The organism is Moritella dasanensis ArB 0140 (genome assembly GCF_000276805.1).
Lineage (GTDB): Bacteria > Pseudomonadota > Gammaproteobacteria > Enterobacterales > Moritellaceae > Moritella > Moritella dasanensis.
Genome location: NZ_AKXQ01000017.1, coordinates 1 through 94,592, shown reverse-complemented (window position 1 = coordinate 94,592; position 94,592 = coordinate 1). Strand labels below are relative to the sequence as shown.

Annotated in this window: 94 protein-coding genes; 48 read left to right on the top strand and 46 right to left on the bottom strand. The window is 41.3% G+C overall.

Going from position 1 to position 94,592, the window contains the following annotated elements; translation table 11 throughout:
- Nucleotides 1-432: 432 nt before the first annotated feature.
- Nucleotides 433-1,548: a glycosyltransferase gene (locus tag A923_RS0114805; protein ID WP_017222463.1), complete on the bottom strand. Its 1,116-nt coding sequence runs from the start codon at nt 1,546-1,548 to the stop codon at nt 433-435.
- Between the two features lie 19 nt (nt 1,549-1,567).
- A complete protein-coding gene (locus A923_RS0114800) occupies nt 1,568-2,431 on the bottom strand; it encodes a polysaccharide deacetylase family protein (protein ID WP_017222462.1) in 864 nt (287 codons plus the stop codon).
- 209 nt (nt 2,432-2,640) lie between these two features.
- Between A923_RS0114800 and rraA the strand changes: the two genes are divergently transcribed.
- Complete coding sequence (gene rraA / locus A923_RS0114795) at nt 2,641-3,126, top strand: ribonuclease E activity regulator RraA (protein ID WP_017222461.1); 486 nt, start codon at nt 2,641-2,643, stop codon at nt 3,124-3,126.
- A gap of 49 nt (nt 3,127-3,175) precedes the next feature.
- On the opposite strand, the gene zapB is transcribed toward rraA, so the two are convergent.
- The 3 genes from zapB to A923_RS0114780 all read right to left on the bottom strand — a co-directional run bounded on the left by zapB (nt 3,176) and on the right by A923_RS0114780 (nt 5,271).
- Nucleotides 3,176-3,403, bottom strand: coding sequence for a cell division protein ZapB (gene zapB, locus A923_RS0114790; protein WP_026006261.1), 228 nt, complete (start codon nt 3,401-3,403; stop codon nt 3,176-3,178).
- 160 nt (nt 3,404-3,563) lie between these two features.
- Nucleotides 3,564-4,343, bottom strand: a complete 780-nt coding sequence (cysE, locus tag A923_RS22295) for a serine O-acetyltransferase (protein ID WP_017222459.1) — start codon at nt 4,341-4,343, stop codon at nt 3,564-3,566.
- Between the two features lie 37 nt (nt 4,344-4,380).
- A complete protein-coding gene (locus tag A923_RS0114780; protein ID WP_017222458.1) occupies nt 4,381-5,271 on the bottom strand; it encodes a cation diffusion facilitator family transporter in 891 nt (296 codons plus the stop codon).
- A 434-nt stretch (nt 5,272-5,705) separates the two neighbouring features.
- On the opposite strand from A923_RS0114780, the gene A923_RS0114775 reads away from it, so the two are divergent.
- Nucleotides 5,706-6,392, top strand: coding sequence for a response regulator (locus A923_RS0114775; RefSeq protein WP_017222457.1), 687 nt, complete (start codon nt 5,706-5,708; stop codon nt 6,390-6,392).
- A gap of 106 nt (nt 6,393-6,498) precedes the next feature.
- The gene (locus A923_RS0114770; RefSeq protein WP_237716225.1) at nt 6,499-7,791 is read left to right on the top strand and encodes an ATP-binding protein; all 1,293 of its coding nucleotides are present in this window, start codon (nt 6,499-6,501) and stop codon (nt 7,789-7,791) included.
- Nucleotides 7,792-7,829: 38 nt separating this feature from the next.
- On the opposite strand, the gene A923_RS0114765 is transcribed toward A923_RS0114770, so the two are convergent.
- On the bottom strand, nt 7,830-8,078 hold the full coding sequence (locus A923_RS0114765) for a hypothetical protein (protein WP_017222455.1): 249 nt from the start codon (nt 8,076-8,078) through the stop codon (nt 7,830-7,832).
- 79 nt (nt 8,079-8,157) lie between these two features.
- On the opposite strand from A923_RS0114765, the gene trmL reads away from it, so the two are divergent.
- The gene (gene trmL / locus A923_RS0114760; RefSeq protein ID WP_017222454.1) at nt 8,158-8,622 is read left to right on the top strand and encodes a tRNA (uridine(34)/cytosine(34)/5-carboxymethylaminomethyluridine(34)-2'-O)-methyltransferase TrmL; all 465 of its coding nucleotides are present in this window, start codon (nt 8,158-8,160) and stop codon (nt 8,620-8,622) included.
- Between the two features lie 84 nt (nt 8,623-8,706).
- Here trmL and fghA read toward each other — a convergent pair whose 3' ends face one another.
- From fghA to lexA, 11 genes are all read right to left on the bottom strand, one after another.
- Nucleotides 8,707-9,552, bottom strand: coding sequence for an S-formylglutathione hydrolase (fghA, locus tag A923_RS0114755; protein ID WP_017222453.1), 846 nt, complete (start codon nt 9,550-9,552; stop codon nt 8,707-8,709).
- A gap of 67 nt (nt 9,553-9,619) precedes the next feature.
- On the bottom strand, nt 9,620-10,750 hold the full coding sequence (locus A923_RS0114750) for an S-(hydroxymethyl)glutathione dehydrogenase/class III alcohol dehydrogenase (protein WP_017222452.1): 1,131 nt from the start codon (nt 10,748-10,750) through the stop codon (nt 9,620-9,622).
- Nucleotides 10,751-10,961: 211 nt separating this feature from the next.
- Nucleotides 10,962-12,293, bottom strand: a complete 1,332-nt coding sequence (dinF, locus tag A923_RS0114745; protein ID WP_026006260.1) for an MATE family efflux transporter DinF — start codon at nt 12,291-12,293, stop codon at nt 10,962-10,964.
- Nucleotides 12,294-12,380: 87 nt separating this feature from the next.
- A complete protein-coding gene (locus A923_RS0114740) occupies nt 12,381-13,580 on the bottom strand; it encodes a methyl-accepting chemotaxis protein (protein WP_017222450.1) in 1,200 nt (399 codons plus the stop codon).
- Nucleotides 13,567-14,631, bottom strand: coding sequence for a protein-glutamate methylesterase/protein-glutamine glutaminase (locus A923_RS0114735; RefSeq protein WP_017222449.1), 1,065 nt, complete (start codon nt 14,629-14,631; stop codon nt 13,567-13,569). Before A923_RS0114735 ends, A923_RS0114740 begins: the two co-directional genes overlap by 14 nt.
- Nucleotides 14,632-14,669: 38 nt before the next feature.
- Entirely contained in the window at nt 14,670-15,551 is an 882-nt protein-coding gene (locus A923_RS0114730) for a CheR family methyltransferase (RefSeq protein WP_237716224.1), read from the bottom strand.
- Entirely contained in the window at nt 15,511-16,041 is a 531-nt protein-coding gene (locus A923_RS0114725; RefSeq protein WP_017222447.1) for a chemotaxis protein CheW, read from the bottom strand. Before A923_RS0114725 ends, A923_RS0114730 begins: the two co-directional genes overlap by 41 nt.
- Before the next feature lie 17 nt (nt 16,042-16,058).
- On the bottom strand, nt 16,059-18,110 hold the full coding sequence (locus tag A923_RS0114720; protein WP_017222446.1) for a chemotaxis protein CheA: 2,052 nt from the start codon (nt 18,108-18,110) through the stop codon (nt 16,059-16,061).
- A gap of 2 nt (nt 18,111-18,112) precedes the next feature.
- Complete coding sequence (locus A923_RS0114715) at nt 18,113-18,475, bottom strand: response regulator (RefSeq protein WP_017222445.1); 363 nt, start codon at nt 18,473-18,475, stop codon at nt 18,113-18,115.
- A 9-nt stretch (nt 18,476-18,484) separates the two neighbouring features.
- Nucleotides 18,485-18,772 (bottom strand): STAS domain-containing protein, encoded by a 288-nt coding sequence (locus A923_RS0114710; RefSeq protein WP_017222444.1) that lies wholly within the window; start codon nt 18,770-18,772, stop codon nt 18,485-18,487.
- 253 nt (nt 18,773-19,025) lie between these two features.
- Nucleotides 19,026-19,649 carry a transcriptional repressor LexA gene (lexA, locus tag A923_RS0114705; RefSeq protein ID WP_026006259.1) on the bottom strand — a complete coding sequence of 208 codons (624 nt, stop codon included), beginning with the start codon at nt 19,647-19,649 and terminating at the stop codon, nt 19,026-19,028.
- A 197-nt stretch (nt 19,650-19,846) separates the two neighbouring features.
- On the opposite strand from lexA, the gene plsB reads away from it, so the two are divergent.
- Nucleotides 19,847-22,282, top strand: a complete 2,436-nt coding sequence (gene plsB / locus A923_RS0114700; protein WP_051039753.1) for a glycerol-3-phosphate 1-O-acyltransferase PlsB — start codon at nt 19,847-19,849, stop codon at nt 22,280-22,282.
- A 143-nt stretch (nt 22,283-22,425) separates the two neighbouring features.
- On the opposite strand, the gene ubiA is transcribed toward plsB, so the two are convergent.
- Nucleotides 22,426-23,286 (bottom strand): 4-hydroxybenzoate octaprenyltransferase, encoded by an 861-nt coding sequence (gene ubiA / locus A923_RS0114695; RefSeq protein WP_017222442.1) that lies wholly within the window; start codon nt 23,284-23,286, stop codon nt 22,426-22,428.
- Nucleotides 23,287-23,301: 15 nt separating this feature from the next.
- Nucleotides 23,302-23,901 (bottom strand): chorismate--pyruvate lyase family protein, encoded by a 600-nt coding sequence (locus tag A923_RS0114690; protein ID WP_017222441.1) that lies wholly within the window; start codon nt 23,899-23,901, stop codon nt 23,302-23,304.
- A 172-nt stretch (nt 23,902-24,073) separates the two neighbouring features.
- Here A923_RS0114690 and A923_RS0114685 point away from each other — a divergent pair, with 172 nt between their 5' ends.
- Complete coding sequence (locus A923_RS0114685; protein ID WP_017222440.1) at nt 24,074-24,478, top strand: flagellar basal body-associated FliL family protein; 405 nt, start codon at nt 24,074-24,076, stop codon at nt 24,476-24,478.
- 85 nt (nt 24,479-24,563) lie between these two features.
- Here A923_RS0114685 and hldE read toward each other — a convergent pair whose 3' ends face one another.
- From hldE to glpE, 3 genes are read right to left on the bottom strand one after another with little or no spacing between them, the layout of a single operon-like run.
- Nucleotides 24,564-25,985 carry a bifunctional D-glycero-beta-D-manno-heptose-7-phosphate kinase/D-glycero-beta-D-manno-heptose 1-phosphate adenylyltransferase HldE gene (hldE, locus tag A923_RS0114680; RefSeq protein WP_017222439.1) on the bottom strand — a complete coding sequence of 474 codons (1,422 nt, stop codon included), beginning with the start codon at nt 25,983-25,985 and terminating at the stop codon, nt 24,564-24,566.
- Nucleotides 25,986-26,002: 17 nt separating this feature from the next.
- Entirely contained in the window at nt 26,003-26,851 is an 849-nt protein-coding gene (gene glpG / locus A923_RS0114675; RefSeq protein WP_017222438.1) for a rhomboid family intramembrane serine protease GlpG, read from the bottom strand.
- A 9-nt stretch (nt 26,852-26,860) separates the two neighbouring features.
- Complete coding sequence (glpE, locus tag A923_RS0114670) at nt 26,861-27,181, bottom strand: thiosulfate sulfurtransferase GlpE (RefSeq protein WP_017222437.1); 321 nt, start codon at nt 27,179-27,181, stop codon at nt 26,861-26,863.
- 302 nt (nt 27,182-27,483) lie between these two features.
- Between glpE and A923_RS22290 the strand changes: the two genes are divergently transcribed.
- The gene (locus A923_RS22290) at nt 27,484-28,251 is read left to right on the top strand and encodes a glycosyltransferase family 25 protein (protein WP_017222436.1); all 768 of its coding nucleotides are present in this window, start codon (nt 27,484-27,486) and stop codon (nt 28,249-28,251) included.
- A 58-nt stretch (nt 28,252-28,309) separates the two neighbouring features.
- Here A923_RS22290 and A923_RS0114660 read toward each other — a convergent pair whose 3' ends face one another.
- Nucleotides 28,310-29,398: a glycosyltransferase family 4 protein gene (locus A923_RS0114660; protein WP_017222435.1), complete on the bottom strand. Its 1,089-nt coding sequence runs from the start codon at nt 29,396-29,398 to the stop codon at nt 28,310-28,312.
- Nucleotides 29,399-29,486: 88 nt separating this feature from the next.
- Here A923_RS0114660 and waaA point away from each other — a divergent pair, with 88 nt between their 5' ends.
- The gene (gene waaA / locus A923_RS0114655; protein ID WP_017222434.1) at nt 29,487-30,794 is read left to right on the top strand and encodes a lipid IV(A) 3-deoxy-D-manno-octulosonic acid transferase; all 1,308 of its coding nucleotides are present in this window, start codon (nt 29,487-29,489) and stop codon (nt 30,792-30,794) included.
- 92 nt (nt 30,795-30,886) lie between these two features.
- On the opposite strand, the gene A923_RS0114650 is transcribed toward waaA, so the two are convergent.
- Both A923_RS0114650 and A923_RS0114645 read right to left on the bottom strand, forming a co-directional pair.
- On the bottom strand, nt 30,887-31,552 hold the full coding sequence (locus tag A923_RS0114650) for a TetR/AcrR family transcriptional regulator (protein ID WP_017222433.1): 666 nt from the start codon (nt 31,550-31,552) through the stop codon (nt 30,887-30,889).
- Nucleotides 31,553-31,646: 94 nt separating this feature from the next.
- The gene (locus tag A923_RS0114645) at nt 31,647-32,354 is read right to left on the bottom strand and encodes a 3-deoxy-D-manno-octulosonic acid kinase (protein WP_017222432.1); all 708 of its coding nucleotides are present in this window, start codon (nt 32,352-32,354) and stop codon (nt 31,647-31,649) included.
- A 93-nt stretch (nt 32,355-32,447) separates the two neighbouring features.
- Between A923_RS0114645 and A923_RS0114640 the strand changes: the two genes are divergently transcribed.
- Both A923_RS0114640 and coaD read left to right on the top strand, forming a co-directional pair.
- Nucleotides 32,448-33,455: a glycosyltransferase family 9 protein gene (locus A923_RS0114640; RefSeq protein ID WP_033197633.1), complete on the top strand. Its 1,008-nt coding sequence runs from the start codon at nt 32,448-32,450 to the stop codon at nt 33,453-33,455.
- Nucleotides 33,456-33,521: 66 nt separating this feature from the next.
- Nucleotides 33,522-34,007 (top strand): pantetheine-phosphate adenylyltransferase, encoded by a 486-nt coding sequence (gene coaD / locus A923_RS0114635; RefSeq protein ID WP_017222430.1) that lies wholly within the window; start codon nt 33,522-33,524, stop codon nt 34,005-34,007.
- A 23-nt stretch (nt 34,008-34,030) separates the two neighbouring features.
- On the opposite strand, the gene mutM is transcribed toward coaD, so the two are convergent.
- The 5 genes from mutM to radC form a co-directional block, all read right to left on the bottom strand.
- A complete protein-coding gene (gene mutM / locus A923_RS0114630; RefSeq protein WP_017222429.1) occupies nt 34,031-34,843 on the bottom strand; it encodes a bifunctional DNA-formamidopyrimidine glycosylase/DNA-(apurinic or apyrimidinic site) lyase in 813 nt (270 codons plus the stop codon).
- Between the two features lie 95 nt (nt 34,844-34,938).
- The gene (locus tag A923_RS0114625; RefSeq protein ID WP_017222428.1) at nt 34,939-35,403 is read right to left on the bottom strand and encodes a hypothetical protein; all 465 of its coding nucleotides are present in this window, start codon (nt 35,401-35,403) and stop codon (nt 34,939-34,941) included.
- Nucleotides 35,404-35,555: 152 nt separating this feature from the next.
- Entirely contained in the window at nt 35,556-35,711 is a 156-nt protein-coding gene (gene rpmG, locus A923_RS0114620; RefSeq protein ID WP_017222427.1) for a 50S ribosomal protein L33, read from the bottom strand.
- Nucleotides 35,712-35,722: 11 nt separating this feature from the next.
- Nucleotides 35,723-35,959: a 50S ribosomal protein L28 gene (gene rpmB, locus A923_RS0114615; protein ID WP_017222426.1), complete on the bottom strand. Its 237-nt coding sequence runs from the start codon at nt 35,957-35,959 to the stop codon at nt 35,723-35,725.
- A 151-nt stretch (nt 35,960-36,110) separates the two neighbouring features.
- Nucleotides 36,111-36,785 carry a RadC family protein gene (gene radC / locus A923_RS0114610; RefSeq protein WP_017222425.1) on the bottom strand — a complete coding sequence of 225 codons (675 nt, stop codon included), beginning with the start codon at nt 36,783-36,785 and terminating at the stop codon, nt 36,111-36,113.
- Nucleotides 36,786-36,997: 212 nt separating this feature from the next.
- Between radC and coaBC the strand changes: the two genes are divergently transcribed.
- From coaBC to A923_RS22885, 5 genes are all read left to right on the top strand, one after another.
- Nucleotides 36,998-38,218: a bifunctional phosphopantothenoylcysteine decarboxylase/phosphopantothenate--cysteine ligase CoaBC gene (gene coaBC, locus A923_RS0114605; protein WP_017222424.1), complete on the top strand. Its 1,221-nt coding sequence runs from the start codon at nt 36,998-37,000 to the stop codon at nt 38,216-38,218.
- Nucleotides 38,219-38,327: 109 nt separating this feature from the next.
- Nucleotides 38,328-38,783: a dUTP diphosphatase gene (gene dut, locus A923_RS0114600; protein ID WP_017222423.1), complete on the top strand. Its 456-nt coding sequence runs from the start codon at nt 38,328-38,330 to the stop codon at nt 38,781-38,783.
- Nucleotides 38,784-38,811: 28 nt separating this feature from the next.
- Nucleotides 38,812-39,405, top strand: a complete 594-nt coding sequence (slmA, locus tag A923_RS0114595; RefSeq protein ID WP_017222422.1) for a nucleoid occlusion factor SlmA — start codon at nt 38,812-38,814, stop codon at nt 39,403-39,405.
- 404 nt (nt 39,406-39,809) lie between these two features.
- Nucleotides 39,810-41,276 (top strand): sodium-dependent transporter, encoded by a 1,467-nt coding sequence (locus A923_RS0114590; protein WP_017222421.1) that lies wholly within the window; start codon nt 39,810-39,812, stop codon nt 41,274-41,276.
- 1 nt (nt 41,277) lies between these two features.
- Entirely contained in the window at nt 41,278-41,370 is a 93-nt protein-coding gene (locus tag A923_RS22885) for a MetS family NSS transporter small subunit (protein ID WP_017222420.1), read from the top strand.
- 80 nt (nt 41,371-41,450) lie between these two features.
- Here A923_RS22885 and pyrE read toward each other — a convergent pair whose 3' ends face one another.
- Together pyrE and rph are read right to left on the bottom strand one after the other, a co-directional pair.
- The gene (pyrE, locus tag A923_RS0114580; protein WP_017222419.1) at nt 41,451-42,092 is read right to left on the bottom strand and encodes an orotate phosphoribosyltransferase; all 642 of its coding nucleotides are present in this window, start codon (nt 42,090-42,092) and stop codon (nt 41,451-41,453) included.
- 143 nt (nt 42,093-42,235) lie between these two features.
- Nucleotides 42,236-42,967, bottom strand: coding sequence for a ribonuclease PH (gene rph / locus A923_RS0114575; protein ID WP_017222418.1), 732 nt, complete (start codon nt 42,965-42,967; stop codon nt 42,236-42,238).
- Nucleotides 42,968-43,089: 122 nt separating this feature from the next.
- Here rph and A923_RS0114570 point away from each other — a divergent pair, with 122 nt between their 5' ends.
- The 7 genes from A923_RS0114570 to A923_RS0114540 all read left to right on the top strand — a co-directional run bounded on the left by A923_RS0114570 (nt 43,090) and on the right by A923_RS0114540 (nt 50,081).
- Nucleotides 43,090-43,953 (top strand): YicC/YloC family endoribonuclease, encoded by an 864-nt coding sequence (locus A923_RS0114570; RefSeq protein WP_017222417.1) that lies wholly within the window; start codon nt 43,090-43,092, stop codon nt 43,951-43,953.
- Nucleotides 43,954-44,268: 315 nt separating this feature from the next.
- On the top strand, nt 44,269-45,570 hold the full coding sequence (locus tag A923_RS0114565; RefSeq protein WP_237716223.1) for a GGDEF domain-containing protein: 1,302 nt from the start codon (nt 44,269-44,271) through the stop codon (nt 45,568-45,570).
- Between the two features lie 148 nt (nt 45,571-45,718).
- The gene (gene hppD / locus A923_RS0114560; protein WP_017222415.1) at nt 45,719-46,807 is read left to right on the top strand and encodes a 4-hydroxyphenylpyruvate dioxygenase; all 1,089 of its coding nucleotides are present in this window, start codon (nt 45,719-45,721) and stop codon (nt 46,805-46,807) included.
- 11 nt (nt 46,808-46,818) lie between these two features.
- Entirely contained in the window at nt 46,819-47,943 is a 1,125-nt protein-coding gene (locus tag A923_RS0114555; protein ID WP_017222414.1) for a homogentisate 1,2-dioxygenase, read from the top strand.
- A gap of 24 nt (nt 47,944-47,967) precedes the next feature.
- A complete protein-coding gene (locus tag A923_RS0114550) occupies nt 47,968-48,954 on the top strand; it encodes a fumarylacetoacetate hydrolase family protein (RefSeq protein ID WP_017222413.1) in 987 nt (328 codons plus the stop codon).
- Nucleotides 48,955-48,971: 17 nt separating this feature from the next.
- A complete protein-coding gene (gene maiA, locus A923_RS0114545) occupies nt 48,972-49,646 on the top strand; it encodes a maleylacetoacetate isomerase (RefSeq protein ID WP_017222412.1) in 675 nt (224 codons plus the stop codon).
- 252 nt (nt 49,647-49,898) lie between these two features.
- Nucleotides 49,899-50,081, top strand: a complete 183-nt coding sequence (locus tag A923_RS0114540) for a hypothetical protein (RefSeq protein WP_017222411.1) — start codon at nt 49,899-49,901, stop codon at nt 50,079-50,081.
- Between the two features lie 63 nt (nt 50,082-50,144).
- Here the strand turns inward: A923_RS0114540 and A923_RS0114535 are convergent, their stop codons facing one another.
- The 3 genes from A923_RS0114535 to A923_RS0114525 all read right to left on the bottom strand — a co-directional run bounded on the left by A923_RS0114535 (nt 50,145) and on the right by A923_RS0114525 (nt 53,346).
- Nucleotides 50,145-50,396 carry a hypothetical protein gene (locus tag A923_RS0114535; protein WP_017222410.1) on the bottom strand — a complete coding sequence of 84 codons (252 nt, stop codon included), beginning with the start codon at nt 50,394-50,396 and terminating at the stop codon, nt 50,145-50,147.
- Nucleotides 50,397-50,829: 433 nt separating this feature from the next.
- Entirely contained in the window at nt 50,830-51,450 is a 621-nt protein-coding gene (locus A923_RS0114530) for a response regulator transcription factor (RefSeq protein WP_017222409.1), read from the bottom strand.
- A gap of 36 nt (nt 51,451-51,486) precedes the next feature.
- On the bottom strand, nt 51,487-53,346 hold the full coding sequence (locus A923_RS0114525) for a sensor histidine kinase (RefSeq protein ID WP_017222408.1): 1,860 nt from the start codon (nt 53,344-53,346) through the stop codon (nt 51,487-51,489).
- A 198-nt stretch (nt 53,347-53,544) separates the two neighbouring features.
- Here A923_RS0114525 and dsrO point away from each other — a divergent pair, with 198 nt between their 5' ends.
- From dsrO to A923_RS0114495, 6 genes are all read left to right on the top strand, one after another.
- Nucleotides 53,545-54,318, top strand: coding sequence for a sulfate reduction electron transfer complex DsrMKJOP subunit DsrO (gene dsrO, locus A923_RS0114520; RefSeq protein ID WP_017222407.1), 774 nt, complete (start codon nt 53,545-53,547; stop codon nt 54,316-54,318).
- Nucleotides 54,315-55,469 carry an NrfD/PsrC family molybdoenzyme membrane anchor subunit gene (gene nrfD, locus A923_RS0114515; protein ID WP_017222406.1) on the top strand — a complete coding sequence of 385 codons (1,155 nt, stop codon included), beginning with the start codon at nt 54,315-54,317 and terminating at the stop codon, nt 55,467-55,469. Before dsrO ends, nrfD begins: the two co-directional genes overlap by 4 nt.
- A 10-nt stretch (nt 55,470-55,479) precedes the next feature.
- Nucleotides 55,480-58,569, top strand: a complete 3,090-nt coding sequence (locus A923_RS0114510) for a tetrathionate reductase subunit A (RefSeq protein WP_017222405.1) — start codon at nt 55,480-55,482, stop codon at nt 58,567-58,569.
- A gap of 297 nt (nt 58,570-58,866) precedes the next feature.
- Nucleotides 58,867-59,484: a c-type cytochrome gene (locus tag A923_RS0114505; RefSeq protein WP_017222404.1), complete on the top strand. Its 618-nt coding sequence runs from the start codon at nt 58,867-58,869 to the stop codon at nt 59,482-59,484.
- Nucleotides 59,485-59,493: 9 nt separating this feature from the next.
- Entirely contained in the window at nt 59,494-60,546 is a 1,053-nt protein-coding gene (locus A923_RS0114500; RefSeq protein ID WP_017222403.1) for a c-type cytochrome, read from the top strand.
- Between the two features lie 236 nt (nt 60,547-60,782).
- Complete coding sequence (locus A923_RS0114495; protein ID WP_026006256.1) at nt 60,783-62,702, top strand: acyltransferase family protein; 1,920 nt, start codon at nt 60,783-60,785, stop codon at nt 62,700-62,702.
- Nucleotides 62,703-62,750: 48 nt separating this feature from the next.
- Here A923_RS0114495 and A923_RS0114490 read toward each other — a convergent pair whose 3' ends face one another.
- On the bottom strand, nt 62,751-63,707 hold the full coding sequence (locus tag A923_RS0114490; RefSeq protein ID WP_017222401.1) for a LysR substrate-binding domain-containing protein: 957 nt from the start codon (nt 63,705-63,707) through the stop codon (nt 62,751-62,753).
- A 110-nt stretch (nt 63,708-63,817) separates the two neighbouring features.
- Between A923_RS0114490 and A923_RS0114485 the strand changes: the two genes are divergently transcribed.
- From A923_RS0114485 to A923_RS0114470, 4 genes are all read left to right on the top strand, one after another.
- Nucleotides 63,818-65,020 carry a multidrug effflux MFS transporter gene (locus A923_RS0114485; RefSeq protein ID WP_017222400.1) on the top strand — a complete coding sequence of 401 codons (1,203 nt, stop codon included), beginning with the start codon at nt 63,818-63,820 and terminating at the stop codon, nt 65,018-65,020.
- An 86-nt stretch (nt 65,021-65,106) separates the two neighbouring features.
- On the top strand, nt 65,107-65,352 hold the full coding sequence (locus A923_RS0114480) for an HP1242/YdcH family protein (protein WP_017222399.1): 246 nt from the start codon (nt 65,107-65,109) through the stop codon (nt 65,350-65,352).
- 72 nt (nt 65,353-65,424) lie between these two features.
- Complete coding sequence (gene cobO, locus A923_RS0114475; protein ID WP_017222398.1) at nt 65,425-66,033, top strand: cob(I)yrinic acid a,c-diamide adenosyltransferase; 609 nt, start codon at nt 65,425-65,427, stop codon at nt 66,031-66,033.
- Nucleotides 66,033-66,704 (top strand): YceH family protein, encoded by a 672-nt coding sequence (locus A923_RS0114470; RefSeq protein ID WP_017222397.1) that lies wholly within the window; start codon nt 66,033-66,035, stop codon nt 66,702-66,704. Before cobO ends, A923_RS0114470 begins: the two co-directional genes overlap by 1 nt.
- 196 nt (nt 66,705-66,900) lie before the next feature.
- Here the strand turns inward: A923_RS0114470 and A923_RS0114465 are convergent, their stop codons facing one another.
- Nucleotides 66,901-67,776 (bottom strand): LysR family transcriptional regulator, encoded by an 876-nt coding sequence (locus tag A923_RS0114465; protein ID WP_017222396.1) that lies wholly within the window; start codon nt 67,774-67,776, stop codon nt 66,901-66,903.
- A 177-nt stretch (nt 67,777-67,953) separates the two neighbouring features.
- On the opposite strand from A923_RS0114465, the gene A923_RS0114460 reads away from it, so the two are divergent.
- From A923_RS0114460 to A923_RS0114445, 4 genes are all read left to right on the top strand, one after another.
- Complete coding sequence (locus tag A923_RS0114460; protein WP_017222395.1) at nt 67,954-69,222, top strand: dicarboxylate/amino acid:cation symporter; 1,269 nt, start codon at nt 67,954-67,956, stop codon at nt 69,220-69,222.
- 89 nt (nt 69,223-69,311) lie between these two features.
- Nucleotides 69,312-69,911 (top strand): TetR/AcrR family transcriptional regulator, encoded by a 600-nt coding sequence (locus tag A923_RS0114455; RefSeq protein WP_017222394.1) that lies wholly within the window; start codon nt 69,312-69,314, stop codon nt 69,909-69,911.
- A 117-nt stretch (nt 69,912-70,028) separates the two neighbouring features.
- Nucleotides 70,029-71,261, top strand: a complete 1,233-nt coding sequence (locus tag A923_RS0114450) for an NADH:flavin oxidoreductase/NADH oxidase family protein (RefSeq protein ID WP_017222393.1) — start codon at nt 70,029-70,031, stop codon at nt 71,259-71,261.
- A 148-nt stretch (nt 71,262-71,409) separates the two neighbouring features.
- Nucleotides 71,410-71,769, top strand: a complete 360-nt coding sequence (locus tag A923_RS0114445) for a glutaredoxin family protein (protein WP_017222392.1) — start codon at nt 71,410-71,412, stop codon at nt 71,767-71,769.
- Nucleotides 71,770-71,849: 80 nt separating this feature from the next.
- On the opposite strand, the gene A923_RS0114440 is transcribed toward A923_RS0114445, so the two are convergent.
- Both A923_RS0114440 and A923_RS23275 read right to left on the bottom strand, forming a co-directional pair.
- Entirely contained in the window at nt 71,850-72,524 is a 675-nt protein-coding gene (locus tag A923_RS0114440) for a hypothetical protein (RefSeq protein WP_017222391.1), read from the bottom strand.
- Nucleotides 72,525-72,584: 60 nt separating this feature from the next.
- Nucleotides 72,585-73,151: a hypothetical protein gene (locus A923_RS23275; RefSeq protein ID WP_017222390.1), complete on the bottom strand. Its 567-nt coding sequence runs from the start codon at nt 73,149-73,151 to the stop codon at nt 72,585-72,587.
- A gap of 416 nt (nt 73,152-73,567) precedes the next feature.
- Here A923_RS23275 and A923_RS0114430 point away from each other — a divergent pair, with 416 nt between their 5' ends.
- The 7 genes from A923_RS0114430 to recG all read left to right on the top strand — a co-directional run bounded on the left by A923_RS0114430 (nt 73,568) and on the right by recG (nt 81,744).
- Nucleotides 73,568-74,698, top strand: a complete 1,131-nt coding sequence (locus tag A923_RS0114430; protein WP_017222389.1) for an S-(hydroxymethyl)glutathione dehydrogenase/class III alcohol dehydrogenase — start codon at nt 73,568-73,570, stop codon at nt 74,696-74,698.
- Between the two features lie 153 nt (nt 74,699-74,851).
- The gene (locus A923_RS0114425; RefSeq protein WP_017222388.1) at nt 74,852-75,181 is read left to right on the top strand and encodes a DMT family transporter; all 330 of its coding nucleotides are present in this window, start codon (nt 74,852-74,854) and stop codon (nt 75,179-75,181) included.
- Nucleotides 75,182-75,345: 164 nt separating this feature from the next.
- Nucleotides 75,346-75,972, top strand: a complete 627-nt coding sequence (gene gmk / locus A923_RS0114420) for a guanylate kinase (protein ID WP_017222387.1) — start codon at nt 75,346-75,348, stop codon at nt 75,970-75,972.
- A 59-nt stretch (nt 75,973-76,031) separates the two neighbouring features.
- Entirely contained in the window at nt 76,032-76,307 is a 276-nt protein-coding gene (gene rpoZ, locus A923_RS0114415; RefSeq protein ID WP_017222386.1) for a DNA-directed RNA polymerase subunit omega, read from the top strand.
- Nucleotides 76,308-76,563: 256 nt separating this feature from the next.
- A complete protein-coding gene (gene spoT / locus A923_RS0114410; RefSeq protein ID WP_017222385.1) occupies nt 76,564-78,687 on the top strand; it encodes a bifunctional GTP diphosphokinase/guanosine-3',5'-bis pyrophosphate 3'-pyrophosphohydrolase in 2,124 nt (707 codons plus the stop codon).
- 184 nt (nt 78,688-78,871) lie between these two features.
- Nucleotides 78,872-79,558 (top strand): tRNA (guanosine(18)-2'-O)-methyltransferase TrmH, encoded by a 687-nt coding sequence (trmH, locus tag A923_RS0114405; RefSeq protein ID WP_017222384.1) that lies wholly within the window; start codon nt 78,872-78,874, stop codon nt 79,556-79,558.
- 113 nt (nt 79,559-79,671) lie between these two features.
- Nucleotides 79,672-81,744, top strand: a complete 2,073-nt coding sequence (recG, locus tag A923_RS0114400; protein ID WP_017222383.1) for an ATP-dependent DNA helicase RecG — start codon at nt 79,672-79,674, stop codon at nt 81,742-81,744.
- Nucleotides 81,745-81,794: 50 nt separating this feature from the next.
- On the opposite strand, the gene A923_RS0114395 is transcribed toward recG, so the two are convergent.
- The 5 genes from A923_RS0114395 to typA all read right to left on the bottom strand — a co-directional run bounded on the left by A923_RS0114395 (nt 81,795) and on the right by typA (nt 87,198).
- Nucleotides 81,795-82,694: a bifunctional GNAT family N-acetyltransferase/hotdog fold thioesterase gene (locus A923_RS0114395; RefSeq protein WP_017222382.1), complete on the bottom strand. Its 900-nt coding sequence runs from the start codon at nt 82,692-82,694 to the stop codon at nt 81,795-81,797.
- Nucleotides 82,695-82,731: 37 nt separating this feature from the next.
- Nucleotides 82,732-83,169 carry a D-aminoacyl-tRNA deacylase gene (dtd, locus tag A923_RS0114390; RefSeq protein WP_017222381.1) on the bottom strand — a complete coding sequence of 146 codons (438 nt, stop codon included), beginning with the start codon at nt 83,167-83,169 and terminating at the stop codon, nt 82,732-82,734.
- Nucleotides 83,170-83,230: 61 nt separating this feature from the next.
- Nucleotides 83,231-84,205, bottom strand: a complete 975-nt coding sequence (pip, locus tag A923_RS0114385; RefSeq protein ID WP_017222380.1) for a prolyl aminopeptidase — start codon at nt 84,203-84,205, stop codon at nt 83,231-83,233.
- A 166-nt stretch (nt 84,206-84,371) separates the two neighbouring features.
- Entirely contained in the window at nt 84,372-85,274 is a 903-nt protein-coding gene (locus tag A923_RS0114380) for a virulence factor BrkB family protein (RefSeq protein WP_017222379.1), read from the bottom strand.
- 106 nt (nt 85,275-85,380) lie between these two features.
- Nucleotides 85,381-87,198, bottom strand: a complete 1,818-nt coding sequence (gene typA / locus A923_RS0114375; RefSeq protein ID WP_017222378.1) for a translational GTPase TypA — start codon at nt 87,196-87,198, stop codon at nt 85,381-85,383.
- A gap of 518 nt (nt 87,199-87,716) precedes the next feature.
- Here typA and glnA point away from each other — a divergent pair.
- From glnA to glnG, 4 genes are all read left to right on the top strand, one after another.
- On the top strand, nt 87,717-89,126 hold the full coding sequence (gene glnA / locus A923_RS0114370; protein WP_017222377.1) for a glutamate--ammonia ligase: 1,410 nt from the start codon (nt 87,717-87,719) through the stop codon (nt 89,124-89,126).
- A 132-nt stretch (nt 89,127-89,258) separates the two neighbouring features.
- Nucleotides 89,259-89,771: a DUF4124 domain-containing protein gene (locus A923_RS0114365; protein ID WP_237716222.1), complete on the top strand. Its 513-nt coding sequence runs from the start codon at nt 89,259-89,261 to the stop codon at nt 89,769-89,771.
- Between the two features lie 104 nt (nt 89,772-89,875).
- Nucleotides 89,876-90,928: a nitrogen regulation protein NR(II) gene (gene glnL, locus A923_RS0114360; RefSeq protein ID WP_017222374.1), complete on the top strand. Its 1,053-nt coding sequence runs from the start codon at nt 89,876-89,878 to the stop codon at nt 90,926-90,928.
- An 11-nt stretch (nt 90,929-90,939) separates the two neighbouring features.
- Nucleotides 90,940-92,358, top strand: a complete 1,419-nt coding sequence (gene glnG, locus A923_RS0114355) for a nitrogen regulation protein NR(I) (protein ID WP_017222373.1) — start codon at nt 90,940-90,942, stop codon at nt 92,356-92,358.
- 63 nt (nt 92,359-92,421) lie between these two features.
- Here the strand turns inward: glnG and A923_RS0114350 are convergent, their stop codons facing one another.
- A complete protein-coding gene (locus tag A923_RS0114350) occupies nt 92,422-93,036 on the bottom strand; it encodes a PilZ domain-containing protein (RefSeq protein ID WP_017222372.1) in 615 nt (204 codons plus the stop codon).
- 213 nt (nt 93,037-93,249) lie between these two features.
- Here A923_RS0114350 and A923_RS0114345 point away from each other — a divergent pair, with 213 nt between their 5' ends.
- A complete protein-coding gene (locus A923_RS0114345; protein WP_017222371.1) occupies nt 93,250-93,444 on the top strand; it encodes a hypothetical protein in 195 nt (64 codons plus the stop codon).
- Here the strand turns inward: A923_RS0114345 and A923_RS0114340 are convergent.
- On the bottom strand, nt 93,441-94,592 hold a 1,152-nt coding region (locus A923_RS0114340), incomplete at its 5' end, for a permease (RefSeq protein WP_017222370.1). The two genes, A923_RS0114345 and A923_RS0114340, sit on opposite strands and share 4 nt — an antisense overlap.

Sequence of the window (94,592 nt, the reverse complement as noted above, 5' to 3'; positions counted from 1 at the left end):
TTGACCTTGACGTCTTTCGTCGTAGTCAGGCTGCGTATTCTACGCAAACCTACTTTGAAGTCAAGTACATATTTGCACTTAATTTCAAGAGGTTTAAAAAGTAACTTTCGATACTGATAAACACCTTTACTTAGCGGCTGTTGCCGTGTCAGTGAGGTCGGATTATAGAGATCTACTGCGACCAAGCAAGTACTTTCTGGCATTGATGACGAAAAGGTAAAAAACAATAGGAGTGTGTTTCAAAATCCATCTCGATGTACATAAATCAATCTACTTGGCGTTATTTTCATTATATAGCTACTGTATCCCAGCTTTATTGAAATTGAACCCACAACTGAATCGGCACCATTAACGCCATACTCATTAATCATCACAGTTCACTGATATAAGGACTATGGTAAATGTATATATTCCAGTATAAGGTCGGCCTAATTATGTGGAGAGAGAAGTAATCACATTTTTGTACTCATTTAAATACTGCTGGCTCATGTGAAGATAATGAAATTCATGCATAACGCGATCATAAGAAAATTTAATTTGGCTATAACTCTGAATAAGACTTTCTGAAATGGCGACTTGTAATGCGAATGGATCTTTTGGAGGCACAATCCAACCGCCTTTACCCTGTGCGAGCATATGTGGCATCCCCCCAACATTAGTAACAACGCAAGGAACTCTAGCCAACATAGCTTCGAGTAAAGCGATAGGTGTACCTTCTGTAAGAGAAGGCATTACAAAAACATCAAAATAGTTAAAATAACTCGATAGTGATTCAACAAAACCAAATAATAGAACATGCTCATCTAAGTTTAATCGTTTAATTGTTTCTCGCAATCGATGCTCTTCACTGCCAGAGCCAAATATAACAAGTACAGTATTCGGGTCATTCTCGATTAACTTAGGTAATGCACAGATAAGCGTATCAAAGCTTTTTTCAACCGCAAGACGTCCAACGGCCATTAGTCGTGTTGTTTTATTATGAAGAAAAGTTTCTAAACGTTCTTCAATCGCACAAGTCGGCATGTAACCACCGATACCATTTTCGATAACGCTATAGTGGCTCAGTTTTAACGCTTTAATACATGGTAGGTGAGTCATCTGTTGACTAACAAGGAAAATTTTATTTAATCGTTTTAATGAGTGTTTATCCAGATATTGATACAGCGCCATTTTACTAAATTTAGGCGCAGAGACATAACCGTGTACAGTCGAACAAACACATTTAAAACGATTTCGTTTCAACATTAAGCCAAACAGTATATTAAATTTATAACCGTGCGAATGAACGACATCAAAATCATTCTCATCTGCAATTTCTTTTACAAAACGACTTATACAAAAAGATTGGAGCTTTGTTATCCGAATAGACTTTACCTCGATTCCAAATTGACGACAAATAACTTCAAATTCTTTTTCTTCCTGCCCTTTATAGCCGAAGCTAAGCAGTGATACTTCGTGGCCGAGCGCCTTTGAGCCTATCATCAATTCAATTAAAACTCTTTCAGCACCATAAAAACCACCACTTTCTATCACGTGTAAAATTTTCATTACCATAATATCCTTATCATTAACTTACACAGCGCCCTTTCCTTTTTTTAATACTGTTCAACGGCAATACTTTACGCAGGTATATATCACTAACCGTTTGCCAGCCATATTCAGAAAATAATTGATGTAGAATGAGCGGACTCTCACGAATGTGATACCCGTGTAGCCACTTTTTGAATACGCTATCTGCTCGAATATTAGGTTGCAGGTTATCCATAACCCAAGTGGATATACAACCGAGTACTGGTGTTTTAGTTTCCTCTATAAAACGGGTAACGAGTTTACGACTCGATTCATACTTTCTGAGGCGGATGTTATTAGTATTAATAATTTCATACTGCTTCGTTAACACTTTATGGGTTGATACATTAAAATGCTGAAAATTATCTATAACAACATTATTGATACTCTCCGATTCATTGACCTGACTTAAACCATTAGCACTACTATATTCGTATCCAGCCAGCACTAATTCGTCTTCTAACCACGGTAACGTTGCACTCCGTAATTTGATATCACTCCGGTAACCAACAACACATCGACTTGTTATTTGTGATAACTGATCTTTGTAGCGGTTTAAATCTTCAATAATTTTACGCTGATTAAAATGCTTTGTATCAGGTGGACAATAATGTCGATATGCAAGTTCATGTCCCTGTTCCGCGATTCTCTTTAACATCAACGGGAAATGATTAATCGTCCAGCCATAAACAAAAAATGTAGCTGTCACATGGTGATCACTTAATAGCAGTAGCACTTTATCGACTGCATATTCAATACGGGGTGAAAGTAATCCCCAATCACTTTCTTTGATACTGTATTGAAAAGCGGGGGCTTGAAAGTAATCTTCCACATTAATAGTTAGTGCATTAATAATTGTCATAACGACCCACTCATCGATGGTCTATTCTATTATCATAAAGAATAGACCATCACATCCTGCTATCAGGGATTAACGTTATATTTACTAAACATCGGCGTACATTTTCCAAATATTGATTTATCTAATGATAATAAAGGCTTAATTTATATGCCAACGGTGCTATTATTTATTGCTAATGACCTAACTTTCTTTATTAAAAGGTGCTGCTCATGGAATACAATACTTCTGAACTATGCGACATTTACGCTGATATGATTGATGTTGTTGAACCTATGTTTATGAATTTCGGTGGTAAGTCATCATTCGGTGGTAAAATCACCACAATAAAATGTTTTGAAAGCTTAGGACTTATCGCAGAGACAGTTCAAAAACCTGGTTTAGGTAAGGTATTACTTATTGACGGCGGTGGTTCACTAAGAAGAGCATTGATTGATTCTGATATCGCACAGATGGCATTTGAGAATGAATGGGAAGGCATTATTGTTTACGGTAGTATTCGAGAGGTAGATCAATTAGACGACATTAATATCGGTATTCAAAGTCTTGCTTCGATTCCAGTGGGGGCAGACGATAATCGTGCTGGTGAACTCGATGTGGCGGTCAACTTTGGTGGCGTAACATTCTTACCTGAAGATCATGTTTATGCTGATAGCACAGGTATTATATTATCCGCTGATGCGCTTGATATTGAGTAAAGCATAGAAACAGAGGTATAGGTTTTCTCAACCATACCTCTGAATCGAATTATGCTTCTTCTTCTAATTCTTCTAGCTCTTGCACTTCATCCATTCTGCCTAGCAAAGAACGTAAACGATCTTGCCACACATCTTGTTGACCTTTAAGTTCAGAATTGTTTGCTAATAGTTGGTTATTTTCTTCTTTTAGCTCTTCTAATTCCATTTGTAAAAGGGAAATGGTATCAACTGCTGTCTGGACTTTACTTTCTAATTTATCTAATACGTCAAAATTCATTTTGTCACCCATAATTTAAGAATTCAATATTGTGCTGAGAGGGCCTATCCCTTAGCTAGAAGAATACAACGCTAGTCAACCGACAACAAGTCTTATTAGTGAATTTATGATGCGCTCAAGCAGAATTTAGTGTTTGTTTGTGAGCACTGACATTTATACATCAAATTGTTTGATTCATCGCTAATGAAGGCATCTCTGAATCAGGTCTACCAACAACTTTAGCTGGTACTCCCGCCACAGTAGTATGCTCAGGGACGGGATCAAGAACCACACTACCGGCACCTACTTTTGCCCCACGGCCGACTTCAATATTGCCAAGCACTTTAGCACCAGCGCCGATCATCACGCCAGCTCTAATTTTGGGATGACGATCACCGCCTTCTTTACCAGTACCACCGAGTGTTACACTTTGTAAAATAGACACATCGTCTTCGACAACGGCTGTCTCACCAATAACAATACCTGTCGCGTGATCAAGCATGATACCTCGCCCAATTCTCGCCGCAGGATGAATATCGACTGCAAATACCACTGAGATTTGGTTTTGCAAAAAAATAGCTAACGCTTGACGTTTTTGATTCCACAACCAATGCGCAATACGATAAGACTGTAATGCAAGGAAACCTTTCAAATATAAAAGAGGCGTCGAAAAATACTCTACAGCAGGATCTCGTTCTTGTACTGCGCATAAATCGGCAGCAACCGCATGTAAGATATCGGGTTCTGATTTTAATGCTTCTTCAATCACTTCACGTAATAAAATAGCAGGCATTGTCGCACTACCGAGTTTATTTGCTAATTGAAAACTTAATGAGCATTTTAAACTATCGTGATTAAGTATTGTTGAATGGAAGAAGCTAGCGAGCATCGGTTCCTGTTCAACCAACAATTTAGCTTCTTCTTTAATTTTAAGCCAAGACATTGAAAGTTTATCTTCCATGTTCATTCCTTTACAACATTTAGAGTTCACATTTGTATTAATCATTTTTCGTCTTTACAATTGAGATTGGATCTTGATGAATAAGCACTTCCGTATTCGCAAATTCACGGAGTAAATTAGTTTCTACACTATCAGCAATAGCATGAGATTGGAACAATGTCAGGTGGTCATCAAGTTCAATATGCAATTGAATAAAACGCATATAGCCTGATTGTCGAGTTCGTAACTCATGTAACCCGAGTACATTTTCCGTATTTGCCACAATAGTCGTTATTTTAGCAATATCTTCAGCGGGTAATTCATGGTCCAGCAACATCTGAATTGACTCCATACCAATCTCATAAGCACTGTATAAGATGTAGCAGGATATCAAAATTGTCGCCAATCCATCCACCCAATAAAAGCCATACGCAGATAAACTAAGTGCAATAAGCACTGCAGCATTAAGCCACAAATCTGATTTGTAATGGAGTGAATCTGCTTTAATCGCCACACTGCTTGTTTGTGCTACTACATATGTTTGATAACGAATCAGCACAAACGTCAGCAGCAATGCAAAAATAGAGACCGCTATACCTAACTCTGAACGTACAATAGGCTGCGGATCTAATAGCGCGCTTGCACCATGTAACATCAATAGAATCGATGAGCCGACGATTAATGCAGATTGTACTAATCCGGCTAAAGATTCCGCTTTACCGTGTCCAAAGCGATGAGCTTCATCTGCGGGTTCTAATGCATATTTAATGGCGAATAAGTTAATCACAGATGCACCGATATCCAAAAAAGAATCTGTCAGAGATGCTAATATCGATGATGAACCAGTGGCAAACCACACAAATAATTTACTACATAATAAGATCGCCGCAGTTGCGACCGACGCATAACTCGCGCGTTTGACTAATTTTTCATGTTCAGAAGTTATCACAAGCTTACCTTTTACGTTATCTTGCGTTTATTATAAACGGGGGCAATAGAAAAACAACGAGAAGTTATTTATCTTAAATCCGCTATAAATCAAACAACACAGACTAAATGAAATATTCTGTGGTTATTTTAGGATAGTTAGGACGTAACGCTATAAATAAGTCATTTTTACTAGCTCGTTAATCTAAAATAATAATAATAAATACACTGTAATTAATCCAACTATCACAAATAAAGCAATCACGTAGCGCTTCATCAGTTGTTAATATTTAATTGTAGATAGCATTGTTTATTACGCTGCTTTGGTTAAACTGACTACATACCATTAATTTGTTATTGTACCGAAATAAAATGTAAAACAAGGTAAATCTTCGAATTATTTACTGCATAAACCAGTATCCTAATACCATAAAAATAATTAACAGAGTACCTAATATGACTAAATTATTATTAATTGATGACGATAAAGAACTGGCTGAATTACTCGCTGAATTTTTGAGTCTCGAAGATTTCGACGTCGACATGGTGCACGATGGTGAAGCAGGCTTAGCCGCAATCAGAAGTAATCAATATGATATGGTACTTTTAGATGTAATGATGCCAAAGCTAAACGGCTTTGAAGTATTAAAAAAACTCCGTGTTGATAACAGCACGCCGGTGTTAATGTTAACTGCGAAAGGCGATGAGTTCGATCGCGTACTGGGCTTAGAAATGGGTGCCGATGATTATTTACCAAAACCATTTAGTGAACGTGAATTATTAGCACGCATTAAAGCGGTACTACGTCGAATCGAACCTGTAACGACGGCAAAGAAAACAGAATTATTAACGCATTTAGATATTGTCATAAATAGTCGTACGCAAGAGGCATGGTGTCAGAGTATCTTACTTGATTTAACCAGCACCGAGTTGATGTTATTAGAAGCACTTATCTCTTCGCCAGGCATTATTTTAACGAAAGCTGATTTAAGTGAACAAGTACTCGGTAAAAAACTAACGCCATTCGATCGCAGTATTGATATGCATTTAAGTAACTTACGTAAAAAATTACCAGAAAGAACAGATGAAAAGATGCGTATTCGCACATTACGTGGTCGTGGTTATATGTGGTTAGATACCTAATCGGCTCCTCGCCGCTTTTTTATTACTCTTGAAATAAGGTTATTCACACGTGCTTAGTAGCAAATTAAATCATTTATTCGTTAAAATTTTTGTCTGGTTTTGGTGCATGCTACTACTCGTGGTTGCGGTAGTCATTGCGCTACCGACGCTCGATAGCCGAGTGATGAGACAACTCGATCCCCGCTCAGTCAGCATCTTAAACAGCATTGCTCATAATATCGCGACATCTGCAGAACGCTACCCCAGTGTCCCTCTACAGGTGTTAATCACACCTAAAGAAGCACAAACTAAACACTTTTATTTGGTTGCGGCTAATGGCGATATCGTCTCGAGTACAAAAGCATCTAAAGCAATACGTCGTTTTATTTTGCAAAGTGAAGAATCGTTATCTCCAAAGGTAAAACAATACAAAAGCTGGTTAATGACAGGCCCCATTTCGGTGACCTTACGCGACGAGCAATTCCAATTATATGCAGCGCAGCAATTACCTGCCGAGCATAACCTTTGGTTAATAAACGTATTAGACAGACCTTTTTTATTACTCTTTATTACCATGTTGGTCAGTATGCCATTATGTGCAACACTCGCGTGGCATATTTCTAATCCATTGCAGAAACTGAAAAAAACTGCATCGGATATCACTGATGGTAATTTAGATGCTGTCGTACCAGCCACACAAAGACAAGATGAGATCGGTGAATTAGCGCGAAGTTTACGTACCATGATGTTCTCAATTCGGGAACATATCTCACTCCAACATCGCCTGTTGAGTGATATATCCCATGAGCTAAGATCCCCTTTAACACGCTTAAAGATGTCAGTCGCATTATCCAAACGTCGTTATGGCGAGACCAAAGAAATTGTCCGTATTGATAATGAGTCAGAACGCTTAGAAGAGATGATTGCGGCGTTATTAAATTTATCCAAGATGCAATTAAACGCCACTACCAAAGAATCCTTTAATCTTGATTCCTTGTTACAGTCTATTTGTGATGATGCTATTTTTGAAGCTGAACAACTACAAAAAACATTTAGTCACCAAGTCATTCCTGATGTCGATATTAAAGGCTTCCCCGCACTTCTTGGCAGTGCGATCGAAAATGTCATTCGTAACGCACTGCGTTATGCTTCAAAACAGGTTAACTTAACGATTATAAGTGACGCAGGTAAAATAACCTTTGTGATCACGGATGATGGACCAGGTGTTCCAGATGACGAAATTGAACAAATATTCAAGCCTTTCTATCGTGTATCACAAGCGCGCGACCGTGAATCTGGAGGGGCAGGATTGGGGTTAGCGATTACCGAAAATGCCATTAGGCAGCATCACGGTGAAATAGTGGCAAGTAATAGAGAAACGCACGGTTTACAAGTATCTATTACTATACCAATCAGTTAACCGCTTTATTCATAACGGAATAAAAACAGAAGGGAAGCTTATTGCTTCTCTTCTGCTATTTCTTTTGTTACCTCTACAACCTTAACCTGTGGACGCAATGGATCTTTGGTGTCTAGCTCTGGGAACATCTTCTCTATTTGGCGACGTTGCTCTACGCGCGCTTTTTTCTGTTCATACATTTCAGTATCGAGATCTTCAAAAAACATATTAATCAAAATATTTAAGCTAAACGGTAGCGCACTTAATATAATTAAAGCTGCTACGATCAAAGTACTACGCTTTTTCATCACTTTTACCATTAGGTTGTTAATTTTGCTATTCTACCCAAAGAAGCAATGTTATATAACCCTGAACTGAGACTTAATTATGTTACAAGTAGCACTATTTGAACCTGAGATCCCACCAAATACAGGTAATATTATTCGCCTTTGTGCCAACTCTGGTTTCAAATTACATTTAATCGAACCGCTTGGTTTTGAGTGGGATGATAAAAGGGTAAAACGTGCGGGACTAGATTATCATGAATTTGCCGATGTTAAGCGTCATGCTAATTACCAAGCCTTTTTAGACTGTGTTGGCGATGCGCGCATTTTTGCTTGTACAACTAAAGGCACTAAATACCATCATCAAGCTGAATATCAAGCCGGTGATGTATTATTATTTGGCCCTGAAACACGTGGCCTACCGCCAGAAGTATTAGATACATTACCACAAGATCAAAAACTCAGAATTCCGATGCTACCAGAAAGTCGTAGCATGAACCTATCAAATGCCGTATCAGTATTTATTTATGAAAGCTGGCGTCAATTGGACTTTTCTGGTTCAAAATAAGCTAATTAAAGTAAGATTTAAGCACAAAAAAAGGGTGATAGAACATAGTTCTATCACCCTTTTTATTTGTATTACTTACACTAATTATTTAGCTAAATTAGCCGCATGAAAACGCATATGTTTTTCAATGAATGTGGCAATAAAGAAATAACTGTGATCATAACCATCATGCATTTCGAGCGTGAGAGGATAACCTTTCTTAGCTGCTGCAGCAGTTAACATATTAGGCTTAAGCTGCTCATCCAAGAATGAGTCATCTTTACCTTGTTCTACCATTGCTGGTACGAATGCTTCTGCTTTAGCCATTAACAGGCTCGCATCGTATTGTTGCCACGTTGCTTTATCTTTACCTAAGTAATTCTGCAGCGCTTTCTGTCCCCAAGGACAGTTAATAGGATTACTAATCGGGCTAAATGCCGTTACTGAACGGTAACGTTCAGGATTACGTAATGCCATCACTAATGCACCATGACCACCCATAGAGTGACCACTAATAACACGCTCTTGCGTAACAGGAAAGTTAGCTTCAATTAATGCCGGTAATTCATTCACTACATAGTCATACATTTGATAATGTGTGTTCCATGGCGCTTGCGTTGCATTCACATAGAATCCAGCACCTAGACCGAAGTCATACGCTTGGTTAGCATCATCAGGTACACCTTCGCCACGCGGACTAGTATCGGGTGCCACGATAGCAATACCCAGTTCAGCAGCAATACGCTGAGCACCGGCTTTTTGCATAAAGTTCTCATCAGTACATGTCAGGCCAGACAACCAATACATCACCGGTACTTTACGCATATTCGATGCTTGCGGAGGTAAATACACAGCAAAACGCATCTGACAGTTTAGTACACTCGACGCATGATTATATTGATGCTGCCAACCGCCAAACATTTTATTACTACTAACAACTTCTATAGACATGACAAACCTTTACTAGTCATTCCGTTACTTTAATTTATTAAAGCTAAAGTAACGGAATATATTTTAATTACTTATCGAAATGGATAACAGTACGGATACTTTCACCACGGTGCATCAGATCAAATGCTTCATTAATATCTTCAAGGCCCATCGTGTGAGTAATGAAATCACTTAATGCGAATTCACCTTTTAAGTAACGCTCAACGTAATCAGGTAACTCTGTACGGCCTTTAACACCACCGAATGCACTGCCACGCCATACGCGCCCAGTTACAAGTTGGAAAGGACGCGTAGAGATCTCTTGACCTGCACCGGCAACACCAATTACAACTGATTCACCCCAACCTTTATGGCAACATTCTAAAGCAGAACGCATTAAGTTAACGTTACCAATACATTCGAATGAGTAATCTACACCACCGTCAGTTAGTTCAACGATAACGTCTTGAATTGGTCGGTCATAATCTTTTGGATTGATGAAATCTGTAGCGCCAAGTTTTTTCGCTAGTTCGAATTTGCTTTCGTTAATGTCGATTGCAATGATACGGCTTGCTTTAGCCATCGTCGCACCGATTACAGCAGAAAGACCAATACCACCTAAACCGAAGATAGCAACAGTAGCGCCTTCTTCAACTTTAGCTGTATTCATTACAGCGCCCATACCCGTTGTAACACCACAACCTAATAGACAAACTTCTTCAAGCGGCGCTTCTTTATTTACTTTAGCTAACGAGATTTCTGGTAATACCGTGTATTCAGAGAACGTTGAGCAACCCATGTAATGGAAGATTGGCTGACCGTCTTTATAGAAACGTGTAGTGCCGTCTGGCATTAGGCCTTGGCCTTGAGTTTCACGGATCTGTTGGCAAAGGTTTGTTTTGCCAGACTTACAGAATTTACACTCACCACATTCTGGTGTGTATAAAGGAATAACATGGTCGCCTACTTGAACACTGGTAACGCCTTCGCCGATTTGCTCAACGATACCGCCACCTTCGTGACCAAGAATAACAGGGAAGATACCTTCTGGATCATCACCCGATAATGTGAATGCATCGGTATGACATACACCAGAAGCGATAACCTTAACCAACACTTCACCTTTTCTTGGTAACATTACATCCACTTCTTCGATTGATAGTGGTTGATTTGGTCCCCAAGCAATAGCTGCTTTAGATTTAATAAATTTGTCAGTCATGTTCATCTCCATTGGGATAAAATTAATATCATCGGTAATGCTAATCTCTGCATTCCGACTAGTCATACTGTATGGCGCTTATTATATTCAATTACACTACAATGATAATACCCTTAAAATACAAATTACTTTTACTCAGGTGTAATAATAAGATAAAAAAGAAGAGATTATCAGTAATCGTCAAATCTCTGAGTATAGTTGATGGCTGTTATTACGTGGCTTCATCCTTTAGAGAAGGATATAACAACCAAGCAAGGGATAAACCACGGGCTAGCATGAAAGTATTCATCGCTAGCCATAGTGCATGATTACCGAGTCCACTGCTTATGACATAGGTGGGTACAAATATACAAATGACACAAAACAACATACTGTTACGCATGTCTTTTGCTCTCGTTGCACCAATAAATACCCCATCGAATACAAAACACCACACAGCTGTAAAAGGTAATAACACTAACCAAGGTAAATATTCAACGGCAATGGTGTTCACAGCTTCAATATCCGTGATCACACTCACCATTCCTTCGCCGAACATAAAAAACACAGCTGAAAACATTAGAGAAAATACGCTAGCCCAGATCAGGGATGCGAAAACAGATTGACGATAAGCAATTGTATTTTTAGCTCCTATCGCTTTACCAACCATGGCCTCGACGGCATAAGCAACACCATCAAGCGCAAAAGAAATAAACATCAAGAAATTGAGCAGCACCGCATTCGCGGCAATATACTCATCTCCTAAGCTCGCGCCTTTAAAGGTCATAAATGCAAATGTAAGCTGTAAGCACAGTGAACGAATAAATATATCGCGGTTTAATGATAATAAACCCAGTAACTTACTGCTCTCAAATAGGCGTTGAATAATCTCGGTTCTGCTCGGCAATGAGAATTTATTCAATTGCTTTAATACTAACAATAAGCCAAATAGCAACGCCGCATACTCGGCAATAACAGAAGCGGCAGCTGCGCCCTCAACACCCCATTCGAAATACACAACGAACAGAATATCCAAGACAATATTAAACACATTAGCGATAATCAGTAATAGCATCGGTGCTTTCATATTTTGCAGGCCAATCAACCAACCTAATATGGCAAAATTAAATAACGCTGCAGGAATTCCCCACATGCGTATAGATAGGTAGGCTTGTGCATTTTGCTGCACATTGTCACTCGCTTCCGTCAGCATGAACGCTAACTCAACAATATAATTTTTACCCAGCAATAATAAGACTGATAAGACTAAAGCGATCAAAAAAGCGTGAGCAAGCGTCATTAATATCACGGTATTATCTTGCTTACCAAATGCCTGGGCAGTTAACCCTGTGGTCGACATGCGTAAGAAATTACACATAGACACAATGAACATCATCACCGTTGAACCAAGCGCAACACCACCGAGGTACCAAGCTTCTTCAAGATGGCCAATGACTATACTATCCACCAAGCCTAATAATGGGATACTGATATTTGATAAGATCATTGGCAACGCCAACGCGAGGATATTCCGATGTACCGAGGTGGGAATAGATAACCACATAGACAAGTTCAACTTTGTAGAGGAAAGCAAAAGATGCACGAGTCTATCTAAGTTCAATAATGAAAAAAAGTAATTCCGCTTAAAGCATTAAAACAATTCGATTTCACCTTCATCCATCGAACCGGTACTAATTGTTTTGTTTTGCGCCTGTAACGATTGCTGCTTTAATTGTTCCGCAGCGGCTTTAAGCTTATTAATAAAGGTATCTTGTTCAACATGCTCCTCTGCAGATAACAACTCACTACACGCGAGTAATACTTGTTTTACATTCTCCGCTTGCAGCACGTTATGCTCCGACAATTGGCTAATGATATCTTCAACCTGCAGACTTCTAACGGAATCATTTACACATGCTTTGGTATCTACAGATAAGCTCATGAGGTTATCTAAGTTCACTTCTAAGTTTTGCTCTAATTGTGCAAATTTAACTAATTCTTGATGTAACCGCGCTTGTGTCTGCGTGGACTTTTCAGCATTATCTTTCGCTAATGATTCAACCATACTTTTGGCTTCCTCAAACGTGGCCATCGCAGCTGTCACTTGGCCTCTTATTTCATCATTAAATTTATTTGAGGTATCTGATAATAATCGTACCTCTTGTGCTACCACAGCAAAACCACGTCCCATGTCTCCAGCTCGCGCCGCTTCAATAGCAGCATTCAATGACAGTAGGTTAGTCTGACTGGCTATTTTTTTGGCATTATCAACCAGCTCATTAATATTAAGCATCTGATTTTCCATTACCGCGATCTTATTCACCGCATCATTACTTTGCGTGGTAATTTCCATCATAAGATCAGAGCAGTTATTTAAAAATTGATGTGTTGATGCAATAAATATTTTTAAATCGATAGCATCTGGATCGCCACATTCCACACCAGTCAAAGCAAATGCTTTATCTTTGGAAATACTGAGTAGTACTTTATGTAACGATGCTGACTGCTCTGCAGACATGCGTAACAACTGATAAAAAGCACTATTTAATGTGGTAAATGACTCGCTATTAATATGCTGGGTTTTATTTAAATCATTCTTTAATTCATCAATATGTGGCGGGATCTCTTGCTGCAGCATATCGACCAACATTGCTTTAGCCTCCATCGACGCTCTATTTTCAGGTATGTCTACAACTTGCTGCTCTAACGGTTTTTTAGCTGAAGTGAATACCGCAATCAACACCAATATTAATGTCACAACAAGCGCACCAGCTGCAAGCCATTCTTGCAGCACCAACATAAGCAATAGTGGAAATAGTGCAGCGCTTTGGTATAAATTAAATCGTGTCATAAGCAGTCCTTTTTACTTTATCTATTTTCTTCTGCACTAATGTAGCTAACTTAGGCGCAATGAGTGGCAAGCTTAATATATCCATAGCCGCCCCCAGTCTAACGGCTGCACCTGGCATACCCCAGACCACGGATGAAGCCTCATCTTGCGCTATCGTTAAGGCACCAGCTTGACGCATCGCCAATAACCCTTCGGCACCATCTCTCCCCATTCCTGTCAGCATTACACCAATGGCTTTATCGCCATAGATCTTAGCGACAGATCCAAGTAACACATCCACAGACGGTTTGTGTCTATTTACAGCGGGACCATCAAATAATTGGCAAGTATAACGTCGTCCTGAGCGCTGTACTCTTAAATGGCAATCGCCAGGTGCAATGTACACATGATTCTGCTTAATGACTTCTTCACTCGTGACTTCAATCACCGTTAAGCGGCAATTATCATTGAGGCGGTTTGCGAATGCGCCGCTAAAATGTTTGGGGATATGCTGAGCAATAACAATAGGTGGGAAAGGCGGTACTAAGGGAGTTAATAACTCTCTTAATGCTTCGGTTCCGCCCGTTGATGCACCAATAGCAATTAACCTGTCTTCTTGTACTGCTTGACTAGTAAGCAACGTTGTCACCGGTGCGCGCATAACACGTAAATTAGCACTACAAGCTAGTTTAACTTTAGTACAGAGTTCATCACCAAAATGTCCCAATAATTGCCTGCTGTTATCAGTGGGTTTGGCGATAAAATCAAATGCGCCTAACTCCAGCGCTTTCAATGTCACAGGTGCACCTTGAGACGTCAGCGTTGATACCATGACGACGGGCATAGGACGTAGTCGCATTAAATTATCTAAAAAAGACAAACCATTCATACCCGGCATTTCAACATCAAGCGTTAAAACATCAGGATGTAAATTTTTTATTTTGTCACGCGCATCAAAAGGGTCTATTGCGCTACCAACGACATCAATACCCGAGTCTAAGCTGAGTAATGTGGTTAATATTTTGCGCATTAGTGCAGAGTCGTCGACAACAAGCACTTTTATTTTCTGCATAAAATGATCCCTATAGCGCCATCGACATAATGGCAAATTTAGCGTTGATAAATGGTCTGACCGACCAGCTTAAACTTAGTGTTAAAACTTTGTAGACTTTCAGAGTGGCCAATAAAAAGATAGCCACCCGGTTTTAGTTGCGAGTAAAATCGTTGCACCAACTTTCGCTTTGTTTCATCATCAAAATAAATTAAAACATTACGGCAGAAAATCGCATCAAACTGTCCTTTCATCGGCCATCGAGACAATAAATTCAACTGCTTAAATGCAATAAGCTGCTTAATTTTATCATCCATACTATAGCGATGCTGAAGATTCATATCAGAGCAATATTGCGTGCGATAATGCATTGGAATACCCATCAGTTCATCATAAGTCCCCTGATGAGCACGCCATAACACCTCACTATCTAAATCAGTAGCCAGTATTTTAGAGTCCCAATCAGGAAGTTGCCCCTGGACACTCATTGCGATTGAATAAGGTTCTTGACCAGTGGAGCACCCCGCTGACCATATCCGTAATTTTTTATCTTGGTTGTGATGTTTAAAATCAGCTAATGCCACGTTGTGTAAAAAATCAAAATGATATTCTTCACGAAAAAATGCCGTTAGATTGGTCGTTATTGCATTAATGAACGCGCTCAACTCACCGGAGTAGCTATCTTGTAATAACTGGCAATAAGCAGTAAATCCAGTTAATTTAAGATAACGGATCCTTTTCATCACTCGGCCATAAAGCATATCGCGCTTGGACTCATTGATGACAATACCGGATTCTCGAAAAGCCAGTTGCGATAAATATTGAAATTCAGCATCCTGCATAATCAGGTTAGTTGATGGATATTCGTTAATATGGCCACCTAATAGTGGTGTTGCTAGGCTAACCATTGGCAACCATTGCTGGCGGTGTATTATGCACATTCAGGTTTTCAATATTTTGAAATTGCTCTAAATCTAACAATAAACTTGAGCTTAATAACACCACCATCTTATCTTTGATTGATACCAGTCCGCGGATGACACTAGGACCATTATCAGGGCCTAATTGTGGCGGTAAATTAATATCACTGTGGGCAATTGTGTGCACATCTGAAACCGCATCAACAACTAACCCCATCACTTTTGATTTATCTTCGACTAAAACTTTGACGACAATCACAACCGTGATCGCACTGTATTCAATGTTTTCTAAACCAAACTTCTGCCTTAAATCGACTATCGGCACTATGGTTCCGCGTAAATTAATCACGCCTTTCACATATGCAGGCATATTGGGGATCTCGGTACAACTTTCCCAACCACGGATCTCTTGTACATCTAATATTTCCACACCATATTCTTCTTCTGCCATTATAAATGTCAAAAACTGGGTGGATTGTTCATCTATTTCGGTCAGCGTATTATTATCCATATATATTCCTTCCTATGTTAAGCAGCAACATGTCCGCGCTGACCTTGATGTTGAGATTGATAGCGTTCAGCTGTCACACGCTTGACAATATCAGCAATATCTAAAATTAACGCCACCGTGCCGTTACCCAAAATAGTAGCGCCGGAAACACAACTTACCTTCATAAAATTTTCTTCGAGATTTTTTATCACCACCTGCTGCTGCGCCGCTAAATCATCCACTAATAAGCCATATTTATTATTGCCACTTTCAACAACCACTAATAATCCATCGGTAATACGCTTGAGGCTTGTTTCATGATTAAGTACTTGGTAAAGGCGTATGATCGGAATGAATTCATCACGCAGTTTAAAGACCTCCGTATCATCGGCCAACTTGGTGACCATGCCGTCTTTTAGCTGCAAGGATTCAATAATTGACATAATCGGTAAGATATACGTTTTACTGCCAATTTTTACTAACTGGCCATCCATAATAGACAGAGTCAAAGGTAAACGGATCGAGAAACAACTGCCTGCGCCCGTCGTCGACTCAATCTTAATACCACCGCCAAGCGATTCAATATTGCGCTTGACGACGTCCATACCCACACCACGGCCAGAGATATCACTCACCGTTTCGACAGTTGAAAAACCAGGCGCGAAAATGAGTTCATCGATCTGATTATCACTGTAATGTAAGTCTTTATTTACAATACCTTTTTCAATCGCTTTCGCATGTATTTTGGCTCTGTTTAAGCCGCGACCATCATCGCGGATCTCAACAATAATCTCCCCACCTTGATGAAATGCGTTAATATCAAGGTAAGCAACATCACTTTTCCCCGCGAGCTTTCGTTCTTCAATAGTTTCAATACCATGATCTAAAGCGTTACGGACAAGATGCACAATCGGATCCGAGAGCTTTTCGAGCATAATTTTATCCAGTTCAGTTTCTTCTCCGTGCATCCTCAGTAATACATTTTTACCTAACTGTTCACTTAAATCCCTGACCATTCTTGGAATACGATTAAAGGCGAATTGAATCGGTAACATTCTAATTTTCATGACACTGTCTTGCATTTCTCGGGTATGTTGAGATAGCTGAGTAAGGCCTTTTTTTAATGCCGGTAATTTATCTGCAGAAAAATTTTGCCCGAGTTCACCTAGCATCGCTTGCGTGATCACCAGTTCGCCAACCATATTGATTAACGCATCAACTTTATCGATTGATACCCGAATTGAATTTGTTTCTGCCGATTTAGTACTGGCTATTTTTTTCGTTACCACTGGAGAGACGATCGATTCAGACAAGGTTTCATCAGCGGCCTCACTTTCTGCTGATTGAGGTAGCGTACTAGGGTGAGTGATGATAATTGTTGAATCATCTTCCACCCACTCAAATGCTTCTTTGATTTGCGCGTCACTCACCGAGCTGATTAATTCAAGATCCCAGCTCACATAGATATCTTCAGGTAATAAATCTTTCCATACAGGCAGATTTTCAAGTTTAGGCGTCACCTTAAGCTCACCCATCTCGGCCAATTCAGCAAAGATTAACCGCGGCTCGTTACCTTGTTTTAAAATATCTTGACCAGGTACAAAGCTAATCAACCAATCACTATCGTCGTGTTCCTTCATCGCTGACGGATTAGGCTTGCCGAGCGAGTCATCCTCCATCGCTAACTTATCCTGATTGCCATCAGGCAGTAAATACTGGTTATATTGTTGTTTGAGGCTTTCCGCCGCGTCAGGGATTGATTCTGAATCGTCCGCTAGTAATTGGATCCACGCACTTAAACAATCCACGGTTTGCAAAAAAAGATTAATATGGCCATCAATAAGCGGTATTTTTTCTGCACGTAAGTCATCAAGTAAGGTTTCAGCAACGTGAGTAAACTCGGTTAATTGATTAAACCCGAATGTACCAGCACCGCCCTTAATTGAATGTGCAACGCGAAAAATAGTATTAATGACTTCGCTATCTACCGAGCCAGAATTTAACTTTAGTAACTCTGATTCCATCACCTCCAAGCCTTCGAGACACTCTTCAATAAACACTTGTTGGAATTGTTTAAGATCTATATCCATGTTTACCTCAATACTTTTTGCACGGTAGCAATGAGTTTTTCTGGATTAAAAGGTTTTACTATCCAGCCTGTGGCGCCAGCAGATTTACCAGCCATTTTTTTATCCGCACCGGATTCCGTGGTTAACATTAAAATGGGCGTAAATTTATAAGCACTTTCATTACGTAACTGACTAATTAAGCTGATGCCATCCATACGCGGCATATTAATATCTGAAATAATAAGATCAAAATTACCACTTTTGGCTTTTGCTAAGCCATCAACCCCATCAACAGCAGAATCGACCTCGTAACCCGCCTGTTTTAAAGTGAACAATACCATTTCACGAATGGATACCGAATCATCTACAGCTAATATTCGTTTCATTAGAGCGCCTCACATTGATGCGTAATTAAAGTCCGTTTCAAACCCTAACGCTTTCACCACGGCCATAAATTTATCTGACGGAGATAGAAACACCAGTGTTGTATTATGTATCGTTAGATGCTGAGCATAAGCATAAAAAAGTTGGCAAGAAGCACTGTCCATATGAGTCACATGACGAGCATCGAAACGTTGAATTTCTACATTGATAGGTAGTTTATCAAGAGTATCTTTGAGTATAGTGATCGCGGAGATATCTATCTTTTCACCTAATTCTATGGTGATAGGGCTTTTTTCCATAAAATAATCCTGTATTTACGCAAACGTATCAGAAAATAAATTAATTAATTATTTTTATAACTCGTGTTGAGTATAGGAAAAGATTTTATAAATAAGCAGGCGATAGGGATAACTGTGATCTGAGAGCTGGATTTGAAATGCTTTCCGATAAGTGACAGCACAATAGTCAGGAGATAAAAATAAAAAGATAGATAGTCAATAATGGGATCATTAACTATCTACCCTCGAAGATAATGGGGTGAATTGAGGGTGATTACATCCAATCAGTATTACGAATAATACCCACAGCCACACCTTCAATATCAAAGCTTTGAAAATTTAAATCAACACGTATTGTGCTCATTTCATCATTTTCTGGGTGCAGTAAAATTTCATTGCCTTGCTGCTCGAAACGTTTAACGGTGACTTCATCGTCAACTCGTGCAACAACAACTTGGCCTTTACTGATATTTTTAGTTTTATGTACCGCTAATAAATCGCCATCCATAATACCAATATTACGCATGCTCTCACCACGCACACGCAATAAAAAATCTGCGTTAGGCGTGAACATCGATGGGTCAACATTATAATGCGCTTCAATATGTTCCTGCGCTAAAATTGGCTCACCGGCAGCAACTTGGCCGATTAACGGTAAACCACTATCGTTACTCGCTTCGTCAGCATCAACCAACAAGCGAATACCGCGAGAGGTGCCAGCTAGAATTTCGATATGGCCTTTTCGTGCTAATGCTTTTAAATGCTCTTCAGCCGCATTAGGTGAACGAAAGCCAAGTTGCTTCGCAATTTCAGCTCGCGTCGGTGGCATACCGGTATTTTTAATATGTTGTTTAACTAATTCAAATACTTCTGCTTGTCTTTGTGTCAATGCTTTCATCATGAACCTTAACTGGTTTTATATACAGTTTCTTGTAATTATATACAGTAATATCAAGTTTGCAATATAAGCAGTGGGGATATGTGGATAATAATGAATTAATCGATTACAGGCCCTTAAACACAGATTTATGATGACGCATCTGATATTATTGGAGTAAGCACTCTCGCACTTTAAACAACAGAATGACAACAATTATGCAACAGACACCATCCATGTTAAGTCGAAGTTTCGTTAATGGCTTAGTTAAATCTCAATACGTACCAGATAACCCAGTTGATGCGCTAAAGTTAGATTTAACGCGTCCTATTGTTTACGCTTTAAAAACTAAATCAATGACGGATCTCGTCGCATTACAACGCGCCTGTAAAGAACTAGGCTTACCCGACCCGCTCACGCCAATCAAAGTTAACGGGGTGATCATCCCCAGCTATGTTTGCTTAGACAATCCTGCGCCACTCTTTGGCAAGACCAAAAATACCGACGCATTTTTTGATGAATTCCAGCAACTATTACGCTTACATAAAGATGATAAAGTCCTCGATATCCAATTAATGCCAGTCGCATTATTTTGGGGACGCGCTCCCGGTAAAGAAGGCCAAGTGCCATTACTATCATTAGCCAACAGTATTTCGCCAAGCCACTTACGTAAGACATTGATTGTTGGTCTTAATCGTAAAGACAACTTAGTGCGTTTTAATAAGCCAGTATCACTGCGCTTTATGGCCGACCAACATGGTAGCGATGAGAAACTTGCGCAAAAATTGATTCGGGTTGCCAAAATCCATTTTAGTCGACAAAAACTAGCCGCATCAGGGCCTAAATTACCGAACCGCTATCAATTATTTGAACAGCTACTACGTAATCCTGAAGTTAAAAAAGCTATCCAAATTGAAATGTCAGAAGAGAATATTTCAGCGCAAAAAGCGGAAAAGCGCGCCAACGCTTACATCGATGAGATCGTCAGTGATTTCTCGTACAAGTTAGTCAAAAATACCAGTAATTTTTTGGGTTGGTTATGGAATAAGATCTACAGTGGTATCAAGGTTAACAATGCTGAACAAGTGCGTAAACTTGCTGCCGATGGCCATGAAATAGTCTTTATGCCTTGTCATCGTAGTCACATGGATTACTTACTTATTTCGTATGTTATTTACAATGAAGGTTTGATCCCACCACACATTGCAGCCGGTATTAATCTTAATTTCTTCCCTGCAGGACCTATGTTCCGTCGCGGTGGTGCATTCTTCTTGCGCCGTACATTTAAAGGTAACAAACTTTACGCGACCATTTTTAGAGAGTATTTAAGTTTATTATTCTCGAAAGGTTATTCGGTTGAATTCTTTACCGAAGGTGGCCGTAGCCGTACAGGACGTTTATTACCACCAAAAACCGGTATGCTTAACATGACATTACAAGCAATGTTAAGAGAACAAAGCCGACCTATCACACTCGTTCCTGTGTACCTAGGTTATGATCACGTAATGGAAGTAAGCACCTATGTAAAAGAATTGTCGGGTGCTAATAAGAAAAAAGAAAGTGTATTCCAAATATTGGGCATCGCTAAGAAACTCAAAAATTACGGCCAAGCATTCGTTAACTTTGGTGAGCCGATCAATCTTAACCAATATTTAAATAAACACGTGGAAAACTGGCGTGATGACATGAATATGCCGGTAGAAGACCAACCGGAATGGTTAAACCAAACGACGCGTGACCTTGCCAATCAAGTCATGGTTAATATCAATAGTGCAGCAGCGGTAAACGCATTAACGATTTGTGCATTGATTTTACACGCAGCCCCACATAAAGCGTTAAGCCGAGAAATCTTAGTCCAACAAATTGATAGTTACTTAAAACTACTGCGTAATAACCCGTACAGTAAATTCAGTACCTTGCCTGAAAACAGTGCCGAAGACATTCTCGACCAAGCTATCTCACTGAAAAAATTCACCGTACGTGAAGATAGCTTAGGGCAAATGCTATCGATGTCATACGAACAAGCAGTGTTATTAACGTTCTACCGTAATAATATTTTACACCTGTTTGCGCTACCGTCTTTAATTGCCGCCATCGTGACAGAAAATCCAACAACAAGTATCGAAGATATTAACGCTAAAGTTAGCCAACTTTATCCGTTAATTCAAGCTGAACTATTCTTGAAATACGCTGAAGATGAATTAAGTGATTGTATTGCCGACACGTTAACTGAGATGCAAGCGCAAGGTCTAATTAGCAATGACAATGATGTAATAGCACCAGTGAATGAACGCCTCATGTCATTGAAATTACTTGCTGCAAGCATTCAAGAAACATTACAACGTTACGCGATTGTACTGACCGTATTAGAACATGACCAAGTAATTGAAAGAGCTGACCTTGAAGATCGTAGTCAGCTAATTGCGGAACGCCTATCTTCATTAAACGGGGTGAGTGCGCCAGAGTTCTTTGATAAGAAAGTGCTCGCTATCTTTATTGATAAACTGCAAGCGTTACGCTATTTATCCGATGTTGGTACCGCCAAAGCAGACAAGATTGGTCTGTTAGCGAATACCGTCAGAAGCTTAACCACACTAGAAGTAAAACAAACGATATCGGATGTGATGCTGAGTCAGCAATCTAGCGACGACTAGTATTATCGTACCAACGATCTGTTGATTAATATCATCAGATGACTTATCGGTAAGCGATATTAAAGATAATAAAAAAGGAGCCTCGGCTCCTTTTTTATTATTCGATACAGTTAAAACCTGTCATTTAAGTACTTAAGAACAACTTACAAGTAACTTAATACAAGACTGACAAACAGAACCATACCAACATAATTATTATGTAAAAAGGCCTTAAAACAAGATTCTCTATCACGATTAACAATCAATTTTTGCTGATAAACAAACAAGCCCGCTACTATCGTTAATCCGATAAAATACACGGTAGGTAATACTAATAACCAACCCAGTATACCAAGACATAATAACGAAGATAGCTGTAACAAACCGACAATCAACTTATCTTTCTCGGCAAATAAAATCGCCGTAGACTTAATACCAATTTTTAAGTCGTCATCGCGATCAACCATGGCATATAACGTATCATAAGCCACAGTCCATAAAATATTCGCCACGAACAATAACCAGGCATAACTCGGTACTGTATCTAATTGCGCCGCAAAACCCATTGGAATCGCCCAACCAAACGCCATGCCTAATACGATCTGAGGAAAGTGGGTATAACGCTTCATAAACGGATAACACGCCGCCAGACCGACAGCCACAAACGATAACATGATCGTCAATGTATTCATGGTGAGTACGAGTAAAAAGGCTAACAAGGTCAAAGCAAAGAAAAATAGCAACGCAGCGCGACTGGATATACGCCCTGCGGCAAGCGGTCTATTCTCAGTACGCTTAACATGACCATCAACATGTCGGTCAGCAAAATCATTAATCACACAACCTGCCGCGCGCATTAAGATCACACCGAGTGCAAATACCAACAACACATCTAATTTTGGCAATCCTTCCGCCGCAATCCACAATGCCCAAAGCGTCGGCCACAATAACAACAAGGTGCCAATAGGCTTATCCATACGGGTAAGCTGTATGTAATCTTTCATTTTTGATGTCATGATAGACATATATTCAACATCCTTTTATTCTTTATATGCCGATGCAGCAGGTAAAAACACTTCCGATACCAGTAACGATTTCCCACTCAAAAGAAAACATGAGCGACGCCCAAATAGTGATTTTTTCGGTAGGGTATTAAATAACGAAGATAAACTATAAACGTTACTTTTCTCATCAAACTCAGCAATTTCAATTTCACTACGCTGCATATCCTTAGCGCTAAATAACACACTGCCGAGCGAACGATTACCTAATTTGTCTAGTTCACCACCCGGAGCTGTTAACGTATTAATAGGCATCACACTACGCGCAAATACCCAAGGAGTACCGTCGACTTTCAACAGCACTTCACGCACGAAACCAATATTTCCGGTTAGATTTAATTTTGTTTTTTCATCATCAGATAATGGATAATTGCCTTCACTTAATATTTCGACGGTAAATTTCTGACCATATTGCTTCAGCCTTGCGGTTAAAGAACCCGTATCAACTAACCAATCATAAAGATTCGCAGATAAACTATCTTCTAATATGGTTGGCCACAGCCACTTAGCGTCACAGCCAATCGGATAGTTCGGAAATGTCAGTTCACGCACACGCGTATTATTTATATTATCGGGCATATTACAAATTACTTTTTAACAACGAAATCAGACATAATTATCTGCTATTCAGACTAAGATTGTAAGTCGGGACACAAGTTGTTCGCGGATTTATTTAATTAATCATTTGAAAGTGAGTATACTGGCCTACAATATTATTTTTTCTCATCTCATTTAACTAAGGATACGGTAAATGAAACAATTCTTCTGGCTATTATGCATGCTCACAGCCTCACTCTCATCGACTGCCGTATCAGCAAACGATAGCAATAAGCCTGTGTATATTTATTTCGGTTTAGAACCAGATATTATTACTAACTATACGAGTGAAACTAACAAAATTGGTTTTATCAGTGTCTCGGTCGAGTTTATGCTAGCGGACAATGATGGCCTGGATATTATAGAGAAGCATGAGCCCTTGATTAGAGATAAAATAATCTCATTATTAGGTCAGCAATCACCACAACATTTACGTTCGCTGACTGGTCGCGAAGAGATTAGAAAAGTGATCCAAAATGAAGTAAACAGCTTACTGCAACAAGAGACTGGCAAAGGCGTTATTGAAAACCTATTGTTTACCAAATATTTATTAATGTAATAAAAAAGGAGTAAGCCGCTTAGCTTACTCCTTATCAATTTAATTATTCAGATTAATAACCAACCGCTTATTGTCTATAATGGTATTAACTTTTTATAGCGTTAATAATGGCCGTCGTAGAACAACCATCTTCAAATTGTAAAATATTAACTTTCCCACCATTCGCCAGTACTTGTTTATGCCCTGCGATCTCTTCAACTTTGTAATCACCACCTTTGACTAATACATCTGGTAGTAATTTAGCGATTAAACGTTCAGGTGTTTCTTCAGTAAACTCAACAACCCAATCAACCGCGCCTAAAGCCGCGAGTACAGTCATACGACGATCACAAGTATTAATTGGACGGCTAGACCCTTTCAGAGCTCGTACAGAGGCATCAGAATTAACCGCAACAATTAAGCGTTGACCCAATTTACGCGCAGAGTTTAGATAAGACACATGACCAGCATGCAGAATATCAAAACAACCATTAGTCATGACAATATCTTCGCCACGTAATTGTGCAGATTTAACTGCGATGCTCAACTGCTCTTCAGATAATACCCCAAAGCCACTTTCGTGTGAGCCATAAACTGAATTTGCTAACTCAACCGGACTCACCGTAGAAGTACCTATTTTAGCCACCACCACACTCGCACCGGCATTGGCCAACGCGCAAGCTTGCTCTAGTGATGAACCCGCAGATACCGCAGCCGCTAATACCGAAATAACCGTATCACCGGCACCAGTCACGTCATATACTTCTTGAGCTAATGCTGGCAGATGAAACTCATCTTCTCCAGCACGAATTAAGGTCATGCCTTTTTCACTACGCGTAACCAATAAGGCTTCAAAATCATGTTCAGCAATGAGCTTACGGCCTTTTTCAACCAGATCTTGTTCACTTTTACAATGGCCAACAACCGCTTCAAATTCAGATAGATTAGGCGTTAATAACGTCGCACCACGGTATTTTTCAAAGTCACAGCCTTTGGGATCAACAAATATTTTTACGCCTTGCTGCTTCGCAGCTTGGATCATTTGGCGTACTTCAACCAATGCCCCCTTATTATAATCGGAAACAATCATCACCGAATAATCGGCTAAGTTAGCAATGGTTTTAGCAACAAGCGGTTGCGTATCGACTGCTGCTGTAGACTCTTCAAAATCTAAGCGAATAACTTGCTGGCCACGACTTAATACGCGTAATTTCGTAATCGTAGGGTAATCATCTAACTGCAGAAAATCACAGATAACATCAACCGCACTCATTTTACCGCATAACGCTTGCGCTGCTTCATCATTGCCAGTTAGACCGAGCAATTTAGCGCTAGCACCTAAAGCAGCAAGATTAAGTGCAACGTTAGCAGCGCCACCCGGACGGTCTTCAACATTACCGACTTTAACGATAGGTACAGGCGCTTCAGGAGAAATACGGCTCGAATCGCCAGTCCAATAACGATCTAGCATGACATCGCCAACGACTAATATTTTTGCTGTATTAAAGTCAGGTAAAATGATTTCCATTATTTTCTCGATAATATCTAGTTAAAAGATTTAAATTTATGATCTATAAACGCTTGGCCACAACCGACAACTAAGCCAAGTACGTGTGCAGCATTGGCAACATTAAGGCCGAATACAGGGAAAAAGCCTAACACCAACCAAACTAACAGAAAGCCAATATAAGGCTTAGGTAAACTAATACCTTGTGCTGGTGCTAACCAACCAGTCCACCAAATATAACCGACCAGCGCATAAACTACACCAGATAACCCACCAAAATTAGGCCCTGATAATAAAAACTGACCGATATTGGGTATTAACGCGGCAACTAAAAACAGCAGCAATAATTTTTTACTACCCAGCTTACTTTCAATTTGGCCACCAAGATACCACCACCATAATAAATTAAATACCAAGTGTAAAACTGAAAAATGAATGATCGCAGGGGTAAATAATCGCCAAACTTCACTCAGTGAAGCAAAACTTAAGTCATACGGAAAATGCAGTGCAGCAAAGATAAATTCATTTTGCGTCAACATGCTAAAGTACATAGCCACAAAGATAATCACACTTAACGCAAAAATAGTCAGCGTCACTTTACCCGCGTGCATCAAAAAGTTACTCAGCATATTACCGGAACCATAGCTGAAACTCGCCGTTCTCGTATCTGCTACATCCCACGATGCCGCTTGGTATTTTTCTTGATAAGGGTCAGCCAAAAACAAATCAAGTTCTGCTGATGCCGCTTCAACATGGGTCATTGCCGGTAAACAAATGGCAAAACCGTCATCTGTTTGTGCCACTTTCGCATCAATCTTTTGTACTGCTAAATAATCCACAAAGGCCTGCGCCATACGCGGATTATTAATTACACCTATCTCAATCATTGCTATTACCTATTTTGTCACAAACGCACATTCTCGACGCCAAGCTTCAAAGCCACCGTCCATGCTATAAACGTCTTCAAAGCCTTGTTCCACTAAATATTGAGCGGCACCTTGGCTACTACGACCGTGATAACAAACCACAACAACAGGTGTATCAAAGTCAGTTTGTTGCATAAAATTGCCTAGCACTGAGTCCGTTAAGTGCAATGAATCTTCGATATGCGCATCGGTAAATGATTGCGGATCGCGAATATCGACAATTTTAACGAGTTTCTGTGTATTCAATTTACTCAGCACTTCAGCTACCGATATATGTTGAAATGTGTCCATTATTGTTACCCTAAATGATGTTTATATGATTATCTCGTATCAAGATATAAAAATACTAAAGTGACTACAATGATTATTGTTCGACTGCTTCTATTTCATATTAATTTTAATACTGCAACCGTAGTATTATGACCCTTAATAACTCACAATTTAAATCCGTCCTTGATTGCGCTATACTCACCTCAGCGGTTTAATTAGCCTTTGATACATATTAAGAATGTTACATTGGAACCATGCTTTTTAAGCATCTAGTTTCATCTTAACTAATAATATTAAAACAGTCGAAATGATGAGTAATTAAAATGAATAGTGATATTTTTATTATTAATTTAGATAAATCTACGGAGAGACTAGCTACTTCAACTAAACGTTTAGAAGAAGCTGGGGTTTCTTTTTCTAGAATTAAAGCTGTATTTGGTGCAGACCTATCAGAAGCCGAAAAAACACAACACTATGATGCGAAACTAAACAGAGAATTATTTTATCGTGAATTGAATGACGGTGAAATAGGTGCTTATTTAAGCCATAGAAAAGCATGGCAAACGATTGTAGATAGACAGCTAGATTACGCTATAATTTTCGAAGATGACTTCATTTTACAAGAAGATATTAAGAGAGCGAAACAGAATTTAGACGCTATTTCATTTGATTGGGATTATATTAAACTTGCCGGTTATTACAGCAGAAAAAGAAAACAGACTGTTATTTTCAAACAAAAAATAATTGATATGGATCTTATTGCCCATTCTAAAGTCATAACGGGAGCATCGGCAACAGCAGTAAGCTATAATGCCGCGATAAAATTACTCGCCAGCACAGATAAGTTTGGAAGACCTCTAGATACAGATTTACAACATTGGTGGGAAAAAGGGATTCATATTTTTTGTCTACTCCCTTATATATCAGCCCCTGACGAAGAGATATTAAGCGAAATAGATAACACAGGTAAAACAAGTCGCAAAAAAAATAATCGTGTTTTAAAACGACAATATATACAGATTAAAAAATTCTTTTTAAATCGACATCATAATGCCGCATTTCTAGCTAAATATAATAATACAGATTCATAAAATACTAACGTTAAGAAACAGCTAAATAAGTAGCGGTTTCTTAACGTACTACGTCATATTATTCAGCTAATAGCGACTCAAAATATTCAATATGCTCTAACACTGTGCGTTCAGCTGTAAGCTCATGCTCAATTTTACGCTTACATTCTTTAGACATTGATTCAACTAACCCCCTGTTGTTATAAAGGTACTCAATCTTATCAGCTATTGCTTGAGCATCTTTAACAGGTACAACACAACCATTGACACCTTCAATAACTACTTCTTTACTACCGCCTGTTTCAGTTACAATTGACGGAGTACCATATCCCATCGCTTCCATCACCGCACGCGGTAACCCTTCACCGCTAATTGATGCTTGGATTAATATATCACTTGCTGCACTTAACTCTGGCGCATCATTTCTATATCCAGCTAAATGAATTCGCTCACCTAAAGGTGAATTTTTAATTGCAGTTAAATACGGTTCTTTATCCATACCTGTGCCAACAAGTAGTAAATGGAAATTATCTAAATGAGCAACTTTACCAACAGCATCAATAAGTACAGATAGTCCTTTACTCGGTCTTATTGTTGCAACGGCGATTGCAACAAAGGCATCTTTAGGTATATTAAACTCTGATAAATCGCCCGGTTCAGATTGGTACCAATCTAAATCGTGCCCCTTATAAATAGTGACAACTTTATCTTTATTTTTCCACACCTTAGATTGAATATCTTCGGTGACAGCATCAGACACACAAATAACACCGCTAACTCTTGGATGTAAATGCGTTAAATAAGCACTCGGATCATGTCGGTATAAACCACCGGTAGTCCCGCGATAATTGACCATTTTTGCAGGAAAGCCAATACAAGCAAAAGCCGCATTTGGTATTGTTCTAGAATTGAATGCATAAACGATATCATAATGTGCGCTGCTTAATTCTGCACGGATAGCTTTTATGGTTTTTAAACACACTTTTTTAATCGGGTATTGCTCAATAACTTTAATACCGAGCTCTTCGAAAATAGGGGTATATTCAGAATTAGGTCGCGTAAATACAGTAATGTCATGACCCTTTTTTGCAAGACCGATCGTAATCATAACTTCAGGTCTAATTGAGTTTATGATTTCTACGTAATCACCTACAACCAAAATTTTCATATAACGCCTTTTCTTCTTAATGCAATAATTAATAGTTATGCTTATGATACTATCACATTGTTGATATCGATAGAGAAGGTAATACTAAATGCTCAGCAAAACACTCTACACCACGTTACTTTATGCAACTTCACCGTTGATATTCTCTTTGTTATTAAAAACCAAGAAAGGTAAACCCCCCGTTGGTGACCGTTGGAAAGAGTTTGTAGGCATCACCCCAGAACTAGCGCAAGCACAGCAACCAATCTGGATCCATGCCGTATCCGTGGGCGAAGTAATTGCAGCGACCCCTATTATCAACGCCTTACAACAACAGTATCCAACACTCCCCTTACTAATCACAACGACGACAAGTACGGGCGCAGAGCGTGTTGCAGCCTTAACAGGTAATATTGAGCACAGATATTTCCCAGCTGACTACCCGTGTGCAGTGAAGCAATTTATTAGTCGTATGAAACCATCGCTTTGTTTAATTATGGAAACTGAACTTTGGCCTAACATGCTGACTATTTGTAAAGACCAAGCTATCCCGACAATTGTCGTTAATGCGCGTTTGTCAGAAAAATCACAACAAAAATACCAACGTTTTCAGTCTCTGTTCTCGGCACCATTACAAACCTTAACGCATATTTTATGTCAGGACGAAAATGATCAGCGCCGCTTTAAATCCTTAGGTTTAAACCAAGCGCAACTCTCTGTCACCGGTACAGTGAAATTTGATATTCAATTCTCAGAAAAAATCATCAATAGCGGTTTAGCACTGCGCCAGCAATTAGGTGTACAACGCCCTGTTGTTATCGCGTCAAGCACACATAAAGGTGAAGATGAGATCGTGCTTGCTGCTTTTGAGAACGTAAAACAGCAACATCCTGATGCCGTATTAATATTGGTGCCTCGCCACCCAGAACGCTTTGATGATGTTGCCAATCTTTGCTTAAACAAGTTCCCTCAAACACAACGACGCAGTCAAGCTGAAGCAACAGATGACCTAAGTAACGTCGATGTTTATTTAGGCGATAGCATGGGCGAAATGCCAATTCTACTTGCAGCAAGTGATATCTGTTTTATGGGCGGCAGTTTAATTGGTGATAAAGTCGGTGGGCATAATTTATTAGAACCTGCAGCACTATCAAAAGCGTGTATTACCGGTCCAAGTTATTTTAACTTTGCTGATGTAACGACGCAATTACTCGCGTGTGACGGGGTTGCGATCGTCAATGATGAACTAGAATTAGCCCGCAAAATAACGGTATTAATGTCGCAACCTGAAATTGCAGTAACTATGGGGCAACAAGCAAAGGGTGTAGTAGAGAAGAATAAAGGGGCGTTAGGCAAGATCATGCAAACCTTAACCTATTACATTGACCAAACGATTAAACAAACTAATACAAAATAGTGGCTAACATCAATATGGTGCATCTTAATCAACGACATCATCAGCGATAAAGATAAACCATATTGTACATCACACGACCCATGTTAAAACAGTTAGCCATTAACCTCAGGCGCAACCGTTTCAGCTGTTGCTAAACGTAAATAGTATTCACGCATATGCTGATAATCAACCAATGCTTTTTCGGTAAAATAAGGCTTCATCATAAATATTGATTTTAAAATTCCACGATAAATATCCGTCTTATATACCTTCGTATCTTTACTAATGGTGGAGCGATAACTTACCCAACAAACCAATACAACCTTAATCGAATTAGCCAATTCGTCCAGATCTTCGATTGGCACATTCACCACATTATTTTTCTGCAAAGAGAATAATATATCAACTTCACGCTGTGCTGATACTTCTTGGAACTTTAAATATTTTTTATGTAAGTTCGGATCGCGAGATAACAAAATCGGTAAACTTCGATAAAAAAATCGAAAGCGCCACATCGTTTCAAACATAGAATCTAAATAACGCATCATCACTTCCAATGTTACCCCGCCTTCTTGGTGAGGTTGGAAGTGTTCCTCTAAATAATTCACATATTGATCGAAAATAGAGTCAATAATGTCTTCTTTATTACGGAAATGATAATAAAGATTGCCAGGACTAATACCTAAATGAGCGGCAATATGATTAGTCGTGACATTACGCTCACCACATTCATTAAACAACTCAAGTGCCGTATGAATGATCTTATCTCTGGTTTTCATGGAAATGACCGCTTTGATTTATAATAGATTTGTTAATACTCGCACATTTAGTGCGAAATGACACAGTGTAATATCTCATTGTTAGAACATTCGCTCAATTCTGATAACCGACGAGTAACAACTCCCAATCCGACAACTGCCATTTGAACGCTGTATCTTTTGCCAGCTCTTTCACAAAAGATCGTTTTAAACGGGCTAGGTTTGCTTGTTTCCATGAATCTGCTGCTGGTTTAAATTTACAACGGTCAAAGTCAATCAACCACCACTTACCATCACCGTCTAAGATAATATTATGGGTATTTAAATCGGCATGCCATAAATTCACATCATGAAAACGCCTTATCATCTCGCCAATTTGTTGGTAATCATCTTGATTCAACGCACGATCTTTTAATACAGCCACCAAATCGTTAGCACCCGCAATTTTTTGAGTAATTAAATCTGCACGATAAAATAACCCGTGTTTAATTACCTGACCCGCTATGGGTTGTGGTGCCGGCAAACCTTTTTCAACCAATTGCAGTGTCACCATAAATTCTTGGTAAGCACGGGTATTTTCAAGCCCTGTATAGCAATATCCATCCTTGATAAGCTTACCTATCAGCCCACCGCGGTGATAATGCCGTAATACAAACTCATCATTATTTATTTTGAAAAACCAGGTAATACCACGACCAAATGCCGATCCAATAATGGCATTATTCCGTTGCCAATACGCCCCATCAAAATATTCTGGGGTGATTTCGCCTTTTAATTCGTCCTGAAAAAATAAGACTCGAGCGCCTTGAGTGTCTATTAACATGTGATCTCCAAAAAAACTTTACCGATAAATTTTACATTACCTCAAACGATTTGCATAATAGCCTTTTACATTCAACAACTAGAAATAATGAATATGACCCCTCCACAGAGTATCTGCATTTTACGTTTTTCCGCAATTGGTGATGTTTGCCATGCTGTTTCTGTTGTACAAGCGATTCAGCGCCAATACCCTAATACCAAGATCACTTGGGTGATAGGAAAAATAGAAGCCATGTTAGTTGGGGACATCGACAATGTCGAATTCATTATTTTTGACAAAAAAACTGGACTGAAAGGCTATTCAGATCTGCGTAAAACATTAAATAATCGCCAGTTTGATGTCTTACTGCATATGCAGGTTGCACTCCGAGCTAGTATCGCCAGTTTATGTATCAAAGCCAAACAGCGCTGGGGTTTTGATAAAGCCAGAGCCAAAGAAGGCCAATGGTTATTTACTAATCATAAAATCAAGCCGCAATCGCAACCACATGTGCTCGATGGGTTTATGGCGTTTGCCGAAGCTATCGGCGTGCCAGTCGCGCCACCGCAATGGGATATTCCACTTTCCACTCAAGATAATTTGTGGGCGCATTCGCAACTGAGCCACGAAAAGAAAAATTTTATTATTTGTCCATCAGCGAGTAAATCCGAACGCAACTGGTCAACTACAGGTTATGTCGAAATCGCTAACTATATGCATGATCAGCACTATCAAGTATCAATATGCGGCGGTCCAACTGACAGCGAAAAACAACTCGCCAACGATATAATTCAACTTACGACAGCACCTATCAATAATCTGGTTGGTGCAACATCGTTAAAGCAACTGCTCGCTATTTTGAAACATGCCGATCTGGTATTAGCACCTGACACCGGCCCTGCACACATGAGCACTACCGTTGGCACGCCTGTTGTTGGTTTGTATGCACACAGTAATCCGGGGCGTACTGGCCCCTACAATAATCTAACCGATGTTGCAGAAGTCTATCATCAACATTTACCGAGTAGTGAATGGGGTGTAAGGGCTAAAGGTCCTGATTTAATGGACAGCATCAGTATTGATGCGGTTAAAAATAAATTAGCACGCTTTATACAAGCATAATACCGCGATATGTCATCACTGATGGTATATCCCCTGAACGAACACTGAGTAGAGCAAGAAACTATCATGACAGTAAAAGTAATTTACCCAGGTACATTTGATCCAATCACCAATGGCCATGCAGATTTAATCGAACGCGCAGCAAAACTTTTTGATCACGTGATTGTTGGTGTGGCGTTTAACTCAACCAAAAAACCTTTTTTCGATCTTGAAGAACGCGTCCAATTAGCAAAAGACGTCACTGCACATTTAGACAATGTGGAAGTGGTTGGGTTTAGTGGCTTGTTAGTTGATTTTGCTAAAGAATATAATGCATCAGTGTTAATTCGTGGATTACGTGCGGTATCTGACTTTGAGTACGAGTTCCAACTTGCAAACATGAATCGTCGCTTAAGCCCGGATTTAGAAAGCGTCTTCCTCACGCCCTCTGAAGAGAACTCATTTATCTCTTCAACACTGGTGAAAGAAGTCGCTATTCACAACGGCGATGTCGCTCAGTTTGTCCATCCCGTCGTGTGCCAGGCTATTTTAGCTAAGATAGCAACCAGATAAGTCTTTGCCACATAAAGATAACGTTAGCGTTGACACTGATTACAATAAAACGTGTTGCGCTGACCGATTTTAACTGCTTTTATTTCCTCAGCGCATTTAGGGCACGGTTTACCTGCTTTGCCGTATACCTGTAATTCCTGAACGAAATAACCGGGCTTACCATCGGTCTGCGTAAAATCTTTGAGTGTCGTGCCGCCTTGCGCAATCGCTTTGGCTAATACACTTTTCACTTCATCGACCAAGACTTTATAACGCTGCAAAGACACATTGCCTGCTGCACGTTTTGGACTAATTCCCGCGGCAAATAAAGCTTCATTGGCATAAATATTACCAACACCGACCACGTTATGGTTATCCATCAAAAATGACTTCACTGGCATCTTGCGTGAACGAGAACGCTCAAACAAACGTTGCGCGGTAAAATCATCCGTTAGCGGCTCCGGTCCTAAACTGGCTAATAACTTGTGTTCAAGTACTTCTCCGACTTGCCATAGTACCGAACCAAAGCGCCTGGGATCGTTCAGACGCAGACATTTACCCGAATCCATAACTATGTCTACATGATCATGCTTTTCGACTGCTACGTTTGAATCAAGCACTCTTAGACTACCAGACATCCCCAAGTGAATGATGATCGTGCCCTTGTCAGTCTCCAACAGTAAATATTTAGCGCGGCGACGCACGCTTATCACCGTACAACCCACCGCGTCTTGTATTTCGATAGGGACAGGCCAACGTAATTGGGCATTACGCACCACGACCTTGGCGATTTGGGCATTTTCAAGATACGGCGCAATGCCTTGGCGGCTTACTTCAACTTCCGGTAGTTCAGGCATGGTGACATCCAATAGATAAAATCTAAATCAGCTAATTAAGAACAATTAAAAAATGCGAACAACGCAATACAATTGACGAGGAATGAGACGTAAGACTAACGTGGTAATAAAACCTGTAATTCGGCTTCATCGATTTGTAATAACTGGCTTTGCCAATTTTGTAGCAGATAACCGCCATCAATTTGATATAAGATCAAGGTAACTGGCGTGGCTAAATTAGCGAGTTCGAAAGAAATATTAATACCGTAAGCAAGATTAGCAATCACCACATCCTCAGCCACAGGTTTAAATGTCGCGCTTTCCCATGCTTTAATGATTTGTTGTAATTGCGGTTGTGATAAGCCCATTTCTGGTTTTGTCGCCAACTGACTGCCAACACGTTGAATTTGAATATTATCGAACTGCATCGACAATACCACGGCACTGGCCGGTAGCGCAGATTGATATTGATTCGCGGAATCATCACCATTTATTTTCTTGCCTGAATATTGAAATATCAACATCATCGCCAACACCGCAAATATTAATACGTTATTCCAACCTCGTCGTGATATCTGCACGCACTAATCCTTTCAACTTTTCGTTAATCTACTAGTAAGTATACGCAAATTACGTGAAAACGCCGACCGAGGCAAGTTTAACAGAGCTGAATTTCAGGCGAAAAAAAACCCAGCAAAAGCTGGGTTTTAAATATCGAACATAAAATCAAGGATTACTTGATTTTACCTTCTTTGTAGATAACGTGCTTACGAACAACTGGATCAAATTTCTTGATTTCCATTTTTTCAGGCATGTTTTTCTTATTTTTATCAGTGGTATAGAAGTGACCTGTACCAGCAGATGAATTCAAACGAATTTTATCGCGCATAATATAGTTCCTTAAACCTTCTCACCACGGGCACGCATTTCAGCAAGAACTGAATCGATACCCTTTTTATCAATAATACGCATACCTTTTGCAGTAAGGCGTAATTTTACAAAGCGGTTTTCGCTCTCAACCCAGAATCTGTGCGAATGCAGGTTTGGCAAAAAACGGCGACGTGTGCGGTTTTTTGCGTGAGAAACGTTATTACCAACAGCTGGTTTTTTACCAGTGACTTGGCATACTTTAGACATGTCGTCTTCTCCAAATATTTTCTTGCTCGAGCAAATATACAGCGTCTTGTTGGCCGTCGCCCAAGACGCGTGCTAAAGGCCGCATTTTATACAGTAAATTAAAACATAGAGCAAGCTTTTTATATTTCAAAAATGAATGAAAATCGTAATTTCACACCCACCCTCGCTCTGCAAAGCTCGCTATGTCACTGTCACCTATAACAAAATGATCGAGGACTTTAACATCAATTAATTGTAAGGCTGAGATAAGTTTATCTGTGATCATACGATCAGCACGGCTGGGTTCAGCAATGCCAGAGGGATGGTTGTGCGCAAAAATCACTGCCGCAGCATTTCTTTCTAACGCTTTTTTAACCACCACTCGCGGATAAACACTAGCACTGTCTATTGTGCCATAAAACAACTCCTCAAAGCGAATAACTCGGTGTTTATTGTCTAAAAATAATACCGCGAAGACTTCATGAGGCTGATCGCGCAGTTTTGCACGAATGTAATCTCGACTTTCTTGCGGGTTGCTTAAGGCACTACTGCGTTCTAGTTTCTCGGCTAAAAAGCGTCGAGACATCTCCACCGTGGCTTGCAATTGCACATATTTAGCCACCCCGAGTCCTTTGGTTTGACAGAACTCATGCTCACTGGCCGCAAATAACGCCCGCAAGGTGCCAAACTCCGCCAATATATTACTCGCCAGCGCCACAACATTAGTCCCCTTGATGCCCGTGCGTAAAAATATCGCCAGCAGTTCAGCATCAGATAATGAGTTAGCGCCTAATTTAACCAATTTCTCGCGGGGCATTTCACTGCTCGGCAATGATTTCAATTTCATCTATTTTCACCATTTAACATAACGTCCTGTTAGCTTAGCTATTCGGTGAATAAACGAACTCAATAATGATAAAACAGTGAAATAGTTCAAATTTATAGATTTGATAATGACGCATATAAAATTAATCACAAACCTTAGCCTCTGCGAATTTAATTATGGTATTGTTATTACGTTATTAGAATATCCTTTCAGATTTTAACGTGGAATACACAATGACTGCTATTGCCAATAAACGCATTTTGCTCGGTATTACCGGCGGCATCGCCGCTTATAAATGCGCAGAGTTAACCCGTCGATTAACGGAACAAGGCGCTGAAGTTCGCGTCGTCATGACCCAATCGGCACAAGAGTTTATCACCCCGCTCACCATGCAAGCAGTCTCTGGAAACCCCGTTGCACACAGTTTACTCGACCCTGCTGCCGAAGCTGGTATGGGTCATATCGAATTCGCCAAGTGGGCAGATTTAGTCTTAATTGCCCCCGCTACCGCTAACTTCATTGCCAAATTCACAGCCGGTATTGCTGATGATTTACTCTCGACATTATGTCTCGCAACGCCAGCACCGATTGCCATCGCGCCAGCGATGAATCAAGTGATGTACCAAGCGCAAGCAACACAAGCTAATTTAGCCACACTTAAACAACGTAACATCACGCTATGGGGCCCAGCAGCAGGCGCACAGGCGTGTGGTGATGTAGGCCCAGGTAGAATGGTGAACCCTGACGAGTTAGTGACAGCTGTTGTTAACTACTTTAGCGAACAAGAAAAGCCGCAACTATTAGCCGGTAAGAATATCATGATCACCGCAGGACCAACGCGCGAGGCGATTGACCCGGTGCGCTATATCAGTAATCACAGCTCAGGTAAAATGGGTTATGCACTCGCCCAAGCTGCACGTTCATTAGGTGCGAATGTCACCGTAGTAAGTGGTCCCGTTGCATTAGCCCCAGTAGAATGCAAACTAGTCAACGTGATAAGTGCGCTTGATATGCACGCTGCCGTGATGGCAGATATTCACCAGCAAGACATTTTCATTGCTTGTGCAGCCGTCGCAGATTACCGCCCAGAAACCATTGCCGAACAAAAAATCAAAAAGACCAACAGTGATGAAATGGTCGTGCGCATGATCAAAAACCCCGATATTGTCGCCAGTGTCGCAGCGCTCGAAAAACCGCCTTTTACTGTCGGATTTGCTGCAGAAACCCAAGATGTTGAACATTATGCACGCGACAAAATGCAACGCAAAAATCTTGCTATGATCGCCGCAAATGACGTGGCACAATCAGGCCAAGGTTTTAATGCTGACGACAACGCATTAACGGTATTTTGGCCACAAGGCACAGCGCAAATAGCGTTAGCCAACAAACAAGTAGTGGCAGTACAATTACTACAATTAATTGCCACTCAGTTCAACGCCAATACCAGCTCATAAAAAATAATAAAAATAATAATAAAAATAAAAATACTCGGCATCTAATCTTGTATTGCGCTAACGCAATGCACGGTTGAGCCATTAATTGATATATTTAGTGAAACAAACAATGAAGCAAATAGAAGTTAAAATTTTAAATCCACGTGTGGGTACTGAATTTCCATTACCAAGCTATGCAACACCGGGTTCGGCGGGTTTAGACCTGCGCGCTTGCCTTGCAGAGCCATTAACAGTTAACCCAGGTGAAACACACTTGATCCCAACAGGGATTGCGATTCACATTGCCGACCCGACTATGGCAGCAACTATTTTACCGCGTTCAGGTCTAGGCCATAAACACGGTATTGTGTTGGGTAACTTAGTGGGTTTAATTGATTCTGATTACCAAGGTGAGTTAATGATCTCATGTTGGAATCGCGGTCAAGACAGCTTTAGTATTCAACCGGGCGATCGCATTGCTCAGATGATGATAGTGCCAGTGATCCAAGCACAACTCACCATCGTTGAAGAATTTGATAGTAGTGAACGTGGCGAAGGTGGCTTTGGCCATTCGGGTAAGCAATAACAGTTAACACCATTCTAGGATGAAAAAGATGTCAACAAGCACTAAAAAGAATCGTCGTGAACAGATTTTACAAGCGTTAGCACACATGCTGGAAACGAACGCTGGCCAACGTATAACGACGGCTAAGCTAGCTAAAGAAGTGGGTGTATCAGAAGCTGCCCTCTATCGTCACTTCCCCAGTAAAGCACGTATGTTTGAAGGGTTAATTACCTTTATCGAAGATTCGATCTTAGCCGGTATTAATCAAATCTTAAATGAAGAGAAAGATACCATTACCCGTTGTCATCACATCCTGCATTTGTTGCTGGTATTTACCGAACGTAATCCAGGTATCACCCGTATTATGACTGGTGATGCCCTGCAAGGTGAACATGAGCGCCTTGGTGAACAAATCAGCGCGCTATACGCAAAAATTGAAACACATTTAAAGCAGTTACTTCGTGAGAAAAAAATGCGTGACGGCGCCGGTTTTAGCTTAGATGAAGGTATGTTAGCGAACTTATTGCTAGCGTATGCAGAAGGCCGTATGAACCAATATGTACGTACCCGTTTTGCCTTAAAACCCACGACCGACTTTGATCAACAGTGGGAATTCTTACGCAAACAGCTACTGCAGAGCTAATAGTAATAAGTTGATAGCGTAAAGTTAATTTGGCATAACTGTAAAGTATAATAAAGGCTGCTTAGGCAGCCTTTATTATACCAAATCCTCGATTATTTTCTATTTATCACATCTTTATAAAATATATAATACATTCATTTTAAACAGCTTTATGGTTTTTAAGTGATTTGAAAACTAAAACCATCAATCATCCGCACTACCAATACGTAAATATCCAGCATAATCATCTAATCCAACAAGCTCTGGTGTTATTTTCTAGCATTGCCTAACTAATCTTTAATAGGTAATCTCACTGAAATGCTTAACGAAAATGACTCGTTTAAGCACATGGATTTAACATCTAGTGGATTATAATACTAAATATAATCCACTTATCAGGGTTTAGCTTTTCAAAGGAGTGGTTTATGAAGCGTGAACAATGGGGATCTCGTAGCGGCTTTATTCTTGCCGCAGTAGGTTCTGCTATCGGATTAGGAAATATTTGGCGTTTTCCATACATGGCGTATGAAAATGGTGGAGGGGCATTTTTCATTCCTTATTTATTCGCGATGTTAACCGCAGGTATTCCATTTATGATTATGGAATTCGGCATGGGCCATAAATACCGAGGTTCAGCGCCACGCACATTCGCAAAAATAAATAAAAAGTACGAATGGTTGGGGTGGTTTCAGGTTCTGATCGCTGCCGTTATTGCGGTGTATTACGTCGCAGTCATAGGCTGGGCCATATCTTACTTTAGTATGTCATTCTCACAATCTTGGGGACAGGATACCAATGCCTATTTCTTTAAAGAGTATTTACAGCTAGGTGATAATTCACCGAGTAAATTAGGCAGTATCCAGTGGCACATTGCAATTCCAATGATCATTGCTTGGGGTATTACTTTTGTGGCCATTTTTGGTGGTGTAAAAAGTGGTATTGAGCGCGCAAGTAAGATCATGATGCCGTTATTATTTATCATGGTTGTTGGGTTAATTTGTCGCATGGTCTTTTTACCGGGTGCGTTGGATGGTCTTAACTATTTATTCCAACCTGACTTTAGTAAAATAACAGATCCTAAAGTATGGTCCGCTGCATATGGTCAGATCTTCTTCACCTTGAGCGTGGGCTTTGCCATTATGTTGGCCTATTCCAGTTATTTACCTGAAAAATCAGATGTGAATAATAATGCCGTCATGACAGTATTAATTAACTGTGGTTTCTCAATCGTTGCCGGTATCCTTATTTTCTCTATTTTAGGTAATATGGCACAAGAGCAAGGTAAGCCACTTACTGAAGTTGTCACCGCAGGTGTTGGTTTAGCCTTTGTGACAATTCCTGCTGCTATCAACTTATTACCAGCACCGTATATTCTCGGCCCACTATTTTTCTTGGCACTTGTTGTTGCGGGTTTAAGTTCACACATTTCAATTATTGAAGCAGTTACATCTGCATTTATTGACAAACTTAATTGGTCACGTAAAAAAGCTGCTTCAGTGGTTTGTGGTGTAGGGCTTGCCGTATCAATGGCTTTTGCTACCAATGGTGGTTTGCTATTACTCGACCTCGTTGATTACTTCATTAATAATATCGCTTTATTAAGTAGCTGCTTGGCTGAATTAATCATTATGGCCTGGTTAGTTAAACTTGCTGATATTCGTAAACATGTGAATGAAATATCTGAGTTTACCATCGGTAAATGGTTTGAAATTTGTTTGCGCTTTATCAGCCCAATATTCTTAGTGTTGATCTTAGGCACGAACATTGTTAATACGATTAAAGACGGTTACGGCGGTTATGCGCAATCAGATTTATTGTTATTAGGTTGGGGACTGCTGGCGGCGATGTTAGTCGTGAGTATCCTTATCAATCGATCAAATAAAGAGGTGTAGTATGACATTAGGTGCAATTATCATGATGGTGCTTGGTTTAGGTATTACTTGGGGTGGTGCAGCATTGTGTATCCGCAAAGCAATGAATAGCTAAGTGTATAATAGTATTAATATTGTTAAAAGCAGACCGGTTCGGTCTGCTTTTTTATTGCGTGCTCATTAAGTTAAACTTAATTAGATGCCGTAGTTTTCACGGTATGTTTTTACAGTCTCAAGGTGCTGTTGCATCTCTGGCTTATCCGCTAAGAAACTAACAAGATCAGCTAACGTCACGATTGATAATACTTTAGAGCCATAATCACGTTCGATTTCTTGAATTGCAGATAATTCGCCTTTGCCTTTTTCTTGGCGGTCTAGCGCGATTAATACACCAGATAGTTCAGCGTTATGTGCTTGGATGATATCCATCGATTCACGGATTGCAGTACCGGCAGTGATCACGTCATCAACTAATACAATACGACCTTCCAATGCAGAACCCACTAATGAACCACCTTCGCCGTGGTCTTTTTTCTCTTTGCGGTTAAAGCAGTAAGGCGCATCAATGTCGTGATGATCGTTCAGCGCTACAACAGTCGTCGTCGCGATTGGGATACCTTTGTACGCAGGACCAAATACCACATCGTATTCGATACCAGAATCAACTAAAGCGGCTGCATAGAAACGACCAAGACGTGATAAATCACGGCCCGTGTTGAACAAACCGGCGTTGAAGAAATAAGGGCTAGTACGACCAGACTTTAGTGTGAATTCACCAAATTTAAGCACTTCTTTTTCTAAAGCAAACTCAATAAACTCGCGTTGGTAATCTTTCATCGTTTTCCCCTATTATGAATAATTAGATATTATGGCTAAAAGCCACTTCACCTAAAAAGCCTAATAATATGGGGAATATTATTAGGCAATTAACCTTGTTAGCGCACAGCGACTAACGATAAGCGCCGCTATTCTAACAAGCTTTACACTTTAATCAAGCTATCACCGAGTGCTTTCTTTTGCTCTATAATGATCTGCTCGATGCCGTCTTTCGCTAACGCCAACATGTCTAGCATTTCTTCGTGGCTAAACGGTTCACCTTCTGCAGTACCTTGGATCTCGATAAATTTACCGGTATCCGTCATCACCACATTCATGTCTGTTTCAGCATCAGAATCTTCAGGGTAATCTAAATCGCAAACCGCTTCGCCTTTATAGATACCAACAGACACAGCTGCGATCATAAATTTGATTGGGCTAATTTTTAATTTACCTTTGCGGATCAAAAATTCAATCGCATCAGCCAAGGCCACACAAGCGCCAGTAATAGCGGCAGTACGTGTGCCACCGTCAGCTTGGATGACATCACAATCGATTACAATCGTGTGTTCACCTAATGAACCTAGGTCGATACAAGCACGTAATGAACGTGCGATCAGACGTTGAATTTCCATAGTGCGTCCAGTTTGTCCACCTCGTGCTGCTTCACGATTCATACGTTTGTGCGTCGAGCGCGGTAGCATGCCGTATTCAGCCGTAACCCAACCTTGGCCTTTACCCTTCAAGAAACGTGGCACATTGTTTTCAACAGTCGCAGTACACAATACCTTAGTACCGCCAAATTCAACCAATACAGAACCTTCTGCATGAGCGGTAAAGTTACGGGTAATTGTTACAGGTCGAATTTGACCTAATGTTCTTTGACTTGGGCGCATTATTTTAACTCTTCATTGATGATTGCCCAATATTATATGAGCTAAGCTAAACTATCGCTATAGCAAGTTGTAATAACCTGCAGGTATAATTGGCTTAACTTACTTTAATTAACGGATTCAACATGATTCATAGTATGACGGCATATGCCCGTAAAGAGTTTAAAGGCGATTGGGGTACAGCAGTATGGGAGATCCGTTCGGTTAACCAACGTTACCTCGAAACGTACATCCGACTACCTGAGCAATTCCGTGGTTTAGAAGCTGTACTACGTGAACGTTTCCGTAAACAATTACAACGCGGTAAAGTAGAATGTAACCTGCGTTTTGAAGCAAATGCTGCTAACAGCGGTGAATTACAATTAAACGAAGCGCTAGCAGAAAAATTAATTGAAAGTGCAAACTGGATATCTAAAAAAGCCGGTAAAGCAAAATTAAACCCTGTTGATATTCTCCGCTGGCCTGGCGTAATGGAAGCTGCAGAAAAAGACATGGGCGAGTTATCAACGGACCTACTAAGCTTTTTCGACGAAACGCTGATTGAGTTTTTAGAATCGCGAGCCTCTGAAGGTGAGAAACTGCAAGTAATGTTAGAGCAACGCCTAACAGGTATTTCCGAGCAAGCTGATTTCGTTGAAGGCAAAATGCCTGAGATCATCGAATGGCAACGTGCACGTATTCAAAAGAAATTCAACGATGCAAAAATCGAACTTGATGAAACACGCGTAGAACAAGAACTTATCTTAATGGCGCAGAAATTAGATGTAGCAGAAGAGATTGACCGTTTAAATGCCCACGTGACTGAAACGCGTAGCATCTTAACTAAAGGTGGCGCTTGCGGCCGTCGTTTAGATTTCATGATGCAAGAATTCAATCGTGAATCAAATACCCTAGGTTCAAAATCGATTAGCACAGATATTACGAAGTCTGCGGTAGAGCTTAAAGTGTTGATTGAGCAGATGAGAGAGCAGTTACAAAACATTGAGTAACACCCACTAAACATTAGCTTAATTACAGGCGATAACTTATGTTATCGCCTACTTTCCAATACTTTAACGCTAACTGAGCCTTTAAACCTCTCGATAAACTCAATTTCCTTTCTTCTGCAAAAATTTTCAATATCATCATCACGTTATAATAAATCCTCTAAACTGACTCAGTATCAAACGCTGAATATATAATCATACATAAAGATATGTAAGCATATACATTTAAAATTTCGATGAAATGCCATACCATGCCCAACTATTTTTTAAGAAGTAAGGGTAGCAACCTTGTTACATAGTATCTATTTTGCAGTGAAAATGTTCATTGTATCTTTTGTGGTGTTAACCGGTATTTTTCATTATGTTTTTTCTGCAAGTACGCTTGAAGATGAACAATCAGCAATACATCAAACCATGAATGAACTATCTGATGCCCTACTAGAACTCTCTAACATCATTGTTATATCAACGAATGAAAAGCTCGCATCGTCAACACCATTGAATCGAAGGTCTTATATTTATATTAGCCAGGCAGAAACAGAGACTGCAGCTAACGCTGAAAAGACAGAACATCTATCCCAATATAAAAATGCCCTCGACAGTTTAGGCTTCATTACAACATCGTCTATTTCTGGCAACTTCATGATTAAAGACTGGCAAACTCACAGCGTGTTATATCGACGGAAATTAGCACCTGATATGGTAAGCACTATTTTTGATCCCGTTCGTTGCCGTGCACTGAATATTTGCAAAACCAAAGTGAACAGATATCGCGTGAGTTATATGCATGAAGATGCGCTATCTGGTAATCGATTATTTACTATATTTAAAGGCGTGAATAATCATATTGATATCGGCTTTAATGTGCATTTGAATAATAATTCTTATTTTAATGATAAAAACATATCAATCCTGCTGCCTAACACCAAAATAAATCAAAAAAATTATGTTATCTCGGTTAAATATGCAGATTATCCCGATTCTTTATTATTTTATAGAAGTGAATATGCTGATATTGCTGATGGAATAATAGTGATAGTACAAATACCATTTTTATATGTACTTGATATACCGCTGAAATTTTCATTTATATTATCTTTTTTCATCGCAATGGCCATTTTTTACTTTCATTTTATTCGACGTATTACCAGTGAATCAGAACTGCATAAAGAAAAATCCATGATAGATACGCTCACAAAAGCCTATAACCGACGTTATTTTGATTTCTACAGCGAAGCAACTTCGTCTGGGGTATTAGCTGTTATCGATGGTAATAAAATAAAAGAAATTAATGACACCTTAGGTCACTCGGCAGGAGATAGTGCCATCAAATTACTGGCTTCATCGGCTCAAGAAGCAATAAGAGACGAAGACTACTTAATCAGAAGCGGTGGCGATGAATTTATTATTTTATTAAATGATTGCCCGACAATCGAAATTGCTACCGAGATCATCGAAAAAATACAAAATAAAATAATTCAAAAGTCTAAATACAAAAAAGAATTTAGAGAACATAAAATTTCTTTTGCATATGGTTTAACCTCGTATTCTGAAGGTGACCAATATGACGAAATTATTGAGATGGCTGATTTTCATATGTATGAGCACAAGAACAAATAAACGGGCTGATTCGACTCACTCAAGTTATGCTCGGCACTATTTTGAAACCCCAAGTAAGCAAAACCAGCATAAATCGTCCATACTAGCTCTACATTCCTGTTAAATTTGTAGGCTGCTCTGTACTTCCAAAGTCTGCAAAGGAGGTATTATGGGTCATGCGTATGATTATACTAAACAAGAGTTTAGCAATCCTGCTGGCACTGAAGGCTTCGAGTTTGTCGAGTTCACGTCTCCCGATCCAACACAGCTAGCCACGCTATTCAAAACATTGGGCTTCCACGCTTTTGCCCAACATCAAACCCGGCCGTTAACTTGGTTTAAACAAGGTGACATTCATTTTTTGGTCAGTACCGAAGGGCGTGGTTTCGCCTCTGAATTCTCCCAGCAGCACGGCCCTTCCGCTTGTGCTATGGGCTTTAAAGTCAGCGATGCACACAAAGCCTATCAACATGCCATTAGCCGAGAAGCCCTGCCTTGTAAGCGTAAAATCCTCGAGTTCGGCGTGCCAGCTATTTATGGCATTGGCGAGAGCCTGCTGTATTTAGTCGATGACGATGTCAGAAAACGCCTCTATCAGGAACACTTTAAATTAACTGGCGAGAGTGAGCAGCCAGCAACCTCCGCCGGACTGACTTACATCGACCACCTAACCCACAATGTGCATAGTGGCCACATGGATACTTGGTCTGAGTTTTATGAACGGGTATTTAATTTTCGTGAAATTCGTTATTTCGATATCCAAGGCAAGATGACCGGATTACGTAGCCGCGCCATGACCAGCCCTTGCGGTAATCTACGAATTCCGATTAATGAAAGCAGTGATGATAAATCCCAAATTGCAGAGTTCTTGCAGGAATATCACGGCGAAGGCATTCAACACATCGCCTTAGGTACTGACGATATTTATCAAACCGTTGCCACCTTAAAAGCCAACGGCATTAAATTCATGGATGTCCCCGATACCTATTACGACATGATTGCAGAACGCTTGCCTGAACATCACGAGGCGATTGATCAACTGAGAAAACACCGTATTTTGATTGATGGTCACATGGACGACGGTAAATTAGTCCTGCTATTACAAACATTCACCAAGACCTTAATCGGGCCTATTTTCTTTGAAATAATCCAACGTAAAGGTGACGAAGGTTTTGGCGAAGGTAATTTCCAAGCCTTGTTCGAATCCATTGAACGCGACCAAGTTGCGCGTGGCGTGATCATTGATAAAGATAACTAAAGGAACGAGATATGATCCGTAGAATTACGTTTCCATTACGAAAAGGTACTTATTCTCGGCAAGCGCACGCGGATCTACCCGAACAAGGTGTTTTTGAGCGTGAAGTCAGTCGAGAAGGTTTCTATGGGCCTGCCACACATCTGCATCATAAGCATCCACCAACAGGATGGTGTGCGTGGTCGGGCGAGCACAGACCACGCGCCTATAATTTATTAAAACTGCCCTACGCTCAGACTTCGCCTTGGGATGCGCCCCTGTTATTTCACAATGCGCATTGCCAGATCCGATTCTGGCAGTGTCACGAAAACATGCAAACCTTGGTCAGAAATGCCGATGGCGATGACTTGCTATTTATTCATCAAGGCCACGGCGAATTATTTTGCGACTACGGTCATTTGAGTGTTGTTCAAGGAGATTACGTATTAATGCCACGTTCTTGCTTGTGGCGTTTAGAACCTGCCGAGCCAATCAGCTTACTGATGATCGAAGCAACCAATGATTATTATGGTTTACCCGATAAAACCATCGTCGGCCAGCATGCGATATTTGACCAAGCGGTATTGGATACTCCCGAAATTGACGCCGCTTATTTGCAGCAACAAGACGAAGAACCCTGGCAAGTCGTGCTCAAACGCTTTAATAAACTATCGGTCATCGACTATCCTTTCAACCCGCTTGATGTAGTGGGCTGGCATGGCGATGTTTCCGTGGTCAGGCTTAACTGGCAAGATATTCGCCCGTTAATGAGTCACCGTTTTCATCTGCCGCCCTCTGCGCATTCTACTTTTGTCACCAGTCGCTTTGTGGTGTGTACTTTTGTGCCTCGACCGATGGAAAGCGACCCCGGCGCATTGAAAGTGCCTTTTTATCACAGCAACGATGATTTTGATGAAGTGATTTTTTATCACCAAGGCGAATTCTTTAGTCGCGATAATATTGAACCGGGTATGTTGACCTTTCACCCTTGTGGTTTTACCCATGGGCCGCACCCCAAAGCCTACCGCGCAGGGTGTCAGTCACAACGTATAGAAACCGATGAAGTGGCGGTGATGATAGATACCCGCGATGGTTTAGCCATAGGTTCAGGCATGGCGGATGTAGAATGGTCAGGTTATGTCGATAGCTGGAAAGAATAGTAAAAAGCAGGAGGAGAAAATACGATGAAATTAGCCACATTACGAGACGGTTCTAGAGATGGCAGCTTATATCTGGTTAGCAAAGACTTACAAACTGCATTGTGTGTATCTTCGATAGCAGCCAATTTACAATGGGCGCTAGAGCATTGGTCTCTCGTCGAACCGCTGTTACAAAGCCATTACGTACAATTAAATAACGGTGAGTCGACAGGTGCGATTGAATTTAAAAACTGCTCACTAGAATCACCTTTACCCAGAGCATATCAATGGGCTGACGGCAGTGCTTACGTTAATCATGTTGAGCTAGTTCGCAAAGCCAGAGGCGCAGAAATACCCGAGTCATTCTGGACAGAACCGTTAATGTACCAAGGTGGCAGTGACAGTTTTATCGGACCTAAAGATGATATTCCATTACAAAACTCTGATTGGGGATTGGACTTTGAAGCCGAGGTAGCGGTGATCACCAGTGATGTGCCGATGGGATTAACCGCGGCTGCAGCTAGCGAGTACATTTTATTAATCACCTTGGTCAATGATGTATCCCTGCGTAATTTAATTCCCAGTGAATTAGCTAAAGGTTTTGGCTTTTTTCACAGTAAACCATCGACCGCATTCTCTCCTGTTGCCGTGACTCCAGATGAACTGGGCGAGGCTTGGGATGGAGCTAAATTACATTTACCGTTATCAACTTATCTCAATGAGACTTTATTTGGCTGCCCTAATGCCGGTACCGACATGACATTTAATTTCCCGCAGTTGATTGCCCACGCCGCAAAAACACGCACCTTAACCGCAGGTACGATTATTGGTTCAGGTACTGTGTCGAATTGTGATCGCACTGTGGGATCATCCTGCCTAGCAGAACAAAGAATGTTGGAAAAAATTGCCACTGGGGAGATCACGACAGCTTTTTTACAAGCTGGCGATAAAGTCAAAATTGAAATGCGGGATAAGGCTGGAGCCTCTATTTTTGGCGCTATTGAACAGCGTGTAACGTCCATAAAGCCATAGACAGCAGGGAATACAATATGAAACTGTATAGCTATTTCCGCTCATCTGCTGCTTATCGGGTGCGGATAGTATTAAACTTAAAGCATATAAACTACGACATAGTGCCTGTGCACTTAGTGCGTAATGGCGGTGAACAAAACTCTGCAGAATATCTGGATGTTAACCCACAAGGCTTAGTGCCAAGCCTTGATATCACAGCGCCAAATATTAATGGTCTAGAACCAAAACCACAAATAATAACCCAATCAGCGGCTATCATAGAATACTTAGAAGAGGCTTTCCCCCAACCCCCCCTATTACCAATTAATCTCATTGAACGCGCTTATATCCGCACATTAACGCAAATCATTGCCTGCGACATGCATCCCGTCAATAACTTACGGGTATTACATTATCTCGAGGAGCGTTTCGACTGTAATGAGGCAGAAAAAATAACCTGGTATCACCATTGGTTAGCAAAAGGTTTTGCAGCATTTGAAATGTTATTACTAAAAAATGAGAGTACTCACTACTGCTGTAATGGCCAAGTTACAATGGCAGATGTTTATTTGATACCGCAAGTTTATAACGCCCTGCGATTTAACTTAGATATGACTCCCTATCCCATCACCAACCGTATTTATCAGCACTGCATTCAACAATCCGCCTTTGTCGAAGCTGCCCCAGAACAGCAACCTGATATAGGCCTATAAATAGGTCTATAAATAGGTCTATAAATAAATAGGTCATATTCTCGCTTAAATACAGTAAATCACTCGGTTTTTATATCTATAAAAGAATAAGAAAAATACCCTTAGTTTCATTTGAAATAAGCCCATTTATATTTGAACCAATTGAACTAAAATTACCTCTAACCTTTGAGTGACCATTACGCAAGACCACATTATCTCAAAATATGTCGTCGTAATAGGCCAGTAATTAGACCAACAATGTAGAGGTTATTCATGAAAGTAGTTGTGGAATTTATAGAAGCAGGTCGATACAAAGATAGAGCTTGGGAACCTTCATTCCAGAGTGGAAAAGGTAGTTTACGCTCGGTCTCACCATCTTGTGCAGCGCAATTAATCAACCAAGCAAAAGCCAAACTTCACATCAATGAAGATGGTTCAGCGGCGTTTGAACATTAAATAAAATTCTACCGCTAAAAATATATCAGGGGCTAAGCTGCACAAACAGCCTAGCCCTTTTTGTTACGTTGCTATTTTCACACGGCAAGCGCGACGTAGATGACGCACTCGACGTTTCGCAGCTATATCACGTGGCAGCGCACTGCAAAGTGGACGACCATCGGCATTAAGACCAATATCTTTTAACAGATACGCATTGCCCAATGGGATCTCACTGCTGGTACGACGGCTTTTTGCTAACCATACTCGCTCTTCACGGCGGATATCAGCACGAACAAAAAATACAGCCAGGTTTAAATAAAGTGAATGACGCATAAGAATTCTCCAGTATATAAGTTTTAAACTTAAAAATTTAACTGGGAAAAATGGCGTGCAGTATTTCGACTATCTAGGGATATAAATGAGGATTACCCTATCAGCTGCCATTTTTCGCAGCCGTTAAGGTTACGAATTAATTAGTAAATGTGGTGCCTGGTTTACGATCGGAACAGGCTATGAGGGCGTGATGAACGGCCATCATGGAGCTGGTATGATCGAGTGATACACAAACGAATTGAACAAGATTTAAATTTTTCATGTGTACCTCCAGTTAACTAATTAATCCAAAATAAATGTGAACATAATGTTAATTCACAATAAGGAGTTTATGCGATATTGAACTTTTCTCAACCATAAATTACTCCTTAAGAGTAAAACAAAGCATTATGCTAACAATCCATTTCAGCAAGCCGTGTAGCCCTATTTCCAGCTAATTAATAGCCAAACCATATTGTAAAACCAACTCAGCAATAGTCTTAGCCTGAAACTTTTTCATTAAACTCGACCTATGTACTTCAACAGTCCGAACTGCAATACATAATGTCTCGGCAATCTGTTGATTACGCTTACCTTGTACCAACAATAATAATATTTCTTGTTCACGCTCAGTCAGTGATTGATAAGATAATAGCGCACTAAGTTGTTGGCTACGCGCAACTGATTTATCCGCCGCAAGCATAATCGCCTGCACTAATTTTTCACCATCGACCGGCTTTTGAAAGAAATCCACCGCGCCCGATTTAAACGCATCGACAGCCATAGATACATCACCATGGCCAGTAAGAAAAATTATCGACAGTGGGCTATTACATTGAGTCAGAATAGCTTGTACATCCTGGCCACGTAGTTCCGGCATCCGACTATCTAAAATCACACAGCCCGGCAGCATGATTTCGGCGTTATCTAAAAATGACGGGCCACCAGCATAAGTTGTGGCATTGATATCATAACCATCAAGCATAAATGCCAACGAATCACGCACTGATTCATCATCATCAACAACATAGACAGGCACTGATATTTCATGCCCTGTTACTGGCTTTTGACTCATATTAATCATCCTCAATTATAACAACTATGGTAATGCTTATGGCAACGGTAATTGTATGCTGACGCGACAACCAATGGGAGCAGCAGCCACCAGCGAAAATTGACCATGATGGGCTTCAATCACATCACGGCAAATGGCTAACCCCAGTCCTAATCCGTCTTTTTTAGTGGTGAAAAAGGCATTCTGTAATTCTGTACTGGTCGCCGTTAAGCCGATACCATTATCGGTCACCGTTAATATTAATCGGTCATCACTATAGTGACTCTCTATACTAATTTTATTATTTATCGGCACAGCCGGATCCCGCATCAAGCAGGCATCTGCCGCATTATTTAATACATTTAATAATACCTGCTGTAAGCCAACAATATCAGCCTCTAGCTCCACGGCATTACCGACACAGGATTGGCTTACGGTAATATTCTTTTGCTGGAAATCATACTCTAGTAACTCTAACGTATCAGTGAGTAATGCTTGTACATCACAGGGCGACTTCGCCACAGCACGTTTATTAATAAGCGCACGTAATCGCTGCACAATACCATCTGCTCGCTTCACTTGCTGTTGTATTTTTTCTAATGCTGGTGTTATTGCACTGGCATCCGCGCCTTTGTTTATCCGTAATAACCCGCCTTGGCTGTAATTTAAAATAGCAGCCAGTGGTTGATTAATTTCATGCGCGAGACTACTACCCAACTCACCCACAATCGCCACTCGCTGAGCATGTTCTAACATGGCATTTTTTTCTTTTAAACGGTTTAAGGTGGCTTTTAATTTACGTTCACTGCGACTAAAGCGGTATTCCAAAATTAAATGATAAACACTTAATAACAACACGAATAAAAATACTACCCAAGCCCATTGTTGATTCTTCTTGATCCAGACTGCCGCTTCCTGCCACCAAGGTCGTTGCAAAGGGTGTATATCTAAATCACGATATAACTGATCAACAGATAATTGGCTAATGGGTGGTGTCCAACCTGTAGAATAAGCGGCAATACTAGCAGCATGATCACTGGGCAAGGCCAATAGCGCGCGGGTTATTTTTTTAGCTAACGTAGCTGAAATAGCACTGGTTTTAGCAATAGACCAGTTCGGATATAACTGCGTAGACAGCGCACAAGCAAAATTATCCGGGCTGATATCATCTAACACCCGGAATACCCCCTGTTGAATCAAGCCTTCTTCTAACATGCTTTCGAGTTGGCACACCGGCACGACTGCGGCATCAAAATAGCCATCTCGCAACTGGTAAATAATGGCATCAACAGGAAAACCTAAAAACGATACGTCAGAGAAAAAAGCCGTTGGGTTAATACCTAGATTTTGCACCGTCAGTTGCATCGTTAGATAACCACCAAAGGCATTACTGGCAACAGCAGCTATCTTGTCACCACTGACCTCGACTAAGTGCTGGTAGTGCGAATCGGCGCGCACTACCAAAGCCGAGCCAATGACATGAGTACCGTCACCCAGTTTACTGTTTAACGTCGCTAACCAAGACAGTGGATATTGCCGACCTAAACGTACCGCTTGCCCAGGGTTAGTCACCACCACATCGACACTTTGTTGCTCTACTGCCGTTTCCATTTCAGCTAAAGTGAAAGGGTGCAGTCTAAATTCGCTATTAGGGATCTGACTTTGTAACCATAATAGTGTGGGCTGCCAGCGCTGCTTGGCTTCAAAGACACCACGCGTTGCTAATACACCCACATCAACGATGGTCATGGTTTGTTTGTTATCAGCAATACGCTCAATAATTCGAGTATCAATAAAAGGGGCAGCATTACTATCACTGGGAATACTACTCGTCATATCCGTTTCGTTACTGGCATGCACTTGCGCCATCACCAGCAACAAGGTAGCAATCACTGCTTTTATTAATACGTTAGCCATGTCAATTCCCTACTAATACCCTGCTCATACCGTTCATTACAAATAAGATAACCACCTCAGCATACCAAAATAGCGATAAAGCCAAAATATTTATTGTTTTAGATCAAGCCGCCCCTGTGTATGTGGAAAACCACAATACCCACTACCTCTTTATTTCCAGACAATAGCCTTAATCACTATTAACCACAAGGCGTTCTCATGGACTCAACTAAACGCAGCTTAATGACCCGTCTCGGTGCATTGACCGTCGGCGCGGCTATCATACCAGTTTCAGGGGCAAATCCGCTCACCACGACCATTATCCGTAATAGCGAAGCCCCCGACCGTAAAGGCCAGAGCGGTAAACGTTATGCCATGGTGGTTGATTTACGTAAATGCGTCGGTTGCCAAGCGTGTACAGTTGGTTGCAGCATTGAGAACCAAGCACCTATTGGCCAATTCCGTACCACAGTAAAACAATACGAAGTCACTTTAGATGACGGCAGCAGTGAATTACAAAATGTTAAATCATTTACCCTACCACGCTTATGCAATCACTGTGAAAACCCACCTTGTGTGAAGGTATGCCCAGTGCAAGCAACCTTCCAACGTGACGACGGTATTGTCATGGTCGATAACGAGCGCTGCGTGGCTTGTGCTTATTGCGTACAAGCTTGTCCTTACGATGCCCGTTTTATTAACGAAGAAACCCTCACTGCCGACAAATGTACCTTCTGTGCTCATCGCTTAGAAGAAGGCTTATTACCTGCCTGTGTAGAAACCTGTGTGGGTGGCGCGCGTATTATTGGTGATATTAAAGATCCTAACAGCCACATTAGCCATTTAATGCGCGAACACCAAGATGACATCAAGGTATTAAAACCAGAAGAAAACACCCAGCCGCATGTGTTCTACATCGGCATGGATGACGCGTTAACCAGTAAAATTGACGGTAAAGTTGCCATCTATGATCCTGCAGGAGAAAACGCATGAACATCACCGAAATTTTAGTCCAACCACAAGCTATTGCTTGGCTCCCGTGGGCAGTACAATACTTTTTCTATATTGGCTCTGCGTATGCGGCAGCAATATTGTTTTTATTAAGCTATATATTCCGTGCACATACCAGCCATTACTTACGCTCGGCATTAGTATTGACCATGTCGATTGGCGCCGTTGTTGGCCCACTGGCATTAACCGGTGACTTACACCAACCGGGTCGAGCATTGCACTTTTATAGCAACATGACACCTTGGTCATGGATGTCATTAGGCTCACTATTTTTACCGCTATTTTCAGCATTAGCGATATTAACGGCTTGGTTATATTTACGTGATGATATAGCCAAACTCAAACACAGTGACAATGCTATCGCGAAAAAAATATCCCTATTTAGCCTAGGTGATTGGCAGACCACTAGCACCCAAATGATCACAGTCACGGTATTAACCTGTTTATCCGGTTTAACTATCGCACTGTACACAGGTGCGGAAATCTACGTAGTACAAAGCCGCCCGTTATGGCATCAACCTGCAGCACCATTACTGTGGTTTGTGACTGCCTTTATCGGGGCCATCGGTTTTGCGTTATTACTGTTAGCGCTATTCCCTATTCCTGCAAAAGCGAATGCCTTTACCCAAAGTGATCAAGGATTAATAAAACGAGCACTGTTAGTCAGTGCCATCTTAGCCGCTGTTTTATTGCCAATCTGGGCATCCAATAATGCTTCATTTTCGTTATATGAAAGCGATGCATGGTTAGTACGTTTGGGTAGCTTGGCGGTCAGTTTCTTGGCCTGTATGGGCATTGCATTGCTAGCCTCTAAAATAGCGCTGTATAACCGTCCGCAATTATTAATCATGAGTGCGATCAGCTTGATTTGTTGTTGGTATCTACGTTGGGTCACCATCATGGATGTACAAACCATCGCTAAATTTGACCAAGGACCGTATCCGTATGAATTGCCGATGGGCTCTGCAGGGCTACTCGGTATTCTTGGTATGGCTGGTTTGTGGTTAGCCTTAGCATTAGCGGCTTCAGAGATCGTCGCGATACAAGAAAAATCAGTAAAGTCAGTTAAACGAGTAAAGTCAGTAAAAAACAGCACCGTCTCACAACCTCTCAAAACACAACACACACAGTAAGGACTTCATTATGGATAACAAACGTCGTCAATTTCTTAAATCAGGTCTTGCTGTAGGTGGTGTTGGCGCTTTTGCAGCAGGTTATGCAACCACCACATCGCATGCGGTACATGGCATTATCGATGGTACTGCCGGTAAAAAAACCAAACACCCGCATCACGGTAATTCATTAACACCAGAATATAAGGTGACTGAAAACGGTAAGCTGATCAATAACCCAGCGCAGCGTGTGGCACCGTCAATGTGTTTCGGTTGCTGGACGCTGTGTGGTTTACGTGTACGTGTAGATAACGCCAGTGACGAGATATTACGTATTTCTGGTAACCCGTATCATCCATTATCAAATGAACACCAGATCCCTTTTAATACCCCAGTCAAAGATGCCTATATTGCCATGGCTGGTGAAGCTGGATTAGCAGGTCGTTCAACGGCCTGTGCCCGTGGTAACGGTATGATGGAAATCCGTAAAAGTCCGTATCGGATCACCCAACCACTAAAACGTGTTGGTAATCGTGGTGAAGGTAAGTGGATCCCGATCAGCTACGAACAACTGTTAGAAGAAGTGGTTGAAGGTGGCGATCTATTTGGTGAAGGTCATGTTGACGGCTTACGTGTGATCCGCGATGTGAAAACCCCACTCGATCCGCTAAATCCAGAATATGGCCCGAAAGCCAACCAATTATTAATGACCAATGCCGGTAATGAAGGCCGTGACGATCTGTTTAAACGTTTCGCTTTTAACAGTTATGGCACGCGTAACTTTGGCCATCATGGTTCGTACTGTGGTTATAGTTTCCGTGCAGGCTCTGGCGCATTAATGAATGATCTAAATAAATTCGCCCACGTTAAGCCAGACCTAGAAAACTGTGAATTTGCGTTATACATAGGTATGTCGCCAGCTCAAGCGGGTAATCCATTTAAACGCCAAGCACGTCAATTAGCCACAGCCCGTACCAAAGGCAACTTTAGCTATACCGTCGTTTCTCCAGCGCTACCAGCATCATCGAGCTTAGCTGCAGGTGACAATAACAACTGGCTACCGATCAAACCTGGCAGTGATTCAGCATTAGTGCTCGGCATGATCCAGTGGATATTAGCCAATGATAAGTTTAATACAGCTTTCTTAACACAACCAGGTCCCAATGCGATGAAAACCGCGGGTACTGCCCATTGGTGTAACGCCACGCATTTGGTAATAAGTGATAAGGATCATCCGCGCTACGGTTATTTCCTTCGCGCTTCAGAAGTAGATCTTGGGTTTACTGGCACGGCATTATCAGAATCCGATCCGTATGTGATCGTCGATGCACAAAGTGGTGATCTTTCTGTGCACACACAAGATCAACCCGCGCGATTATTCATTGATCAAGTCGTCACGACCAAGCAAGGTGATGTACAAGTTAAATCATCACTACAGCATTTAAAAGAATCGGCATTTGCCCACGATCTTGAGTTCTACAGTGCGCAATGTGACATTCCAGTAGCGACGATCACCGCGCTAGCGAAACGCTTTACCAGTCATGGTACTAAAGCCGTCGTCGATAGCCATGGCGGCAACATGCACAGTAACGGTTTCTACAATGCCTATACAATCCTAATGCTCAACGCGCTAATTGGTAACATCAACTTGAAAGGCGGTGTCATGGCTAAGTCTGGTGGTTATCCAACATCAGGTAACGGACCACGTTACGATTTCACCAAGTTTAAAAATAAAGTAAAACCAAAAGGGATCTTTTTATCTCGCAGTAAATTCCCGTACCAAAAAACCAGCGAATATAAACGTCGTATCGCCGCAGGTGAATCGCCATATCCAACACGATCACCTTGGTATCCGATTTCTGCGCCGTTATTAACAGAACATCTCTCGGCTGCAGTAGATGGTTATCCGTATCGTGCCAAAGCCTGGATCAACCACATGGCGAACCCTATGTATGGCGTACCTGGGTTAGCTAACTTATTGGGTGATAAATTAAAAGATCCAAAACAGCTACCACTGATCGTGTCTGTTGATGCTTTCATTAATGAAACAACGGCATTATCCGACTACATAGTCCCTGACACAGTGACTTATGAAAGTTGGGGCATGGTGACTCCTTGGCATGGCGTACCGACTAAAACAGTCACAGCACGCTGGCCGATTGTGAATGCATTAACAGAAAAAACGGCTGACGGTCGTAGTATCAATTTAGAAAACTTCTTAATTGATATCGCCAAGAAAATGCAGTTAGGCGGTTTTGGTGATAATGCGATTAGTGATAGCCAAGGTAACTGGCACGGCATTCACAATGCGGAAGATTTTTACTTACGCGCTGCAGCCAATTTAGCCTATGTTGCCAATGGCGTTCCGGCAGCAAGCAGCGAAGATATGGTATTGTCGGGGCTCGAACGTCTATTGCCAGCGATGCAACGAGTGTTAACACCGGAAGAACTCGGTAAGGTCGCGTTTATTTTTGCCCGTGGCGGTCGCTTTGAAAATGCGACAGAAGCCTATAAAGGCGAAGAAATGAAATACAAATGGCAGAAACCATTAGCGATCTGGAATGAAAAACTCGGTACATCGCGTAATACCATGACGGGTGAATATTATTCTGGTTGTCCTACTTGGCATCCACAAAAATTAGCAGATGGCACACCATTAGCAGAAAAGTATCCAACGACGGAATGGCCATTTACCTTAACCAACTTTAAATCGAATATTCACAGTGCAGTATCAAACCTGTCACCACGGTTAAATTCCATTAAAGGTGTTAACCCAGTTTATATCCATCCGACTGACGCGGCTAAAATTGGCTTAACAACTGGCGCTATGTTTACAATCACCACACCAACCAGTGCCACTAAAGCGATGGCGTTAATTGTTGATGGTGTTAAACAAGGCACACTTGGGTTTGAACATGGCTTTGGTCATAAAGAACTCGGTGAACGTGCCCATTGGATTGGCGATACACAACAGCCAGTTAAAATGAAATCCAATGATGGGGTGAATATTAACGATATCGGTTTAATCGACCCTACCCGAGAAGGTAAAGGGGTACTGTTAGATTGGGTGGTTGGCGCTGCAGCAAGACAAGCACTGCCCGCTAAAATTAGTTTAGGCTAGTTAACTCATTAATTAAGTCAGAGCCCAGTCATTAATTAACAAGCCCGCATGTACAACAGTACCTGTGGGCTTTTTTAATCACAACGCTGATCCACATCGAAAGCCGAACCTATATACCCCTTAATTTATGTGGATAACCACAATATCTTTCTCTTTCACAAACCGCCAGACTATGCCCGTCATTATGCTAGTAACTATGCTCGTAATATGACCTTGCCTATAAGGACCCTACTTACAGCGAGAGAATTACTATAATTAGACCGACCCTACAATTACCGACTAACCTGGAGACATACCATGCCCATGAAGAATATATTCCGCAGCATCATTGGACTGAGCGCTTTGCTGTTAGTGCAAGCGCCCGCATTTTCCGCCACACCACCTGCGGCGATGGTATGTGAAAGTTGTCATGGCACGGCAGGTTTAGGTACGCCAAATCTAGCGCCGATGTTAGCTGGTATGGATAAAGATTATTTAGTCGAACAAATTAATCACTTCAAAAATGGTAATCGTAAAAATCCATCGATGACGTCGATGGTCATGACCTTAGCAACACCAGAGTCTGTACAGCAAGTGGCGGCATTCTTTGCTTCTTTACCAGCACCGACTATCAGTAATATTGAAAAACGTGGTGATAATGTGATTATTACCGACCCCGCGAGAAAGCTGGTTTACCAAGGTGACTGGACTCGTAACATTCCGGCCTGCGCAACATGTCATGGCCCTAGCGGTTTAGGCGTTGCCCATTTTCCTCGTCTAGCCAGCCAACATGCCGATTATATCAGTAACCAATTAACGGCATGGCAAAACAAAAAGCGCACCGGCGATAAAAACAATGTAATGGCAACCATAGCGCAGCAATTAACAGCCTCTGAAATCCAACATCTTGCGCAATACTTTGCAGCGATAAAATAAGGTCATCTAATGAAAACATTATCTCTTATCCTCGGCGCAAGTTTATTGTTCTCGACGTTTGCCAGCGCAGAAACAAATTTACCCGACCGCCAAACCGAATTACCTGCGCATGCAAAAGCAGCCAGTACTGAGTACTTAGTACCTCGTGATTTAGCCACTATTCCAAATACTGAGTTTGGTAATAAAGTAAAACAAGGTTATTCACTATTTGTTAATTCACAGACCATGCGTGGTCAATACGTTGGTAATGAACAAAACTGTGCCAACTGCCATATGCAAGCGGGTATGAAAGCCAATTCAGCACCATTATGGGGCGCATTCATGGCGTACCCTGCCTATCGTAAAAAGAACGACAAAGTAAATACTTACGCAGAGCGTATCCAAGGTTGTTTTAAATATTCAATGAACGGCGTTGCGCCTGCTGTTGATTCACCAGAACTCGTTGCCTTAACCGCTTATTCATATTGGTTAGCGATGGGTGGCTTGTTAGATAAATACGATATGCAAAGTACGCAGATCCCAGAGATGAGTGATGCAGTTGTACAACTAGGCGGCAAAGCAGATTCATTTGTATTACCAGAAACAATTGCGGCGGCACTACCAATAGAACAGCGTAATAAGTTAGCTGGCCGAGGTTATCCTAAATTAGCTAAATCAGCGCAGACACCGTCTATCGAACGTGGTGAAATTGTGTATAAGCAAACTTGCTCAACTTGTCATGGTGATAGCGGCCAAGGGTTAAAACAAGACGGCGTACAATCATTCCCGCCACTTTGGGGTAAAGGTTCATTTAACTGGGGTGCAGGCATGCATCGCGTTAATACCGCAGCATTCTTCATTTATGAAAATATGCCGTTGGGTAAAAGTATCCAGCTTAGCAACCAACAAGCTTGGGATGTGGCCGCATTTATGAATAGCCATGAACGTCCACAAGATCCACGCTTTACTGGTGACTTGAAAGCCAACCAAGAGCAGTACCATAACCACCAAGGTTATTATGGTAAAACAGTTAACGGTAAAGTCGTTGGCGAAAATGCTTTTCCAGCTGAAGCTGTAGATTAATCCTTAATGAAAGACTCAAGTCACTCGACTTGGGTCTTATTACTTCACTCCTAATTACCAATACTTTCGTTATTTATCGTGTTAAAAAATGCTCTAGCTCTATGTTTTAATAGCCGTTAAAACGGTATAAAAAAGTCAAAAAAGTATTTTTAAGTGGTCGATATCACTATAAAACTCTTGAGAAATAATATCTTCTTAATGCTAGACTGCATCAAATTTTAACCAGAGTAATTATTGTGCAGTTCAGAACAGATATAAATGGGTTAAGGGCTATTGCCGTTTTAGCCGTAGTATTATTTCATTTCAATCCGGCGTTACTACCAGGTGGGTTCACTGGCGTAGATATCTTTTTTGTTATTTCCGGATTTTTAATGACCCGCATTATTTTCAATGGTTTTGAACAAGATAGTTTTACTCTCGGTAAATTCTATAAATCCAGAGCCAATCGTATTATTCCAGCCTTGGCTCTTTTATGTTTAGTAATGCTTATTTTAGGCTGGTTTTATTTAACGCCTAGGGATTACACAACATTAACCAATGATGCTTTAAATAGTATTATCTTCATTTCTAATTTTTTCTATGGCGGTGATGCAGGTTATTTCGATACAACCTCAAAAGAACGTTGGTTATTACATACTTGGTCTTTATCAGCGGAATGGCAATTTTATATAATTTATCCATTATTACTGATATTACTCAAAAAAATAATATCTTTAAAAGCGCTAAAACAATCGGTACTTATCGGTACTTTCATTGGTTTTATCTACGGTGTATTTTCAACATATCAATCACCTGAATTATCTTATTTCCTACTGCCAAGTAGAGCATGGGAAATGATGCTCGGCGGTGTCGCCTTCCTTTATCCCTTTACACAGTTAACAGATAAAAACAAAACGCGGCTAGAAATATCAGGCATTAGCTTAATCATCATCAGTTATCTATTTATTTCTAAAGATAATGTGTGGCCTGGATATCTTGCATTAATACCGGTTTTGGGTGCATTTTTTATTCTTCAAGCAAATAACTCGAAAAGTATTATCACCACCAATCCATTATTACAAAAAATTGGTACTTGGTCTTACTCTATTTATTTATGGCACTGGCCAATTTCAGTACTGGGCATTTATTTAGATCTCGGAACAAAATGGATTTATATAGGTTTACCACTCTCAATTGGTCTTGGTTTTTTAAGCTATCGTTACATCGAGCAGTACAAGTTTCACAATATCAAATTAAATGCTAAAAACTTTTTCAAATATAAACCATTATTGATAGTGCTTACTATCGCGATACTAGCCGGGGTAGCAAAAGAAAATAGCCAAAATACTGCTCGTTTACCAACAGAGTTAATCACATTCATGGAACGAACTGTTTACCCAACGAAACCTGGGCAATGTCGAGGAACTTGGGATACAGAAATGCCTGAATGTGTTTATGGTAAAGGTGAATTAGGCGCTATTGTCATTGGTGATAGTCATGCTAGTGCACTTGTTAGCATGATTGATAGAGCCACAGCAAATCAATCCGTTTTAGACTGGTCTATGGACGCTTGTAGCACTATTGATGGTTTATATGAAAAAGGCTTAAGCGAAAAAAATACCGCCTGTGGTGATTTTATCCATTACGCCATAAAAAAAGCAGAAGATAAATACCCAGGAGTTCCTGTGATTATCATCAATCGAACCTCACAAAACTTATATGGCCGTAATGAAAAACCTGCAAGTGCACCAAAACGTTTTGTTAACGCTGAATTTACAGAGCGTAACGACACTTACCGACAGTCTCTAGCGACAGGGATGATCGAGACTGCCTGTGCCTTCACGGATAATCATCCAGTCTATGTGATGAGACCGACGCCTGAATTAATCAGCGATGTGTACAACGAAAAAATGCGCGACTTAATGACAGGTAATGCCACTGAACGAGTGTCAATTAGCTTAGATGAATATCACGAAAGACAAAAACTGGCGTGGCAAATTCAAGATACAATGGCTGAACAATGTGGCGTTAAGATCATCGATCCACTTCCTTACCTTTGTGACGATAAAGCCTGCTACGGTGATAAAGATGGCATCATTTTATATTCCGATGATGACCATTTAAATGAAGAAGGAACCCAACAGATCATGCCTGCATTCAAGCATATTTGGAGCTAAGTATAAAATTATAATGCCGTGTGCTAATTAAGCCTCGGCATTATTAAATCAGTCTCGAGCTTGATCCACACTCTGGCAAATAATATCTCTCACCCATTTATGCCCTGGTTCATCATTGTTACGTTCGTGCCATAACAGCACATACACCAAAGAAGAAAAATCTATCGGCAAAGGTAATTGCACCAAGTCATATAACTTCTGCGCATGCGATACAAAACACGAGGGTAAGGTAAGCACTAAGTCGCTGTGGGCACAGACGCTAGCAGCGCCGTAAAAATCCGGTAATGTGGCGCAGATATGACGGTGTTGTCCTGACTCTGCTAATTGATAATCGAGTAACCACCAATCATTGCCTTCACAGCGCACCTGCACATGCGACATACTCAAATAGGTTTCAACATCCCACTGTCCGGCATTAATACTGGCTAACATCGGGTGGTCACAGCGCACTAAGCAGACTTGGTCATCGGTAAATAAACGTTGATGGGCAATGCCATCCGGCAGGTTATTCAAGCGAAAATCTGCGGTCGGATGTAACTCCCTTGCCGTAATACCAAAATCAATTTGCCCTTGCTGCAAGTCTAATAATGACTTTTCATTCCAACCATAAATTTCTAAATTCAGCTTTGGGGCTTGCGACAAAATAGGGCCGATGTAATAAGGCAATAAAGTCTCATACGCACTTTCCAGCATCGCAAACGAAAACTGGCGATGACTTTTTTCGGGCTCAAAACTCGGCGGTAAACTGATCTGATACAAGCCTTGTAATATCGTCGGCAATTGCGCTTTTAACTGCAAAGCATGCGCGGTCGGTTTCAGGCCATGAGCAGTACGCAGAAATAACGGATCATCTAAAGTATCGCGTAAACGAGTGAGGCTTTTACTTAATGCCGACTGGCTCAAGTGTAAACGGTTGGCAGCACGGGTAACACTCTCTTCTTCCAGCAAGATCTGTAAGATGACTAAGAGATTTAAATCTATTCTGGCGAGATTATCTAAATTCATAAGATATTCCTTAAAGGAAATTCACTTCTGACATTATACCACTTCCATTCATAACACGCTTTACGTAAACTGCCCGACATTAAACCAGCCTTTTTTACTCGAGAATAACAATGCGCCGAAATATATTACCTATTTTGATGGCGATGGTGGTGTTAAGCCCCCTCGCTATCGACATTTACCTACCATCAATGCCAACCATGGCAACTGAATTCCAGGTATCCTCAAGTGAAATCCAATCTACCTTAGTATTATTTTTATTTGCCATGGGTATTGGCCAAATATTAATAGGACCACTAGCCGACCGTTTTGGTCGTCGTCCTGTCGCTATCGGCGGCGTGATCCTGTATTGCCTAAGCAGTCTACTTGCTGCTGGCGCGGCTGAATTTCATTGGTTACAAATAGCACGCGTACTACAAGGTATCGCTGCTTGTGCCACTTCAATCGTGGTATTTAGTGCCGTACGCGATAGCTTTGACTCTAAAGTAAGTGCGCATTACTACAGTTATTTAAATGGTGTGATCTGCGTTATCCCTGCATTAGCACCAACATTAGGCGGCCTATTAGCGCTACAGTTTGGCTGGCGTTCAACGTTTATCTTCATGGCAATATACGGCTTAATCATACTTGCGTTGATCATCAAAAAATTACCAGAAACTCGCCCAGACAATACCGATACATCCGGTTCGCTTTATCACTGGGATCGTTTTAAACCTGTGCTACACGATGCGCACTTTATGTTTTATGCCGTTGCTTGCATGGTTGGTATGGCTTCAATCTTAACTTATGTATCGTATGCTCCCGACTGGTTGATCCGCAATTTAGGCATCGCCGAGTTAGAGTTCAGTGGTTTGTTTGGCCTTAATGCTATCGTTAATATCGCCGCTTGTTTTGCTGCACCGTTAGTGATTAAACGTTTTGGTAATCGTCCTACCGTTATTATAGCTCTACTCGCTTTATTATCATCAGCTGCACTACAGTTGATGGTACAGCAATGGGGACCAACAGCTGGCATGGCCGCAGCCTTTGCCTTTATGCTACCGATGATGTTGCTTTGCATTGGTTTTGCACTATTGCTTGGTCCAGCAACCAGTATGGCATTAGCTGCATTTGGCGAACGCGCAGGTACAGCAGCAGCGATGTTAGGTTGTATCCAAATGAGTGGCGCAGCGCTACTTGCAGGCTTAATTCAACAAACTGATTTAACAGCCCCTTACGCGGTTATCGTGTTGATGGGCGGCTTGTCTTTGGTATTACTGGCTATTATGCTAACACCACGTCTTGACCATTGGCACCAAGAACAAGCTCAGCATTAAATGACGCAATGAACGGGTTCGACTACACTGAAAGAACCCGTTCATCACTTTATCTTGAAGTAACTTGGAGATATAAGGCCATCATAATGCAGAATGAAAAACATCCGCTATCGCACGAATTCCCAGACCACGCTATCGACATCGCAAAATTAAAAAGCGATAATCCCGAATTTACCGCCCTCGCTAAAGAATATCATCAACTCGATCATCAGATTTACGGCCTTGAAGCCAGCGGCATTCCCACCACCGACAGTCACTTTAGCGAATTAAAAAGTCGCAGGGTCGCCTTAAAAGATCAGATTTATCAAAAGCTCACTCAAGGTGATTTTTAATTTTCCCACTTCCATTTAGTCATAAAAGCCTTACACTGAGGTTATTAGTATTAGGCATTAAAGGAATATGGAATGACCGAACAAAATAGCCAAGATAAACATCAACAAAAGATGCAGAAGATCCAAAGCACCGTCGCAAAACGGGTTGATAAAGCCACAGAAGAACGCGGTATTTTGATCGTCATGACAGGTAACGGTAAAGGTAAAACCTGCGCTGGGTTTGGTAATGTTATCCGCTGTATTGGCCATGGCTTTAATGCCGGTGTAGTACAATTTATCAAAGGTACCTGGGCAGCAGGTGAAGTTAAATTTATCCAGCAAGTACGCCCTGACATGCCATATCACGCGATGAAAACCGGTTTTACTTGGGACACTCAAGATAAAGCCGCCGATATCGCCGCAGCAGAAACAGCATGGGAACATGCTAAAGCCATGCTCGAAAATCCAGATCTTAAAATGGTATTACTCGATGAACTGACTTACATGCTCAGTTACCAATATCTGGATCTCGAAGAAGTGCTTAACGCTATTCGTAACCGCCCTGTTGATCAGACGGTTATCGTCACCGGTCGCAGTGCCCACAAAGATCTAGTGGCAATGGCAGACACAGTGAGTGAAGTCAGAGAAGAAAAACATGCCTTTCGCTCAGGTATTAAAGCGCAAATAGGGATTGACTGGTAATGGATGAATTATCACTACATGAAACGCGTGTATTAGGCGCGTTGATCGAAAAAGAACACACAACACCAGATAATTACCCGCTATCGTTAAACTCATTAACGTCGGCATGTAATCAAAAAAGCAGCCGTGAACCTGTTCTGTCATTAAGCCAAGACGAAGTACAAAACATTGTTGATGACTTGGTGAAAAAACATTTAGTGATAAACGATGAACACGGCAGTAAACGCAGTGCTAAGATCCGTCATCGTTTTGGTAATACAGAGTTCAGTAAAATTCGTTTCAGCCCACAGCAATTAGCTATTTTGACGCTATTATTTTTACGTGGGCCGCAAACACCGGGTGAACTAAGAACCCGTTCTGCACGCCAGCATGCATTTAATGATGTGCAAGAAGTTGAAACGGCATTAGATCAACTTACCAATCATGAACAAGGTCCATTTATCGTTAAACTGAATAGAGAACCGGGACAAAGTGCTTGTCGCTATGCCCATCTATTCAGTGGTGCAGTCGTTTCGACAGCTGCTACAGATAACTCAGCACTGGCTAGCAATAACAGCGCTGATGACAATAACGTATTAGCAACACGTGTTGATGAACTTGAACATGAAGTCGCGACACTTAAAGCGCAGTTAACGACATTACAAGAAACGGTGTCGGCGTTAATTGATTAGTCCTGGTAGCAAATAACGCTTAGCTTGTATCAATAAAATAACAGCACTCAAAATAAAGCTAAGCATAAGAACTAAAAAGGGAGTCACACGTGATGACTCCCTACTTATCTATCGACTCCAATATCAACTTCACTATCTACGTCTCTGTCGACTTCTCTATCTGTAATAATCGCTACAAATAACGATATTATTATAATTAATTTATCGCTAATTCTTTTGCTAAGTAGTCTACCAACATACGTACTTTCGGCGACAGATGGCGATTTTGTGGATATAAAGCCCACACAGCATCATCCGGTTCACGGTAGTTTGGCAGCAATTCAATCAGCAGACCTTGGTTAATATATTCCTGCACATAATAATCTGGCAGTTGCACTATACCCACGCCTTTCAATGCCGCATCCACTAATACTGGGCCACTGTTACAGCTAAAATTACCTTTCACGCGAATATTACGGGCTTTGCCTTTTTCCTGAAAACGCCAGTAATCCAAGGTGCCAGATAAGCAATTATGACGGTCTAATTCTGACAAGGTATGCGGAGCACCAAAGGCACTTAAGTATTCCGGCGCAGCACAAACATATTGCTTACGAGTAGCAAGACGTTTACCAATCATCGATGAATCACCTAACTGACCGAGACGAATAGCTAAATCAAAGCCTTCATCGATTAAATCAATCTGCTGATTAGATAATACTAATTGCACTTCTAGCTCAGGATATTGGATCACAAAATCATTCACCAATGGCGCAACACTGCGTTCACCGTAAGTAATTGGCGCGGTTATTTTTAACTTACCTTTGGGCGTGCTTTGTAAATTGCTGATGGCACGTTCTGCATCTGCGAGTCCGTCCATTACCTGGCGACAATGCTGGTAATAAATACCACCTACTTCAGTCACCGATACTTTACGTGTGGTCCGATAAAACAGCTTGGCTGACAAGCGTTCTTCAAGTGCGGATACCTGTCGACTCACTTGTGCGGTCGAGATCCCTAAACGCTTTGCCGCCGCGGTAAAACTTTCAGTTTCGGCAACTGCTACAAACTCACTGACACCAGACCAATCACTCATCAACACATTCTCTTATTCAACTGTTAGGTAACAATTATAAGTTATTTACGATAATAAACCTAAATTATTACCATGTAGTAAAAGTGATTTGCTTATTACCCTCATTATCATCCAGCTATAACTTCCCTATAATCGCGCTTCATTTATTGAGTTCCAGTCACGCTAGCGAGAAATATTATGTTATCAACTATCAAGCGTTCATTGCCGTTGCAACTACTGACCGCCGCTATTTTGGCTTGGGCTATTGCCAGCATGCTGCCAGTCGTCACCAATATTTCCGGCCCAGTTACAGAACACATTACTGAACAGGCTTGGTATCAATTAATCTTGTTAGGCAAGACCACTTATATCGGTTTGCTGAAAATGGTTATCGGCTTAGTGGTCATGCTGTCGTTAATGCAGGGTATTACCAATATAGGCTCAACGCTAAAATTAAAAACCTTAGGCGTAAGCACCCTCACCTTTTACAGTTTAACGTCGATTATCGCGATCAGTCTCGGCCTTGGCGCTGCGCTATTAATGCCAGAATGGCAGCCACTTGTAGAGCCAATCGTTGTTGCTGACCACATTAATTTAATTGAACAAGATACAGTAACAGGCTCAAGCATTACTGCTAAATTATTGGCGATGGCGCTTGTGAATCCTTTTTCAGCCTTGGTTAACGGCAACCTGTTAGCGATTGTTTTATTCTCACTGTTATTTTCAGTATCACTATTACGTTCATTGCCACAAAATCATGTGGTATTTACTGTGATTGCGGGGCTGAATGCAGGTTTAAATAAATTAGTACAGAGTATCATTCGTCTCGCCCCGATAGCCGTGTTCGCCATCGTATTTGAGTTTACGGTGACAGGGAATACCGGCTTATTTGGTCAATTGGCGCTATTTGCCTTGTTGGTATTTGTACTCACCCTGATTCACGGCGTCATTGTCTTACCGACTCTGGCTAAAATTTTTACTGGCATTAAATTTAGCACCTTATTTAAAGCAATCTCCGCACCATTAGCGATGGCGTTTGCTACTTCGTCAAGCTCAGCAACACTGCCTTTGTCGATGCAAGCAGCAGAGAACGAACTGGGCATATCACAAAGTACCAGTAGCTTTGTATTACCGCTTGGTGCAGTGATGAACATGGATGGCACCGCGTTATTTGAAGGGGTAGCGGCACTCTTCCTCGCGCAATTATTTGGCATTGATTTAAGTACCACGGGTATCGTGATGATTTTTATCATGGCCATGGTTTCATCTGTCGGCGCACCTGGTATGCCATCAGGCTCGATGTCTGGCATGCAATTAGTCATGCTTGCTGCAGGTATTCCACTAGAAGGTATCGCCATTTTACTTATTATCGAACGTCCACTGGATACCTTCAGAACCGCAGTGAATGTCGAAGGCGATCTTATCGCGGCGTTGGTTGTAGATAAATGGCAGCAGAATAAAATATAACCGAGCTTAATCGCGAGATAAGGTAGGAGGAGATAAGCACCCAACCTTTAACAATTGCATTTCAAGACGATCGGTCATAGAATAGCCAAATGCCAAGACCTAAACAAAATGAACATACTCGCGAAGCCCTGATTGAAGTTGGTATCAAGCATATCTCTCAACACGGTTATCACGGCACTGGGATTAAACAGATCCTAGATGAGCTGAAAGTACCTAAAGGGTCCTTTTATAACTACTTTAATAGCAAAGAAGCCTTTGTTGCCGAGCTAATCGAAGCCGATATGCACGCCAATGCCAAAGAAATTCAGCCGCTATTAGATGACATAAACCTGAACCCAATACAAAAATTGCGTGCACTGTTCGAAAAAGGTCGCCAAAAATACAGCGAGCAGAACGGCAAACAAGGTTGCTTGGTTGCCAGTGTCGCTAACGATATTGGTGATTCCAGTGCGTTATGCCAACAAGCAATGCAGCGTTCTGTTAATGCATTAAACAAATTATTATCTGGATTAATCAGTGAAGCACAAACACAACAATTAATCCGTACTGACTTACCTGCAAAGCAGCTGGCGACATTAATGTGGACAGCATGGGAAGGTAGTTTAATCGAAATGAAGATCGCCGGTAATACCGATAATCTAACGCAGATCACCGATTTCATTTTTGATGACATTTTAAAAGCCAGCTAAATGGCATGTTAAACACGAACAAATAGACAGCGATATTATGAGTCGAATTATAATATCGTTTTTTTGACCCAAGCTTAAGACGACCGGTCTAATGATTTATTTAAAGCAGGATTAATAATGACTACAGCAATGACATTACAGCAAGGTTTTACCTTAAAAAGTGGCACGTTTATTAAAAACCGTTTATTTAAATCGGCAATGAGTGAACAGCTTGGTGATCCGCAACACAATCCATTACCGGGTCTAGCAACGCTTTATCGCGCTTGGGCTCTAGGTGGTTTAGGTTTGTCTATTAGTGGCAATATCATGGTTGCTCGTGACGCACTGGGCGAACCAAAAAACGTAGTGCTAGATGAACAAAGTGATTTAACGGAATTTAAAAACTGGGCACAACAAGGTAGCCTTAACGATACGCAATTCTGGGCGCAGTTAAATCATCCCGGTAAGCAAACACCAAATTTTATTAATAAAGAACCTGTAGCGCCCTCTGCTATCGCATTAACCAATGGTTTAGAAAAAGGCTTTAATACGCCACGCGCCCTTACTGAATCAGAAATTTTAAACATTATTGGTCAATTTCAAACGAGTGCGAAACTGGCTAAGCAAGTTGGTTTTACAGGCGTGCAAATTCACGGTGCCCACGGTTATTTAGTGAATCAATTTTTGTCTCCACGCCACAATCAACGTGACGACCAATGGGGTGGTAGCATTGAAAACCGTATGCGCTTTGTATTATCAATCTATCAAGCAATACGTGCTGAAGTCGGTGATGACTTTCCTATTGGCATTAAATTAAATTCAGCCGATTTCATGCGTGGTGGTTTTACCGAAGAAGAATCAATGCAAGTAGTTAAAGCATTAGGTGATGCAGGGATCGATCAAATCGAAATCAGCGGTGGTACCTATGAAAGCCCAACGATGACCGGTCACAAAGTGAAGAAATCAACTTTAGAACGTGAAGCTTACTTCCTGAGTTATGCTGAAAAAGTACGCGCGATCACCGACACACCGTTAGTGGTAACTGGCGGATTCCGTTCAAGTAAAGCCATGTTGTCAGCACTGCAAAGCAATGCCACAGACTTTATCGGTATCGCACGTCCAATGTCGCTAGATACGCAACTGCCGAATAAACTAATGGCATCGGATGAACATAAGATTAGCCTACCTAACTTAACTACAGGTGTGAAAGCCATTGATCGCATGGCGATGTTAGAAATTACCTGGTACGAAGCCCAGCTTGCACGTATTGCCAAACAGCAACAGCCAAAAGCCAATCTAGGTACTTGGCCAGTGTTCTTCAAAACCATCTATGGCGCTGGTATCTACGCCTTTAGAAAACGCCGCGCTTAAAGCCACTCAATAAGCTGATATATACGCCTAGACTTTATGTGCTTAGTTATTCTTAATCGATTTCAAGCATCGTCTAGGCGTCGCCTTACCCGCTACAAATATGGTAGCATACCGAAAAACTAATCCTATTTTCACAAGGTACTCATTCATGAAAGTTGTTCGCTGGTTACTAGGCCGTCTTATTTTAACGCTTAATTTCATCTTTTCACCAAAAAGCATGAAACGTCCTGCTGAAGAACAGGCAAAGGTTGATAGCGAAATCAATAACATGTCACTTTACCAATTTGAGGCTTGCCCATTTTGCGTAAAAGTACGTCGTAGCATGAAACGTTTAAACCTAGATATTGCAGTACGTGATGCGAAAAATGATGCTACGTTTGGTAACGAACTAGAACAACAAGGCGGTCGCCGTAAAGTTCCTTGCCTACGCATTGAAGAAAATGGTCAAGTGCAATGGATGTATGAATCAAATGACATCATTGCCCATTTAGAAAAGAAATTCGCTTAATTAAATGTGCCCAGCCAAGTTAATTAATACCTGAAAGCCTGATAGCAATATCAGGTTTTTTTATGTTCAATAATCATCCTCTAGAATGAAATCCGCCCTCCAATAGTCCAACTGTAATCAATGTCATCCATGCCATAATAAGTACCGTTAGGGCTAAAAGCAGATACTTTCGCATACGGATAGATATGTAAAATCGGACGCATAGTACCTATCGATATTTCCCATTCATTCGCGGTCCCTTGGTTGAAATCAACCATATCCGATTTGTCTTCTGCATAGTGAAACTCAAATTTACCAATAACATAAGCATGCTGGAAGTACTTAGCTGCGGCGAAATAGGCCGAATACTTATTCGCATCATCAACCGTCATCCAAGTGAAACCATTGCGGACAAATTCGCTTGTCACGCCAAACTTCGCAGAGTACCCGTCGAAAAATCGGATTGCAGAAAGGTCAACAAAGTGTGTTTTTGTTTTAACGCCATCAACACCAGCTAACTCCCCCATAAGCCAATCATCCTCCAAGCTGAACTCATAATAAGAATCCAACTTCCAATTCGAATTAACAAATTGATGGTAACCAACACCAATCCCGAGCCATTCGTTGCTGTCTCCACCAATATATAAATAAGTATTATCAGTTACCGTCGCGGTAACACCGATCTCTATTACATCCTTTTCAATTGATAGATCAATTCCAGCAAACGCTGAAGTACAGAGCATCATTGCGCTGCAAGTAATTGAAATAGTTTTCATGTTCTAACCTAGGGGAAGGCTCCAAGCAAACGCTAGGAGCTGAATACATAAAATAGAGAATTATTTTAAATGAGAGCGAATTGAATCACGGATAGCATTACGGTCAATAGCCTGGCCACTATTCTCCATCAATGGTCTTGGCCCGCCTTGAACGGTATCACCACCAATGATGATCGGGTTACCATTAATTACAACACCAAAATCCCCTTCAAGTTCACCTTGACGTATAACGCTCACACGATATTCATTACCCTCTTGATCTTGAACCGTCATTTCCTGACCAAGCCAATTCACATCTGTAATATTGAACACGTTACCATTAGCATCAGTGATCGTGTTTCCTGAAATGGTATAACTGGTCTCAGGACCATTATCAATCTCCGGTACTTCAGGTCCACCCCATATTGGTGGCAACCTGTCTGGAATTGAAGGCGTTGATAGTCCGAAATCTGGATCAGTTAACCCCCAATCAGGTGCATCACCAATATCAAGTCCCCATTCTGGTGAGTTATCGATATCAGGGATAACTGGATCACCCGGTCCACCGTTGCTTGAGTCACCCGAAGAAGAACAGCCTGCTAAAAATAGAGAAGCAGAGACAATCGTTGCCAAAAGAGATTTATTCATAATGTATACCCTAAGTCTTATCAAAGTTCACTGATACCTAACGTTCATCAGTGGCGAAATCATCGCCATTTCCATTGGCACAATGACAATGATTTTGAAGGTATATCAATAATCTAATACCAAAATAACAAAACCAAAGCCAACCGCTATCAGCAAATCCATGCGACGCTATCTGTTGGGAGGCATTATGATAATTTGATGCTGAAAGAACTAATGACTATTACTTATTCGTCCCATAAGTAATGCTTATTATAAGGGAATCACCGCTAACATCCGTCAATTGTTACAACACAGTAAAGGTAATTTGCAATTTAATGGGATTATCAATATCACAGAAATAACTATAATGGCTCCAACAAAACGAGGGACCTCAGCGTTACCTCCCAAATGACAATATAAATTAGCGAGAAAATAAAATGACTGACAAATTTATTAAATCAAAAGCGGCTATTGCTTGGGGCCCTAACCAACCACTTTCTATTGAAGAAGTAGATGTGATGTTACCGCGCGCTGGCGAAGTATTAGTGCGCATCGTAGCAACTGGCGTATGTCACACCGACGCATTCACTATGTCAGGTGAAGATCCAGAAGGTATCTTCCCAGTCATTCTTGGCCATGAAGGCGGCGGTGTCGTTGAACAAATTGGCGAAGGCGTAACAAGTGTTGCCGTTGGCGACCATGTTATTCCACTTTACACACCAGAATGTGGCGAATGTAAGTACTGTAAATCAGGTAAAACGAACCTTTGCCAAAAAATTCGTGAAACCCAAGGTAAAGGCGTAATGCCAGATGGCACGACCCGTTTTTACAAAGACGGTCAGCCAATCTTCCATTACATGGGTTGCTCAACATTCTCTGAATACACAGTCTTACCCGAGATCTCGTTAGCAAAAGTAAACAAAGAAGCACCGTTAGAAGAAGTTTGTTTATTAGGTTGTGGCGTTACCACAGGTATGGGCGCAGTACTCAATACAGCCAAAGTACAAGAAGGCGACACAGTTGCAGTATTTGGTCTTGGCGGTATTGGTCTTTCTGCAATTATTGGTGCGCAAATGGCAAAAGCCGGTCGTATCATTGCTATCGACATCAACGAAAGCAAGTTCGAGCTAGCACGTCAATTAGGCGCAACAGATTGCATCAACCCGAGAGACTACGACAAGCCAATTCAAGACGTCATTGTTGAATTAACTGATGGTGGTGTTGACTACTCATTCGAATGTATCGGTAACGTTGACGTTATGCGTTCGGCATTAGAATGTTGTCATAAAGGTTGGGGCGAATCAGTCATTATCGGTGTAGCCGGTGCGGGCAAAGAGATCGCAACCCGTCCATTCCAACTGGTAACGGGTCGTGTATGGCGTGGCAGTGCATTCGGTGGCGTTAAAGGTCGTTCAGAACTACCAGAAATTGTAGAACGTTACATGGCTGGTGATTTCAAACTTAGCGATTTTATTACCCACACCATGGCGTTAGAAGATATTAACGAGTCATTTGAATTGATGCACAAAGGCGAAAGTATTCGTACTGTCATTCATTTCGATAAATAGTACTTTCGATAAGTGGCAATTAAACAACCGATTGTTTATTAGAGTATTTAAGTAAATGGTCGTGTTATATCCGCCTTCACCTGCGACAAGTATGTGAAGGCGTTTTTTTAAGTCTAAAATTTTCTATAAATCATAAAATGAGCAGGTAGTATTATGGGTTGGTTATTTCTTTTATTAGGCGTATTAGCAGAAGCAACATCGCACGTGGCGTTGAAAGCGACTAATGGATTTAGCAACTTCTGGCCCAGCGTCATTGTTATCTTTGGTCACCTGTTAGCCTTTTTATTCTTAGGCCAAGCCGTTAAAAACCTACCCGTTGGTATCGTGCATGCTTCATGGGCAGGATTAGCCATCATTTTAGTCACTTACATGTCGAGCTTAGTCTATAAACAACACCTAGATACCAAAGTGTGGATCGGCATGTTATTTATCGCTGTCGGCATTGCATTAATCAACCTTTCATCAACACCACATACCCACTAAGCCCGATTAAGTCGGTACTGAAATCACATGACAAGCGCACACTCCGCCATCTTTTTTTGTGGCCGTTATTGAGTAAACGATTAAAGCAGTTTAATTTCCCCTCCTATTTATGCTATCTTGGGCCGCTTTTAAATCTCATTAAATACTCTCATTAAAGGCTCAGCATGGCACGTAAAGGCACTCTATTTATTGTATCCGCTCCAAGTGGCGCAGGAAAATCAAGTCTTATCAAAGCACTTTTAGATGCAAACCCAAGCAGCGATATGAAAGTGTCTGTCTCTCACACGACTCGAGCAATTCGCCCTGGTGAAGTTGACGGTACCCATTACCACTACATTCCAGTGGCTGATTTTAAAGCGCAAATCGAAAACAATGAGTTTTTTGAATGGGCAGAAGTATTCGGTAATTACTACGGTACCTCACGTGTTATGATTGAAAATACGCTTGCCCGTGGTATTGATATTTTCTTAGATATCGACTGGCAAGGTGCGCGTCAAATTAAAGAACAAATTGCTGATGCACGTGGTATCTTTATCCTACCGCCAAGCCGCGAAGAACTTGAACGTCGCCTTAACAGTCGTGGTCAAGACAGTGATGACATCATCGCGAGCAGAATGGCTGAAGCAGAAGCTGAAATGTCACACTATAATGAATATGATTACCTCATTATTAATGATGATTTTTCCACTGCGCTCGAAGATCTACACGCGATTGTACGTGCAGAACGACTCGGTTCAGCGAAGCAGGCAGCAAAAAACAACGTAATTATGAAAGATTTGCTGGTTAATTAGGCAAAAATAAAGTATAGTTTCTCGTCATTTTTTAGACTTAATTCACTTGGAGTTCCTGCATGGCACGCGTAACCGTAGAAGATGCTGTAAAACAGGTTGGTAACCGTTTCGACCTAATATTAATGGCGGCACGTCGCGCTCGTCAAATCGCAGTTCACGGCAAAGAACCTTTGGTAGCACCAGAGAATGATAAGCCGACTGTCATTGCCCTTCGTGAAATTGAAGCTGGTCTAATGAGCAACGAATTGATGGATGCTAGCGACCGTCAAGAACAGCAAGAACACGAAGCACAGCAAGTTGCAGCAGTTGCAGCAATCGCTGAAGGTCGTGGTTAATACCAAGTCATCTTTTTTGATGGTTTTATAAAAAAGGTGCATATTGCACCTTTTTTAATACCTGTGATCCAGCCAAAATCGTGTTTATAGGTTTTTATACTTTTTTATATTCAAAATCCCTACGCTGCTAATTCAAGATTGAGTTGGCATAAATATGACGAAGATGTAAATTTAAAGGTGCAATTAGCGCTACTTTTTATTATCTTGATAATATTATCATCGAATTTATATCAACTTTTTAGTGACGAGGCAGTACTTGCATATATTCGCAAATTTAAAAGCAACGACATCGACCTATCTATCGGTTGAACAAGTCGAACTCATTGAGCATGCTTATTTAGTCGCGCGGGAAGCGCACCTACCTCAAAAAAGAAGTACGGGCGAACCTTATATTATTCACCCCGTCGCCGTTGCTGAAATTCTTGCAGATATGCGCCTTGATCATAAAACGATTATGGCCGCCCTGCTTCATGATGTGATTGAAGATACACCAACAACGCAAGAAGACCTCGCTTCATTATTTGGCAATACCGTTGCTGAATTAGTCGAAGGTGTGTCGAAACTTGATAAACTAAAATTCCGCGATCGCAAAGAAGCCCAAGCGGAAAACTTCCGTAAGATGTTCATGGCGATGGTCCAAGACATTCGCGTTATCTTAATCAAACTAGCCGATCGCACACACAACATGCGTACCTTAGGGGCATTAAGACCCGACAAACGTCGCCGTATTGCCAGCGAAACCTTAGAGATTTTTGCGCCGATTGCTAACCGCCTTGGTATTCATAATATTAAAAATGAATTAGAGGAACTTGGGTTAGAAGCCATGTACCCAATGCGTTACCGTATTCTTGTCGAATCCGTAAAAGCAGCACGTGGTAATCGCAAAGAAGTCATGTCAAACATTCGTCAAGAAATTGAAGGCCGTTTAGCCGAAGCCGGTGTACCAGCAGAAACCCATGGCCGCGAAAAACTCATCTTTAGTATTTATAACAAGATGAAGAAAAAACGCGTACAGTTCCACGAAGTTGTCGATATTTATGCATTCAGAATCATCGTTGACGATCTTGATACCTGTTACCGCGTACTGGGTCAAATGCACAGTTTGTACAAGCCTAAGATAACGCGCTTTAAAGATTATATTGCCATTCCCAAGACCAATGGTTATCAATCCCTGCATACTTCATTGGTTGGCCCACACGGCGTACCACTGGAAATTCAAATCCGCACTAAAGATATGGATTTAATGGCTGACCGTGGTGTTGCCGCGCATTGGTCATATAAGCAAGGCGCTGACAAAATAAATACCAACGCACAATTGCGTGCCCAAAAGTGGATGCAAAGCCTACTCGAACTACAACAAAGTGCCGGTTCGTCGTTTGAATTTATTGAAAGTGTGAAAACCGATCTGTTCCCAGATGAAATTTATGTGTTTACGCCGAAAGGTAAGATCATCGAATTACCTCGCGGCGCAACACCGGTAGACGTTGCTTACTCAATTCATACCGATGTTGGTCATACTTGTGTTGGTGCACGTGTTAACCGCCAACCACACGCACTTAGCCAGCCATTGAAAAATGGTCAAACAGTGGAAATCATTACCGCACCGGGCGCGCGTCCTAATGCAGCTTGGTTAAACTTCATTGTTACCGGCAGAGCGCGTGGCCGCGTTCGTCAACAATTAAAAAGTATGCGTGCTGAAGATTCAATTATTCTTGGTCGTCGCTTATTAAACCATGCACTCAATGGCGTCAAAATTGAAGATATTAACGCAGACAATTTAACCCAAGTCCTTACCGATATTAAGTGTGAAACCCTCGATGATTTACTTATCGAAATCGGGCTAGGCAACATCATGAGTATTCTGGTGGCACGTCGCCTTCAAGGTCGTGTTGATGAACTGACCGATCTTGCTCCACGCTCGGAAGAACAAGACAAAATGCCGATTAAGGGCGCGGAAGGCATGCTGGTTAGTTTCGCTAACTGCTGTCACCCAATTCCTGGTGATCCGATTGTGGCGCATTTAAGTCCCGGCAAAGGCTTGGTTGTGCATATTGAAACCTGTCGTAATATTCACGGTTATCAAAATGAACCGGATCGTTACATCCCCGTTGAATGGGATGACAATATTGATCCAAGCCAAGAGTTTAAAACCGAGATCCGTATTCAAGTGGTTAATCACCAAGGTGTATTAGCAAAACTGACGAATACCGTGGCATCGAGTGGCGCGAATATTCACAATATCGTCACCGATGAAAAAGATGCGCGCGTTTATAACGTCGATATTTTAATCACGGCTAAAAACCGTAAACATGTCGCCGATGTCATGAAGAAGATCCGCACCCTGCAAGATGTATTGAAAATATCACGCAGTTACAACTAAAAAACGAATAGCGAAGTATAATTATTCGCTATTACGCTAATCGCCAAGGCCTTGAACTCCTCAATGCCTTGGCGATATATTTATCATCCAATTTTCCCTGGCCCACTAAGCTAACAGCAGATACTCGCATTAGCCGATTATTTGGGTATAATACCTCGCCAATTAAATCTTATAGAGTAAGACCATGACCCCAGAACGTTTAGACCGCATTACTAAAATGCTCCAACACCGCCAACCAGATTTAACCGTTTGTATGGAAGCAGTGCATAAACCACATAACCTTGCTGCAGTAGTAAGAACGTGTGACGCAGTGGGTGTCAACAATGTTCACGCGGTATGGTCTATACGCCCAACAAAAGTATCTGGTGGCACGGCTACTGGCAGCCAAAACTGGGTAAAAGTACACTCTCACGATAATATTTCTGAAGCCATTAAAGAAATGAAAGCACAGGGCATGCAAGTACTTGCAACGAACCTGTCGGATAAGGCCGTGGATTTCCGTGAGATTGACTACACCAAACCAACAGCGATCTTAATGGGTCAAGAAAAGACTGGTATCAGTGCAGAAGCATTAGCACTTGCCGATCAAGATATCATCATTCCTATGGTAGGCATGGTGCAGTCATTAAACGTATCAGTAGCAACAGCGACCATCTTGTATGAAGCACAGCGTCAACGTGATAACGCCGGCATGTATCAAGGCGAAAGCAAAATTCCCGTTGAAGAACAACACAAAATTTACTTTGAAGGCGGTCACCCTGTTTTTGCCAAAGCCTGTAAACGTAAAGGCCTTGCTTACCCAGAACTAGATGAAGAAGGTCAGATAGTTGCTGACGAAACGTGGTGGAATGCATTACGTAGCTCAAACTAGGCTAGCATAATCCATCCCCAAGCTACTTCAATATGCGATATCATTTTGAAGTAGCTTGGGTATAAGTCTTCTGATAATATATGTTTATATGTACAGTAGATTCTTGAGTGATTATGCGATTAGATAAGATCCCGGTTATTGAATTAAAAGGTGTCGGCGCTAAAATGGCCGAAAAATTAGCGAAGCTGAACCTCATTACCGTTCAGGATTTGCTTTTTCACTTGCCAAGTCGATACCAAGATCGTACTACCATCTATTCTATCCAAGACCTACTACCCGGTCTACACGGCACTATCGAAGGCGAGATCGTCAGCTGCGATGTCACGTTTGGTAAACGCAAAATCATGTCTTGTAAAGTGAGCGACGGCACAGGCATCATCACGTTATTATTTTTCCATTTTAATGCCGGACAAAAAAACAGTTTCAATGTCGGTAAAACCATTACCGCCTTTGGCGAATTCCGCCGTGGCCGCTTTGGTTATGAAATTGTCCATCCAGAATACAAAATTGCCCAATCTACACATTCAGATATGAGTGAAGAAACACTGACCCCGGTGTACCCTTCAACAGACGGCTTAAAACAATTAACCTTACGTAATCTGACCGACCAAGCACTGCAGCACCTCAGCCAAAGTACATTGCAAGAATTGCTGCCGACAGGACTGTATACCGGACAAATTGAATTAAACCATGCCATTCAATTATTACATCGACCAACACCTGATGTATCGCTGGAATTATTAGAGCAAGGTCAACACCCTGCCCAGCAACGCCTGATCATTGAAGAACTGCTGGCGCAAAACATCAGCATGCTGCAATTACGCAAAAAAATGCAGCAGCATCCCGCGGTCAAATTACAGCCGAGCAAAACCATCACCGATAAGTTTTTAGCACAATTACCGTTCACACCAACCAATGCACAGCAACGAGTGGTCGCGGAGATCCAACAGGACCTCCAGAAAGCCTATCCTATGATGCGCTTAGTTCAAGGTGACGTTGGGTCAGGTAAAACCCTTGTTGCGGCCTTAGCGGCGCTTCAGGCTATCGGAAATGGCTATCAAGTGGCATTGATGGCACCCACAGAGATATTAGCAGAGCAACACGCGCTAAACTTCAAAGGCTGGTTCAATCAACTGGGTATTAAAGTCGGTTGGTTATCGGGAAAACAAAAAGGTAAAGCGCGCGAAGCCGAACTGGAATCGATTGCCAGTGGTGAAACGCAGATGATTGTCGGTACCCATGCTATTTTTCAGGATGCGGTGCATTTTTTAAATTTAACCTTAGTGATTATTGATGAACAACATCGCTTTGGTGTTGAGCAGCGTCTTGCGCTACGTGAAAAAGGCGCAGTCAGCGGTTTGTACCCACATCAGTTATTCATGACGGCAACACCGATCCCACGCACGTTAGCCATGACCGCTTATGCTGATTTAAATACCTCGGTTATTGATGAATTGCCTCCGGGGCGCACGCCAATCACCACCGTCGTCATGCCCGATACCAAACGCGGGAAAATTATTGAACGTGTCGAGTTAGCGGTTAAAAATGAAGGCCGTCAGGTCTATTGGGTATGTACTCTAATTGAAGAATCGGAAGTATTAGAAGCGCAAGCCGCTGAAGATACCGCTAATGATTTACAGAAACAGTTACCCAATTTGCGTATTGGTTTAGTCCATGGCCGCATGAAAGCCATTGAAAAACAATATGTCATGGCCGCATTTAAAAACAAAGAATTAGATTTATTGGTCGCAACAACCGTGATTGAAGTGGGCGTGGATGTACCGAATGCCAGCTTGATGATTATCGAAAACCCGGAACGCTTGGGTCTGGCGCAATTACATCAATTACGCGGTCGTGTTGGTCGTGGTAAAGTGGCGAGTCATTGTGTATTACTTTATCATGCGCCCCTTTCAGAGAGCGGCAGTAAACGTTTATCGGTATTACGCGAAACGACCGATGGTTTTAGAATTGCACAGCGGGATCTTGAGATCCGCGGTCCCGGCGAAATGCTCGGCAGTAAACAAACCGGTATAGCTGATTTGAAAGTGGCCGATTTAGTGCGCGACCAACAATTAATACCTTTGGTACAAAATATTGCCCGCCACTTACTGCAACAGCATCCTGATAATGCCCATGCGATCACCCAGCGCTGGATGGCCGACAAAGACATTTATTCTAACGCTTAACGCTAATAACGCTGTTTTAAGGGATAAGAGTTAAGCGCTAAGCCATAACACTAGGCACCGATAGGGATCACCACAAAGGTCGCGCTAAACACCGCGGCTAACTTTGGACCACTGTAAACATCAACGTCAATATCAAGCTTGGCATTACGCCCTTCTAATAACTCCAGCAAACTGCCCTTCATCCGGTATTTATGCGCCACCGCAAGCGGCTCTAGATTGATCGGCCGTTTATAATTAATATTACCTTTCGACAGCACAATATTACCCATTAAGCCCTGTTCTTTAAGCATTAACCAAACTAATCCCCAACCGGTTAATGTTGCCTGGCTATAAATACTGCCAGCAAACATGGTATCGTGGACGTTCACATTGGCGTTTAATGGCGCTGCAGTTTCAAATCGCCAACCACTATACTGACGAATACTAATGCCCATGTGCTGACTAATCGGGATCTTAGTTGCCCACTCATTTTGCAGTTCTGCACACCATCCAGGGTGGCGTAAAATCTTATCCATGGCGCTGACTTCTTTAATCATCTGGCGATGACGAACACCTTCACTTATTTGGCCACTACCGACCAAGGAAAAGCCACATTTTTCATAAAACGGTACCGCTTCAACGCGCGCATTCATGACAATACGTTCACTGCCGGCTTTATACGCTTCATCTTCCAACGCCGAGATCAGCAAACTACCCAAGCCCTTTTTACGGTGACTAGGGTCTACAGCCATATAATGAATCTGCGATTCGTTGACGCCAGCAGTATAAATACGACCACAGGCAATAGGCGTACCGGTATTATCCAAGATCATACGATGTTCACTGTGCTCATCGTAAATATCTTTTTCGGTGCCACGGGGACGCTGCAGTGGAGCTCTTAACAGCGACCAGCGTAAATGATAATAATCTTCTAACTCTTGTTCCGTTTCGGGTACATGCACGTGAAACATAGTCTCTCCTTGTCTATTATCACTCATGGTCTGCGTGCTAAACCTGCAGCCAAAAAGTAACCGGTCCATCATTGACTAACGACACTTGCATATCAGCGGCAAAGCGCCCTGTTGCTGTGGTTATTTTTTTCTGGTGACATTGCCCAACAAAATATTCATACAAATGATTGGCATCAGCAGGTGCTGCCGCAGTAGAAAAACTCGGGCGCGTACCTGAATTGGTATCTGCAGCAAGGGTAAATTGCGATACCACCAACAGCTCACCATTAACTTGCTGCACATTCAAATTCATTTTATCATCGCTATCACTGAATACTCGATAGGCTAATAACTTCTCACATAAACGCTTGGCTTTGGCTTCGGTATCGCCTTTCTCAATGCCCAAAAATACCAACAATCCTTGCTCTATTTTACCAATCACTTCATTTTCAACGCTGACATCTGCTTTGCGCACACGTTGGATCAATGCAATCATGTTTTGCCTCAATAATCATTATTAAATCTTAATGTTATTGATAATACCGAAACTGCTGAAATTAATCACTGACAAACTCATAGTCGATAATCTCAGCCATCAGTTCTGTTGCTTTCCGTAACGCATCTATCATACCCGGCTCGCAATCGAAGTGCCCTGCGTACGGTACAATAAACAGCTGTGCTAATGGTAAACGCTGGCATAACGCATAGGCAGGCCCGAGTGGATTGGATATATCAAAACGGCCATGCACCATGATCATCGGTACCTGCGCTAACGCATCACAGCATTTAAAAATATAGTTATCGCTAATAAAACAGTGCTGGGAAAAGTAATGACACTGCAAAGTCGACATACTTAACGCCACATCGGCATCAATCAAATCAACCTTGCTGCGAAACTCCGGATGAGGGTTACCAATTTGTGCCTGCCATTCTACCCACGCCTTCGCCGCCGTCATTTTCTCTATATCATTATCACTGACTAATAACTGGCTATACGAGGATAGTAGCGCCGTGTAATCATTGCCATTAGCATGACTAATCAGATCGTTAAAATGTTCAGGAAATAGCTGTGCGGCACCGCCAGAAGCAGAAAATTGCCATGCAAGATCCTGATTACGCGCTAGAAACACACTGTGCAATATTAACCCTTGCACCTTATCACGATGATTCAAACTGTATAACAACGCCAATGTCGCGCCCCAGCCTTCACCAAATAAGACGCAGCGTTGAATATCCAATAACGTTAAGATTGCATTGATATCCTGCACTAAATCTTGACTGGTGTTGTCGTCAATACACGCATAGGGCTTAGAGCGCCCACAGCCGCGTTGGTCAAATAAAATAATGCGATATAGCTTAGGGTCGAATAAACGTCGATCATCCTCCATAATGCCCTTACCGGGACCATCATGCAGGAATAGTAACGGTATACCGTCTGGATTACCCACTTCCTCGATATAAAGGCAGTGTTGAGCGTTCACAGATAAATAATGTTCAGCATAATGCTGGATGGCGGGGTACAGTCCAATCATAGTGATATCAACCTCCTTTCTCGCAACAAAGGACACAGAGGTTGATAGTTTAATCTAACATCAGCGCAGGCAGTGTTATCGCGTTTGCGGGTATAAATAGCCTAACTAAGTCAGAACTGTCATCCATAGAGCAGTGTGCTTGTTGCTGATTATGTGACTGTTGTTGTCATTCAGATTGTGCGTTCTTGAGTTTTAGCTGTTCAGTAAACTCGGTTAATGACGCGGTGATTTCAGCGCCTAACAACACGATTAACCAGCACATATAAATCCAAACCAATAAGATAGGTATAGTTGCTAATGCACCATAAATCACTTCATAAGATGGAAATTGCACTAAATACCAAGTGAAGACACGTTTAATGCTTTCAAACAAAAAGGCACTCGTACACGCCCCTATAAAAGCATAACGCAGCGGTACATGACGATGGGGGATCACCACATACATCACGAATAACCCCAGAGTGCCAAGTAAAGCAGGTACCAGTTTTAATAAACTGACCGTGCCAGTTACTTCAGTGACATCAGCCACGAATGATAAAGATAATAAATACGAAGAAATACCTAAACTGATGGCAATGAAAAGCGGCCCAAACGTTAAGATAAGCCAATAGACAGCAAAAGATAAAAAGAAACTGCGATCTATTTTACAACGCCAAATATGATTAATGTGCTTATCGATGGTGTTAATCAACAGCAACGCCACCATGAATAGCGCCCCTGAACCGATTGAGGTCATCTTCCCCGTATTAGCGACAAAACCTTCGATATGCCCCTGCACTGCGCCTGTCGCATTCGGTACTAGATTGGTATATAAAAAGGATTCTACACTTTGCTGCCAGGTTTCAAAAACAGGAAACGCAGACATCACAGAAAACAACACGGTAATTAAAGGCACCAGAGAAAGGAGCGTGGTATAAGCCAGAGAACTGGCGTTTACCGTGATCCGATCATCACTGACGCGTTTACCGAAATAGCGGAGAAAAGCAAAACAAGTGAGTAAAAACAACCAGAGGCTGGTTTTTGTTTTAGCCAGTAATACCAACGATTGTTGATAAGATAAAGTAACCACTGGTTCCGTCCTTAGTGATTTTAAGATAAAAAAAAGGTGATACCTAAGTATCACCTTTTTTTGTCATAGCGCCAAGATTATTAAATAATAACCTCGTTAACTATAATTACTTGCTTGGACGACCAGCACGTTTACGTTCGTTTTCTGAAAGAAGTTTCTTACGGATACGAATGCTTTTTGGTGTAACTTCAACTAGCTCATCGATGTCGATGAATTCAAGCGCTTGCTCAAGAGTCAATACGATTGCTGGTGAAAGCGTTTGTGCTTCATCAGTACCAGAAGAACGTACGTTAGTAAGCTGCTTACCACGAATACAGTTAACTGTTAAATCGTTAGCACGGTTATGAATACCAACAATTTGACCTTCGTATACTTCTGTAGCGTGACCTAAGAATAGGCGACCACGATCTTGTAAGAAGAATAGAGAGTAAGTAACAGCTTTACCAGTTTGATTACAAACTAATACACCGTTTTGACGTTGACCAATTGTACCGCCTTTATGAGGGCCGTAATGATCGAAGCTATGGTATAGAAGACCAGAACCAGAAGTCATTGTTAAGAATTCAGTTTGGAAACCGATTAAACCACGGCTTGGGATGATGAAGTCTAAACGAATACGACCTTTACCATCTGGAGTCATGTTAGTTAGTTCCGCTTTACGGATACCTAACTGTTCCATAACTGAACCCTGGTGTTGATCTTCACAATCAACTGTCAATGTTTCCATTGGTTCGTGTAACTTGCCATCGATCATTTTTTCGATAACTTCAGGACGAGATACTGCTAGCTCGAAACCTTCACGACGCATGTTTTCAATTAAGATACCTAAGTGAAGTTCACCACGGCCAGATACTTTAAATTTATCTGGATCAGCAGTTTCTTCAACTTTAAGTGCAACGTTGTGTACTAACTCTTTGTTTAGACGGTCAAGGATGTTACGTGAAGTAACAAATTTACCTTCTTTACCACAGAATGGTGAGTTATTTACTTGGAACGTCATCGTTACAGTTGGTTCGTCAACTGATAGTGGTGGAAGCGCTTCAACATTGTTCTGTGCACAAATTGTGTCAGAAATTTTAAGTTCGCCTAAACCAGTGATTGCAATGATATCGCCTGCTTGTGCAAGTTCAACATCATGACGTTCAAGACCTAAGTAACCTAATACTTGGCCAACTTTGCCTTTACGTTCTTTACCGTCAGAACCGATAATAGTAACCGCTTGGTTAACTTTAACAGAACCACGTGTAATACGACCAACACCGATCACGCCAACGTATGCGTTGTGATCAAGTTGAGAGATTTGCATTTGGAAATCACCGTCACGGTCGCCTTCAGGTGGAGCAACACCATCAACAATAGCTTGGAATAAAGGTTCCATGTTTTCTGTTGCTTCTTCAGATTCAGCGTTAGCCCAACCGTTAAGAGCAGAAGCGTAAACAACTTTAAAGTCTAGCTGTTCATCAGTTGCGCCTAAGTTATCAAACAAATCGAAGATTTGGTCCATAACCCATTCAGGACGAGCACCAGGCTTATCAATTTTGTTGATAACAACAATTGGCTTAAGACCGTGTGCGAATGCTTTTTGTGTTACGAAACGTGTTTGTGGCATAGGGCCATCAACTGCGTCAACGATCAAGCAAACACTGTCTACCATAGACATAATACGCTCAACTTCACCACCGAAATCGGCGTGTCCTGGAGTATCTACGATGTTGATACGGTAATCTTTCCAGATAATTGCTGTGTTCTTAGCAAGAATTGTAATCCCACGTTCTTTTTCAAGATCGTTTGAATCCATTACACGTTCTTCATTACCACCACGTGTTTCTAAAGTACCTGACTGTTCTAATAATTTGTCAACTAAAGTCGTTTTGCCGTGGTCAACGTGAGCGATAATCGCAATGTTGCGTAGTTTATCTAGCACTGTGATGCCTCTATATGTTTTTTATGTGTAAAAATTAGGCGGTATTGTAACCGTCCCGCTGTGATCTACCTAGCAAAATTTTGGCGCAGAGTAAAATGATTGCATTTTTTTTTATTTAAAAACCGTGCGATAGGCCACATACGGGCTTTTAGCAGGCAAATCACAGCGTAATAAAGTGTTTTAACCGGTAATATCTGCGACCTATATTGCATATATATTGTCAAAATAATTTGCACACGATTTTACTGGTAATCGTTGAAAATAAACCATAATATCGAACTGAGTAATAATAAATGTATAAGTTTATTGATTGCTACCAGACCGCACCAACATGGTGCACGCAACGCACAACAAATGTGCAACGTAGGGATGCAGTAACCAAAGACAAGTACATTAAAACATTTAAATCAACAACTTAAATAGTTGGCACATATATGGCATTATCTAGTTTATGATTGTTTACAGTCAACAACTTTAAATGAAGCCATCATATTGATGACACCGGAGGTTATTTTATTATGTCAGCAGAAAACGTATTAGCTCTAATTAAAGAACAAGACGTTAAATTTGTAGATTTACGTTTTACAGATACTAAAGGTAAAGAGCAGCACGTTTCTCTACCACATCATCAAGTAAATGCCGGCTTCTTTGAAGAAGGTAAAATGTTTGATGGTTCATCAATTGAAGGTTGGAAAGGCATCAACGAATCTGACATGATTTTAATGCCAGACCCTGCTACAGCCGTACTTGACCCATTTACTGAAGCAACAACGCTAAACCTACGTTGTGACGTTCTAGAACCTGCAACAATGCAAGGTTATAGCCGTGACCCACGTTCAGTTGCTAAACGCGCACTTGCATACTTACGTTCAACAGGTATCGCAGATGATGTGTTCTTCGGTCCAGAACCAGAGTTTTTCCTATTTGATGATGTTAAATACAAAACAGACATGTCAGGTAGTATGTACAAAATTGACGCTGAAGAAGCTTCTTGGAACTCTGATAAAGAGTACGAAGGCGGCAACATGGGTCACCGTCCAGGCGTTAAAGGTGGTTACTTCCCAGTATCACCAGTTGACTCTGCACAAGACATCCGTAGCGCAATGTGCTTAGTAATGGAAGAAATGGGCTTAACAGTTGAAGCGCATCACCATGAAGTAGCAACTGCTGGTCAAAACGAAATCGCAGCACTATACAACTCTATCGTTGAAAAAGCTGATGAAGTTCAAATCACTAAATACGTTATCCATAATGTGGCACACGCTTACGGCAAAACAGCAACATTTATGCCGAAGCCATTAGTAGGCGATAACGGTTCAGGTATGCATTGTCACCAATCACTACAGAAAAACGGTGAAAACCTTTTCTCTGGTGATCAGTATGGCGGTCTATCTGAAATGGCGCTTTATTACATTGGTGGCATCATCAAGCACGCAAAAGCAATTAACGCATTTGCTAACCCAGCAACTAACTCGTACAAACGTTTAGTTCCGGGTTTTGAAGCACCAGTAATGCTAGCTTACTCTGCACGTAACCGTTCAGCATCGATTCGTATCCCAATCGTACCATCGCCAAAAGCGACACGTATTGAAGTACGTTTCCCAGATCCAGCAGCAAACCCATACTTAGCATTCTCTGCAATGTTAATGGCGGGTATCGACGGTATTAAAAACCGTATTCACCCTGGTGATGCAATGGATAAAGATTTATACGATCTTCCACCTGAAGAAGCTGCAGAAATTCCACAAGTTGCAGCGTCATTAGACGAAGCACTTGCTGCACTCGATTCAGATCGTGATTTCTTAACGGTTGGTGATGTAATGGCAGACGATACAATCGACGCTTACATCGCAATAAAAGCACAAGAAGTTGAAAGACTGAACATGACAACTCACCCAATTGAGTTTGAAATGTACTACAGCGTATAATTTGTTATTAATACAAATTAATCTAAAAAAACCCGCTATTTAGCGGGTTTTTTATTTGTTAATTTTATATAACTGGGTGAGAATAACCATACAAATCAAGTAATCAAAAGACAGGATGTCGAAATGAAACACATGATGATACTAATAGTACTATTACTTTCTTACCCAAGCATATCGGCGATTTATCAATGGACAGATGAACAAGGTGTGACCCACTTTTCAGATAATGAAAGTAAACCTGAATCCGCCACTGAAATTGACGTGCAATTGACGCCGCCCTCGATTGAATCATTAACACAATCAAGAACACCAGAAGCCAGTGCTGCAAATACCAGCCTGACTGATATTCCTTTAATGCCAATAGGCATTAGCATCCACAGCCCTGTCGATCAACAAACCTTGCGCAGCAACAGCGGTGATATAACTGTATCAGCTACACTGAGTACCACACTCACCTACGGTTTAACGATACGTTTATTAATTGATGGCGTGATCCATAGCGAACAAGTTGACCAGCAATTTAATGTCAGTAATGTACCGATTGGCACACATAAATTACAGCTACAAATAATAAACAACTTGGGCAAGGTAATTGCATCATCAGAGTTAATTACGGTTTATTTGCATCGTTTTAAAGCCAACTAACGCATTAGCGCTTTAATTTCATCACGCTGTACAGTAGTATTTTAGTTGTAGCACCAAAATGGTGCAGAGCGGTAACGGGATAGTTATCCTGATAAGGAAGTGCCATGATCATGATCCCTGAAACGCAGCAATCGTTGCTCAATAATTTAGTTTCTTCTGTTTTCGTGCTCGACAATGATCTGCATATTAAATATCTTAACCCTGCAGGCGAACAGCTATTGGGGTCAAGTGCAACGCGTGTTCTTGATATGAAAATAACCGATATTATTGAGCACACGACCTTGGATTTATCGTTACTGGCGAGCACCATTAAAACAGGCCAAGGCTTTACCGATAATGAAGTGTCACTGGTGATTGATGATCGCCAGCTGTTAGTTGAAATATCAGCCACCCTCACTAACTTTGGTGCTGATACTTGTATCCTGATTGAAGCAAGGCAAATCGACTTACAAAAAAAAATCAGTCAAGAACTCTACCAGCACGTCCAGCAACAAGCCGCACAAGAGTTAGTTCGCGGCCTAGCTCATGAAATTAAAAATCCACTCGGTGGCTTACGTGGCGCGGCACAATTACTTGAGAAAGAACTGCCGACGGAAGAATTAAAAGAGTTCACCGGTATTATCATCGAACAAGCCGATCGCTTACGTTCGCTCGTCGACCGTTTATTGGGTCCACAGAAACCCGGTAAACAAACCATCTTAAACATCCATTCGGTGATTGAAAAAGTTAAACAGTTAGTCGAGTTTGATTTACCACCAGGCATTATTATCGAACGTGATTACGACCCTTCTATCCCTGACTTTGAGATGGAACCCGATCTATTACAACAAGCACTGTTGAATATCATTAGTAATGCAATTCAAATTCTAAAACAATACGGTACCATCAAAATTATTACGCGTACGGCGCATCAAGTGAATATTCAAGGACAGAAATATCGCCTGAGTGCTGAAATTAAGATCATCGATAATGGCCCCGGTATCCCTGAACATATCAAAGATACCTTATTCTATCCGATGGTCACCGCCAGACCAGGTGGCACTGGACTCGGCCTCTCTATTGCACAAAACCTAGTGAAACAACATAAAGGTAAAATTGAGTGTAATAGCTGGCCTGGGCATACCGAATTTGCCATTTATCTGCCATTAAGAAAATAAAGGATTAAACTATGACAACAGCAACAGTTTGGATTGTCGATGACGATAGTTCTATCCGCTGGGTACTTGATAAAGCACTAAAATCACAAGCGTTTAACACCGTTGCATTTAGTGAACCGCATGCTTTATTAAAAAAATTAGAATTCGAACAGCCCGACATTATCATTTCTGATATACGTATGCCCGAAATGACGGGGTTAGAATTGATGAGTGAAGTCCATGCCACTCATCCAGACTTACCAATCATTATCATGACGGCCCACTCCGATCTCGATAGTGCCGTCAATGCGTATCAGGCTGGTGCATTCGAATACCTGCCAAAGCCATTTGATATTGATGAAGCGGTGTCTTTAGCCACGCGTGCAGTGACGCATGCCAGAGAGCAATCGAAGAATCGTCGGAAGAATAATAAAGTCGCGCCAGTGACTGAAATTATTGGTGAAGCACCTGCTATGCAAGAAGTATTTCGCGCAATTGGGCGTTTATCGCGTTCATCAATCAGCGTATTAATTAATGGTGAATCAGGCACAGGTAAAGAACTCGTCGCACAGGCATTACATAAACATAGCCCGCGTGTAAACAATGAGTTTATCGCCTTGAATATGGCGGCGATCCCAAAAGACTTAATTGAGTCAGAATTGTTTGGTCATGAAAAAGGCGCCTTTACTGGTGCAGCAAATGTACGTAATGGCCGCTTTGAACAGGCTAATGGCGGTACCTTATTTTTAGATGAAATCGGTGATATGCCGATCGATATTCAAACGCGACTGTTGCGGGTATTATCGGATGGTCAATTTTATCGTGTCGGTGGCCATTCTCCCGTAAGCGTCGATGTGCGTATTATTGCAGCCACTCACCAAAATTTAGAGCAGAAGGTTGCCGATGGCAGTTTCCGTGAAGATTTATTTCATCGCCTAAACGTGATCCGTATTCACATTCCGTCATTAAACGAACGCCGAGAAGATATTCCGAAATTAGCCAACCACTTTTTGATTAGAGCAGGTAAAGAGTTAAGCGTCGAAACCAAAATTCTCAGTAAGGAAGCGCAAACCTATTTAGCTAATCACCATTGGTCCGGTAACGTCCGCCAACTCGAGAATATTTGTCGCTGGTTAACCGTGATGGCGAGTGGCCAAGAGATATTCATTGCTGATTTACCACCAGAAATTACCGAGGAACAGTCGATTGTAATAGGTCGTGCGAGTAACAGCCAAAATGGCGACTGGCGCAGTCAACTGAAAACCTGGACCGCGCAGCAGTTAGCGTCAGGACAACGCGATATTCTCGCAGAAGCCATGCCCGACTTTGAACGAATCATGTTACAAACTGCATTGGAATATACTCAGGGGCATAAGCAAGACGCCGCGAAATTGTTAGGTTGGGGTCGAAACACCCTCACCCGAAAATTAAAAGAACTGGATATCAGTTAATTAAATCAACGTATAAAGAAATGCTACAAGCAGTTAGCAGGCTGTAACTAAGCCAGTTAACTGCTAATCTAATTGAGTCAAAGTATCGTGCTGCTCAATAATATAATCATGTAATATTAACGTCAGTTCAGCGTTAATATTAAATTTTAACGCCAATCCTTTAATATTATTTCCCTGACTTTCAATCCTGACGACAATAGCATCAACTAAGTGAAAACCACGCTGTGGGATCTTGAGATAAAAACGAAGATTAGCCCCCTCTTTTAGATTAATACCTGACGCTGCAAGTTGCTGTTCACTACACAGCATGAATAATCCCGAGGTGGAAATATTACTGACAACACCCAATAATACATCGCCTTTATGATCGAAAATTTTCAGCCCTTTTGGCGCAGCGAAACGCCAATAGCGGCCGCCACCACCTTTATGATCAATAATATCTGGCAGGCCTAATTCCTTTAGTTCATCATCGAGTAAATACAGCGGAAATCGATACTCCTCTTGCTCGCGCTGAGCGACCAGAACAATATCACTCGATTGCGCCAAAACATTAAGCAACTGTTTCGATATATCAGGCATAGCAATATCATTGCAGCTATGCTCAGCTTGGCTTTCGATGACTTCCTGTAATAAATTAAGCTCATCTTGGGTTAATACATCGCTAACTTTTTTTGGCATGAAGCAACCTTCCTTGATTTAGCATACCGTTCTCCTTTATCCCTGATACAAAATTCATCCATAATTAGTACTAAATTTACATCTAATTATACTAATCTTAGTAAACCAGATCGGATTTAACCTTGCAAATATAAAACACGTAAGCTTGATGTTAATACATAAAATTGAGCATGAACAAACAGCTATTTCTATAACATGACAGGTAGGGCGAGCATGGAAGCAAATTTAGACGATGTAAATCAAGGTATCGATGTCATCGACACGATAGAAGTAGCAGGTGAGTTTATCATGGAGCATCGTCACCGCCATGAACGGCGGCAACGAAAATTGTATCATCATCCCCGCTACGAGCGCCGAGTCAGTAAACGACGAGATGCCCGTAGCAACAGGATTGATATTACAATTTAATGGTGATGATGGTGATGCGGTTTCGAATTTCTAAAACTATGCGGTAATAATTCCAGCATAAAGCTACGTGCACCACGACGTAAAATACTTATCGCAAATAACACCGTCACAATCACTAAGCTGACATAACGCCACCAGTCATCCTGCCAATGTGGCGCCAACGTCAACCAAGGTTTTGGTAATTCAGGTACCCAATACATAATACCAAGACCCAATAACAAGGCGACGGTCACAATAGCCATTACCACAGCAACAGCGATCTGCTTACCTTGGTTATCTTTAATAAAGCGATACAAATCGAGGTTAAGCGTTGGTCCAACAAGACTAAAGGCTACAACAGCACCCGGTGATACACCTGCAATCAGCATAATGGCTAATACTGGCGTAATACCCGTGGCACAAAAGTGAAACGGCAAGGCAATCAAAATAGCCAAAACAACCTGCAACCAAGGTTCTTGTTGTAAGAACTGCCAGCCAATGGTTGGCGTAAATGTCGCTGCCGCAATCAAACCAAATAATACCCAGGGTGCAGTATGATCAATCAGGTGTGAAAAACCATGTTCAAATGCACGTTTAAGGCGTGATGTTGACGCTTCTAACTCTGCGGTAGTCGCACAAGTATCGTTATTCAAGTCATGTTTTTTGAATAATGAGCCAATCAGCAGACCTAACGTCACCGCTAATATAACCGCCATCACTAAACGTATACCAACCCACTCAACACCCAACAGCGGTAATGAAATAAGTAACGCATCAAAGCCAATAACAGGGGATGCAACTAAGAATGAAACCGCTAATGCAGAACCACAACCCGCTTTAATCAATTGTTTATACATGCCTGAGGCATCAGGAATGCAAATCGGTAGTGGCAAACCAATTAATGTGCCTTTTAAGGCGCCAGCAATAGGGCTACTACTACGCAGTTGACCAACCATATTAAAAGCTGGTTTCACAAAGTTAATCAACCATGTGAGGATGTAAGCGAATAATAACGCCGGCGCGGCATGTAACGACAAACTCACAAAACGCAGTAAGGTTTCCGCTGTTTCACTGCTGTGGTCATCATGCCCTGCGTTGTCATCATGTACTGCATGGTCATCATGCCCAACGTGGTTTTCATGTCCAACGTGGTCATCATGTACTTCGTG

Coding starts and splice junctions, on each gene's coding strand:
- A923_RS0114805 (WP_017222463.1), bottom strand. CDS start 1,548: ATGAAAATTTTACACGTGATAGAAAGTGGTGGTTTTTATGGTGCTGAA.
- A923_RS0114800 (WP_017222462.1), bottom strand. CDS start 2,431: ATGACAATTATTAATGCACTAACTATTAATGTGGAAGATTACTTTCAA.
- rraA (WP_017222461.1), top strand. CDS start 2,641: ATGGAATACAATACTTCTGAACTATGCGACATTTACGCTGATATGATT.
- zapB (WP_026006261.1), bottom strand. CDS start 3,403: ATGAATTTTGACGTATTAGATAAATTAGAAAGTAAAGTCCAGACAGCA.
- cysE (WP_017222459.1), bottom strand. CDS start 4,343: ATGGAAGATAAACTTTCAATGTCTTGGCTTAAAATTAAAGAAGAAGCT.
- A923_RS0114775 (WP_017222457.1), top strand. CDS start 5,706: ATGACTAAATTATTATTAATTGATGACGATAAAGAACTGGCTGAATTA.
- A923_RS0114770 (WP_237716225.1), top strand. CDS start 6,499: ATGCTACTACTCGTGGTTGCGGTAGTCATTGCGCTACCGACGCTCGAT.
- A923_RS0114765 (WP_017222455.1), bottom strand. CDS start 8,078: ATGAAAAAGCGTAGTACTTTGATCGTAGCAGCTTTAATTATATTAAGT.
- trmL (WP_017222454.1), top strand. CDS start 8,158: ATGTTACAAGTAGCACTATTTGAACCTGAGATCCCACCAAATACAGGT.
- fghA (WP_017222453.1), bottom strand. CDS start 9,552: ATGTCTATAGAAGTTGTTAGTAGTAATAAAATGTTTGGCGGTTGGCAG.
- A923_RS0114750 (WP_017222452.1), bottom strand. CDS start 10,750: ATGACTGACAAATTTATTAAATCTAAAGCAGCTATTGCTTGGGGACCA.
- dinF (WP_026006260.1), bottom strand. CDS start 12,293: ATGTGGTTATCTATTCCCACCTCGGTACATCGGAATATCCTCGCGTTG.
- A923_RS0114740 (WP_017222450.1), bottom strand. CDS start 13,580: ATGACACGATTTAATTTATACCAAAGCGCTGCACTATTTCCACTATTG.
- A923_RS0114735 (WP_017222449.1), bottom strand. CDS start 14,631: ATGCAGAAAATAAAAGTGCTTGTTGTCGACGACTCTGCACTAATGCGC.
- A923_RS0114730 (WP_237716224.1), bottom strand. CDS start 15,551: ATGTGCATAATACACCGCCAGCAATGGTTGCCAATGGTTAGCCTAGCA.
- A923_RS0114725 (WP_017222447.1), bottom strand. CDS start 16,041: ATGGATAATAATACGCTGACCGAAATAGATGAACAATCCACCCAGTTT.
- A923_RS0114720 (WP_017222446.1), bottom strand. CDS start 18,110: ATGGATATAGATCTTAAACAATTCCAACAAGTGTTTATTGAAGAGTGT.
- A923_RS0114715 (WP_017222445.1), bottom strand. CDS start 18,475: ATGAAACGAATATTAGCTGTAGATGATTCGGTATCCATTCGTGAAATG.
- A923_RS0114710 (WP_017222444.1), bottom strand. CDS start 18,772: ATGGAAAAAAGCCCTATCACCATAGAATTAGGTGAAAAGATAGATATC.
- lexA (WP_026006259.1), bottom strand. CDS start 19,649: ATGAAAGCATTGACACAAAGACAAGCAGAAGTATTTGAATTAGTTAAA.
- plsB (WP_051039753.1), top strand. CDS start 19,847: ATGCAACAGACACCATCCATGTTAAGTCGAAGTTTCGTTAATGGCTTA.
- ubiA (WP_017222442.1), bottom strand. CDS start 23,286: ATGTCTATCATGACATCAAAAATGAAAGATTACATACAGCTTACCCGT.
- A923_RS0114690 (WP_017222441.1), bottom strand. CDS start 23,901: ATGCCCGATAATATAAATAATACGCGTGTGCGTGAACTGACATTTCCG.
- A923_RS0114685 (WP_017222440.1), top strand. CDS start 24,074: ATGAAACAATTCTTCTGGCTATTATGCATGCTCACAGCCTCACTCTCA.
- hldE (WP_017222439.1), bottom strand. CDS start 25,985: ATGGAAATCATTTTACCTGACTTTAATACAGCAAAAATATTAGTCGTT.
- glpG (WP_017222438.1), bottom strand. CDS start 26,851: ATGATTGAGATAGGTGTAATTAATAATCCGCGTATGGCGCAGGCCTTT.
- glpE (WP_017222437.1), bottom strand. CDS start 27,181: ATGGACACATTTCAACATATATCGGTAGCTGAAGTGCTGAGTAAATTG.
- A923_RS22290 (WP_017222436.1), top strand. CDS start 27,484: ATGAATAGTGATATTTTTATTATTAATTTAGATAAATCTACGGAGAGA.
- A923_RS0114660 (WP_017222435.1), bottom strand. CDS start 29,398: ATGAAAATTTTGGTTGTAGGTGATTACGTAGAAATCATAAACTCAATT.
- waaA (WP_017222434.1), top strand. CDS start 29,487: ATGCTCAGCAAAACACTCTACACCACGTTACTTTATGCAACTTCACCG.
- A923_RS0114650 (WP_017222433.1), bottom strand. CDS start 31,552: ATGAAAACCAGAGATAAGATCATTCATACGGCACTTGAGTTGTTTAAT.
- A923_RS0114645 (WP_017222432.1), bottom strand. CDS start 32,354: ATGTTAATAGACACTCAAGGCGCTCGAGTCTTATTTTTTCAGGACGAA.
- A923_RS0114640 (WP_033197633.1), top strand. CDS start 32,448: ATGACCCCTCCACAGAGTATCTGCATTTTACGTTTTTCCGCAATTGGT.
- coaD (WP_017222430.1), top strand. CDS start 33,522: ATGACAGTAAAAGTAATTTACCCAGGTACATTTGATCCAATCACCAAT.
- mutM (WP_017222429.1), bottom strand. CDS start 34,843: ATGCCTGAACTACCGGAAGTTGAAGTAAGCCGCCAAGGCATTGCGCCG.
- rpmG (WP_017222427.1), bottom strand. CDS start 35,711: ATGCGCGATAAAATTCGTTTGAATTCATCTGCTGGTACAGGTCACTTC.
- rpmB (WP_017222426.1), bottom strand. CDS start 35,959: ATGTCTAAAGTATGCCAAGTCACTGGTAAAAAACCAGCTGTTGGTAAT.
- radC (WP_017222425.1), bottom strand. CDS start 36,785: ATGAAATTGAAATCATTGCCGAGCAGTGAAATGCCCCGCGAGAAATTG.
- coaBC (WP_017222424.1), top strand. CDS start 36,998: ATGACTGCTATTGCCAATAAACGCATTTTGCTCGGTATTACCGGCGGC.
- dut (WP_017222423.1), top strand. CDS start 38,328: ATGAAGCAAATAGAAGTTAAAATTTTAAATCCACGTGTGGGTACTGAA.
- slmA (WP_017222422.1), top strand. CDS start 38,812: ATGTCAACAAGCACTAAAAAGAATCGTCGTGAACAGATTTTACAAGCG.
- A923_RS0114590 (WP_017222421.1), top strand. CDS start 39,810: ATGAAGCGTGAACAATGGGGATCTCGTAGCGGCTTTATTCTTGCCGCA.
- A923_RS22885 (WP_017222420.1), top strand. CDS start 41,278: ATGACATTAGGTGCAATTATCATGATGGTGCTTGGTTTAGGTATTACT.
- pyrE (WP_017222419.1), bottom strand. CDS start 42,092: ATGAAAGATTACCAACGCGAGTTTATTGAGTTTGCTTTAGAAAAAGAA.
- rph (WP_017222418.1), bottom strand. CDS start 42,967: ATGCGCCCAAGTCAAAGAACATTAGGTCAAATTCGACCTGTAACAATT.
- A923_RS0114570 (WP_017222417.1), top strand. CDS start 43,090: ATGATTCATAGTATGACGGCATATGCCCGTAAAGAGTTTAAAGGCGAT.
- A923_RS0114565 (WP_237716223.1), top strand. CDS start 44,269: ATGTTCATTGTATCTTTTGTGGTGTTAACCGGTATTTTTCATTATGTT.
- hppD (WP_017222415.1), top strand. CDS start 45,719: ATGGGTCATGCGTATGATTATACTAAACAAGAGTTTAGCAATCCTGCT.
- A923_RS0114555 (WP_017222414.1), top strand. CDS start 46,819: ATGATCCGTAGAATTACGTTTCCATTACGAAAAGGTACTTATTCTCGG.
- A923_RS0114550 (WP_017222413.1), top strand. CDS start 47,968: ATGAAATTAGCCACATTACGAGACGGTTCTAGAGATGGCAGCTTATAT.
- maiA (WP_017222412.1), top strand. CDS start 48,972: ATGAAACTGTATAGCTATTTCCGCTCATCTGCTGCTTATCGGGTGCGG.
- A923_RS0114540 (WP_017222411.1), top strand. CDS start 49,899: ATGAAAGTAGTTGTGGAATTTATAGAAGCAGGTCGATACAAAGATAGA.
- A923_RS0114535 (WP_017222410.1), bottom strand. CDS start 50,396: ATGCGTCATTCACTTTATTTAAACCTGGCTGTATTTTTTGTTCGTGCT.
- A923_RS0114530 (WP_017222409.1), bottom strand. CDS start 51,450: ATGAGTCAAAAGCCAGTAACAGGGCATGAAATATCAGTGCCTGTCTAT.
- A923_RS0114525 (WP_017222408.1), bottom strand. CDS start 53,346: ATGGCTAACGTATTAATAAAAGCAGTGATTGCTACCTTGTTGCTGGTG.
- dsrO (WP_017222407.1), top strand. CDS start 53,545: ATGGACTCAACTAAACGCAGCTTAATGACCCGTCTCGGTGCATTGACC.
- nrfD (WP_017222406.1), top strand. CDS start 54,315: ATGAACATCACCGAAATTTTAGTCCAACCACAAGCTATTGCTTGGCTC.
- A923_RS0114510 (WP_017222405.1), top strand. CDS start 55,480: ATGGATAACAAACGTCGTCAATTTCTTAAATCAGGTCTTGCTGTAGGT.
- A923_RS0114505 (WP_017222404.1), top strand. CDS start 58,867: ATGCCCATGAAGAATATATTCCGCAGCATCATTGGACTGAGCGCTTTG.
- A923_RS0114500 (WP_017222403.1), top strand. CDS start 59,494: ATGAAAACATTATCTCTTATCCTCGGCGCAAGTTTATTGTTCTCGACG.
- A923_RS0114490 (WP_017222401.1), bottom strand. CDS start 63,707: ATGAATTTAGATAATCTCGCCAGAATAGATTTAAATCTCTTAGTCATC.
- A923_RS0114485 (WP_017222400.1), top strand. CDS start 63,818: ATGCGCCGAAATATATTACCTATTTTGATGGCGATGGTGGTGTTAAGC.
- A923_RS0114480 (WP_017222399.1), top strand. CDS start 65,107: ATGCAGAATGAAAAACATCCGCTATCGCACGAATTCCCAGACCACGCT.
- cobO (WP_017222398.1), top strand. CDS start 65,425: ATGACCGAACAAAATAGCCAAGATAAACATCAACAAAAGATGCAGAAG.
- A923_RS0114470 (WP_017222397.1), top strand. CDS start 66,033: ATGGATGAATTATCACTACATGAAACGCGTGTATTAGGCGCGTTGATC.
- A923_RS0114465 (WP_017222396.1), bottom strand. CDS start 67,776: ATGAGTGATTGGTCTGGTGTCAGTGAGTTTGTAGCAGTTGCCGAAACT.
- A923_RS0114460 (WP_017222395.1), top strand. CDS start 67,954: ATGTTATCAACTATCAAGCGTTCATTGCCGTTGCAACTACTGACCGCC.
- A923_RS0114455 (WP_017222394.1), top strand. CDS start 69,312: ATGCCAAGACCTAAACAAAATGAACATACTCGCGAAGCCCTGATTGAA.
- A923_RS0114450 (WP_017222393.1), top strand. CDS start 70,029: ATGACTACAGCAATGACATTACAGCAAGGTTTTACCTTAAAAAGTGGC.
- A923_RS0114445 (WP_017222392.1), top strand. CDS start 71,410: ATGAAAGTTGTTCGCTGGTTACTAGGCCGTCTTATTTTAACGCTTAAT.
- A923_RS0114440 (WP_017222391.1), bottom strand. CDS start 72,524: ATGAAAACTATTTCAATTACTTGCAGCGCAATGATGCTCTGTACTTCA.
- A923_RS23275 (WP_017222390.1), bottom strand. CDS start 73,151: ATGAATAAATCTCTTTTGGCAACGATTGTCTCTGCTTCTCTATTTTTA.
- A923_RS0114430 (WP_017222389.1), top strand. CDS start 73,568: ATGACTGACAAATTTATTAAATCAAAAGCGGCTATTGCTTGGGGCCCT.
- A923_RS0114425 (WP_017222388.1), top strand. CDS start 74,852: ATGGGTTGGTTATTTCTTTTATTAGGCGTATTAGCAGAAGCAACATCG.
- gmk (WP_017222387.1), top strand. CDS start 75,346: ATGGCACGTAAAGGCACTCTATTTATTGTATCCGCTCCAAGTGGCGCA.
- rpoZ (WP_017222386.1), top strand. CDS start 76,032: ATGGCACGCGTAACCGTAGAAGATGCTGTAAAACAGGTTGGTAACCGT.
- trmH (WP_017222384.1), top strand. CDS start 78,872: ATGACCCCAGAACGTTTAGACCGCATTACTAAAATGCTCCAACACCGC.
- recG (WP_017222383.1), top strand. CDS start 79,672: ATGCGATTAGATAAGATCCCGGTTATTGAATTAAAAGGTGTCGGCGCT.
- A923_RS0114395 (WP_017222382.1), bottom strand. CDS start 82,694: ATGTTTCACGTGCATGTACCCGAAACGGAACAAGAGTTAGAAGATTAT.
- dtd (WP_017222381.1), bottom strand. CDS start 83,169: ATGATTGCATTGATCCAACGTGTGCGCAAAGCAGATGTCAGCGTTGAA.
- pip (WP_017222380.1), bottom strand. CDS start 84,205: ATGATTGGACTGTACCCCGCCATCCAGCATTATGCTGAACATTATTTA.
- glnA (WP_017222377.1), top strand. CDS start 87,717: ATGTCAGCAGAAAACGTATTAGCTCTAATTAAAGAACAAGACGTTAAA.
- A923_RS0114365 (WP_237716222.1), top strand. CDS start 89,259: ATGATGATACTAATAGTACTATTACTTTCTTACCCAAGCATATCGGCG.
- glnL (WP_017222374.1), top strand. CDS start 89,876: ATGATCATGATCCCTGAAACGCAGCAATCGTTGCTCAATAATTTAGTT.
- glnG (WP_017222373.1), top strand. CDS start 90,940: ATGACAACAGCAACAGTTTGGATTGTCGATGACGATAGTTCTATCCGC.
- A923_RS0114350 (WP_017222372.1), bottom strand. CDS start 93,036: ATGCCAAAAAAAGTTAGCGATGTATTAACCCAAGATGAGCTTAATTTA.
- A923_RS0114345 (WP_017222371.1), top strand. CDS start 93,250: ATGGAAGCAAATTTAGACGATGTAAATCAAGGTATCGATGTCATCGAC.